General features: G+C 46.7%; 104 protein-coding genes (2 of these 104 running past the window's edge). 48 read left to right on the top strand and 56 right to left on the bottom strand.

Going from position 1 to position 115343, the window contains the following annotated elements; all coding sequences use genetic code 11:
- A protein-coding gene (locus OM978_RS19600) for a substrate-binding periplasmic protein (protein ID WP_264344064.1) crosses the window boundary here: on the bottom strand, nt 1-111 show its beginning. Its footprint begins 645 nt before the window's first position; 111 of the gene's 756 nt are visible here — the first part of the coding sequence; it begins with the start codon at nt 109-111; its stop codon lies off the left edge, out of view.
- 77 nt (nt 112-188) lie between these two features.
- Between OM978_RS19600 and OM978_RS19605 the strand changes: the two genes are divergently transcribed.
- The 3 genes from OM978_RS19605 (at nt 189) to OM978_RS19615 (ending at nt 2701) form a co-directional block, all read left to right on the top strand.
- Nucleotides 189-449, top strand: a complete 261-nt coding sequence (locus OM978_RS19605; RefSeq protein ID WP_264344065.1) for a GNAT family N-acetyltransferase — start codon at nt 189-191, stop codon at nt 447-449.
- Between the two features lie 106 nt (nt 450-555).
- Entirely contained in the window at nt 556-1092 is a 537-nt protein-coding gene (locus OM978_RS19610) for a glycine zipper 2TM domain-containing protein (RefSeq protein ID WP_233009171.1), read from the top strand.
- Between the two features lie 148 nt (nt 1093-1240).
- Nucleotides 1241-2701 carry a diguanylate cyclase gene (locus OM978_RS19615; RefSeq protein WP_264344067.1) on the top strand — a complete coding sequence of 487 codons (1461 nt, stop codon included), beginning with the start codon at nt 1241-1243 and terminating at the stop codon, nt 2699-2701.
- Here OM978_RS19615 and OM978_RS19620 read toward each other — a convergent pair.
- Entirely contained in the window at nt 2685-3113 is a 429-nt protein-coding gene (locus tag OM978_RS19620) for an Lrp/AsnC family transcriptional regulator (protein WP_264344070.1), read from the bottom strand. The two genes, OM978_RS19615 and OM978_RS19620, sit on opposite strands and share 17 nt — an antisense overlap.
- 129 nt (nt 3114-3242) lie before the next feature.
- On the opposite strand from OM978_RS19620, the gene yjeH reads away from it, so the two are divergent.
- Nucleotides 3243-4487, top strand: coding sequence for an L-methionine/branched-chain amino acid transporter (yjeH, locus tag OM978_RS19625; RefSeq protein WP_264344072.1), 1245 nt, complete (start codon nt 3243-3245; stop codon nt 4485-4487).
- Here the strand turns inward: yjeH and OM978_RS19630 are convergent.
- Both OM978_RS19630 and OM978_RS19635 read right to left on the bottom strand, forming a co-directional pair.
- The gene (locus OM978_RS19630; protein WP_264344074.1) at nt 4471-4806 is read right to left on the bottom strand and encodes a YceK/YidQ family lipoprotein; all 336 of its coding nucleotides are present in this window, start codon (nt 4804-4806) and stop codon (nt 4471-4473) included. The two genes, yjeH and OM978_RS19630, sit on opposite strands and share 17 nt — an antisense overlap.
- Nucleotides 4807-5238, bottom strand: a complete 432-nt coding sequence (locus OM978_RS19635) for a cupin domain-containing protein (protein ID WP_264344076.1) — start codon at nt 5236-5238, stop codon at nt 4807-4809.
- Between the two features lie 178 nt (nt 5239-5416).
- On the opposite strand from OM978_RS19635, the gene OM978_RS19640 reads away from it, so the two are divergent.
- From OM978_RS19640 to OM978_RS19670, 7 genes are all read left to right on the top strand, one after another.
- Nucleotides 5417-5800 (top strand): DUF1294 domain-containing protein, encoded by a 384-nt coding sequence (locus tag OM978_RS19640; RefSeq protein WP_264344078.1) that lies wholly within the window; start codon nt 5417-5419, stop codon nt 5798-5800.
- A 109-nt stretch (nt 5801-5909) separates the two neighbouring features.
- Nucleotides 5910-7079 (top strand): dipeptidase, encoded by a 1170-nt coding sequence (locus tag OM978_RS19645; RefSeq protein WP_264344081.1) that lies wholly within the window; start codon nt 5910-5912, stop codon nt 7077-7079.
- A gap of 24 nt (nt 7080-7103) precedes the next feature.
- The gene (locus OM978_RS19650; protein WP_264344082.1) at nt 7104-10424 is read left to right on the top strand and encodes an MHYT domain-containing protein; all 3321 of its coding nucleotides are present in this window, start codon (nt 7104-7106) and stop codon (nt 10422-10424) included.
- A complete protein-coding gene (locus OM978_RS19655) occupies nt 10424-11404 on the top strand; it encodes a two-component system response regulator (RefSeq protein WP_264344083.1) in 981 nt (326 codons plus the stop codon). The genes OM978_RS19650 and OM978_RS19655 overlap by 1 nt, the downstream gene beginning before the upstream one ends.
- A gap of 82 nt (nt 11405-11486) precedes the next feature.
- The gene (locus OM978_RS19660; RefSeq protein ID WP_264344084.1) at nt 11487-12836 is read left to right on the top strand and encodes a hypothetical protein; all 1350 of its coding nucleotides are present in this window, start codon (nt 11487-11489) and stop codon (nt 12834-12836) included.
- A 119-nt stretch (nt 12837-12955) separates the two neighbouring features.
- The gene (locus tag OM978_RS19665) at nt 12956-14884 is read left to right on the top strand and encodes an alpha/beta hydrolase family protein (RefSeq protein WP_264344085.1); all 1929 of its coding nucleotides are present in this window, start codon (nt 12956-12958) and stop codon (nt 14882-14884) included.
- Between the two features lie 65 nt (nt 14885-14949).
- Nucleotides 14950-15489 (top strand): hypothetical protein, encoded by a 540-nt coding sequence (locus OM978_RS19670; RefSeq protein ID WP_264344086.1) that lies wholly within the window; start codon nt 14950-14952, stop codon nt 15487-15489.
- A 13-nt stretch (nt 15490-15502) separates the two neighbouring features.
- Here the strand turns inward: OM978_RS19670 and OM978_RS19675 are convergent, their stop codons facing one another.
- From OM978_RS19675 to OM978_RS19690, 4 genes are all read right to left on the bottom strand, one after another.
- The gene (locus tag OM978_RS19675) at nt 15503-16066 is read right to left on the bottom strand and encodes a DUF799 domain-containing protein (protein ID WP_264344088.1); all 564 of its coding nucleotides are present in this window, start codon (nt 16064-16066) and stop codon (nt 15503-15505) included.
- A 121-nt stretch (nt 16067-16187) separates the two neighbouring features.
- Nucleotides 16188-16475: a cell division protein ZapA gene (locus OM978_RS19680; RefSeq protein WP_233009155.1), complete on the bottom strand. Its 288-nt coding sequence runs from the start codon at nt 16473-16475 to the stop codon at nt 16188-16190.
- Nucleotides 16476-16477: 2 nt separating this feature from the next.
- Entirely contained in the window at nt 16478-16726 is a 249-nt protein-coding gene (locus OM978_RS19685; protein WP_264344093.1) for a hypothetical protein, read from the bottom strand.
- 126 nt (nt 16727-16852) lie between these two features.
- Complete coding sequence (locus tag OM978_RS19690; protein WP_264344097.1) at nt 16853-17047, bottom strand: alternative ribosome-rescue factor A; 195 nt, start codon at nt 17045-17047, stop codon at nt 16853-16855.
- 127 nt (nt 17048-17174) lie between these two features.
- On the opposite strand from OM978_RS19690, the gene OM978_RS19695 reads away from it, so the two are divergent.
- The 5 genes from OM978_RS19695 to OM978_RS19715 all read left to right on the top strand — a co-directional run bounded on the left by OM978_RS19695 (nt 17175) and on the right by OM978_RS19715 (nt 22511).
- On the top strand, nt 17175-17738 hold the full coding sequence (locus OM978_RS19695) for a hypothetical protein (RefSeq protein WP_264344103.1): 564 nt from the start codon (nt 17175-17177) through the stop codon (nt 17736-17738).
- Nucleotides 17739-17856: 118 nt separating this feature from the next.
- On the top strand, nt 17857-18408 hold the full coding sequence (locus OM978_RS19700) for a porin family protein (RefSeq protein ID WP_264344105.1): 552 nt from the start codon (nt 17857-17859) through the stop codon (nt 18406-18408).
- 184 nt (nt 18409-18592) lie between these two features.
- Nucleotides 18593-19246, top strand: a complete 654-nt coding sequence (locus OM978_RS19705) for a DsbA family oxidoreductase (protein WP_264344107.1) — start codon at nt 18593-18595, stop codon at nt 19244-19246.
- A 34-nt stretch (nt 19247-19280) separates the two neighbouring features.
- Entirely contained in the window at nt 19281-20216 is a 936-nt protein-coding gene (locus tag OM978_RS19710) for a M14 family metallocarboxypeptidase (RefSeq protein WP_264344110.1), read from the top strand.
- 132 nt (nt 20217-20348) lie between these two features.
- Nucleotides 20349-22511, top strand: coding sequence for a TonB-dependent siderophore receptor (locus tag OM978_RS19715; RefSeq protein ID WP_264344112.1), 2163 nt, complete (start codon nt 20349-20351; stop codon nt 22509-22511).
- Nucleotides 22512-22594: 83 nt separating this feature from the next.
- Here the strand turns inward: OM978_RS19715 and OM978_RS19720 are convergent, their stop codons facing one another.
- A complete protein-coding gene (locus tag OM978_RS19720) occupies nt 22595-22933 on the bottom strand; it encodes an FKBP-type peptidyl-prolyl cis-trans isomerase (protein ID WP_233009147.1) in 339 nt (112 codons plus the stop codon).
- A 262-nt stretch (nt 22934-23195) separates the two neighbouring features.
- On the opposite strand from OM978_RS19720, the gene OM978_RS19725 reads away from it, so the two are divergent.
- Nucleotides 23196-24071, top strand: coding sequence for a transporter substrate-binding domain-containing protein (locus OM978_RS19725; RefSeq protein ID WP_264344113.1), 876 nt, complete (start codon nt 23196-23198; stop codon nt 24069-24071).
- Here the strand turns inward: OM978_RS19725 and OM978_RS19730 are convergent.
- Nucleotides 24068-25363, bottom strand: a complete 1296-nt coding sequence (locus OM978_RS19730) for a nitrate regulatory protein (RefSeq protein ID WP_264344116.1) — start codon at nt 25361-25363, stop codon at nt 24068-24070. The genes OM978_RS19725 and OM978_RS19730 overlap by 4 nt on opposite strands.
- Before the next feature lie 38 nt (nt 25364-25401).
- Between OM978_RS19730 and OM978_RS19735 the strand changes: the two genes are divergently transcribed.
- The 3 genes from OM978_RS19735 to OM978_RS19745 all read left to right on the top strand — a co-directional run bounded on the left by OM978_RS19735 (nt 25402) and on the right by OM978_RS19745 (nt 28365).
- Entirely contained in the window at nt 25402-25557 is a 156-nt protein-coding gene (locus OM978_RS19735) for a hypothetical protein (RefSeq protein WP_264344117.1), read from the top strand.
- A gap of 238 nt (nt 25558-25795) precedes the next feature.
- On the top strand, nt 25796-26650 hold the full coding sequence (locus OM978_RS19740; RefSeq protein ID WP_264344118.1) for a formate/nitrite transporter family protein: 855 nt from the start codon (nt 25796-25798) through the stop codon (nt 26648-26650).
- Nucleotides 26650-28365, top strand: a complete 1716-nt coding sequence (locus OM978_RS19745; RefSeq protein WP_264344119.1) for a bifunctional protein-serine/threonine kinase/phosphatase — start codon at nt 26650-26652, stop codon at nt 28363-28365. Before OM978_RS19740 ends, OM978_RS19745 begins: the two co-directional genes overlap by 1 nt.
- 22 nt (nt 28366-28387) lie before the next feature.
- Here OM978_RS19745 and OM978_RS19750 read toward each other — a convergent pair whose 3' ends face one another.
- The 6 genes from OM978_RS19750 to OM978_RS19775 form a co-directional block, all read right to left on the bottom strand.
- A complete protein-coding gene (locus OM978_RS19750) occupies nt 28388-29596 on the bottom strand; it encodes an alginate export family protein (protein ID WP_264344120.1) in 1209 nt (402 codons plus the stop codon).
- A 98-nt stretch (nt 29597-29694) separates the two neighbouring features.
- Nucleotides 29695-30573: a uroporphyrinogen-III C-methyltransferase gene (gene cobA / locus OM978_RS19755; RefSeq protein ID WP_264344121.1), complete on the bottom strand. Its 879-nt coding sequence runs from the start codon at nt 30571-30573 to the stop codon at nt 29695-29697.
- Nucleotides 30574-30617: 44 nt separating this feature from the next.
- The gene (nirD, locus tag OM978_RS19760; RefSeq protein WP_264344122.1) at nt 30618-30977 is read right to left on the bottom strand and encodes a nitrite reductase small subunit NirD; all 360 of its coding nucleotides are present in this window, start codon (nt 30975-30977) and stop codon (nt 30618-30620) included.
- Nucleotide 30978: 1 nt separating this feature from the next.
- Nucleotides 30979-33552 carry a nitrite reductase large subunit NirB gene (gene nirB, locus OM978_RS19765; protein WP_264344123.1) on the bottom strand — a complete coding sequence of 858 codons (2574 nt, stop codon included), beginning with the start codon at nt 33550-33552 and terminating at the stop codon, nt 30979-30981.
- Between the two features lie 326 nt (nt 33553-33878).
- The gene (locus OM978_RS19770) at nt 33879-34277 is read right to left on the bottom strand and encodes a biopolymer transporter ExbD (protein ID WP_264344126.1); all 399 of its coding nucleotides are present in this window, start codon (nt 34275-34277) and stop codon (nt 33879-33881) included.
- 39 nt (nt 34278-34316) lie between these two features.
- Entirely contained in the window at nt 34317-35045 is a 729-nt protein-coding gene (locus OM978_RS19775; protein WP_264344128.1) for an SIMPL domain-containing protein, read from the bottom strand.
- A 302-nt stretch (nt 35046-35347) separates the two neighbouring features.
- Here OM978_RS19775 and OM978_RS19780 point away from each other — a divergent pair, with 302 nt between their 5' ends.
- Both OM978_RS19780 and OM978_RS19785 read left to right on the top strand, forming a co-directional pair.
- Nucleotides 35348-35827: a hypothetical protein gene (locus tag OM978_RS19780; protein ID WP_264344130.1), complete on the top strand. Its 480-nt coding sequence runs from the start codon at nt 35348-35350 to the stop codon at nt 35825-35827.
- A gap of 432 nt (nt 35828-36259) precedes the next feature.
- On the top strand, nt 36260-36508 hold the full coding sequence (locus tag OM978_RS19785) for a hypothetical protein (RefSeq protein WP_264344132.1): 249 nt from the start codon (nt 36260-36262) through the stop codon (nt 36506-36508).
- A 70-nt stretch (nt 36509-36578) separates the two neighbouring features.
- On the opposite strand, the gene OM978_RS19790 is transcribed toward OM978_RS19785, so the two are convergent.
- The 5 genes from OM978_RS19790 to OM978_RS19810 all read right to left on the bottom strand — a co-directional run bounded on the left by OM978_RS19790 (nt 36579) and on the right by OM978_RS19810 (nt 40068).
- Entirely contained in the window at nt 36579-37541 is a 963-nt protein-coding gene (locus OM978_RS19790) for a S41 family peptidase (RefSeq protein ID WP_264344133.1), read from the bottom strand.
- Between the two features lie 36 nt (nt 37542-37577).
- Nucleotides 37578-38003, bottom strand: a complete 426-nt coding sequence (locus OM978_RS19795; protein WP_264344134.1) for a hypothetical protein — start codon at nt 38001-38003, stop codon at nt 37578-37580.
- Nucleotides 38004-38073: 70 nt separating this feature from the next.
- Entirely contained in the window at nt 38074-38349 is a 276-nt protein-coding gene (locus OM978_RS19800; RefSeq protein WP_264344135.1) for a hypothetical protein, read from the bottom strand.
- A 43-nt stretch (nt 38350-38392) separates the two neighbouring features.
- A complete protein-coding gene (locus OM978_RS19805; RefSeq protein WP_264344137.1) occupies nt 38393-38662 on the bottom strand; it encodes an FAD-dependent oxidoreductase in 270 nt (89 codons plus the stop codon).
- A gap of 839 nt (nt 38663-39501) precedes the next feature.
- Nucleotides 39502-40068, bottom strand: coding sequence for a hypothetical protein (locus OM978_RS19810; RefSeq protein ID WP_264344139.1), 567 nt, complete (start codon nt 40066-40068; stop codon nt 39502-39504).
- Nucleotides 40069-40578: 510 nt separating this feature from the next.
- On the opposite strand from OM978_RS19810, the gene OM978_RS19815 reads away from it, so the two are divergent.
- The 3 genes from OM978_RS19815 (at nt 40579) to OM978_RS19825 (ending at nt 43558) form a co-directional block, all read left to right on the top strand.
- Nucleotides 40579-41571 (top strand): branched-chain amino acid aminotransferase, encoded by a 993-nt coding sequence (locus OM978_RS19815; protein ID WP_264344140.1) that lies wholly within the window; start codon nt 40579-40581, stop codon nt 41569-41571.
- A 203-nt stretch (nt 41572-41774) separates the two neighbouring features.
- The gene (locus OM978_RS19820) at nt 41775-42194 is read left to right on the top strand and encodes a MarR family winged helix-turn-helix transcriptional regulator (protein WP_264344141.1); all 420 of its coding nucleotides are present in this window, start codon (nt 41775-41777) and stop codon (nt 42192-42194) included.
- Between the two features lie 11 nt (nt 42195-42205).
- Entirely contained in the window at nt 42206-43558 is a 1353-nt protein-coding gene (locus OM978_RS19825) for an MATE family efflux transporter (RefSeq protein WP_264344142.1), read from the top strand.
- 92 nt (nt 43559-43650) lie between these two features.
- Here the strand turns inward: OM978_RS19825 and OM978_RS19830 are convergent, their stop codons facing one another.
- Both OM978_RS19830 and OM978_RS19835 read right to left on the bottom strand, forming a co-directional pair.
- The gene (locus OM978_RS19830) at nt 43651-44250 is read right to left on the bottom strand and encodes a nucleotidyltransferase domain-containing protein (protein WP_264344143.1); all 600 of its coding nucleotides are present in this window, start codon (nt 44248-44250) and stop codon (nt 43651-43653) included.
- Nucleotides 44251-44354: 104 nt separating this feature from the next.
- Nucleotides 44355-45578 (bottom strand): NADH:flavin oxidoreductase/NADH oxidase family protein, encoded by a 1224-nt coding sequence (locus OM978_RS19835; RefSeq protein WP_264344145.1) that lies wholly within the window; start codon nt 45576-45578, stop codon nt 44355-44357.
- A gap of 165 nt (nt 45579-45743) precedes the next feature.
- Here OM978_RS19835 and OM978_RS19840 point away from each other — a divergent pair, with 165 nt between their 5' ends.
- The 5 genes from OM978_RS19840 (at nt 45744) to OM978_RS19860 (ending at nt 49193) form a co-directional block, all read left to right on the top strand.
- Nucleotides 45744-46106 carry a MerR family transcriptional regulator gene (locus OM978_RS19840; protein ID WP_264344147.1) on the top strand — a complete coding sequence of 121 codons (363 nt, stop codon included), beginning with the start codon at nt 45744-45746 and terminating at the stop codon, nt 46104-46106.
- A gap of 207 nt (nt 46107-46313) precedes the next feature.
- Complete coding sequence (locus OM978_RS19845; RefSeq protein ID WP_264344149.1) at nt 46314-46805, top strand: hypothetical protein; 492 nt, start codon at nt 46314-46316, stop codon at nt 46803-46805.
- Nucleotides 46805-47020 carry a helix-turn-helix transcriptional regulator gene (locus OM978_RS19850; RefSeq protein WP_206099245.1) on the top strand — a complete coding sequence of 72 codons (216 nt, stop codon included), beginning with the start codon at nt 46805-46807 and terminating at the stop codon, nt 47018-47020. Before OM978_RS19845 ends, OM978_RS19850 begins: the two co-directional genes overlap by 1 nt.
- Nucleotides 47021-47301: 281 nt before the next feature.
- Nucleotides 47302-48432, top strand: coding sequence for a hypothetical protein (locus OM978_RS19855; RefSeq protein ID WP_264344154.1), 1131 nt, complete (start codon nt 47302-47304; stop codon nt 48430-48432).
- A gap of 170 nt (nt 48433-48602) precedes the next feature.
- Nucleotides 48603-49193: a hypothetical protein gene (locus tag OM978_RS19860; RefSeq protein WP_264344156.1), complete on the top strand. Its 591-nt coding sequence runs from the start codon at nt 48603-48605 to the stop codon at nt 49191-49193.
- 284 nt (nt 49194-49477) lie between these two features.
- Here OM978_RS19860 and OM978_RS19865 read toward each other — a convergent pair whose 3' ends face one another.
- The gene (locus tag OM978_RS19865) at nt 49478-49963 is read right to left on the bottom strand and encodes a DUF2269 family protein (RefSeq protein ID WP_264344158.1); all 486 of its coding nucleotides are present in this window, start codon (nt 49961-49963) and stop codon (nt 49478-49480) included.
- The gene (locus OM978_RS19870; RefSeq protein ID WP_264344160.1) at nt 49956-50603 is read right to left on the bottom strand and encodes a hypothetical protein; all 648 of its coding nucleotides are present in this window, start codon (nt 50601-50603) and stop codon (nt 49956-49958) included. The genes OM978_RS19865 and OM978_RS19870 overlap by 8 nt, the downstream gene beginning before the upstream one ends.
- A 184-nt stretch (nt 50604-50787) precedes the next feature.
- Here OM978_RS19870 and OM978_RS19875 point away from each other — a divergent pair, with 184 nt between their 5' ends.
- The 6 genes from OM978_RS19875 (at nt 50788) to OM978_RS19900 (ending at nt 55295) form a co-directional block, all read left to right on the top strand.
- On the top strand, nt 50788-51234 hold the full coding sequence (locus tag OM978_RS19875; protein ID WP_264344162.1) for a hypothetical protein: 447 nt from the start codon (nt 50788-50790) through the stop codon (nt 51232-51234).
- Nucleotides 51235-51521: 287 nt separating this feature from the next.
- The gene (locus OM978_RS19880; protein WP_264344164.1) at nt 51522-51875 is read left to right on the top strand and encodes a hypothetical protein; all 354 of its coding nucleotides are present in this window, start codon (nt 51522-51524) and stop codon (nt 51873-51875) included.
- Between the two features lie 64 nt (nt 51876-51939).
- Nucleotides 51940-52332: a hypothetical protein gene (locus OM978_RS19885; RefSeq protein WP_264344165.1), complete on the top strand. Its 393-nt coding sequence runs from the start codon at nt 51940-51942 to the stop codon at nt 52330-52332.
- Nucleotides 52333-52484: 152 nt separating this feature from the next.
- Nucleotides 52485-53015, top strand: coding sequence for a HEPN domain-containing protein (locus OM978_RS19890; protein ID WP_264344167.1), 531 nt, complete (start codon nt 52485-52487; stop codon nt 53013-53015).
- A gap of 72 nt (nt 53016-53087) precedes the next feature.
- Entirely contained in the window at nt 53088-53834 is a 747-nt protein-coding gene (locus tag OM978_RS19895) for a hypothetical protein (RefSeq protein WP_264344169.1), read from the top strand.
- Between the two features lie 96 nt (nt 53835-53930).
- Nucleotides 53931-55295, top strand: a complete 1365-nt coding sequence (locus OM978_RS19900) for a hypothetical protein (RefSeq protein WP_264344171.1) — start codon at nt 53931-53933, stop codon at nt 55293-55295.
- A 135-nt stretch (nt 55296-55430) separates the two neighbouring features.
- Here OM978_RS19900 and ilvA read toward each other — a convergent pair whose 3' ends face one another.
- The 4 genes from ilvA to ilvG form a co-directional block, all read right to left on the bottom strand.
- Nucleotides 55431-56936: a threonine ammonia-lyase, biosynthetic gene (ilvA, locus tag OM978_RS19905; RefSeq protein ID WP_264346976.1), complete on the bottom strand. Its 1506-nt coding sequence runs from the start codon at nt 56934-56936 to the stop codon at nt 55431-55433.
- A 110-nt stretch (nt 56937-57046) separates the two neighbouring features.
- Entirely contained in the window at nt 57047-58900 is a 1854-nt protein-coding gene (ilvD, locus tag OM978_RS19910; protein ID WP_264344173.1) for a dihydroxy-acid dehydratase, read from the bottom strand.
- A gap of 227 nt (nt 58901-59127) precedes the next feature.
- Complete coding sequence (gene ilvM, locus OM978_RS19915; protein ID WP_127026158.1) at nt 59128-59397, bottom strand: acetolactate synthase 2 small subunit; 270 nt, start codon at nt 59395-59397, stop codon at nt 59128-59130.
- Nucleotides 59394-61052, bottom strand: a complete 1659-nt coding sequence (gene ilvG, locus OM978_RS19920) for an acetolactate synthase 2 catalytic subunit (protein WP_264344174.1) — start codon at nt 61050-61052, stop codon at nt 59394-59396. Before ilvG ends, ilvM begins: the two co-directional genes overlap by 4 nt.
- Nucleotides 61053-61518: 466 nt before the next feature.
- On the opposite strand from ilvG, the gene OM978_RS19925 reads away from it, so the two are divergent.
- Nucleotides 61519-61812, top strand: coding sequence for a DUF1289 domain-containing protein (locus OM978_RS19925; protein ID WP_264344175.1), 294 nt, complete (start codon nt 61519-61521; stop codon nt 61810-61812).
- 5 nt (nt 61813-61817) lie between these two features.
- Here the strand turns inward: OM978_RS19925 and OM978_RS19930 are convergent, their stop codons facing one another.
- Both OM978_RS19930 and OM978_RS19935 read right to left on the bottom strand, forming a co-directional pair.
- Nucleotides 61818-62363, bottom strand: a complete 546-nt coding sequence (locus OM978_RS19930; RefSeq protein WP_264344176.1) for a hypothetical protein — start codon at nt 62361-62363, stop codon at nt 61818-61820.
- An 81-nt stretch (nt 62364-62444) separates the two neighbouring features.
- Nucleotides 62445-63344, bottom strand: a complete 900-nt coding sequence (locus OM978_RS19935; protein ID WP_264344177.1) for a LysR family transcriptional regulator — start codon at nt 63342-63344, stop codon at nt 62445-62447.
- Between the two features lie 133 nt (nt 63345-63477).
- On the opposite strand from OM978_RS19935, the gene OM978_RS19940 reads away from it, so the two are divergent.
- The gene (locus tag OM978_RS19940) at nt 63478-64236 is read left to right on the top strand and encodes an SDR family NAD(P)-dependent oxidoreductase (protein ID WP_264344178.1); all 759 of its coding nucleotides are present in this window, start codon (nt 63478-63480) and stop codon (nt 64234-64236) included.
- Between the two features lie 88 nt (nt 64237-64324).
- Complete coding sequence (locus OM978_RS19945; protein ID WP_264344179.1) at nt 64325-65986, top strand: sensor histidine kinase; 1662 nt, start codon at nt 64325-64327, stop codon at nt 65984-65986.
- A gap of 26 nt (nt 65987-66012) precedes the next feature.
- On the opposite strand, the gene OM978_RS19950 is transcribed toward OM978_RS19945, so the two are convergent.
- The 5 genes from OM978_RS19950 to OM978_RS19970 form a co-directional block, all read right to left on the bottom strand.
- Nucleotides 66013-67722, bottom strand: a complete 1710-nt coding sequence (locus tag OM978_RS19950; protein WP_264344180.1) for an alpha-amylase family glycosyl hydrolase — start codon at nt 67720-67722, stop codon at nt 66013-66015.
- 111 nt (nt 67723-67833) lie between these two features.
- Nucleotides 67834-68805 (bottom strand): catalase family peroxidase, encoded by a 972-nt coding sequence (locus OM978_RS19955; RefSeq protein ID WP_264344181.1) that lies wholly within the window; start codon nt 68803-68805, stop codon nt 67834-67836.
- A gap of 300 nt (nt 68806-69105) precedes the next feature.
- Nucleotides 69106-69834, bottom strand: coding sequence for a complement resistance protein TraT (locus OM978_RS19960; protein ID WP_264344182.1), 729 nt, complete (start codon nt 69832-69834; stop codon nt 69106-69108).
- Nucleotides 69835-70074: 240 nt separating this feature from the next.
- On the bottom strand, nt 70075-70767 hold the full coding sequence (gene rsuA, locus OM978_RS19965) for a 16S rRNA pseudouridine(516) synthase RsuA (RefSeq protein WP_264344183.1): 693 nt from the start codon (nt 70765-70767) through the stop codon (nt 70075-70077).
- Between the two features lie 57 nt (nt 70768-70824).
- Nucleotides 70825-72339, bottom strand: coding sequence for a thioredoxin-like domain-containing protein (locus OM978_RS19970; RefSeq protein WP_264344184.1), 1515 nt, complete (start codon nt 72337-72339; stop codon nt 70825-70827).
- Between the two features lie 310 nt (nt 72340-72649).
- Here OM978_RS19970 and OM978_RS19975 point away from each other — a divergent pair, with 310 nt between their 5' ends.
- Together OM978_RS19975 and OM978_RS19980 are read left to right on the top strand one after the other, a co-directional pair.
- Nucleotides 72650-73996, top strand: coding sequence for a sodium-dependent transporter (locus OM978_RS19975; protein WP_264344185.1), 1347 nt, complete (start codon nt 72650-72652; stop codon nt 73994-73996).
- Nucleotides 73997-74255: 259 nt separating this feature from the next.
- Nucleotides 74256-75203, top strand: a complete 948-nt coding sequence (locus OM978_RS19980) for a lysylphosphatidylglycerol synthase domain-containing protein (RefSeq protein WP_264344186.1) — start codon at nt 74256-74258, stop codon at nt 75201-75203.
- 10 nt (nt 75204-75213) lie between these two features.
- On the opposite strand, the gene OM978_RS19985 is transcribed toward OM978_RS19980, so the two are convergent.
- The 7 genes from OM978_RS19985 to cysG form a co-directional block, all read right to left on the bottom strand.
- Nucleotides 75214-75531 carry an LETM1 domain-containing protein gene (locus OM978_RS19985; RefSeq protein ID WP_264344187.1) on the bottom strand — a complete coding sequence of 106 codons (318 nt, stop codon included), beginning with the start codon at nt 75529-75531 and terminating at the stop codon, nt 75214-75216.
- A gap of 208 nt (nt 75532-75739) precedes the next feature.
- The gene (gene cysQ, locus OM978_RS19990) at nt 75740-76510 is read right to left on the bottom strand and encodes a 3'(2'),5'-bisphosphate nucleotidase CysQ (protein ID WP_264344188.1); all 771 of its coding nucleotides are present in this window, start codon (nt 76508-76510) and stop codon (nt 75740-75742) included.
- Nucleotides 76510-77103, bottom strand: a complete 594-nt coding sequence (cysC, locus tag OM978_RS19995) for an adenylyl-sulfate kinase (protein ID WP_264344189.1) — start codon at nt 77101-77103, stop codon at nt 76510-76512. The genes cysQ and cysC overlap by 1 nt, the downstream gene beginning before the upstream one ends.
- A gap of 9 nt (nt 77104-77112) precedes the next feature.
- Nucleotides 77113-78849 (bottom strand): SLC13 family permease, encoded by a 1737-nt coding sequence (locus OM978_RS20000; RefSeq protein WP_264344190.1) that lies wholly within the window; start codon nt 78847-78849, stop codon nt 77113-77115.
- Between the two features lie 2 nt (nt 78850-78851).
- Nucleotides 78852-80270 (bottom strand): sulfate adenylyltransferase subunit CysN, encoded by a 1419-nt coding sequence (gene cysN / locus OM978_RS20005; protein WP_233078972.1) that lies wholly within the window; start codon nt 80268-80270, stop codon nt 78852-78854.
- Nucleotides 80270-81184 carry a sulfate adenylyltransferase subunit CysD gene (gene cysD / locus OM978_RS20010; RefSeq protein ID WP_264344191.1) on the bottom strand — a complete coding sequence of 305 codons (915 nt, stop codon included), beginning with the start codon at nt 81182-81184 and terminating at the stop codon, nt 80270-80272. The genes cysN and cysD overlap by 1 nt, the downstream gene beginning before the upstream one ends.
- 44 nt (nt 81185-81228) lie before the next feature.
- Nucleotides 81229-82647, bottom strand: coding sequence for a siroheme synthase CysG (gene cysG, locus OM978_RS20015; RefSeq protein WP_264344192.1), 1419 nt, complete (start codon nt 82645-82647; stop codon nt 81229-81231).
- A gap of 487 nt (nt 82648-83134) precedes the next feature.
- Here cysG and OM978_RS20020 point away from each other — a divergent pair, with 487 nt between their 5' ends.
- Complete coding sequence (locus tag OM978_RS20020; protein ID WP_264344193.1) at nt 83135-87166, top strand: M36 family metallopeptidase; 4032 nt, start codon at nt 83135-83137, stop codon at nt 87164-87166.
- A gap of 11 nt (nt 87167-87177) precedes the next feature.
- A complete protein-coding gene (locus tag OM978_RS20025; RefSeq protein WP_264344194.1) occupies nt 87178-92679 on the top strand; it encodes a S8 family serine peptidase in 5502 nt (1833 codons plus the stop codon).
- A gap of 79 nt (nt 92680-92758) precedes the next feature.
- Here OM978_RS20025 and sstT read toward each other — a convergent pair whose 3' ends face one another.
- The gene (sstT, locus tag OM978_RS20030) at nt 92759-93979 is read right to left on the bottom strand and encodes a serine/threonine transporter SstT (RefSeq protein WP_264344195.1); all 1221 of its coding nucleotides are present in this window, start codon (nt 93977-93979) and stop codon (nt 92759-92761) included.
- Between the two features lie 189 nt (nt 93980-94168).
- Here sstT and OM978_RS20035 point away from each other — a divergent pair, with 189 nt between their 5' ends.
- Nucleotides 94169-95344, top strand: coding sequence for a transglutaminase domain-containing protein (locus OM978_RS20035; RefSeq protein ID WP_264344196.1), 1176 nt, complete (start codon nt 94169-94171; stop codon nt 95342-95344).
- Between the two features lie 20 nt (nt 95345-95364).
- Here OM978_RS20035 and OM978_RS20040 read toward each other — a convergent pair whose 3' ends face one another.
- From OM978_RS20040 to OM978_RS20065, 6 genes are all read right to left on the bottom strand, one after another.
- Nucleotides 95365-97212, bottom strand: coding sequence for a diguanylate cyclase (locus tag OM978_RS20040; RefSeq protein ID WP_264344197.1), 1848 nt, complete (start codon nt 97210-97212; stop codon nt 95365-95367).
- 92 nt (nt 97213-97304) lie between these two features.
- Nucleotides 97305-97691 carry a DUF4377 domain-containing protein gene (locus OM978_RS20045; RefSeq protein WP_264344198.1) on the bottom strand — a complete coding sequence of 129 codons (387 nt, stop codon included), beginning with the start codon at nt 97689-97691 and terminating at the stop codon, nt 97305-97307.
- A gap of 72 nt (nt 97692-97763) precedes the next feature.
- Nucleotides 97764-100040 carry an EAL domain-containing protein gene (locus tag OM978_RS20050; protein ID WP_264344199.1) on the bottom strand — a complete coding sequence of 759 codons (2277 nt, stop codon included), beginning with the start codon at nt 100038-100040 and terminating at the stop codon, nt 97764-97766.
- Between the two features lie 207 nt (nt 100041-100247).
- Complete coding sequence (locus tag OM978_RS20055; protein ID WP_264344200.1) at nt 100248-100985, bottom strand: phosphoadenylyl-sulfate reductase; 738 nt, start codon at nt 100983-100985, stop codon at nt 100248-100250.
- 61 nt (nt 100986-101046) lie between these two features.
- Nucleotides 101047-102762: an assimilatory sulfite reductase (NADPH) hemoprotein subunit gene (gene cysI / locus OM978_RS20060; protein WP_264344201.1), complete on the bottom strand. Its 1716-nt coding sequence runs from the start codon at nt 102760-102762 to the stop codon at nt 101047-101049.
- Nucleotides 102762-104564 (bottom strand): assimilatory sulfite reductase (NADPH) flavoprotein subunit, encoded by a 1803-nt coding sequence (locus tag OM978_RS20065; protein WP_264344202.1) that lies wholly within the window; start codon nt 104562-104564, stop codon nt 102762-102764. The genes cysI and OM978_RS20065 overlap by 1 nt, the downstream gene beginning before the upstream one ends.
- A 195-nt stretch (nt 104565-104759) precedes the next feature.
- On the opposite strand from OM978_RS20065, the gene OM978_RS20070 reads away from it, so the two are divergent.
- The 3 genes from OM978_RS20070 (at nt 104760) to OM978_RS20080 (ending at nt 109374) form a co-directional block, all read left to right on the top strand.
- Complete coding sequence (locus OM978_RS20070; protein ID WP_264344203.1) at nt 104760-107639, top strand: ATP-binding protein; 2880 nt, start codon at nt 104760-104762, stop codon at nt 107637-107639.
- A gap of 583 nt (nt 107640-108222) precedes the next feature.
- Nucleotides 108223-109014 (top strand): DUF2884 family protein, encoded by a 792-nt coding sequence (locus tag OM978_RS20075; protein WP_233009094.1) that lies wholly within the window; start codon nt 108223-108225, stop codon nt 109012-109014.
- Nucleotides 109015-109029: 15 nt separating this feature from the next.
- On the top strand, nt 109030-109374 hold the full coding sequence (locus OM978_RS20080) for a RidA family protein (RefSeq protein ID WP_264344204.1): 345 nt from the start codon (nt 109030-109032) through the stop codon (nt 109372-109374).
- Here the strand turns inward: OM978_RS20080 and OM978_RS20085 are convergent.
- From OM978_RS20085 to ubiK, 6 genes are all read right to left on the bottom strand, one after another.
- Nucleotides 109371-109886 (bottom strand): ankyrin repeat domain-containing protein, encoded by a 516-nt coding sequence (locus OM978_RS20085; RefSeq protein WP_264344205.1) that lies wholly within the window; start codon nt 109884-109886, stop codon nt 109371-109373. The genes OM978_RS20080 and OM978_RS20085 overlap by 4 nt on opposite strands.
- A gap of 409 nt (nt 109887-110295) precedes the next feature.
- The gene (locus OM978_RS20090; protein WP_264344206.1) at nt 110296-111804 is read right to left on the bottom strand and encodes a catalase; all 1509 of its coding nucleotides are present in this window, start codon (nt 111802-111804) and stop codon (nt 110296-110298) included.
- Between the two features lie 170 nt (nt 111805-111974).
- Complete coding sequence (locus OM978_RS20095; protein WP_164731921.1) at nt 111975-112133, bottom strand: hypothetical protein; 159 nt, start codon at nt 112131-112133, stop codon at nt 111975-111977.
- An 85-nt stretch (nt 112134-112218) separates the two neighbouring features.
- On the bottom strand, nt 112219-112569 hold the full coding sequence (locus tag OM978_RS20100; protein WP_264344207.1) for a hypothetical protein: 351 nt from the start codon (nt 112567-112569) through the stop codon (nt 112219-112221).
- A gap of 129 nt (nt 112570-112698) precedes the next feature.
- Nucleotides 112699-113976, bottom strand: coding sequence for a metal-dependent hydrolase family protein (locus tag OM978_RS20105; RefSeq protein ID WP_264344208.1), 1278 nt, complete (start codon nt 113974-113976; stop codon nt 112699-112701).
- A 24-nt stretch (nt 113977-114000) separates the two neighbouring features.
- Entirely contained in the window at nt 114001-114255 is a 255-nt protein-coding gene (gene ubiK, locus OM978_RS20110; RefSeq protein ID WP_233009088.1) for a ubiquinone biosynthesis accessory factor UbiK, read from the bottom strand.
- 158 nt (nt 114256-114413) lie between these two features.
- On the opposite strand from ubiK, the gene rep reads away from it, so the two are divergent.
- Nucleotides 114414-115343, top strand: the 5' end (the start) of a protein-coding gene (rep, locus tag OM978_RS20115; RefSeq protein ID WP_413691245.1) for a DNA helicase Rep. Its footprint extends 1089 nt past the window's final position; 930 of the gene's 2019 nt are visible here — the first part of the coding sequence; the start codon lies at nt 114414-114416; its stop codon lies off the right edge, out of view.

Consider the following 115343-nt stretch of genomic DNA (forward strand, 5'->3'; position numbering starts at 1 on the left):
GTCGTTTAAATCTATATAAGGGGGTTTATCCAGCCCAACCAAAACAGTCAGTTCGGTTTTAGCCTGCGCGGTAAGACTAAAGGCGATACATAAAAACAACATCCATCTCATGTGTTTACCTCTATGCCAGCCGTTAGAAAAAGTTTAGTCTGGATCAGATGATACCTAGCCAATGAAGGCAGTTCTTTATGTCACAATCAGTTGAGATCCAACACTCCCCCGCGCAGCAGCGTTTTGTCATTCAATGGGAAAACGAGCAAGCAGAACTTTTATATAGCCTCGACCTAAACAGCGGGAAAATCAACTTTTACCGTACTTATGTTCCACCGAGCGCCAGAGGACAAGGTTTAGCACGACAATTGGTGGACGCAGGCATCCCGTGGGCCAAAGCACAAGGCTATGAAATGCAGGCCAGTTGCTCTTATGTACAACCATTCTTAAAGAAGTGAAACATTTTCTTACGATTCAGTTTGAGTACAGCTTGAAGCGCCTACACTCTTGTCAACTTCATTGCCAAAGGCAATCGAACTTTATAACAGTTAATTGAGGTGCATCATGAACAAGTCTCTTATTGCAGGTTTAGTAGTAGGTGGTATCGCCGTTACTGCTTTAGGCTCTATGGCAGGCTACAGTTATTTAGACAAAGAACCGGACTATGCCGAAGTAGTGGCCAGCAAAGCTGTGTATGAAAGCTACAACGTTCCGGTTGAACAATGTACCGATCAGATAGTGCAGCAGAAAAAAGCTGTACAGGATCAGCATCAAATTGCAGGTACAGTCTTAGGTGCTGTGGTTGGTGGTGTACTGGGTAACCAGGTTGGTGGCGGTTCTGGTAAAAAGATTGCGACTGTTGCAGGTGCTGCAGCTGGTGGTTATGCCGGTAAACAAGTGCAGAACGACATGCAGAACAAGGATGTAGAAAGTACTACACGTCGCGTTTGTAAAACAGTACAGAAAAAAGAACAACGAGTGGTTGGTTACGATGTGACTTACCTGCTGGACGGTAAAGTCCACAAAACCCGTTTAGATGAAGAACCGGCTGAACGTATTCCGGTAAAAGATGGCCAGCTGTTAACAGCCAGCGCCAACTAAGAAAAATGCCCCTTGATGGGGCATTTTTGTTTCTGCACGTCACCAGTTTAGAAACCTTCCCGTTATATTTTTTCATCTGTCTTGCGGCTTGCCTAAACCAGACCTATGGTGCTAAAAGAGCTATGCCATAACACAGGGCTGTATATTCATGTCAGCGGTACGCTTTAAGGGTTCGGGTGCTGTAATTTTGCTGCTCCTCTGGCTGGCAAGCTGGTCTGCAGTAGCGGAATCCTTATTGTCTGACGCTCAGATCACACACCTGAAACAAAAAGGCAAAGTCACCTATTGCATTGACCCCAACTGGCTGCCTTTTGAAGCGCTCTCTGAACAAGGCAAACATACGGGTATTTCAGCTGAGTATATTCGTCTGTTACAACGCATGCTGCCGGTACCTCTGGAGTTATACCCTACTGCCGACTGGCCGGCATCGTTGCAAGCAGCCAAAGACAGACATTGTGATTTGCTTACTCTGGCCATGCCCACCCCTTCCCGTCTTGAGTACCTTATCTTTACCAAAGCTTACCTTGAAGTCCCTAATGTCGTAGTCACCACCAAAGACAAAGCCTTTATCCGCTCAGTAGCAGATATTCCGATCTCTTCTCCTGTTGGTATAAGAGCTGGCTTTGGCACACTTGAGTTTTATCAGCAACGTTATCCGCAATTACAGCTGGTGCCTTTTCACGACTACGAACAAGGGCTGTTGCAGGTACAAGCCGGCCATTTATACGGCATGCTCGGCAATATGGGTAGTATCAGCTACAGCCTGCAACAAAACTCCATCACCAATCTGAAAATAGCAGGGCGTCTGGCTGAGGATACACAGCTCAGTCTGGCTTGCCGGAATGATGACCCAATGCTGTTGGAAGTTTTTGACAGACTACTACTGCAGATCAGTCCTGAGCAAAAACAGCAAATCAACAATCACTGGCTGGCGATTCGTTACGACCAGGGGTTTGACTATGAGTTGTTCTGGCAAATGTTGCTGGCTTTTGTCTTGCTAATTTCAGTGGTCAGTATCAGTTACCTGAAGCTGAAAAAACTCAATCTCGCTCTGGTTGAAGCCAACACCAGGCTGGAGCAATTGAGCCAACATGACCCTTTAACTGGTTTGTATAACAGGCAATATTTCGAACCTCGTGTGCAACAGGCCTTAGCTTTGTGCCAACGACAGCAACTGCCACTGACTTTGGCCATGATGGATTTGGATCACTTTAAAGACATCAACGACACACTCGGACACAGCTTCGGCGACCAGTGTTTAAAAGACTTTGCAGAGCTTTGTCAGAGTCAGTTTCAGCGCAAAGACGACTTACTGGTGCGATATGGCGGCGAGGAATTTATTCTGGTCAGTGTCGGCAGTGACGCAGAAACCATGCAGCAATTACTAGAAGATTTTCTGCAGCGCCTTGAGACTCACCAGGTCCGGCTAAACCATCAACAGGGCCATTGCACAGTCAGTATTGGCTGGTACTGCGACATTCCGCCCGCAACTCTGGATAGCAGAAGCTTAGTTGAACTGGCCGATCAGGCGTTATACCAGGCCAAAGACGCAGGCCGCAACTGTGCAGTTCGCTCCGAAGCGACCGTACCCACTAGCCCAGATTATTAATCCACTCACTCATCACCACATGGGTCCGAATTTTAATGACGTCCAGTTCGGCATCCAGTAACTCGCGAATTTCATGCAGCCGCTGCATAGACTCTGTTTTTACATAAACCAATAAATCCATTTCACCGCTGATGCCATGACAGGTCACCACCTCTGGAATAGCGCGAAATACATGCATTACATCAGCGCAACGACCACAACGATGCTGAATTTCAAAGTAAGCCGACACCGCGCTTTTTTGTGATTCAGACAGCAACACCTGGTAACCGCGGATCACGCCGTTTTGTTCCAGCCGCTTAATACGATCGGATACAGCGCTGCGCGACAAACTGACTTTTTCAGCCAGAGTCGACACACTTTGCCGGGCATCTTTTTTCAGTTCGGCCAGAATATGTTGATCAAATTTATCCATATGGGTATACGCACTCCGGCATTTTGCCGCTGTTTTTATTAATAGACCTGCATTTTCACGGTAGAAAACCGCAGTTTGTCGCTTTGGCTTTTATTAGAATATCACCAGCCTTAATCGAAGAGAAAAACTATGTCACACAAAGGAATTGGACGCTGGCAAGGTGCGGCACTGATGGCCACCACTTTACTTGGCACCGGAGTATTTATTCTGCCGCAGATGACAGTGGCTGTGGCTGGCTCTTGGGCTTTGCTGGCCTGGTTGTTACTTACTGTCGCTGTATTGCCGCTGGCTTTTACCTTTGGTTTGCTGGCCAGCCGTTTTCCTCACGCCACAGGGCCAGCGCACTTTGCAGCTTTAGCTTTTGGTGAACTGACGGGCCGAATTCTTGGCCTGATGTTTTTGCTGGTAGTGCCGCTTGGTGCTTCCGCCGCTCTGATGATTACTTTTGAATTTATCGCACCTTTGTTACCTGAAGCCCAACAATGGCGATTGCCGGTTGAACTAAGTCTGCTGGGCTTATTATGGTTACTGAATTATCGTGGCTTACAGCTTTCGGCGCGCCTGCAGTTTGGTTTAACTTTGCTGATTATTGCAGTTGTTCTGCTGTTATTACTGGCCTTTGGCCTGCTGCAACCGCAAAACCTGCAACAGCCTTCTTTACCTGATTTTAATGGCGGCGCTTTGGCTGCTGCTTGTGCTATCGCCTTCTGGAGCTTTTTAGGTGTAGAAGCTATGACCCACCTGGCCCATGACTTCAGAGATGCCGGTAAAGATTTATTGCCTGCTCTCATTCGCGGTTGCCTGGTGGTTGGCGCTATTTATATCGCCTGCAGCTATCTGGTGCTGGTGATGGGTTCAGGCCATCCGCTGGCTATGATTGGTGTTTTTAATCAGTTGTTAGGCGGTTATGGTGAACTGGTGCTTGGTGTTTTAGGTTTTTGCAGTGGCATAGCGACAGTGAATGTCTATACCGCCAGTGTCGCCCGCTCTTTGGCCAGTTTTAGTGAACAAGGCATTACGCCTGCTTTTTTTCAGCAGAAAACCCACCACCAGATGCCGCAACGTGCGCTCACCGCCATTATCGCCACTATGGCGGCGGTGTTGTTACTGACCAGGTTCAGCGGCCAACAACTGGAGGATTTAATCAGTTGGGTCAACGGAGTTTTTGTAGTGATTTATCTGGTCAGTATGGCAGCTGCGTATCAACTGCTGCCAGGTCGCTATAAAGCAGTAAGTCTGGTCAGTTTAGCTTTATGCCTGCTGCTTGCTGTGGCTATAGCAGAACATATGTTGTACGCCCTGCTGTTGATTGCCCTGATTTGGCCATTGCTTTATATGCAGCAGAAAAAACAACGACTTAGCGTACCACTTTAAGTGAGCCATCCTTGATCTGGCGAGTGACAGTGTAAGGTAAAGCTAAGGTATCGGTGACAGCACAAAGCACGGTGTCAGTGGCCCAGAACGGGAATTCTGCCGCTGTTCTGTAGCTGGTGTTGTCCGGTTCACCATAGAGCTGGCAGAAGTTATGCGCCACGCCGCTATAAATACGCGGGATAGACTGACAATAACTTCTTTTGTCGTTATAACTGATTTTCACTTTGCCTTGTTCTGGTGCCAGAGTTCTTACTGAGCCACATCCGGTTAAAACAAAAATCAGAGTGAACAAGCTCAGATAGCTGATTGTTTGCCGCATTTAGTTTCCTTCTGTTAACGACGCTGAATTTGCCTGCCCCACAGCACCGGCATAAAAAATCAGCAACAACACAGGTTCATTGCCAATATTTTTACCACTATGGGCTGTATTGACCACTTCAGCTAAAGCATCTCCTGCCTTAACCACATTAGTTTTACCATTTTTTAACTTTATTTCCAATTGGCCCTGCAACACCACACCAAAAGAAGGCACAGGATGCAAATGCCAGCCAGTTTCGCCACCAGGCGCTATTTCAATTCTGACACCGGTAATTTCAGCCTGACCTTGCGGATATTTTAATAAAGCACCGTCCCAACTCTGGCTGGTTTTTAATACAGGAGTCACCTTTACAGTCTCGCTTGTTTCAATAGCAAACAAAGCGGAACTGAATGATAAAAACAAAGCACAGCTAACAACAATTACTTGATTCATAAGTTTTTCCAATAAGGGACAGATGGAATCAAGTCTAGTCGGGGTAAAACATATCTCCAGAAAAAACAATAAGAAAGCACTCTGGTTCAGCCGCATTTCAGCTAGTATTCTTTAGAGTAAGCGGCGTCATAACGTCTTTGTTCTGAAACCCAATCAAACGCCTTCTAAGGATCAGCCCATGCAATCGGACACCAGCACTTTTCGCTTCAGTTTAAAATTCAGTATTGGCCTTTTTGTGCTGCTGACCTTGTGGTTGCTGTATCTGGACTGGCAGCTGTTAGTGCCGGGTTGGCTGAAGTATGTGTTTGTTTTGATTAACGCCGTCACTCTGTTTGGTTACTGGCGCGATAAGAAGGCGGCGGAGCAGCAGGCATGGCGCACTCAGGAAAGCACTTTGCTGCTGTTAGGTTTAGCAGGCGGCTGGCCAGCAGCTTTTGTGGCTCAGCACTGGTTTCGGCATAAAAACCGTAAAGTCAGCTTTCAATTACTGTTTTGGCTGACCGTGCTTTTGCACACTTCTGCCTTATACAGCTTATGGTTATCCGGTTGGTTGCTGCCATAAGGGCAAAAACTGCGACCAGAAACAGAGCTTGCTCTATACCCAAAGTACAAAGCGCGATAGATTAAGGAAAAAAGACAACTGCATTGCAGTTAAAACTATCGAGGGATCTATGCGTTTTACTCTATTATCCATCAGTTTAATCGCCGCTTTGGGTTTGCAGACTCAGGCCGCAGACTTTAGCCAGCAGGCCAATAAAATCGCTCAAAGCCAGCTGATTATAGACACTCACATCGATGTACCTTACCGCTTACATGACGACTGGGAAGACGTGACCAAAGCCACCAAAAGAGGTGAATTTGATTACCCCCGCGCCAAAGCCGGTGGTTTAAATGCGCCTTTTATGTCGATTTATATTCCGTCTTCTTACGAGAAAAAAGGCGGCGGTTATCTATTGGCGAATCAGCTGATTGACAGTATGGAAGCTCTGGTCGGCCGTGCACCGGATAAATTTGCAATGGCCTATAGCAGCGCTGATTTAGCCAAACACTTTAAAGAAGGCAAAATCTCACTAGCCTTGGGTATGGAAAACGGCACTCCTATCGAAGGTAAGCTGGAAAATCTGCAGCACTTTTATGACCGTGGTATTCGATACATCACCTTAGCGCATTCCGAAAGTAACCATATAGCCGACTCCAGCTACGACTTACGCCGTCAGTGGAAAGGCTTAAGTCCTTTTGGTAAAGAGCTGGTCAAAGCCATGAATGAGACAGGTATCATGATTGATATCTCTCATGTGTCTGACGATGCGTTTTATCAGGCCGTTGAGATCAGTAAAGTACCAGTCATTGCCTCCCACTCTTCATTGCGCGCTTTTGTGCCGGGTTTTGAGCGCAATATGGACGACAAGATGATCAAGGCACTAGCGAAAAATGGCGGTGTGATCCAAATTAACTTTGGTTCAGCTTTTGTCGTTTCAGCCGCCAATCAGTGGGGTTTACAACGGGATGGCGCTTTTAAAGCTTCAGGCCAGACCGATAAAGACGCTTTTACGGCAGAATATAAAAAGAAAAACCCATATCCATTTGCCTCTTTAGCTAAGGTGCTGGATCATATCGACTATGTGAAAAAGCTGGTGGGCATAGACTATGTCGGCATCGGTTCTGACTTTGACGGTGTAGGCGATTCCTTACCTGAACAGTTAAAAGATGTGTCTATGTACCCTAACCTGATCCGTGGCTTATTAGAGCGTGGTTACACAGAGCAAGAAATTGAAAAAGTCTTATCCGGTAATACACTAAGAGTTTGGCGTGCAGTAGAGGACTATGCCGCTAAACACTAAATTGAAGCAGTAGAGGTATAGTAAATGGATTGGTTACGTCAGTTGTTCGAACACCCAGCCGATCCATTGCTGTTATCCGGCAGCTACGATCTTAGTTTAGTGGTGTTGTCGTTTTTAATTGCGGTTTTTGCCTCAGCTATGGCGATGCAGGTTACAGCTCAGGCTATTAGTGTCAGCAAAAACTCGCTGCGTTTAATGATGCTTGGCAGTGGCAGTATCGCACTTGGCGGTGGTGTCTGGTCTATGCATTTTATTGGCATGCTGGCTTTTGCCTTATGCACAGATGTCAGTTATCACTTCGGTATTACCGCTTTATCCATGCTGCCCAGCATAGCCGCCTCCTGGGTGGCGCTGGACCTTATCAGTAAAAAACACATTAGCCTGCCTCAGCTGTTGCTGGGTGGGCTATTAATGGGCGCAGGTATAGGCACAATGCATTACAGCGGTATGGCCGCAATGCAAATGTCGGTCGCTTTGCGTTACGACTTGCCGATGTTTTTACTCTCTATTTTGGTGGCAGTGGTACTTGCCATCATTGCTCTTTGGATCCGCTTTGGCTTAAAACGTTTTAATCTGGCACCACAGTGGCTGACGTTATTAAGCAGCTTAGTGATGGGCGGTGCTATCAGTGGCATGCATTACACAGGTATGGCAGCAGCTCGTTTTGTCCCCCCTGTTGGTTTTCAGCCAGATACACAAGCAGGTGAAATGCCCTTAGTGCTCGCTATGGGTATTACCTTTACCACTTTGATGATCAGCAGTTTAGTGGTAGCTATTAACTTGCTGTTGAAATACCGCGAAGCCAGTGCTTTGGCCAAAGTCAGTGAAAGCCGATTGTTAGCCATGATGGACACAGCTGTCGACGGTATAGTGACTATCAATGCACAGGGCCTTATTCAGGGCATGAACAAAGCAGCGGAGAAAATTCTTGGCTGGACAACTGCTGAGCTACTGCATAAAAACGTTAATATCCTGACACCTGTGACCATTCGTCCTGATCACGACTCCTATCTGCATAACTACCTGACCACAGGCGAAGCTAAAATTATAGGTATAGGCCGTGATGTGGAGGCTGTGCATAAAAATGGTCATGCAGTGCCAGTGCGGCTGGCTATTGGTCATGCCAAATTGCCGGATGAAGATATCTTTGTCGCCTTTATCACCGACATCAGCAGTCGCCTGCAGATGGAACAGGCACTGAAAGAAAACGAAGAAAAATTCCGCTCTTTGATTGGCAATATTCCTGGCGCAGCCTACCGCTGTCTGTTTAATGAAAACTGGGATATGGTGTTTATTAGTGACGCCATTGAAACCTTGTCCGGTTACCCTGCCAGCGATTTTATGTTGCCAACCCCGAAGCGCAGCTGGTCTGATTTAGTGCATCCGGATGATAAAAGCACCACCACTCAGCTCGATTTGTATCAGGGTCATTTCACCATTGAATACCGGATTATTCATAAAGATGGCTCCATCCGCTGGATGCTGGAATATGGCGAAGCGGTAAAATCAACAGAAGGTGACATTGTCTGGCTGGATGGATTTTTAATGGATATCAGCCAGCGCAAACAAATGGAAGTCGAGCTGCTCGAAGCGAAAGACAAAGCTGAGCTGGCAGCAGAGAGTCGCAGCGCATTTCTGGCCAATATGAGCCATGAAATCCGCACCCCTATGAACGCCATTATTGGTTTCAGCGATCTGTTATTAAGTTCGGAGCTATCCGCAGAGCAGAAAAAACACTTGGCTACTATTCATGGTTCGGCCCACTCGTTATTGCATTTACTGAACGATATTCTCGACAGCGCCAAGCTGGAAAAAGGCAAACTTGAGCTGGAGTTACATGATTTCTCTTTGCCTGCAGTGTTAGATGCTGTGGTCTCGACCTTGTGGATCCAGGCGCGGAAAAAACAACTGGCATTGCGACTGGAGCTGTCTCCTCAGCTGGGTGAATTTTATTACGGTGCACCAGACAGACTACGTCAGGTATTAACCAACCTGATTGGTAACGCCATTAAATTCACCGAACAAGGCACTGTGCTGGTGAAAGTTGCCCCCACAACCAATCAGCAACTGCTGTTCAGTATTTTTGATACTGGTATTGGTATAGCAGCCGATCGTTTACCACAGATATTTGATGCCTTTACTCAGGCTGACGCCTCGATGAGCCGACGTTTTGGTGGTACAGGCCTTGGCACCACCATCAGTAAACAGTTGGTCGAGCTGATGGGCGGGCAAATTACAGTGCAAAGCACAGAAGGTGTTGGCAGTTGTTTTGAATTCAGCCTGCCGCTACAAACCGGTAAAGTCACAGTAGCTGGACAACAAGGTTACGTGCCTGCTTTACCTGCCTTAAATATACTGATTGCCGATGATATTCCGCAGAACCTGGAGCTGTTAAAACTGTTGCTGCAACGAGCAGGACATCAGGTAACAGCAGTGACTGACGGTATTGAAGCAGTGAAAACCATCAAACAACACAGCTTTGATGTGGTGCTGATGGATATTCAGATGCCGAATCTGGATGGACTGCAAGCCTGTAAGCAAATACGACAGTGGGAGATGGCTCAAAACAAAACTATGCTACCTGTGATTGCGTTAACAGCCAGTGTGTTGGACGAAGATAAAACTGCAGCTAAAGACGCAGGTATGCAGGGTTTTGCCAGCAAACCTATAGACTTTGCCGTGTTGTGTTTTGAGATAGCCCGCGTGCTGGACATTGAAGTGCGTGAGCCTTTATCACAACACTCTGAAACCACAGCTACAGTTCAATTGCTGAACCTCCCCAAAGCCCTGCAGCTCTGGGGTAATCTGGCTACCTATTTGCCGCAGTTAGAACAATTTCTGCACCAACAAAAACCGATGATAGAACTGGCTATGGAGCAGCTACAAGCTGGAAACTATAACGCAGTGCAGCAACAAGCTCATGCCATTAAAGGCGTCAGCGCCAATTTGGGGCTGGAGCCATTAAGCAGAGTGTGTGCCGAATTAGAACAGGCTGCGCGGCAACAACAGCAGCAAAGAGCTGCTGAATTACTGCAAAAAATTCTTGGCTGCTGGCCAAAATTTGAAGCGGAACACCAAAGGCTGTTTTTAGAACAACCTGCTGCTGCAGAGATGCAATCCACACAACTGAATAACCAGCAATTGGCCGACATGCTCGATAACTTGCAACAGTCTTTACTAAGACACGAACTGGACGATCAAGGGATAGAACAATTGTCTCATTACAGTGGCGAACATCAGCAACTCTTGATGAAGTTACTGGATGCCGTCAATGATTTTGACTTTAACCTGGCGTTGCAATTGCTGGAGCAGTTAAAACACAAGCTGGGTGAAGGAGAGCTCTGATGACAGAAAAGCAAAGCCTGTTACTGGTAGATGATGAGCCAACCAATTTAAGAGTACTGCGCACTGTATTGCAGGAGCAATACCGTTTGTTATTTGCCAAAAGTGGTGAAGAAGCCTTACTGCTGGTGCAAAAAGAACAACCAGATTTAATTTTGCTCGATGTCATGATGCCTGGATTAACAGGCTTTGATGTCTGTGCCCGCTTAAAAGCCAATCCTGTCACCAGCGCTATTCCTGTCATTTTTGTCACTGCCCTAAAAGATGAAATGGATGAAACCAAAGGCTTTGAAGTGGGAGCAGTGGATTACATCACTAAGCCCATCAGTCCGGCAGTAGTGCGCGCCAGAGTGAAAGCCCATTTGTCTTTGGTACAGGCCCAGGAGCTGAAACAAACCAGGCTGCAAGTGATACAACGCTTGGGCCGGGCTGCTGAATACAAAGACAATGAAACCGGCTTACATGTCATGCGTATGAGCCACTACGCCCAGATACTGGCATTGGCTTATGGCTTTAGTGAGCAAAAAGCCGAAGATTTGTTACATGCAGCCCCTATGCACGATATAGGCAAAATAGGCATAGCCGACAATATCTTACTAAAACCCGGCAAACTGACAGCTGAAGAATACAAAGAGATGCAAAAACACCCGCTGATAGGGGCCGAGATCATTGGTGATTGTGAATCTGATTTGTTAAAAATGGCCAAAGCTGTGGCTTTGTATCACCACGAAAAATGGGACGGCACAGGTTATCCTTATGGTCTTTCCGCTGAACAAATACCTGTCGAAGCCCGCATTGTCGCGTTATCCGATGTATTTGATGCCTTAACCAGCGCCCGGCCTTACAAACAAGCCTGGAGTATTGAAGAAACACTACAGCATATCCATCAGCAAAAAGGCCTGCATTTTGAGCCACGACTGGTGGATTTACTGGATGAAAACCTGCAACAAATACTTGAAATCAAACAACGTTGGGCGGAATAATACAAAGCTTTATTAATTAATATCTTAACTGCTTACTGTGACGAGAAGTCGCGGCAGCTCCACAACTCTGAAAGGACTCAACATGAACCAACTTAAGTTATTTACATTGCTTGGCAGTACCTTGCTGTTTACCGCATGTGGCGGCGGTGGTGGTAGCAATGACAGTGGAGGAGCTGGAGGCGGCGGCACTGGCGGTGGGAGCACTACAGTTAGTTTGACAGCTGACATAGTGCAGGAAACTCTTTGTCTGACAGAAATCCCGGCAACCCATGCTGAACTTGTTGTTTACGACGATAACTGGGCAATAAAAAGTCGACACAAACCTGATGCGCAAGGAAAAATCACAGCTACGATCCCAACCACTCAGTTTGTCAATATCGCCTTTATTACTCAGGCCGAGACATCGACCGGAACCAGGACTTACGTTCAGTCCAGAGCTCAGCATCCTGTTGGCGACCTTGGCAAATTCTACGCTGCTGGTACTTCTGTCTCAAACTGCGAGTGCACAACCAAAGATATACAAGCCAGCTCAATTCAAATGATGACCTCTAGTCGTATCACCTTAATCGGAGCCACTGAACGGGTCCCATTTCAACAAACGTCAACTTATAGCGGGGTATTCAGAGATGCTCAGATTTGCCGCACTCCGGGTGGAAGCTGGCCAGCCTTAACAGTTTTAAATTCGCAAAGCACAGAATTAGCAGCAGGCAGTCTGAATAATTACGATATCAATACAGAACTTGAAGTGCAGCTGGATAAATTTGCAACAGACTATTCTGTCAATTTTGATTCGAATTTTAACAATGTCAGGGTTGCACATGAAATTAACGGCAACATACTCAGTACATCTCTTCAGCCTGGCAGCCTAGAAGTGCCGGTACTTGACGGCTTGGATACCCTTACACGAACTCACTTGAGTGGTACAAACTTTTATCAGGTGACAGAAAATAATCAGTCGGTTAACGTATTCGCCTCTCACAGAAAAGCAGTTAACTTTGCACAACAGAGTGTCGCGTCGCTCAATTTACCAGACGTAAGTCCACTCGAAGGATTAGGAGTAGCCTTTAGTAACTTCATCACGTCTGACTCCACCTCCTACTCCATTCCGAATGCAGCGCAGTACGCTATGTTTTCAATTCGGGCAGATATCAGCATGATGGATGGCTCAGAGTATACCGAGGTATTTTACGGTCCGATGCAAGGAAAGTATCCGGAAAATGCCTTGCCTTCAGATTACAATATGGAGGAAAAACTAGAGATGGCATCTAACGTTTACCTGGATTTGTCTTTAACAAAATATGCCAGTGAAACTAATTATCAAAGCGCACTGAAAGGCATTATCAAAAAGAGCAGAGTGGATGATGCCGATATATTTGGCGGTGATTGGTCCGATTATTCTTCTCTTTCTATTGCTGCTGATTTAACACTCTAATACGGTTTTACCATTAAAAAACGCCTGTGTTGCTTATATTCACAGGCTTATTTTTTCCCGGTCCTGACTTTAAGTAGTGTTAGGAAAACGCTGAAACATTCTTAAAACAAGGATTTTGTATGAAGCCCATCCCACTCTATCTGGCGCTGCTGACTGGCACTTTGCTGCTTAGCGCCTGTGATAAAACACCAAAAACCGACACTAATACTCCAGTTGCAGCAACTGAGGTGGAAACAAAAACAGCGGCTATTCCCAGTTATACTCCAACTCAGTTTTATGCCACCAAGTCCTATATGGGCAATGACATTAATCACAAAGCCGATGCGTTGTTGGTTGCATCCGATGAAACAGGTGTATTTAACTTATACAAAGTTAGTATGGACGGCAAAACCTGGACGCCCCTGACCAACTCCACCACAGAATCTATTTTACCTGTTGGCTGGTTTCCACAAGATGATCGGGTACTTTATCGTGCCGATCAGGGTGGTAACGAGCTACACCATTTGTATGTGCGTGAATTGGACGGCTCAGTCAAAGATTTAACCCCTGGTGATAAACACAAAGCCGAGTTTATTGGCTGGACAGACGACAATAAATTCTGGGTGATGAGCAATGAGCGCGACCCAAAGTTTTTTGATCTCTACAGCTACGACAGCAGCAGCTACGAACGCACTTTGGTGTATCAGAATAACGAAGGCTATGAAATAGGAGCTCTAAGCGACAATGGCCGTTACATCGCTTTATCCAAAGAGCGCACCAATGCCGATAACAATCTGTATTTAGTTGACCTGCAAAGCGCCGACAAAACACCAGTACATGTCACACCGCATGAAGGCAACGTATCGCATGGGGTTTATGGTTTTAGCCGCGACAATAATCAGCTGATTTTTGGTTCAGACGAAAAATCAGAATTCAGTGAAGCTTTTGCCTATAACATCGCTGAAAAAGCAGTAAAGCCATACAGCAAAGCTGATTGGGACATTATGTACATCGGCTTTAGCAAAGATAATAAATACAAAGTCGAAGCAGTAAACGCTGATGCTTCAACTAAAATCAGCATTACAGAACAAGCCACAGGCAAAGCTTTGCAACTGCCGGAATTACCAGCTGGTGATTTACGTGGCGTTACCTTTTCGGCTGACAGCCAGTACTTAAGCTTTTACGTCAATGCCGACAACAGCCCTTCTAACTTATTTGTCTGGAAATTATCCGAACCTAAAGCAGAACGTTTAACTCAGGCACTGGATAAAGCCATAGATGAAAACGTGCTGGTGAAAAGTGAAGTGGTGCGTTACCCAAGCTTTGACGATTTAGCTATACCAGCGCTACTGTATAAACCGAAACAAGCCAGCAGCACGGCTAAAGTGCAGGCCTTAATCTGGATCCACGGTGGCCCTGGTGGTCAGTCGCGCACAGGCTACAGCCCAGCTATTCAGCATTTGGTCAATCAGGGTTATGCGGTGTTAGCCGTCAATAACAGAGGCTCAAGTGGTTATGGCAAAACCTTCTTCCATCTGGATGATTTAAAACACGGTGAACACGATTTACAGGATATTGTGTATGGTAAAAAATACCTGCAATCGCTGGACTGGGTGGCGGCTGATCGCATAGGTGTAATGGGTGGCAGCTACGGCGGTTATCTGACCATGGCAGCTATGGCTTTTACCGATGAATTTAAAGTGGGCATCAATATTTTTGGTGTCACCAACTGGGTTCGTACTTTAGAAAGTATTCCAGCCTGGTGGGAATCGTTCCGCGAGTCTTTATACGCTGAACTGGGTGACCCGGCTAAAGACGGTGAACGTTTACGCCGTATTTCCCCTGTTTTCCACGGTGATAAGGTGAAAAAACCAGTGCTTGTGGTGCAAGGTGCCAACGACCCTCGTGTACTGCAGGTGGAAAGTGATGAAATGGTGGCGGCTATTCGCGCTCAGAATGTGCCTGTGGAGTACGTGTTATTCCCGGATGAAGGCCACGGCTTTTTGAAAAAGGAAAATCGTATTAAGGCGCAAGAGGCATATTTAGCCTTTTTACAAAAATACCTGTAGCATTTAACCATGCAGGGAGCTTAGATCAGTCTGCGCTCCCGTTAACGATAAACAATTTGAGTCTTATGAAAACCTACTCCGGCTTTGTTTTGATCAGCAGTTTGTTATTAACCGCCTGTGCTATGCCACGCTACACAGAGCGATTGCAGCAGCCTATGCCTTTGCCTGAAGGTGAATGGACTGTGACTCAAAGCAATCCAAATGATATGAACAATGTCACGGAAATGCGCTGGCAAGCTGTTGATTCAGAAAACTATGTACAAAGTTTTGTCTTTGAGCAGCAACCCAATAGCGACCTGATGAAAACCAAAACTATTGACGATCAACAAGGTCAGCGTAACTGTGACGAGCTATTTGATAGTCAAATCTTAAGTAAAGAGCCGGTGAATGGTTATCCGGCTTTGGTGTGGGTGTCTGAGTGCAAAAGCAAAAGCGGCGCTTATTCCAAAATTCTGCATAAATCCATTGCAGGAAAAGAGTCGCTTTATGTCTTTAACAAAGTTTGGCGTAGCTTACCTTTGCAAACTGAGTGGGATTTATGGCTGGACTACACCAACAAAATCCATATCTGCGATATCAACAGCAAAAGCCAGCCTTGTAAGTAGCCCCATGTTCAAATTAGTGGTTAGCAGCCACTACTTCTGGGAAATCTGAGAAGGCTTCTTTCGTCACTGAATTGGCTTGCGGCTCATAGGCACTCGATGCTTCAAAAAATGCCTGATACAAAGCGTCTGGTAAGAACTTTTCCGCCACAGCAAAACGCGTATCCGTGTGTTTTTCTTTGTGATGCCAAAGCGTCTGATCAGAAGTAGCAGATACCAGCTTATACTCCAGCTCGACCGTAGCCTCTGAAGCCAGCAATTTAGAGCTTTTTTCAGACCAACGCTGAATATCAACATAAAGCACCATATCCACGTCTGTCAGGGCTGGCACTTCAGTCAGTTGACGTGCTTGTGCATCCACAATCTGAAAGCCCTGCTCCGCCGCTACAGCCGGAACTTCGCGGTTGAAGGCCTGAATTAAAGCGTCAGGTACAGCCGCATCACTGTGCACCACAATCATGACTTTCTGCGAATTCTCTTTCTGCACTTGCACATAATGTTGCTGGTCGTCTGCAACAGAGCTACAGGCACTCAGATAAACAGCGGCAATCGCAGTGATAACTAACTTAAAGTACGTCATATGTTTGCTCCTTCCATCGGAAAAATCCTGTAACGCCTGTTACTGCACTGGCTTACTTTATTCATTCAGTGTGGCTTATCCGGATGAACCAAAACTTAACCAGTTAAATAAAATGAACTGTTCAGTTTTTGGCTTCCATTAAGGCCATTAATTTCGCCAGACGTTGCTGGCATTCCTCTAATTGTGGGCTTTGTTGCGTCACCAGTTGCTGGCCTAAACTTAAGGCGGCCAGCACTATGCTTTGCTCCATCGACAAATGACCAGCACCCTGCCTAACCTGAGCAATTTTGCTATTAAGCAGCCGCGCCGCTTCCTGCAGTTCAGCCTGTTCTTTTACAGTGCAACGTAGCCAGTATTCCCGACCGGCTATCACCACTTTCTGCTCAACGACCAACGGCTGCTTTAACATGGTCAGGCCGACAATTGCTGTTCAAACAACTGCGTCAGTTGCTGTAGTTTTTGCTGCGCCCGCTGCTTTTGATCATCAGATTCCATGGCGTGTAACTGCAAAGTTTCCAGCTGATCGGCGCTTTTTTTCAATTCCTGCTGCAACTGCTGCTCTTGTTGATCCAGGTGCTGTACTTGCGCTGTGAGCTGCTGATTCTCTGAAATTAATTTCTGAATTAACTGCTCTAACTTGCTGAATTCGGCTTCAAACATAAGATTCCCTTAATGCATTAGTGGGTTGAAAATTGGAGTGTCAGTAGTAGCACTACTTACGTGCGAAGGCAGAATGAACCTGGAGGTTTGAACCTGAGCTGAATAATAAGGAGGGAAAAAATAATTTTAGCGGATGAGACAAACAAAAAGGGCAGAGTGATCACACTTCTGCCCTTGTTTAAACTTCTGACGGCTGTAGGAGCCTTTGCCTTTTTTCGCTTTCACCACCTGCATCTGAAATAACTTGCTGGTCACTAAAGCTTTGAGTGCATTATCCCGGATCTCGCCGCGGCCATGCTCAGCCGTTGTCTTTTTTGCCATAAGGCCTCCTGTGTAAAAAACGCGCAAAGTGTAGAGCCAAAACCTATCGGAGTAAATTGCTGCCACTGATTTATTTTAGCCAGATCTGCTTTATGATACAGCGCATCATTAAAGCTGGACTATCACCATGAAATTTATAGCGTCGCTGCTTTTACTCTTCAGTTTTATCTTAGATGCCGACAGCTGGCTACCACCTGAACCAATGGCCGCTTTAAGTGCTGATGCTTCGATACTGGTGCGGGTTGAACCTGGCGTTTTACCCAACAGAGACGCCAGTAATAAGCCGCATTTTGCCAAAGCCAGTTTTTTTCGCTGGGATCATCAGGGTCACTATCAGCCTTATCAGCAACTGTCTTTGCAAAACAAAGTCTCGCCTTTACTTATTTATGTCAGCAACCAAGGGGAATTGATCACCCTGGATAACTGGTACAACTCAGGACATGGCGACGTGGTGGTGCTATACAAAGCTGATGGTTCTGTGCAGAAAAGCTTTGGCCTGAGTGCCTTTTACAGCAGGCAGCAACTGGAACAACTGTTACGATCAGTATCCTCTGTGCAATGGCGATGTTATGAAAAATCGCCTTACCTGCTACAACACGAATTTTATCTGCCTATCCGCCCTGCCGGGGTCATCAAAATTAATTTGGATGATGCCAGTGTCAGCCTGATTGACGAAGATCAGAGCTGCTAAAGCTTAGTTTCGTTAATCTCACATTCACAATAATTAACATAAATTGCCTTCAGTCCATTCAAGGACACCGGTCATGCCTCCAGGCCTGGCAGCATTCTCAGACTATTTAAGGAAAAATATGTTAAAAAAAATTGCAGTAGCATTGATGGGTTTAGGTTGTTCAATGACAGTATTTTCAGCTCAGGCTGAACAACCTCTCTATTTTGGTGCTCAGTACAGCCAGCAAAGTGTTGATGATGCCAACTGGGATTTTGGTTTGGTATCAGGGGTGGCTGGTTATAAGTTTAATGACATCTTTGCCATCGAGGGCCGTTTGGGTGTGGGAGTGCAGGATGAAGAGTATTCCGGAGAATTAACCTGGCTCAAAATAGGCATAGATAACAGCTATTCTGTGCTCGGCAAAGCGTCCTGGCCTTTACTGGAAACCTTATCTGTGTACGGCATCGCTGGTTTTAATAAAACCAAATACGACTTCAAGATCAATGATGAAGACGGAAACCTGAACGACAGCCACAGTGAAGATGGCCTGGTTTATGGCGCAGGCGCAGAGTTACGTATTACTTCTAATCTGAGTGTTAATTTTGAATACGCGGTCTTACCCGAATTAGGCGATGACGAAGATGAATTGGATGTAGACAGCCTTAGTGCTGGCATCAACTATCGGTTTTAAACTGCCGCACAGTTAAGTTAGCTATTGTTATACAACTGCAAGAACAAGTAGCCGGAAATCAAGATCCGGCTGCTTATTTTGACGCAGATTTTCCACTTCAATGAGAACAAATACCCACTGCAGCATTGATATTCTGCGCTCACGTAACCAGATCCAACAAAACTTCCCTGATTCAGGATCTGTGATGAAAAACCTGCATATAGATTTAGTCTCTGATATTGCCTGCCCCTGGTGCGCCATCGGCTACGCAAGGCTGGAACAAGCCATGGACAGCATAAAAGATACAGTCAGTGTCAGCATTCAGTGGCGTGCCTTTGAACTCAACCCGGACCCTCAGCTAATCCCTGAACCTATTTTGCCCGCCCTGAGCAAAAAATATGGCCGCAGCGAAGACGAAATGCGCGCGTCACAACAGTCAATGATGCAGGTTGCTGCAGATTTAGGGCTGAACTTCGATAAAATGCAGCAACGTTTTACCTGCAATACCTTTGATGCGCACCGTCTGGTGAAATGGGCGGCTGGTTTTGACAAACAAACAGCGATGAAACAAGCCTTGTTTGAAGCCTACTTTGGTTTTGCCGAAGATGTATCAAAAGCTGACGTTCTGCAAAAATGTGCAGAAAAAGCCGGATTGAATGCAGATGAAGCATTAAAAGTACTGCAATCACAGCAGTTTATTGATGAAGTGCGCACTGAGGAAGCTCAGTATCAGCAGGCGGGTATCAGTTCGGTACCAGCTTTTGTCATCAATCAGCGTTACTTAATTTCCGGCGCACAAGACCCTGCTACTTTAGCCGCCAGTCTGCTGCAAATTGCCAATGAAATGACCACTGAATAACAACAATCTGATTTAAAAAAATATAAGGTGCGGTATGACCACCCAAATCAAAGACTTTATTTATCACATAGGTACTGTAGGCACGCCTTGGGGCGAGGCTGAAAAACAGCAGTGGTTGAGTGAGCAACAACTTAAACGCAGCTATGAAGACGAAGTAGTTAAACCTTTGCTGCTGAATGTACCTGACACAGCCGAACTGGTTAGTTACGGTAAGCTGGATTACCGCAGTTTTGATTTACCTCTGTATGAGCTTTTTGCCGTACGCAGCAAAAACTGGCAAGAAGGTTATCCCATAGTGTTAGTGACGGGTGGCGTACATGGTTATGAAACCAGTGGCGTGCAAGGCGCGCTTAAGTTTGTTAAAGAACAGTTCAGCCGTTACAGCGACAAAGTAAATTTATTGGTTCTGCCCTGCATCAGCCCTTGGGGTTATGAAACCATCAACCGCTGGAATCCAAAAGCCGTAGACCCTAACCGCTCTTTTGGCGCAGAAAGTCAATCCGATGAAGCCACGCAAGCCATGGCTTTTGTCCGTCAACACAGTGGTGAAGTACTGGTACATATCGATCTGCACGAAACGACAGATTCGGATAACAGCGAATTCCGTCCGGCCAAAGCAGCCCGTGATGGCACTGTGAATCACAATTGGAATATTCCTGATGGTTTTTATCTGGTGGGTGATAGCAACAAGCCAGAAGCAGGTTTTCAACGCGCTATGATCGAAGCGGTGCAAAAAATTACTCATATAGCAGAAGCAGACGAAAATGGCTGCCTGATCGGCGAAAAACTCGCTCAGTTTGGCGTGGTGAATTACCCGAAGCGTACCTTGGGATTATGTGGTGGTATGACAGATGCCAAATTTGTCACTACCACTGAAGTTTATCCGGATAGCCCTAAAGCCAGCCCAGAGCAATGCAACGCTGCTCAGGTTGCGGTGATTTGTGCAGGAGTGGATTACGCTTTAGCTTAAAGTAAAGGTCAGAGTTTTAACTCTGGCCTTTATATTCCCAATTCAAAGCAATTAGCACACTCAAACACTATTGATAACAATTCTCGTTTTGGATAAAATATAACCTTCTCCCTATTTGCAGGTTTATTTTTGATGTTAAACGCACCCAAACTCCGCTTGTTACCTCTTGCCAGCGCAATTTCTTTAGCTCTTGCAGTATCTCCTCTTGCACTTGCTGACGAACAAAATGATAAAAAAAGCGAAATTGAAAGGCTGGAAGTTAAAGGCTTATACACAGTAAGCGAAGTGCTGGATACAGCAACGGGATTGGGGCTGACATTACGTGAAACCCCGCAGTCTGTTACAGTCATTACCGAACAGCGCATGCGCGATCAAAATATAAATACAGTGCTTGAAACAGTTCAAAACGCAGTTGGCGTTTCTTCCACTGAGCTGGACAACGTGCGTAGTTCATTTAAATCCCGTGGTTTTGAAGTAAGTAACTATCAGGTTGACGGTGTACCACTGGCATGGAGTTTGGCTGGTGATTCAGGCGAAACAGTCGCTGACGTATCCATTTACGAGCGGGTTGAATTTGTTCGTGGTGCTACTGGTTTACTGACTGGTGCAGGCGATCCATCAGCATCTATCAACCTGGTTCGCAAAAAAGCCTCAAGCACTGATCTGACAGGTTATGTCAACCTTGCCGCAGGTAGCTGGGATAAAAAACAAATTACGGCAGATGTATCCAATGCACTGAATAGCAGTGGTTCAGTGCGTGGCCGTGTTGTAGCTAAACATACAAATACTGATTCCTATTGGAACCAGTACGAAGAAACCAGTAGCGTGCTCTATGGCGTAGTTGAAGCAGATTTATCAGCAACAACTTTAATTCGTGCAGGCGGTAGCTATCAGGATCGTGATCCAAAAGCCGCAACCTGGGGTGCGTTACCAGCAGTATTTACAGATGGTACCTACACTGACTGGGATGTATCAACCACTACAGGCACAGATTGGACTAAGTGGGATACCAACAACACCAACTTCTTTGCCAGTTTAGAACATACCTTTGGCAATGGCTGGCAGTTGGTGAGCAACTACAACAGAATGGAATACGAAAAAGATTCTAAGCTGTTGTATGTATACGGAGCCTTAGATAAAGAAACAGGCGCAGGATTAAGTGCTCAGCGTTACCGTGCCTTTGGTGAAACCACGCAGGACAGCTTTGATATTCAACTGAAAGGCGATTACCAGCTGTTTAATCAACAACATGAGTTTGTTATGGGTGCTATTTCCAGCAGCCAGGATATTCAGACCGACTCTTACACCCCTATTGGCGGTGATATGAGTGGCGGTTATGACCGTATCGACATTGATAACTTCTATCAGTGGGGTGATATAGCCGAACCAGAATGGGAAGCTACACCAACTCGTGCAGAAGATGTCACTATCAAACAAGAAGGTTTCTATGCGGCAACCCGCTTATCTGCCACCGACTCGCTGAAATTTATCCTTGGTGGACGGGTATCCAGCTGGGATCGTGAAGGTGTCTGGTACGGAGCAGCGGAAGACTTCGGCAACAATGGCATTTTTACTCCTTATGTTGGTGCACTTTATGATTTAACTGAGCAACACCGCCTGTACGCCAGCTACACCGAAATATTTAAAGCTCAGGACAGAAGAGATGCGAATAATGGCTTACTGGACCCGGTGGAAGGCAAGAGCTACGAAGTGGGCCTGAAGAGTGCATTCCTGAATGACCGTTTGCATACAACGGTATCGCTGTTCCAAATCAATCAGGACAATCTGGCGGTCATAGATCCGAACTTCGTACCTAATGCAGAACAGCAAGTGGCTTACTACGGTGCTGATGGTACCGAAAGTGAAGGTTATGAGCTGGAAGTTGTAGGTAAACCAATGGAAGGCTGGAATATCAGCGCTGGTTATTCTCAATTCAAAGCTGAAGATGCGAATGGTTTAAAAGTGAATACCGACAGCCCGCGTAAGCAATTTAAGCTTTTTACTACCTATCAGTTTGTTGACCTGTTGCCAGAATTAACTATTGGTGGTGGTATCAACTGGCAGAGTAAAACTTATGCCGAGGGTGGTGGCAGCCGTTTAGAGCAAAAAGCTTATTCATTGGTTAACCTGATGGCTCGTTACGATCTGGCAGAGAACATGAATGTTCAGTTGAACGCGGCCAACCTGTTGGATGAAAAGTACTACAACTACATGACGGTTTGGGGTAGTGCATATACACAATATCGCTACGGCACACCACGGAATGTGACCGCCAGTTTTAACTACAGCTTCTAAATTATTACAAAGATTAAAAAGAGGGACTGCCTGTCAGGCTCGTCCCTCTTTTTTATTCATCTGTCCAGACAACTTAGGTATAATTAGTCCCGCGTCAGCACTTCCAATAGTTCTATTTCAAAAATCAGGTTCGAGTGTGGTGGGATCATAGTGCCAATCTGGCGTTCGCCATAAGCTAAATGCGCTGGCACCCATAACTTACGTTTGCCACCCACCTGCATGCCTTTTAAGCCTAAAATCCAGCCCTGAATCACTCTGTTGTTACTTAAAATACACTGAAAAGCTTCGCCTCTTTTATGGGACGAATCGAACTCTGTGCCATCTTCCAGCCAGCCGCGATAATGTGCAGTGATTAAAGCGCCACGTTCAGCCGCTTTACCCTCCCCCAACACCAGATCTTCAATTTTTAATTCGTCAGTCATCTCTTTACCACCCTAAACTTTTGCCGCTGAGTATATACCCAAAGTAATTGGCGTTGCAGAGAGGCGACAAGTGCTTGAGACCCCAGGAGCATAGTAGTCCTATGTGACTGGGGCGAGAGCACGCAGTCAACAAAGCTACAGCCTCAAGTACGAAGGGGATAACTGCAAATATTCGGCGAAATAACATCAGCAGAAGACAGCAAGCTAACCTTGCAGCTGAAATGTTCTATAGTTTCTAAATCAATGCCATGGAGTGGATACAATGTCTGTGATGACGGCCCGGTTTTATCTCCACTTTCTACCTGTTCTTTTGCTGCTGCCAGTTTTCAGCAGCGCACAACCACAACAAGTGATCTATTCATGGCCCATGTCTATGTTGGGTGACGCCCGTGGCAGCTATCCCATTGCCTTATTGCATTTAGCGATAGAAAAATCAGGTACAGAGTATCAGCTGGTCCCCAGCGGGCAAGTGATGACCCAACACAGGACCTTGCGCCAGTTGGGTTCTAAAAGTGGACTGGATGTGGTCTGGACTATGACCTCCCCAGAGCGGGAAAAGGAACTTAAGCCCATCCGTATTCCAATAGACAGAGGTTTAATTGGCTGGCGTTTGTTGCTTATTCACAACGATAACGAACAAAAAATTCAGCAACAGGATGAAAAGCAATTAAAAACCAGTCCGTCTATTCAGGGCAGTGACTGGCCGGATTACCCTATTTTAAAAGCCAATCATTTTCGGGTATTAGGCAGCGGCGACTTTGACGCTATGTTCAAAATGCTGCAGGCCAAACGTATTGATTATTTCCCACGATCAGTCACGGAAATCTGGCCTGAGCTGCAACAAAAGGTAGGAATGTCGCTGAGTGTTGCGCCGAAATGGGTGTTACATTACCCGGCTGCTTTGTATTTTTTCGTGCAAAAAGACAATATCGAACTGGCCAATGCCATTGAAATAGGGCTGTTGCGCGCCATTGAAGATGGCAGTATGCAGCAACTGTTTTTACAACATTTCAGCAGCGCCATACAACAGGCCGATTTAAAATCCAGAACTGTGATTCAACTGAATAACCCGCTTCTTCCAGCCGAAACGCCTGTGCAAAACAAAGCGCTGTGGTTTGACCCACAACTGGGTTACTAAGGCGAAGTGTTCACAGGCTTTAACGCTTTCACCACAGCATCGGCCACATCGACAATACGACACTGCTGTTTCATCGCACTTTGCTGTAATTGGCGATACGCCTGCTCTTCCGTCAGTTTTTTATACTGCATCAGCAATAACTTAGCGCGGTCGATTAGCTTTTGTTCGTCGATAGCACGGCGGGCATCCGTCAGCTCTGTATGCATCTGGCGGATATGTTGCGCCTGCTCAGACAATAACTGATAAAAAGACCGGCTGGGCGCTTGCACTGTGGGTTCAGTCTGGCCCGCTGGCGCCACAGAAGCGCCATATAAACCTGGCATACTGGGGTCTATTAATAAGGTTAAGCCTGAACTGGCGGGCAGTTCGGTTAATTCGCTGAGTTCTGTCAGTTTATGCTGATGTTGCTTTAACTTCTGCTGCGCCGCTTCAACTGTGGCTGATGTCAGTTGCTGCAATTGTGCTGTGAGTCCAGCTTGCAACAGATGCATTTCATCCATACGTTCAGTCGCAAACTGATACCAGAGATCACTAACCGCAGGCACAGGAGCGGCAGTACCGGACAACTGCTGAATCATAGTGCGCAACTGGCGTAGTTGTTTTGCGGCTGTAGCATGCTCCAGTTGGTGCCACTGCTGCTGTTGTTCTGTAGTAGCAAATTCCAAAAAAACAGCACAACTATGTTGCTGCGCCTGTTGTAGTAATAATAAACGCTCGGCCAATTCAGTCGTGAGCTGGCCCGATGCCAGCCCCATAGCTCCCCAGGCGCGTTCCTGCCCGGCGTATTCTTTGGTTTGCAGTAAGTTAAACAACGCCACCAGAAAACGGGTAATACCAGCGTCACAAGCTAAATCAGCGGATTCCAACACCACAGCGAGCCAGGCTGCAATTAAACGGCTATAGGCTTCAGTGGCCTGTAATGGTGTGATTTTTTGCAGCTGTATTTGTTCACGCAGTCCGGCCAGATGATCGACCCCCTGCAAAGCCAAAGAGATACCGCTGAGTAAACGACTGCTATGACAAGGCTCAGCCCCTTGCAGATACTGTTTATTTAATGCTGTACGCAGTTGCTGCTCGGCCTGCACACTTTGCAGTAACTGCTGTTGACGCTGCAAAGCAAATAGCTCGCAGCCTGACGCCAGGAAAATATTACTGATGCCACGCTCACGCTGCAGTTGATGCACCAGCTCACTGATACTGGTCACCAGTAAACAACTGGTCGAAAGCTGCTGCAATGCTTTAATTTCAGCTTGTTTAGCGGCCAACAAAAAGAGTGCCGTTGTATGATTCATGGATCACTCACAGAGCTTTACATCACGAAACTCTAGCAATGGTTATTCCACGCGTGCAGCAACGGCTGCCAGAGCGCGTTAATGCTGGATTGTCAGCAAAAATCGGCATTTTTGTTGCAAAGCACAAAGCAGCAACGCCCCGTAACGGTGCAGAAAATGCACAACAATGGCACCTTGCCGTGGCGTTTCTCTAAAGAGCACTTTACGAAAACTAAACAAAATCAATGCATTGATATAAAAGCATCAGCTGGCATTAAAGTTGCTCTGTTAAAAAGGCAGAGGTGGTAAGCACCTCCCCAATACTACAAAAAACAGTTTCAGGACAAAGGCGTCCCGAGATCTTCTGGCAACAGAATGATCCGGACGCCTTTTTTGTTTTTAAAAAAACAGCACCTGAACAAACCAATAGCAACAACAGGAAAAGGTGAACCTATGGCTTATTTAGTTCCAGCCGAGTTTGTGACCAAAATGGTCGATGCAGGCGAATCCAAAATTTTTATGTCTACCCGCGATACGTTGATCCGCTCTTATATGGCGGGCGCTATTCTGGCTTTGGCTGCGGTTTTTGCGGTCACAGTGGCAGTCCAAACCGGTTCCTTTTTAGTAGGTTCCATGCTGTTTCCCGTAGGTTTTATTATGTTGTACCTGATGGGTTTTGACTTATTAACCGGAGTTTTTGTACTGACACCGCTCGCGTTATTGGACAAAAGACCTGGCGTCACAGTGCAAGGGGTATTACGTAACTGGGGGCTGGTGTTTACCGGTAACTTCCTTGGAGCTTTAACAGTCGCCGCCATGATGGCTTTTGTGCTGACTATGGGGTTTCACACCGAAGCAGGGCCTGTAGGTACCAAACTGGCTGGTGTAGGTGAAGCCCGTACTTTAGGTTATGCCGAACATGGTGTGGCAGGCTGGATGACAATATTTCTGCGGGGCATGTTATGTAACTGGATGGTGTCTATGGGTGTGGTGGGCGCTATGATTTCCACTCATGTCAGCGGCAAAGTGATGGCCATGTGGATGCCTATTATGTTGTTCTTTTTTATGGGTTTTGAGCATTCAGTGGTCAATATGTTTCTGTTCCCTTTTGCCATGATGATGGGTGGTGACTTTTCAGTGATGGATTATCTGATCTGGAACGAAATCCCAACGGCTTTAGGTAATCTGGTTGGTGGTTTAGCTTTTACCGGTTTAACCCTGTACAGCACTCACTATAAAACTGCACCAAAACGTAACCTGACAGCGAAAACAGCTGAAAGCCCTGTCGCTACTCTGGCCAAAGCCTGATGATGTTGCCAGGAGCCTCGTTACAAGTCTCCATAGGCCAGCACTCCACTGCTGGCCGAAAAGCGTTAAATCAGGACAGCTTTGGCGCTTATGTACCCAAAGAACCTGAACTAAGTAGTAAAGGTATAGTGCTGGCGGTAGCCGATGGCATCAGCACCAGCACAGTCAGCCAGATTGCCAGTGAAACAGCGGTGAAAAGTTTTCTGGATGATTACTACTGCACCAGCGATGCCTGGTCAGTACCTCATGCCGCCTTGCAAGTGCTCAAAGCCAGCCATAACTGGTTGTACGCCCAAAGCAGGAATGGCCCTTTTAGCTCAGACCCGGACAAGGGTTATGTCTGTACTTTTAGTGCCTTAATTTTAAAACAACGCCACGCCCATTTGCTGCATGTCGGTGACAGCCGGATTTATCTGCTACGTAACCAGCAACTGGAACAACTGACGCGGGACCATCGCGTCTGGCGAGGCAGCAGCAGTTTTTTAAGTCAGGCACTTGGCGCCGGCGCTGTGCTTGAGCCCGATTATCAGAGCATTCCTTTGCAACAGGGTGATTTGTTTCTGCTGGCAACGGACGGTTTATTTGAAGTTTTACCTGCGGCTGAACTGATCAATTTACTGGCAACACAGCAGGATTTAGCATTGCTGGCCCTGCAACTGACTGAAGCAGCTTTAGCTGCAGGCAGCGAAGACAATATAACGCTGCAATTGGTACGTATTGATCAGTTGCCTGCCGACAGTAACCTGCCCATTTGCCTGGATCAGCAATTGCCTTTACCCCCTTTGCTGCAACCAGGCGATAAGCTGGACGGCTTGCAGGTAATAAGGCCACTACAACAAAGCAGCCGCAGCCATGTTTATTTGGTGTTGGATACAAGTACAGAGCAGTTGTTGGTACTCAAAGCTCCTTCAATAGATTTAGCCGAACAGCCGGATTATCTGGAACGGCTGATGCGCGAAGAATGGATAGCCAAAAGAGTTCACAGCAACCATGTAGTACGTCCGGCCAGTATTAACAGGCCTCGTACTGCGCTTTATACCTTATTTGAGTATGTCGAAGGCCAGACCTTAAAACAGTGGCAACTGGATCACCCCAGTCCCACTTTGGAACAAGTTCGAGGCATTATTGAACAGCTGGGGAAAGGACTGCAGGCGTTGCACCGCAGCGAAATTCTGCATCAGGATATCCGACCCGACAACCTGATGGTGACACCTCAAGGCATAGTCAAAATTATCGACTTTGGTGCTGCCAGACTAGCGGGATTACAGACCGATGACGAAGTAGCGGGAGATATTCCAGGCACAGCTTTGTATACGGCGCCTGAGTATTTTTTAGGTTTGGCAGGCACAGAGCGGTCGGATTTATATTCGCTGGCGGTGCTTACGTACCAACTGCTGTCCGGCCGTTATCCTTATGGCGCTGATGTGGCTCGAGGTAAAAGTGTTAAAGCACAGAAAAAATTGTGCTATCAGTCGGTATTAAGCAAAGATAGCGAGCTGCCGGTCTGGCTGGATTTAACCTTAGAAAAAGCGCTGCAACCCGACCCAAATAAACGCTACCAGGCTTTGTCTGAGTTTTTATACGACTTACGCCACCCCAATGCGGAATTTCAAAAACCATTGAGTCTGATTGAACTGCATCCGCTTTGGTTTTGGCAATGCCTTTGTGTAGTGCAGGGCTTAGTGATCCTCTGGTTAGTGGCTGCTCAGAATTAAGCAGGCAGCCACTTCACTTGCTTTAATACTTAGCTAACCACTGCAACCAGAACTTGCTGGTATCTGTATGCAATGAATTCGCCTGATAATCGGCATATTTCAGTAGTACCGCATGCTGCGCATTCAGGGTATAACTCAGCTGTAGATCCAGCTCTTTGCCATAGTCAGCTTTTCCATCAACGCCACTTTCTGCCGCATCCAGCCAGTGGTAAAAGGCTATCAGCTCCAGCTGGTCCAGTTTATAACCCGACTTCAGGTACTTATCTTTAATGCCATTCGCCGGCGTCGCCAGAAACTTATCAGCAAAACCCTGGAACTTATGCAAAGTAGCGAGTGGTGTCGAAAAACCAACGCTGTTGTCGGAGCCTAAGACTTCAACGCCCACGCCACTTTGCCAGGCTCCTAGCCAGAAGTTTGCTTCCAGAGTCCAGTACTCTGCATCATACGAATTTGGGTTATCACCAGCGTCCTGCTGTAATGCATAAGAGCCATACAGGGTATAACGACTGCTTTGGGATAAAGCCTGACTGTACTGATAATCCAGCCCCAGTGTTTGATTGGACACTAAAGGTGCATCGTCAAATTCCATCTGATAAACAAAAGCACCGAGCTGATGATTAGCGTTTGGCTGGTAACGTAAATCCAGCAGATGTAAATCCGAACTCCAGTCGCCTTGTGGGCTTTTGCTGCCAAAAACCCGGTTCACTTTACTGCTGTAGCTATAATCCAGTTTGAGTTCAGCAGATAAACTGGCCTGATAACGCACTGCATCAAAGGTCTGTTCGTTTTGACGCCAGCCTACGCCACCGACAAAACGTTCATTCGCTAAGTTAATACGCTGACGGCCAATTTTTAGTGTCTGCTCACCGTTTTGATACATCACAAAGGCCTGATTTAAATCAGCGCCAGCAGGGTCAGCCACCACCGGATAAGCAGTTTTGCCATTGATACTGTCGTTGTAATTTTTATCCCCTAAAGCCGCCACATAATCAAATTCACCACCTGCCGACCAGCCATGGCTCAGGTTTTGTGTCAGGCTAAAACGCGATAATAGCGTGCTGGCCAAAGCATTTTCGGCAAGACCGTCCTGGTCCACAGCTTCTAACCGATAACGGAATAACATCTTTAGTTCTGGTGCAATGAAAGCGCTGGAAGCGGCATCAGCAGCATGGACTGAAATCGAAGTACAAGCGGCCATTACAGCCAAAGCGGGTAAAGAATAACAGCGCATAAGGATCCATTCTGTTGAGGTTAATTTTTGGCAAAGCTTCGCCAGCTGGCGCTTAGAAAGCCGCCAGAATGCAAAACGATTGGGGTTTTAGTTTTTAGTTAATTTTCTACAGTCACTTGCTGTAGCAGGCTTAAGTCCACCTTCATCCGCTGCTTTAGTACCTCGCCCACCACAATTAAAGTTGGGCCAGCCAGAGGAAAAGCAGCAAGACGCTCACTGATATCAGCCAAAGTGCCCTGTAACTGGGTTTGCTGGGCTGTACTGACCTGATCCAACAGCGCTATAGGGGTATGATCCGGCCAGCCGACAGAGACTAAACCGGCACACAATTGCTGTAAGCGGTTGAGTCCCATATAGACCACTAGTGTTGGATTAGAGCCATTGGCTCTGTACTGATAACCAGACCAGTCGGGTTGTTTGGCCGGGTCGGCAAACTGCGCCGTTAAAAACTGCACTGAAGTTGCACAACCCCTGGCTGTTAACGGAATACCACAATAAGCTGAAGCAGCGCAGGCACTGGTGACGCCTGGCACTATCGCAAAGGCGATACCAGCCTGTTGCAAAGCAGCTGCTTCTTCCGAGACACGGCCAAAGATCGCCGGGTCGCCGCCTTTTAACCGCACCACTAAACCACCTTGTTGACCGTATTGCACCAGCAACTGGTTAATCTCTTGTTGTGGCATCGCATGGCAGCCAGCTCTTTTACCCACAAAGACTTTTTTGCAGCGTCGCGGTGCTATCGCCAACAGCTCAGCCGAAACTAAGCTGTCAAACAACAGCACATCAGCTTGTTGCAATAAACGCTGGGCTTTGACGGTAAGCAGCTCAGGATCACCAGGCCCTGCACCTATCAGCACCACCTGGCCTTTGCCTGCTGGTTTCTGCTGCTCTGTTTGTGCGGTTTCACCTTTCCAGTTCCAGCCTGATAGCCAGGTCCCTGCCAGTGGTGAACGAAATAAATTACTGATTACACTCATACACTATCTCCCCTTGTCCTTTGCCTTGACCCGTCATTTTCAGATCAGGCAGCTGAAGCCTGTTGGTTTTGTTTTATTGCATTCAGCCACACCCTGCCCTGTTGCAGTTTCACCCCATACACAGGGATCACCACTTCAGGTTTTTCTAAGCACTGGCCACTGGTCAGGTCAAAGTGCTGTTTATACAAAGGTGAAGCGACCACTATCTGCTCACCTAAAGAACCCACCATGCCCCGTGATAGCACATTGGCTTCACCAACCGGGTCGTAATTACCAACCGCGTATATCTGCGGTTCGCCTTGCAGCTCCAGCAAAAATACCGCCACCTGCTGGCCATTCAGCAAAGCGCAAATGCCACTGTTTTCGACTAAGTCTTCAAAAGCACAAATATCAGTCCAGGCCATGTTAGTTCTCCTCTGCTAAAGCCTTTACAGGCACTTCGATAATAGGAATTTGCTGCAACCACTGACGTTTTTCTGCTGCCGTAGCTGGGCGGATTTGCGCGCGTTCTTCGACAAAAACGATGTTTTCATCCGCATCAGGGCTATTTACAAACTGGCGGAAACGTTTCAGCGCTTGTGGGTCGTCCAGCGTGGCTTTCCACTCACAGGCATAAGTATTCACTAAGGCCGCCATCTGGTTTTCCAGCTCTGCGGCTATTCCCAGCTCGTCGTCGATAATGACTTTACGCAGATAGTCCAAACCGCCATCCAGCTTTTCCATCCAGACTGAAGTGCGCTGCAAACGGTCGGCAGTGCGGATATACAACATCAGAATGCGGTCTATGTAGCGAATTAAAGTGTCGGTATCGAGGTCGGTAGCAAATAAGTCGGCGTGGCGTGGTCTCATGCCGCCGTTACCGCAGACATATAGATTCCAGCCGTTTTCGGTGGCAATAATGCCAATGTCTTTGCTTTGTGCTTCAGCACATTCGCGGGTGCAACCCGACACTGCCATTTTGATTTTGTGTGGCGCTCGTAAACCTTTGTAGCGGTTTTCAATAGCTATGGCCTGACCGACACTATCCTGCACGCCATAACGACACCAGGTACTGCCAACACAAGACTTCACGGTACGCAGCGACTTGCCATAGGCATGGCCTGTCTCAAAACCCGCATCGACCAAACGCTGCCAAATGGCAGGCAACTGCTCTAAACGGGCACCAAATAAGTCGATACGCTGACCACCGGTAATTTTGGTATAGAGATTAAAATCCAAAGCCACCTGACCTATCACCAGCAGTTTTTCTGCGGTAATTTCGCCACCGGCAATACGCGGCACTACTGAATAAGAACCGTCTTTTTGCATATTGGCGAGAAAGGTATCGTTGGTGTCCTGCAAACCTATATGAGGCTTTTTCAGCACATAATCATTCCAGCTCGATGCCAGAATAGAACCCACAGTTGGCTTACAAATATCGCAGCCCAAACCTTGACCGTGGCGGCTTAACAGTTCGGAAAAGGTTTTAATACCACCCACCTGAACTAAATGCAGCAGCTCCTGACGGGAATAAGCAAAGTGTTCACAGAGGTGATTTTTCACTTCAACACCACGGCTTTTCAGCTCGTCATCCACTACGGATTTGAGCAAAGCCGTGCAGCCACCACAACCAGTACTGGCCTTAGTGCAGCTTTTGATACTGACTAAATCGCAGCAGCCAGAGTCCATAGCCGCCACTATGTCGCCCTTCGCCACGTTATGGCAGGAACAAATGGTCGCACTGTTGGGTAAAGTTAAAGCCGCCAAAGGCGCGCCGGACGCAGCAGGTAAAATCAGTTGCTCCGGCTGTTTTGGCAGCAACATATCGTTTAAGGCGTATTGCAGCAGGCTATCGTAGTTACTGGTATCGCCCACCAGCACAACCCCCAGCAGGCGTTTACCATCTTTGCTGACTACCATTTTTTTGTAGACTTGAGCCCGAGGGTCGGTAAACACATAACTTAAAGCGCCGGGTGTTCTGGCATGGGCATCGCCAATAGAACCCACTTCCACACCCAGCAGTTTCAGCTTGGTGCTCATATCAGCGCCAGTAAATTTGTGCCCGCCACCTGTCAATTGACTTACCACAACACGCGCCATCTGATAACCGGGCGCCACCAGCCCAAAAATCTTTTGCTGCCACAAGGCACATTCACCTATGGCATAAATATGGGGGTCAGACGTCTGGCACTGATCGTTAACGACTATTCCACCACGTGGGCCACCCGGTTCGCCGACAACTAAACCACAGCTGCGCGCCAACTGGTCATAAGGCCGGATCCCTGCGGAAAACAGCACTAAATCTGTCTCTAAGCTTTCGCCATCGGCAAACTGCAACTGATAACGACATTCAGCACCAGCTACTATGGCTTGCGTGGCTTTGCCGGTATGCACTTGCACACCCAACTCTGTAATTTTCTGGCTGAGCATCTGACCGCCGCCCTGGTCCAGCTGCACTGCCATCAGTTGTGGCGCAAACTCCACCACATGAGTTTGTAAGCCCAATTGTTTCAACGCATTGGCCGCTTCCAGCCCCAGTAAACCGCCACCTATTACCACCCCGACTTTACTTACAGCAGCACTTTGCGCTATCGCATCCAAATCCTGCAAAGTGCGGTACACCAGACAATGCGGTTGATCATGACCAGGAATAGGCGGCACAAAAGCATAAGAACCAGTCGCCAGCACCAGCTCGTCGTAATAAAACTGCCCGCCCTGACTGGTCACCACCAACTGCTGCTCGCGGTTGATGTGCTCCACCCAACAATTTAAACGGTACTGAATACCAGCGGCCTGATAGGCTTCTTCTGTCGTCAACGCCAGTTGCTCTGCGCTGGTGCCGCTGAAATAGCCGGATAAATGCACCCTGTCGTACGCCAGCTGAGCTTCACCACAAAGCACAGTAATTTGCGCTAATGGGTCTTTGGCACGTAATTGATCAACAAAATGATGTCCCACCATACCGTTGCCGATCACCAGAATTTGTTTGGTCTGCTGCATTTTTATGTCCTTAAGGCCTTTGGCGGCTGACTCGACAGCCAAATTTTGCCCATAAAAAAAGCCCAGGCCTGAACCACTTAAACAATGGTCAGAACCTGGGCTTCGTTGCCCGTGCACAGTCAAAACTATGCACTTCAATTCAAATTGTGTTGCGTTCGCTTCAGCAAACGCATTGGTAAAACTCGCCAATAACCAAAGCACAAAGAATGCCAGTTTATTAACTGGCTGATTTTATTGAGTAATGGCTAATTTATGCGCAAGTGACTATCAAAACCTTGCGTTGAATTGGTGCAAGACGGCACCGGATTGAGGCAGGGATCAGATAATTAGTCTTGTATCACTGAAATCCTGCACTCTGCACACTGTTGTTTCACCAGCGCTAATAACCGCGCAACTTGACCATGAGGCACATCTGCCGCAGCAGTGACAATCACCTCGTCTATTTCATGGCCTTTACGGCCAGAAAACTGAAAAAAGATATCCTCCAACTGTGACTCGTCGTTCTCTGCAGTGTCGTAATAGGCACCACAGGCCCCGGTGGCAACCCGAATTTTGTCACTTTTCAAAGCTTCAAGCTTTAGTGCTAAAGAACCTTTGCAATATCCACCACTAACCTTTTCCGGATGCTGTACGTCTATTCCTGTTGCTACAGGCCGCCAACTTAAAACGGCCAGCAGTAACACCAACAATAAAGAGACAAAAGCAAACTGCGTCGCTGAATTCATGCCTAACTCCTTACTGCCAGAATAAGATAAATAAAAGCCTTACTTCAGGGTATAGACCACATAAACAACAGCACTGGCTTTCATAGCGCTGACTTCAAAAACAGCTTGTCGCCGGACGCCAGTTACGGATAGCTCGTCGAAAGATTCACTGCTCAATGCTCCATCTATTGATTGAGTTGGCGTTAAGTTGTATTGCGCTTCCGAACGAGTCTTAAACTCACTAATCGAATAAACATCTTTGATTTTTTTGTCCTGAGTCGCGGCCATATCTTCAGCCTTTTGTCGTGCTTCTTTTAACGCCAGCATAGCCACTTGCTTTTTAATCGCCCGCTCATCTTTTATCACGCCAACACTATTCAAAATATCGTTGATGCCTGCTTTTACCAGTACATCCATTAACAGGGAGTATTTGGCTGGCTCAGGTAACGTAATTTCCACAGTCCAGCCAACTCTTGTACCTTGAGGTATTTTCTTCTTATTTTCATAATCATATTCAACTTCAATACTCAAAGGTGCAGCACTAATGTGTTCTTTCCCTATGCCCAAAGGCTGAAGTGCTAACAACAGAGCCTTGGCTTTTTGCTCCACCCTTTGCTTGGCCAACTCCGGGTCCATATTTAGTTCAGTGATATCAACAGTCGTTTTCACCTGGTCCGGATACACCAGTTGCTCCGCATAACCCTCGACATAAATATGAGGCTCAGTTGGGATCACATTGGCCAATGTGGGCAAACTTAACCACAAACAAAAACCTATTAGCTTTTTCATATGCTCTCCTTGTCTCATCCAATCAGGCGATTATGCTTGAAGCTAATTTACCGACATTTTGGGGAAACACCAACTCAACCTATTGATATTTTTGAACACAACGACTGACCGCTACCTGGATATAAACCCCCAATGTTCGAGCGCTGGTTTCAGTAATAATCCGTTTGGAACAGCGACAGGTTTTGGTAGAACATAGGGAAAATCTTATTGCAGAAAGGTTAATAAATGAGTTAAATAGAGTTGTAAATCTGACGCTTAGTAAAAATTAGTACTAAGAACCCTGGGTTATTCAAGGAAGAGTTATGCAAAAACCCCAAATCCTCTGGAGAAATCAAACTCCATCACGTTCTTCGCTAAAACTCGGCTGGAGGCAGCTCAGCAGCACTGCCAAATTGGCGCTGATTACTTTTAGCCTGTTGTACCTTAGCCTCTCCATTTATAGCAGCCTCAAACAGCAGAGTGCTTTTAGCATCGCGCTCTGCCTGGTGTCGATAAGCTCTATGATCATCATGATTTTGCATGCCAATGGCTTTGCCAAAGACAAGCTTGGCAGTCTGATGAATCAGCTTAAAGCAGAAAACAACAAGATCTGGGTAGGTGATTATCAACTGCCGGATACAGTACGCAAAGTGGTGATAGGACGTATGGATATTCAGGGGCCAGCCTATTTACAGCTGGCCTGGAATCAAGGACATCAATGGATATTTCAGCTGGATGAGCTGCAGCAAGTACGGCATTTTTTCCGCCAGCATGCGCCTCAGATTGACATCGTCAACGAATAAACCACAAATTGCTGCAGAACACAGAACAATCTGGTGATTTAGCAGAATCCTCGCTCATGCTTCGTGAACAATTAAGCAGCAGATTCGATGTCAGAAAAATCCTGACGATTCTTATATTCGAAGCATATTTTTCAAAATTAACTCATTTTTTATCATGCAATTAGAATAAAAGCCCATTTGGGCATCAAATGGGCATTTGCCACAGCCAAGTTCCAACCTACATTTAACACTTAGTTAACCAAAAGCAAAGCTATCCGTAATACACAGAATCCGCACAAAAGCTCGTTTTAGTCCTGAGATGTTGAACATGAGCAGGTGCTGATTTTGGACCATGGGGCTCTGCTGGTTGTAGGCTGAGTGTCGGACTTTACTACCTATAACTTTGTAAAAATGCAGGAGGGAGACCTCCTGCATTGCACTATGGAGTTCATCATGGACGCACCAAAACCTTTTTACTCACAAGATGTTAAAAATCTATCGGTCTGGGGATTTGCATTCAAACATGGAATTTTCAGGCTCAGTGGAGAAGCTGTTTGTGCTGTCTGGCTGCTATTGCTGCTACGTAAAACAGAACTTACCGAATTAGAATTTGTTGTGCCTTTGATCCTTTGCCCGGTCATTTGTTTTCTGTACGCCATGTTCGTGTGGTTTGTTAAACGCCGCTCGCAGAGTTCAGAGTGATATTTCGTGGTCAGTTCAGCAGCTAAGATTCCGAGAATGCCAGCAGCAGTTGCTGCTGGCTCTTTCTTTTCTAACGGCCCTTATTCGCCAACCGTAAAGCCGTATACAACGCCATCTCTGCCGTCACTTTTATATTCGGTTCCACTCCAACACCTTCAAAGTTAGTGCCTGTGACTGGATTGATCGGCCTGTACATTGGAATGCGCACAAAAAGCCAGTCGTTGACTTGAGCTGCGCCTGTGTAATGAGCCAGACCAACGCTGGTTTCACCTATCACTACAGCACGACCAAGCTGTTGCAGCGTATAGCTGAAAAACTCACCCGCACTGACCAGCCCGTCACTTTGCAGAATGTACAGCGGCTTAGTTTTTAGCAGTTCTGAATCCGGCACGGCCAGGCTTCGTACTTGTTCTGTACTTTTGCCATTGCGATCCAAAAGGTCCCATAACAAGGTGCCTTCCGGCACAAAGTGGCTAATCAAATATTGAACCAATTGAGGCGAACCGCCGCCGCTGTCACGCAAATCAATCACAATATGATCACTGTGGCTTAGAAACACCAATGCGGCATGACCGACTTTATGCGCTTCTTCGGCCTGCCAGAACTTATGCAGCTTCAGATAACCCACATTACCCTGCAGAATACGCGCCTGTTCAAAAGCAAAGTTATTGATTTTGCGCTCTTCTGTCTCGGTTAAACGATGTGAAACCCCACCTTGTTCAGCTATTAACGCCAGATTCAAATGGCCATCACCACTGTATTGACGCATTAAAGCGCCAACCTTGTCAGCAAACTGCTCCTGAGTGGTGATAGCAGCCAAAGCACCATTTTGCTCTTGCTGCTGCAACAGCGCGCTGACTTTTAGCGCAGTTTCGGGGAATACATACTGTTGATTCAATATATGAACAATGCCATCAATACTGGCCGCACGTTCGGCTGGAGAAAGAGGGGTATTTGCCTGAACAAAAAATGGAAAAACGACAGCAAGAATCAGCGCCCAAGCAAGGCACTGTGTTTTTAATAAAGAAATCATAACTACCTCAAATTACTGATAAAAGTTCTGTAACACCTATAAATTCAGTGATTTGAGTGAAAGCTGATAATAAAGCCGTTTTTTATGCAGATTAGCGTCGTGCCATAACGACAGCCGAAAACGCCGGCCAGGGCCTGCGCGAATAAACCAAAGCAACAGCAGAAAACACAAAGGAAGTATCAGGGGAATTAACACCAAAGCCAGCTTGCCAAACTCCAGCACCAGCTGGTAATCCGCTTGTTGTTTCTGATGCAAAAACAATAAGGCCGGGCTGCGCTGAAGTTGTTGCAACAAAGGTTCTTCGCCTGTATCGGCAGGCACAGTCCAAAGTTGCTGATACGCAGGCCCGATCGGGTCAGGTTCAGCAGCTGTATGCAAAAAAGCCAGCAGCCAGACCAAAGCACAGCTCGTCAGCAGTAGATGCAGCGATTGAAACAGCCTTGTGTTTGGTTTGAGTTGCATAATCTATCTTTCCGATCGTCGTTTAGCAGATATAGGTTGTGTTGTAGCTGAAAGCAAGCTCAGCCGCACGTTAATATATCCAGCCATCGTCGCAGTTGGTGGTGTAACCCAGATCCTGCATTTCGCCTAACAACAGCGATGCATCTTCATCGCCAGCTTTTTGCGCTTGCTGCAAATAAAGCATCCCTTTGTTCTTGTCCTGATTGCAGATCAAGTAAGCACCGAACCAAGACATCGCAGCTTTATGTTTGTGCTCAGCTGCCCACTTCATCCATTGCACAGTATCTTCACGAGCTTCACTGGCGCGTGCCAGTCTGTATGCGGCGTCCGTGTTTTGAAAGCCCACTGTTTCAACGCATTAGCCGCTTCCAGTCCAAGCAAACCGCCACCTATCCCCCGCCGATTTTGCTTACAGCTGCGCTTTGCGCTATCGCATCTAAATCCTGCAAAGTGCGGTACACCAGACAATGTGACTGATCATTACCAGGAATAGGCGGCACAAAAGCATAAGAACCTGTCGCCAACACCAGCTCGTCGTAATAAAACTGACCGCCCTGACTGGTCACGACCAACTGCTGCTCGCGGTTGATTTGCTCCACCCAACAATTTAAGCGGTACTGAATATTGGCAGCCTGATAGGCTTCTTCTGTTGTTAACACCAGCTGCTCTGCACTGGTGCCACTGGGTCTTTGGCTCGTAATTGATCAAAAAAATGGTGCCCCACCATGCCGTTGCCTATCACCAGAATTTGTTTGGTCTGCTGCATTGTTATGTCCTTAAGGCCTTTGGCGGCTGACTCGCCAGCCAAATTTTGCCCATAAAAAAAGCCCAGGCCTGAACCACTTAAACAATGGTCAGAACCTGGGCTTCGTTGCCCGTGCATAGTCAAAACTATGCACTTCAATTCAAATTGTGTTGCATTAGCTTCGGCCAATGCACTGGATAAACTCTTACAAACTCTGATAGAACCAAAGCACAAACGCTAGTTTATTAACTGGCTGATTTTATTGAGTAATGATTAATTTATCCGCAGGAAATTATCAAAAGCTAGCGTTGAATTGGCGCAAAATGGCACCGGATTTTTAACGGACATAGATCTAGAGGTAGTTTTTCTATTTTGAGTTTTGTTGTAAAAAAGCATCGCAAAACACAATAGAAAACTCAAAAAACAAAAAACTAATCATTCATGCATAACAACACGCAAATTTTAAATTTTGCGTGTTGTCTGACCTGCAGCAAGAGCCTTACTTCAGGGTATACACCACATAAACAACAACAACACTGGCTTTCATTGTGCTGATTTCAAAGGGAGGAAGATGTGACCGAGTTTCAAAGCTTACAGCGCCTTCCGAATCTATGGGTACTAACAACCCACTGTAATCTATCGAAAGTTAACTGAGACAATGACACGTGAACTCCGTCGCTTTGCTCCAATTTTTGCCCACGTGTTGGTCTAGCTCCGCTACATTATTGTAAATGGGGTGAATTTAACACCTTGTTAGGAGCGAGGTTGCTGAGGACTCCATGTTTTTGAGTTTTTGTCGATATAATCAACAATCGCATTAAATAAAGGATACCAAGTATTTTGATCGTTGACGCCAGCCCAAACATAATCCAGATGCTGTTCTACAATGAAGATATCTTCCAACGTATCTGGTTTGGTAATAATAAATTGGCCGTATTTTTTGCCATCTTGCTCCCTTGTATCGAATCTCAGCCAAAGAAAGGGCTTATATGCTTTATAAGCTTTGTTGATCCCTATTTTATCTCTTACTGATGGAACTTTATCTGTTAAATCATTCTGGATTATCAGGGTCTCAAGATCTTCTAAGGTAATCATTTTTTGAAAATAGTTAATACTACCTATTTGACCTTTAATAAAATCATGGTCAGGCAGGAGCAATAGTGAGTTCATTGTATCCAGATTAACAGCTTCACTTTTAACAACGGTAGCTTGTACTTTCGTCGGAAAACGACCTGTCGCAGTATCAAGTTGTGCGACCTTCATGTTGCTACAAGCGACTAAAGTAAGTAAAGACATAGACAATACGAAATGTTTGAACATAGGTTCACTTTCCTTGTTGTTGATTTATTTTCTAGACCCACATCAATTAGATAGGCATCCATGACACGAGCCGATTTTTTGATCTTTATTTCAAGTTTCTGTGTGCGGTAAATTAGCGCCGTTGCACCTCTATTTCAACATTTTTTTCCAATGCCTTTAACGTCACACCAGCTCAAATCGTTAAACTAGCAAGTTGACGAGGTCTAAGCCTCCTTCGGATTTGCTGGAGCATATAAAAAGAGTAGGCTAGGTCTTTTACCCAGATAACGAATAAAACCAAGTTTCTCCCGACTTCAAGCTGCTTCAAAGGCAATTAGTTGATGCCGAAAACAGCAAGCCTGAGTACAATAGCCGGGCGTTCATAATTCTCAGGGTTACATTTTGCACCAAGGCCGTGGCGCAGCACCAAGCTGACAGCCGCTATAAAGCCCCAACCCATATAACAAAGCGCACCCTATTTTAATCAGGCCAGCCTACACTGGCCCTTGAACATCAGCAGGAAAGAAAAAAATGGCAGCTTTTGGTAGTGTATTTATGCCTGAAATGGCAATGGCCCGTTTCGATGGTACAGCTTGGGGTCAGTCCGCAATAGTTCCGTCCGACAGCATCAGTCTGCATCCGGGCGCTCATGTGTTGCATTACGCCAGCACTTGTTTTGAAGGCTTAAAGGCATTCCGCCATGAAGATGGTTCTGTGGTTATTTTCCGCATGGATAAAAACGTTGCCCGTATGCAACAAAGCTCTGAATTATTGTCTTTACCTACCTTCGACGCAAAACTGCTGAGTCAGATGATTGTGGACGTAGTGCGCCATTACGCCGCCGACGTGCCAACACCACCTGGTTCTATGTATATTCGCCCTACTCATATCGGCACTGAACCAGCTATTGGTAAAGCAGCAACACCAACACTGACGTCTTTACTGTATGTATTGTTATCTCCGGTTGGCGATTATTTTGCTGGTGGCAGCCGTGGTTTACGCCTGCTAATGGAAGACAATGCACGCTGCGCGCCTCATATGGGCATGATCAAAAGCGGTGGTAACTACGCCAGCGCCTTGCACCCAACTATGCAAGCCAAAGCCAAATATCAGGCCGATCAGGTGTTGTTCTGCCCGAATGGCGACGTTCAGGAAACAGGCGCAGCCAACTTCCTGTTAATTGACGGCAACGAAATTATTACCAAAGCTCTGGACGCATCTTTCCTGCACGGTATTACCCGCGACACCATTCTGACGCTGGCCCGTGACTTAGGTATGAAAGTATCAGAACGTGAACTGACAGTAGAAGAACTGCTGGAACGCGCCGCCAAACCAGGCACAGAAGCCGCCTTATCAGGCACTGCTGCTGTATTAGCTCCTGTTGGCACGCTGATCCACCAAGGTAAAGAATACAAAGTAGGCAACGGCGAACCAGGCAGCACCACAGCCAAATTACGCCAAACCCTGAACGATATTCAGTGGGGCAAAGCCGAAGATAAACACGGCTGGTTGACGAAGATTTAATGTTTCACTGAGTTCACTCATACGACAAAGCAGGCTTAGGCCTGCTTTTCTATTTTCTATTGCTTGAAAAAAACACAAAATAAACCTTGCACAACTCAAAATAAAGCCGCACGATATACTTGCAAACTCAAGCATTAATCAACCTTAAAGCCAATTTTCCACCCAGCAAATTCTGGCCTATGAATGCAACACAAGGTATACCCATGAACGACACGAATCCCGCACTGGATCTGGTGCTACAAAGCGCTCTGCTCTGGTCAACTATGGTGAAAAAAGCCGATCAGCAGCTGAGTGTGCATGGCATCAGTTTCAGCGAATTCTGTATTCTGCACCGGTTATTTCAGGCACCGCAGCAACGGCTTAGCCGTATTGAGCTGGCGAGCGCTGTTGGACTCAGCGCCTCAGGCATCACCCGATTGTTGCAGCCTATGGAAAAAATTCATTTGGTGGAAAAAGAACAAAATGCCCGAGATGCCCGGGTTAGTCTGGTGAAACTATCAGACACAGGCTTGCAAATTTATCAGGAGGCGAATCAAAGCTGTGCGTTTTTTGCCAGCCAGTTTACGTCGCCCCTCACCGCCCGCCAGTTGGAAACTCTGGCTGAATTATTAGCCCGACTCTAAGCAGCACACCAATGACAGATTTAACTCAGGGTTCCTTATTTCGCCATATCTGGACTATGGCGCTGCCAATGATGGTCGGTATGTTTGTCCAGTCACTGTATTTGTTTGTCGACCTGTATTTTGTTGCGGATCTTGGCGCGTCAGCCATTGCCGCTGTCAGCGCAGCAGGCAATCTGATGCTGCTGATTATGGCATTAACCCAAATGCTGAACGTAGGTTGTGTGGCGTTGATCGCCCGCTACACAGGAGCTAAACAACACCAACAAGCCGATACAGTTTTTCAGCAGGCCATGCTGATGGGCGCAGCTCTAGCTCTGCTGACCTTAGTACTTGGGTTTGCACTGAGCGATAGCTATATGCACCTGCTGACTTCAGATCCCGAAGTACAGCAACAAGCGCAACAGTTTTTATACGCCTATCTGCCAGGCTTGGCACTGATGTTTGTCTCTACCGCTATCGCCGCCGCAATGCGGGCTGTTGGCGTAGTGAAACCCGCCATGATGGTGCAACTGATCACAGTTCTGCTGAATATAATATTGGCCCCTGTATTGATTGCCGGTTGGGGTACAGGCCATGCCTTAGGCGTATTTGGCGCCGGCCTCGCCAGCAGTATTGCTGTGGTGGTGGGTGTGGCTATGTTATGGATCTACTTTCTGAAAAGTGACCACTCTGTGCTGCAAACTCCGAAACAATGGCGCTTTGACGCTAAAGTCTGGCGCCAAATCACGGCTATAGGTGTGCCAGCAGGTGGCGAGTTTGCACTGATGTTTGTTTTTACCGCTTTTGTTTATTGGGTAATTAAAGACTTTGGTACAGCCACTCAGGCGGCTTTTGGTATAGGCAATCGTATTCTGCAGGCCATGATGATGCCAGCTATGGCTTTATCCTTTGCACTGCCTGCTATTGTCGGTCAGAACTATGGCGCAGGCCATGCGGAACGGGTTCGGCAGTGCTTTAAAATTGGTGTGAGTCAAATGGCACTTGTGATGTTGCCGCTATTTTTACTTTGCCAATGGCTGGCCCACCCCTTGATGATCACTTTTACCGATGATCTCAGGGTGGCTGCAGAAGGAGAATTGTTTCTGCATATCATCAGCCTGAACTTTATAACCATAGTGCTGGTATTCAGTTGCTCTGGTGTTTTTCAGGGCCTTGGCAACACCTGGCCTTCACTCGCCAGTTCAGCAGTAAGGATCTTCGCTTTTATTTTGCCGGTGTTATGGTTATCCAGCCGCAGTGATTTTTCCCCAGCTATGGTCTGGTATGGCTCTGCCGCCAGTGTGTTAGTGCAGGGGCTGATGAGCTTCAAGCTACTGCGCTGGCAATTACGCAGCAAACTGGCGGGCAATGTTGCACTGAGTTAACGGCGTCATAAAAGCCTGCCCGCACTACATTGCGGGCGGGCTAGTGAGGCTTTGCCGAGCATCAGTTCTGGCATCAATGACTCCGCAGAGGGTTAATTCGGTCCGGCAGATTGTCTAAGGTCATCCTTGTCTCCAGCGATCATCAGTAGCGGATTGGCCAGCAGTTCACGGATAAAACCGGATTGCTCCGCCAACGCTTTCTGCCATTCGGATACTGAATATAGTTTAGGATTGATCTCGCGACCAAGCTGTTGCTGTGCTGGATACAGACTTTTCACTGCATCCACAAAACTCAGTTCCCCCACCAGCAGCAGGTCGATATCACTGCTGGCCGTCGCTTTGTCACTGGCGACTGAACCAAACACAGCAGCACACTGCAGTTGATCGGATACAGGCAACAAAGCCTGCCGTAACACATCAGCCAAGCCGGTAGTTTTACGCAGAATACTGGCAAGTTCTTCATACACCACACAGCTGGTATCCGCCTGATAACACAGTTGATTCCCCTGCTGTGTTTTTTTCAAAATGCCGGCCTGCGCCAATTTCGTTAGCTCTTTATGCAAAGTGCCGGGCTGGGTATGAGTTAAACGGGCAATTTCGCGCACATGCCAAGCCTGATCGGGTTTCAGCAATAACAAACCCAACACCTGACGGCGGTAACCGGTAAAAAGCAAATCAGTAAGAGCAGACACAGCAGCACCAAATGAAGCCAAATAAGCTACGAATGTAGCCTTTTAGGCTTCATTAATCAACCGCAATGACTGCAAAGTCTCACAACTTTAACCGACAACTTGTCTCACAACCCCATCTGCTTTTTATAACGGCGACTTAAACCCACCAACCGCAATTGATCCAACACCAACATTGCCAGAGGCCAACGCCGGATAGACCAAAAGGGTAAAGCGCGGCCTAAGCGGCGTAACATCAGTCTTGTATAAGCCATTTTTGCCAGTGACTGCAGAGGTTTTTTGGCAAAACTAAAGGCAGGTAAAACCGGGCTTACTGCTTCGCCTTGCTGCCAGCGATTAGGTAAATCCGGCGACAAAGCCAAAGCTGTAGCTATGCCCACTAAAGCAACACCAGTTTGCAGCACCTGCTCTGCCACCTCTAGCCTTTGAATACCGCCAGTCACCATTAATGGCATTTGCGCAGACTGCTGCAGTTCTTTGGCAAAGTCTAAAAAGTAGGCCTCACGCGCCAGCGTAGAGCCATCGCGACTATCGCCTTGCATAGCTGGGGCTTCGTAACTGCCACCCGATAACTCGACAAAATCCAGCTCCAGCGGGTTGAGCCATAACAACACTTGTTTCGCATCCTCTGTGGAAAAACCGCCGCGCTGAAAATCAGCTGAGTTTAGCTTCAGGCTGATGATAAAAGTGGCAGGCAATTCATTACGCAACAGAGTGACCAACTCAAGCAATAAACGGGCACGGTTTTCTAAAGGGCCACCGTACTGATCCTGACGTTGATTCACCAGCGGCGATAAAAACTGACTCAGCAAATAACCATGAGCCGCATGAATTTGCACTCCGGCAAAACCTGCTTGCAACGCTAGTTGGCTGCTCACCAAAAACTGTTGTTTAAATTCGGCTATATCATCCAGCGTCATAGCTCTGGGGCTGGCAAACATCTTTGAGAACTGGCCTAAATCCAAAGCCACAGCCGAAGGCGCTATCGCCTGTTGCCCAAGATTCGCTGGCATTTGTCGCCCAGGATGATTCAGCTGCAGAATCAGCTTAGTGCCGTTTTGCTGCCCTGCTTCGGCCCAGCTTTGGAACAAAGTTACATCCGATTTGGCATCCAGCACCACACCACCTGGTCCTGTTAAAGCTTTGCGGCTGATCATCACATTGCCGGAAATCAATAAGCCTGTGCCACCCAAAGCCCAGTGCCGATACAACTCAATCAGCTGCGCTGACGGATCTTGTCCCGCAGCGGCCATATTCTCTTCCATAGCGGCTTTCACCAGCCGGTTTTTCAGCTGCACGCCATTGGGCAGGGTTGTGGCTTCAAACAACATAGTTACACCTCTTGGTTCTGTTCTGTCAGATTTTTTCGCCGTCAATGCAGCGTCAGTTTCAAGTACGACGCAAGTGTAAAGCTTCAACCCTAGTTGAGAGTCAAGCCTTGCCATACCAAAATCTGGCGCTTATCCTGCGATAGTTTTCAGCTTAAGGAAAAAACCATGTATCGCATTGGTCAGCTTGCCAAATTATTGAATGTCTCAGAATCCAAACTACGTTTTCTGGAACAACAAGGGGTGATCAGTCCGCTACGGGAAAACAGCGGTTACCGTTATTACAGCGAAGACAGTAAAAACCGGCTGGAAGTGATCTTAAAAGCTCAACAAATGGGCTTTAGCCTCAAGCAAATCCGTTCAGTACAACGTCAAAATCACAGTAGCGATCAGCATCCGGTCGACTGCCAATTGTTATTGCCCATGCTGCAACAAAAGCTGACAGAGATAGACCAGCAGATGCTGGAATTACAGCAGCAAAGACAGCAGATCCAAGAATTGGCCGAGCAATTAAGTACTACAACCACATAAGCACTCCAGCTCCTGCACTGCGCTTATTATCTTTAGGGGCAGGAATAACTTACCACTAGTCGCCGTAACCCACAGCCCTTTATTTGCGTTCTTCTTTTACCACACAAAATGTAACCTTGCGGTATCAAAAGAACTTGACAATGATACCTTAAGGTTTCACATTGATACCTGAAGGTATCTAAACCTAATAAAAAAGGAACACTTATTATGGCTACATGGACTATCGAAGATCAGGAAAATTGTGTCAAAGCGTCAATCTTCGGCGCACTGTTTTTTGCGCAGCTGACAGGCTTTCAATTGTTAAGAGACATCAGTTTGTTTTGGTTTGAACTAAAAGCAGTAAGTGATGCTTTTGGCTTTGGCGTACTGTTTTCGGCAATTTATTTTCTGGTCAAAGTGACCAAACAACCTAAGTTGCTGTCCTATGGCTGGAAAATCCGCGAAATATGTGGTGATTTCCAGGATGAGTATTTACGCAGCCGCTTTCAGCGCGCCACTACTCTGGCATACAACTTAACCATAGTGGTGGCGTTTTCGGGTTATGTCATAACCCACTTAATCAACAAAAACGGCGACCCGCAGTGGCTTGCATTTCAGCCCTTCTTATTACTGACGATCTTTGTCGGGTCCATCAGCTTTTATCTGAGTTTGCGCACAGTACTGGATGAACAAGAAGAACCAGCTCAGGAAACTAATTGATGGAAGAGCAAACCCTGTACAACAGAATTGCGGAGCTGCGCGCGGCCAGAGGGCTGTCGCAGCAGCAACTGGCCGACGCCATTGGTGTATCCCGTAAAACCATCAGCACAGTAGAAACCAGCCGTTTTACGCCTTCGGTGGTAATAGCTTTGCAAATGGCACGTTATTTTGAAGTGCCGGTAGAGCAGATTTTTAGCTTTGATGGGTTTCGTTAAGGTGGTGTAGATGCGTCTTGATATACTTAGTGATCGCCAGTCCCGAAAAACAGCTTGCCGTTTCTAAGCTGCTGCTTTAACTTGGCTTTAACCAAGTTACAACTGTAACGAAGTTGCCGGAAAAGGAAGTTATGGCAGTTCAGTTCTCTTTGGCGTTTCAGCCTTTAGATCTCCCGCTTAGTACCTTCTGCTTTTCTGTCGCAACTACAGATTTAACTGGATACAGGGCAAGACCTTATAGCGGTTTTGCATACTAAACAAAGGAAAACCACGGTAAACCCATGATCAAAGGAATGAAGCTAAACCTCTCCACAGTTCTGTTATGTAGCACTTTATTAGCCGGTTGTTTTTTCGATAAACAGCTATCTGAGGAAGAGGTTAAAACAGTTGAAGCTCTCAAATCTGAGTTAAGCAGGATCGAATCCGACCTGTCCGCTCTGGAGCAAGACCAAAGTCTTGGCAAAGGCAGTTTAATTGGAACTCTGAAAAACCAGAGGTTAGAAGTACTCAAATTAAACAAAGAGCTATTTGTCCAAAGAATAGCCAGCATTGAAGCTGGGGCTGACTTTACAATCAAACCAATAGCTTCAGCAGTAGACCAGGCATTGGTGGACAGCATCGATGAAGATCTCAACATTGCAGCAGACAAATTAAAAAACGCGAAAGAAGAAGCGGCCCACTATTCAGCTGGCCTTTTGTTTGCGCTGAAACAAGCCAATGTTGCAACACAAGAAAACGCTATCACTATGCTGGAATACCGCAAGTCGTTGGCGAAATATGGACTGTATATCAATGATCTGGACACTACCGCTAAGTCGTCTGACACCACTTCGTCTGAAGCTGAGCACTCAGAGCCATCAGCCATCTCTCTGGTCCCTGCTTCCGACGGGCCTTTTGGGCTCAGCATGGGCATACCGGAAGAGGCTTTTGGTGCAACATTAACTCAAGTGGTGACGGGTAAATTTTTTATTGACCCGGTACCTAGCCCACACGAAGACTTCGAACAATACGTAGTGGAATTTGGCAAAAAGTCAGGTTTATGTTGGGTTAAGGCTATTAGCAAAGATATTCCAACAGATTCGATGGGTTACTTTTTCATATCAAAGTTTAAAGAACTGGAGAAAGTACTTAGCGACAAATACGGCAAAGGCGCTAAAACCGACCTACTGTTTCCCGGCAGCATTTGGAATGAGCCAAAAGACTGGATGAATGGACTGGCTAAGAATGAACGAATTCTCGTCACTACCTGGGACAGTAAGAACGGCCTGAAACTCCCCAATGATATTAGCTCAGTTGCTATTGCAGCAATCGCTGAAAACACGGAGACGGGTGCTATCTCTTTGGAGTATACATTCACGAACAACAAAGCATGCGAAGCAGAAAATCAGGCTCTGAAAAATGAGTCACTTTAAAGCGGGCTTAGGTTGCTTAGAGTGGCAATAACGCAGACGCCAAGGTCTCGCCGCTTAAGGCCAAACGAGACGAGGCAGGAAAGGCGATTAGGTTTTTAAAGCATTAGTCAGGGCTGCTTTGTAGCATGGGGCACATGGCAGGCCTGACACCGTTTTTTTCAGGAGTTAACATGAAGTTTATTTGTACCATTCTAATTTTGTTTTTAAGCGCATGCAGTAGCACCCCAAGCTTTCCTTTAGCTGGTATCAGTCAAACATACGAAATTTTAGGAGCAAAAGTTAAATCGCCAAATGAACCCGATTGGCGTTTGATGCAATATGATCAGGCAGGCGTTTACTTTGGAAAAGCGGCTTCATCTAAAGACATCAGCCTTATTTCAAATGTAGTCATCTTCGCTGTAAATGAATTTGACGACAATAAAGCGTTCTTTGAATACATTATTTCTGAACGTAAAAAAAATGATGACGCTACTCGTTTTGTAGATCTTGGGGTTAATTATGAGTTTGTCACTTTTAATGAAAGCAGCTGTATTAAATACTCATCCCTAGCTGAAGACCACGCGAGTAAAAGTAAAAGCAAACAAAAATTTCAATACTTTAGTACATCAGGTTTTATATGCCGACATCCGGCAAATAAAAATGTGGCGATACAACTAGAAACATCCTATCGCTCTGACGAAAAGTCTATTCCCACCTCTATAAGCACAATGTCTAACGAGTTTTTCAGTGGTGTAGAGTTCATAGATAACACTGTTAGATAACGGGTATTCGTATGCTTCGAGGTCAGCCAAACATTTAGCTATAGTCCGGCCATTTTTTTTCAATTCGGACACTGTGGCATTAAAGGTTTTTACCTTAAGCCACAGTTGACCAAAATGGGGCATACGTAATGGGAAGATTCGCTTGCGATGCTAATCGAGCATGAAGGCGTATCGCTGACAGAACTCCCGCTAAATCCTCTTTCATCGCTTTCTAAACAACGAATATATTCGGGGCACAGGGCAAGAGCTGACACCGGTTTTTTATTCGTGAAAAGGGGATAAAGCTACCACAAAGGCTGTTTCGACACCGCCAGCCACATAATAACCAGCACTGTTACAGGTAATGTCAGTAGAGCCAGATGGGTAAAACCTTTGTGGTAAAACTGAATTAATCCCTGTTGTCTGCTCGTCAGCTCCACACCCAAAGCACGCTGTTTAATCAGCTGTTGCACCTTCCAGTTACCCAGCCAGATATCGACAATTTCCAGCGGCACAATCAGCAACAACACCAGCCACAACTTGTTTTGTAGCCAGGGCATGTCAATCCAGCCATAACCAAAAGCCATCCACGCACCGCTGACAAACAAAGTGCAAAGCGCCAGATGCTCCAGTGTTAAGGTGAGGAAAAACACCTTATACACCAAGGATGTTCCGCTACTCATTTCGCCCTGATGCTGTTGAAAATACCGCAGCACCAGCCACGACCCAAGCGCTGGGCCAAGCCACAAAATCAGCGAGCCAATATGAATCACTTTCAGCAGGCTATACATCAGCTTTTATCCAGAGTTTATAAGCAATCAATACAAACCAGGCCGTACTGAGCGCCATGCTAAAAGCGGTTAAAGCTTCTGCCAGTGCCAGCTGCTGCGACGCTATAGCCACGGATAAGCCAAGGCCTGCAAACCAAGCCAAAATACCGGGGTAAATCCAGAGTTTTAAAGCAGGTTTGTGTTGTAGCAACAACAAAGTCAGAACTAAGCCACCCATGTTATACAAACCATTGCCGAGAACCCCTGTCAGGTGCATCGCCAATTGATCAATAAAATGCAGTAATTCCTCCGAGCTGCCAGCGCTGATCATGGCTGGAAACACAAAAGCATATAAAGTTTCTGCTATTAGATCAGGCGCTATGCCAAGCGCCACCAACAGTACCCCAAATTGCCGGACTGGGCTTGGCGGAATGGCAGAAGCCAGCAGGCAACAAAACAGCAATAAGCTTAAAGCCGACGCCATCCAAAACAGCCAGCCCAATTGCCATAAGGCCAAATGACTTTGAATATAAGCCAGACGAGTAGGCAGATCAGTCACCACAGGCAAACCCGGCCGCATAGGGCCAGCCATTAATAAACAGGCGATAAAAATCACCACAGCTATCGCCAGAGTGCAGTAAAAATAACGGGGGTTCGGCATTTAACAATCCTTGTGACTAAACGACAGTCATTCTAGCCTTGGTTTGGAAAGGAAATCTATTAAAGCTATACATCTTCCACGCAGCCTGGTTCCTAAAAACGGTTGCCATCTCAGATAAGCTGCCTTAACTTAGTCTACATCGAATTACGACCGTAATAATGAACCCCCAAAAGGATGTGATGGAATGAAACTCTTATTAACTTTGACCATTGCTACGCTACTAACCGGATGCGCTTCGACTCCTCAATACAAAAACTATCAGGGTGCAGATGCTGCATGTATTGAAGGGGATGTAGCCAATTTCATTAAATTCTTTAGCTCAGGTGAAGCCCATGTTGGTATTGCAGAAATTGATGGTGTCGTGGCTGACAGTATGGGGAAAAATTGTGTTTCCCCCGGCAAACATACTTTCGGCTTAACAGCAAACAATAACCAAAAAGCGGTCGATGGTTACGTCGATTTAGAGTTGGAATCCGGAAAACACTACCAACTACAAGCAAATTTAGTTGGGATATCCTTTGCTTTTAAACTGGTGGATATCAGCAGTAAACCAGAGCAAATTGCTCATGAATTTAAGCTGACAGCGAACGCCAATATGCCTGTGAATTATGTTCCTGTGATTATTCAATAAGGCAGTAGGTAATCAGGATAGCGGTTAACCTATTTACATAATCTTGGTGGATACTGCAGCACTCAAAGTTTTTACGGCTGTGTCAAAGCAGTATGGCGGCGAGAGAACTTAGCTAACAAAGCTGCGGCTTCAAGGACGAAGGGTATGTAACGAAGTTGCCGGAAAAGGAAGTTTGGCGGTTCAGCCTTTAGATCTTCAGCCTGATATCTCCTGATTTAAGTGACAACTACCTATTCTTCATACTGCACGCCAGACGGCCTTTTTGAACAAGATAAACCGGAGATGATATGAAACATTTACTACTCGCACTTGTTGTTCTGGTATCAGGCTGCGCCAGCACTACAGAGCAACCAACACAGGTTGAACTGACAGGCAAACTCCTAGGTTCTTATGTCAGCACATCTTCAGGTTTGCTCAAAGGAACAATCCTTTACATAACTGACCCTGACTCATTACAAAGAATTTCTGCAGTTGGCAACGGCAACCCAAATCAAGTGCTTCTTAGCCACAAAGATCAGGCGTTTTTAAGCAAGTTTGCAGGTAACACAGTAAAAGTTACCGGTGAACTAAACACACAACATTCAGACCCCTTTCACACTGACTTTGAATTAAAAGTGCAGGAGATTGCCGAACAAAAATAATAATTTAGGTGACCAACAACATCTTCCATTCCGGTGCTGCAGCCCAAGCGAAAGGAATAGCTTTATGGCCAACTATTTACTCTCTTTGCTAGCGCTGATGACGCTTGCGGCTACATACTTATATGAGTTCACATCCCCTATCGAAGATATGGCTTCGGTGATCAAAAAAGCGGGTGGCACCGCACTTATCGCAGAAAAAGCAGAACAGCTAAACTCAACAGACTTTGGTTATCCGCAATTGCTCAGTTACTTCAATGGCGATGTACCAATAACAGACTGGACAGCAGACAGAATGGTAAAAAGGCAAACTACCTTCGACTGGCTTTTAGGCGTAGAGCACTACGCAGTGCTTTTTAAATACAAAGGTAAAACCGTTATGTTTGTCGATATGACGCTGGCTTCAGCCAACACAGTTCGAATAAACACAGCTGCGCTAGTGTATAGCGACCCCTACTAAAGTGCTCTCGCTTGGATATGCAGTGCTCAGGATTGGTCATACAGACAGTCAAGCACAAGTCCCGAAAAACAGCTTGTGCTTTGGTTTCAGTTGTTCTAATTTGGTTCTATTCAAGCCACTAAAGATGGCTGTAGTTGCCGGGAAAGGACGTCATGGCATCAACCTCCTATCAAGCTTTTGAAACCGCTATCGCCGACGCCGAGCGCTTGCTTGTGCTGTTCGACAAACTGCCCAAACCAGAACAACAAACCAATGAAGTGCTAAAACGTGCTGCGCTGATTATGACGCTGACGGCTTGGGAAACTTATATCGAAGCCTGGCTAAACGAACAACTCTGCCAGAAGATTTCCATCCTTAAAGGCAGCTTTGCTGGAGACTACATCCAGAAAAAGTTGGATCAAGAAATTAAGCGGCTCAATAACCCCAATTCTGAAAAAATCAGGCAACTCAGCCTGGAATTTCTGCAACGCGATATCACCGAAAGCTGGGTATGGAATAACTACCAGCCAAAAACAGCCTGTACTCAACTGAATAGCTGGTTAAGCAAACGTGGTGATGCTGTGCATCAGGGCCGCAATAACGCCGACCCTAAAGTCCCGCATTTAGTAAAACGAGACGAAGTGGAAAAGGCGATTAAGTTTTTTAAAGAATTAGTCAAAATAACGGATGGTGTTGCTTTGTAGCATGGCGTACAGGGCAAGACCTGACACCAGTTTTGCATGCTGGTTTACCTTTAACTGGAAGGAATCTTATTAATGAATTGGGCTAATCGGGTCGGTATTTTCGTTGATTTAGACAACGGCAATTTGTTGTTTCCTTGGGAGTATTCATTGCAGTGGAATGCTGACGGAGAGACCGCAGCATTGAGTTACAAATCTGAGCAGATATATGTTTACTACTGTGACCAGGCAAAAATAGAAAAACAACTTCATGATCAAAGTTTGGGTAAATCATGGAAATTGGATTCTGATGATAAGTTTGATATGAGCAATTGTTCTTTCCCCGGCGGTTCAACCTTTTGGGTAGAGGGTAAACACTTCACAAATGGAACTACTCGCATCGCACTACGAAATGTTGAAGTGACAGATAAAAATGGGAAAGTGATCCTTTGTGTCAGCAATAAAGAATATGAAGTTCAAGCAACAGACGAACATATTGAAAAGCTGAAAGGGCTGAGCTCAGCGTTAGCAAAAGCCCTTCAAAATCTTGATACTCCGCGCGATCTTGTAGCAGGTGCAGATATTAGCGGTTTAATGCGTGGACTTGGTTGGGTTTATTTTCTTTGCGCAGTTGTAGCCGGGTTTGTTGTTTTGACACAATTTGGAGAGATCACTGTTTCGAACCCATATGGTTCAGATAGAAAGGTTAGCAATCCTTTGGCTGTCAGTTATGCAATTGGGCTCTGGGCTAGTGGCCTGCTATCTATTGTCATTCTTCATTTTTTCGCGGCACTAAACGATAACTTAAGAGCTTTGACAAAAAAGCTGGTTCACAGTGAATAAGCTATCCAGAGCTGTAACTAAGATTTAACTGGGGCACAGGGCAAGACCTGACACCATGGTTCTCATTTTTTGGTTTTGCGAGAGGTATTTATTGCTATGAAAATTTCTATGCCTATGAATGAAGATGACAATGAAAAAAGCCCAAAGCTTGAGTCTTCAAAGCTACTAGATTTAGCGTATGAAACAAGAACAATAGGTCTATTAGAAGCATTAAACTCGCAAGTCGATGTGAGAAAAGAAAAAGATAAGCTTAACTTAGCGCTACGCAGAATAAGAACAGAAAACATTGAAGAAATAACTGGGCTCGAAAAGACTGAGAAGGTTTACATATTTAAAAGAATAAAAACAATAATACAGATAAATACCGAATCAAAAAATCAAGAACAAATAACAATAATATTCGCATCAGGGAAACCTGAAAAAATCAGCCCAACATCAAGTATAGAAACCCAAAACGACACTTACATAAACACTTATCAGCTTGATACATCATGCATCGGTATAGCGATCCCAAAACAGTCAACAATAATTAATGTACAATCCATAAACCTTGCAGAGATGTTTAAGAACACGTTAAATCTCAGAAAGGAAATCGAAAGCAGCAACATATCTATACATCAAAAGAAACTAGATTTAGAAAGTATTACACGAAACATAGAAGCACAGACCAGCCGTTCAGGCAACCTAATGAAAGACCAGAAAAATATAGAAAAAAACCTGAAAGAACTTCACCAGTTGCGAATTGAAAAAGAAGAAGAAATAGCCTTAGCAGAAGACCAAAAACAAAGAGTCACGGAAGAACGAATTTCTCTCGAAAAATCTCTAGAAATCATAAGAAATGAAATTGAGACGGAAAAAAGAAATAAAGAAACAGCAGAGAAAACAACAAATTTGACTAATAACGAACTTGCCCACCTACAGGACTCATTAGAAAAAATTAAGAAAGAAATTCTTGAACTTGAGCAAAATAAAAGATTTTTTGACAATGAGCTATCAGGGTATACCAAGGAAGGAAAGAGTCAAGTAAGCATATATCTAATAATAGCGGCCATCACAATGGCAACTTTATTCTTCGCAACAATATTCACTATAAGTAACGGCTTAGATCTAATACAAAACTCAACAAATATGGATATGATTGATTTACTACTAAGTAGAGCCCCATTAACAATCGGAATATCTTTAGTAATATCGATGTGCTTTGCACTGACTTACTTCATGATAAATCAATCCATCAAAATCAACTCAGAACGAATGAAATTCATGCAAGCATCCATCATTGCAAAAGACATGTGGACAGCATCTGAAACAGTAACCGATCTAAGCCCTTTCGATAGAGAAAAATTAAGACAACAAGCAAAAATCCAACTGATTGCACGAATCTTTGAAGAAAACAGCCAATCGAAAACTGATAGCAAAATAATGGATGCCTTAGTAGAGAGAGTGCTTAAAAAAGAATAAGTAGTTGCTCCCATGCTTAAAACCTAAACAAAAAACGATTAGCGTACTAAGGTCCCGATTTCAGTACGGCCCTCGCCAGAGGCTCGGGCGTTCTCCCGGCAAAGCGCAAAACTATTTGCGCTTTGAGATCCCATTTCACCCCGCAGTCAAAAACACCTTATAAGCCCCATTGCTGGTCACCAACCGATACTCATAACCCAAGGTATCCAGGTGTTCAGCAATTTCCGCATGATCAGCAATCTCAAAGCCAGCCAACACATCGCCAGTGGCAGCGCCGTGGTTGCGGTAGTGGAATAAGGTGATATTCCATTTTTCGCCCAGGGTGTTGAGGAAGTTCATTAACGCGCCTGGGTATTCCGGGAAGTTGAACTGGTAGACCTGCTCTTGCACTAAACGCGGTGGCATGCCGCCGACCATATGGCGTACGTGTAGTTTGGCTAGTTCATCGTCGGATAAATCCTGATAGTCGTAGCCTGCTGCGGACAAGGCCTGATTGACCTGTTGCAGCTCTTCCGCGCCGTGGCGTAGTTTGATGCCCACAAAAATATGGGCTTTGTTGTCGCTGGCGTAGCGGTAGTTAAATTCGGTGATGGCGCGGCCGCCTAAGGTTTGGCAGAAACGGCGGAAGCTGCCTTTTTCTTCCGGAATAGTGACGGCAAATACCGCTTCTTTTTTCTCGCCCAGTTCGCAGCGCTCCGACACATAACGCAAAGTGTCGAAGTTCAGGTTAGCGCCACTCAGTACTGCGCTGAGGTTTTGAGTTTGAGTGGCCGTTGCCGCATATTTTTTCAGGCCAGCTAAAGCCAAAGCACCAGCAGGTTCTGCTACTGCTCGTAGGTCGTCGAAGATGTCTTTGATGGCGGCACAAATTTCGTCGCTGGAGACTGTGATCACATCGTCGCAGTATAAATGCGCCAGTTTGAAGTTTTCTGTGCCTATACGTTTTACCGCCACACCGTCGGCAAATAACCCTACTCTGTCTAATGTGACAGGCTCACCTGCGTCCATTGCGGCTTTTAAGCAGGCGGCGTCGTCAGGCTCTACCCCTATAACTTTAACGCCTGGCATTACGGCTTTGATATACACCGCCATACCGGCCAATAAGCCACCGCCGCCGACCGGAATAAATACCGCATCCAGTTTGTTATGTTGGCTTAACAGCTCTTTGGCGACTGTGCCCTGGCCTGCGATCACGTCGGCATCGTCAAAAGGTGGAATATAAGTGGCGCCCTGAGTTTGGGATAACTCAATGGCAAACTTATTGGCTTCGTCAAAGGCGGTGCCGTGCAGCAGTACTTTGCCGCCAAGGGCTTTGACTGCTGCGACCTTAATTTCCGGCGTGGTGATAGGCATCACAATAGTGGCGTGCAGGCCCAGTTTGCTGGCGGATAAAGCCACGCCTTGGGCATGATTGCCTGCCGAAGCACAGACAACATTTCCACCTGGGTTTTGCTCACGCACTTTATGTAGTTTATGAAAAGCGCCACGCAGCTTAAAAGAATACACAGGCTGCATATCTTCACGTTTTAACAGCACATGCTGGCCAATACGCTGGCTGAGTTTTGGCATAGCCTGCAGCGGGGTTTCTATCGCCGCCTGATACACGGGCGACAATAAAATTTCCCGCAAATACTGCTGCATCAGAGCTGGGTTTGGTGCCGGGCGCTGCCAGTCGGCTGCAGTTTTGCCTTGCTGTTTTACAGCGTCTTTAACAGAGTTTTGCACAGCACTCAGCTCTTTATTCACGGCATTCATAGGTCTTCCAATTTACTCAAATCACGTACTGCGCCTTTATCAGCACTGCTTGCCAGCATGGCATAGGCTTTTAACGCTGGGCTGACGGAGCGTACGCGATCAACAGGTTTCCAGGCCAGCTTGCCTTTAGCTTCCATAGCGGCGCGGCGCTCTGCCAATACGGCATCACTCACACCAATGGCGATGCTGCGGTTTGGAATATCAATGGCGATGGCGTCACCTTCTTCGACCAGACCAATAGCGCCGCCGCTGGCAGCTTCTGGCGATACATGGCCTATAGATAAACCCGAAGTACCGCCCGAGAAACGGCCGTCTGTGATTAAAGCGCAGGCTTTGCCTAAACCCATCGACTTTAAGTAGCTGGTTGGATACAACATTTCCTGCATGCCTGGGCCGCCTTTTGGCCCTTCGTAGCGGATGATGACTACGTCACCTGCAACAATTTTGCCTGCCAGAATGGCTTCTACAGAGCTGTCCTGGCTTTCAAAAATACGGGCGCGGCCGTTAAACACCAGGTTTTCTTTTTCTACACCAGCGGTTTTAACAATACAGCCGTTGGGCGCTATGTTGCCGTACAGCACGGCCAAACCGCCGTCTTGTGAATAAGCGTTTTCTTTGCTTCTGATACAACCTTCAGCGCGGTCGTCGTCCAGCGTTGGGTAACGGCAACTTTGCGAAAAGGCCTGAGTGGTACGGATGCCGGCAGGGCCGGCGCGGAAGAAATCCAGCACCTGTTGATCTTTAGTTAAGGTGATATCAAAGCGGTTGATCACATCGCCTAAAGAGCTGCCTGCCACATGAGGTGTGTCCGGGTTGAGTAAACCGGCGCGCAGCAACTCGCCTAATATCGCAATCACACCACCGGCGCGGTGTACGTCTTCCATATGGTATTTTTGCGTGCTCGGCGCCACTTTGGATAAATGCGGCACAATGCGTGATAAACGGTCGATGTCGCTCATGCCAAAATCGACTTCGGCTTCAATAGCGGCGGCCAATAAATGCAGCACTGTATTGGTAGAACCGCCCATGGCGATATCCAGCATCATGGCGTTTTCGAAGGCGGTTTTATTGGCGATATTACGTGGCAATGCGCTGGCGTCGTTGTTTTTATACCAGCGGTTGCATAAGTCCATAATGCGCGCACCAGCACTGATAAACAGCGCTTTACGGTCGCTATGAGTCGCCAGCATAGAGCCATTGCCCGGTTGGCCTAAACCTAAAGCTTCAACTAAGCAGTTCATTGAGTTGGCGGTAAACATACCAGAGCAAGAGCCACAGGTTGGGCAGGCGCTACGTTCAATTTTTGCGCTGTCTTCATCGCTAACATTAGGGTTAGCTGCCGACACCATAGCGTCGACTAAATCCAGCTTGATAATTTGGTCCGACAGTTTGGTTTTGCCCGCTTCCATAGGGCCACCAGACACAAAAATGGCTGGAATATTTAAGCGAAGAGCCGCCATTAACATGCCTGGGGTGATTTTGTCGCAGTTGGAAATACAGACCATAGCGTCAGCGCAGTGACCGTTGACCATATATTCCACCGAATCGGCGATGATTTCGCGTGACGGCAGGCTGTACAGCATACCGCCGTGGCCCATGGCGATGCCGTCGTCTATGGCGATGGTATTAAATTCTTTAGCGATACCACCTGCTTCTTCAATAGCTTCAGCCACCAGCTTGCCTAAATCGCGCAAATGCACATGGCCAGGTACAAACTGAGTGAAGGAGTTCACGACGGCAATAATAGGTTTACCAAAGTCGGTATCTTTTACTCCTGTGGCACGCCATAAAGCACGGGCTCCCGCCATATTGCGGCCTTCAGTAGTGGTTGCAGATCTTAACTTAGGCATGGTTTTGTTGCTCCGATTTATTTAGTTCCCCTGCGTACTTGGAACCGCAGCGTTGTTGACTTCGCTCCTCGCCCCAGTCACATAGACTGCTATGCTCCTGGGGTCTCGCTCGCTTGTCGCCTAGCTGCAATCCCAATTACTTTGGGGTATCTCTAGCTTGTTTAATGTTTAGCTCTGCCATTTGATATTTGACGCAGAGCTTATTAATTTGTCTTAAGTTTAGCGGCTTAAGCCCGCATTGAACCTGCTTCGGCTTGTGTTAGTTCAGACTCAACACAATCCAGATACTCGATATCGTATAACTTGTTTAACTGATTGGTCAGCAGGCTGATAGGTTTGTCGCTGACGATAGACAAAGTCACCAGTAAGCCACTGAAATCGGCCATTGGTTTCATTTCCATACCGGCCACTTCAAAGCCACGGTAACGGGTGACCTGCAATAACCGCTCTAATACCACAGGTTGGTTTTTAGTCTGGATGGTTAGTACATGGTTCATTGTGCTTTCTCCGTTAACATATCCTGATTGGCTGCTCCTGGCGGTACTAAGGGCCAGACGTTGTCTGTTTCATCTATTCGAACGTGTAATAAGTATGGGCCTGGCCAGGTAAACATGGCTTCCAGCGCTGGTAACACTTCATCTTTGCGGCTGATGCTGTGACCTGGAATGGCAAAAGCAGCAGCTAAAGAGACAAAATCCGGGTTGTCGGATAAATCGGTTTCGCTGTAGCGTTCGTTAAAAAACAGCTCCTGCCATTGTTTCACCATGCCTAAACGCTGGTTATCGACAATGACAATCTTCACCGGCAGGCGGAAACGCTTGATGGTGCCCAGTTCCTGCACATTCATCATAAAAGAGCCGTCGCCGCTGACTGTCACTACCGTATCTTTTGGTCGGGCCAACTGCGCACCTATGGCCGCAGGCAAACCAAAGCCCATAGTGCCTAAACCACCACTGCTTAAATGATTACGCGGATGACTAAAACTCATATGCTGCGCCACCCACATTTGATGTTGGCCTACGTCACAACAGACCACGGCGTTATCCGGCAACCGTTCGCTTAACTGTTTCAGCATTAAAGGCGCAAAAATACGCTCACCCGGATGGTCATAACGCCAGCCGTGTTGTTGTTTCATAGCCAAACAATGTTTTAACCAGTCTTCGCAGTGAGTGGGTACTGACATCGCAGGCAACAACTCGCGCAAATCCCCTATCATGGCGCACTCAGCGCGGCGTAATTTGTGCAGCTCGGCCGGATCGATGTCGATATGAATAACCTTGGCATCCGGTGCAAAAGCGGCCAGTTTGCCTGTGACGCGGTCATCAAAACGAGCACCTAAACAGATTAATAAATCGCATTGCTGTACCGCATGATTAGCGGCCTGAGTGCCGTGCATACCTAACATACCCAGGTAATAGGCATTAGATGGCGGCACTGTGCCCATGGCTTTTAAGGTGGTGACCGAAGGCATAGGGCTAGTGGCTAAAAAGTCTTGCAGCTGCGCTACTGCATCTGCCATATGCACACCACCGCCTATGTAGGCGATTGGGCGCTTGGCGTTTTGGATTAATAAGCGCGCCTGCTCTAAAGCTGCAGCTGGCAAAAACTGCTGCTGGGAAGTTGCGGTATCTTCAACTAAACGTGGCTTAAACTGCACTTCGGCCAGTTGCACGTCTTTAGGAATATCCACCAACACAGGGCCCGGGCGGCCTGACATCGCCAATTCAAAAGCTTCGTTTAAGGTGTGTTCCAGTTCAGTTACGTCTGTCACCATAAAGCTGTGTTTGGTCACAGCCAGGCTTAAACCTAAAACGTCGACTTCCTGAAAAGCATCTGTGCCCATCACGGCTTGTGATACCTGACCTGTGATGGCCACTAAAGGCACTGAATCTAATAAAGCGTCGGCTAAGGAGGTGATCAGGTTAGTCGCACCTGGGCCTGAGGTGGCCATACAAACGCCAACTTTGCCTGAACTGCGGGCATAACCTATGGCAGAAAAAGCCCCACCCTGTTCATGACGGCACAGGTAGTGTTTGACCTTGCTCTGATACAGCGCGTCGTAGATTGGCATAATAGCTCCGCCAGGATAGCCGAAGATATGTTCGACTCCCTTTTGCTCTAGCAGCTTGATAACCAGTTCAGCGCCTTTCATTATGTATCCCATCCTTTTCTATCGTTTGTTTGTCAGTACAACAAAACCTGTTTCGAAATTTCCGGGGACCTTAAAACACAAAACCCCCGGACCTTTCGGTGCGGGGGTTTTGTTGAGAATTTTTTTGCTGCTTAAAATTCCAAACGCGAGCCCCCGCAGTGACTAATCACCACGATTACGAGGACCACAATAATGTTCAGAATAGAAGCTAAACGCATTTTTTAATTTTAACTCTTTGGTTAAGTATTTTTACTTCGGCGGTGTTTTTACGTTAGATGCCGAAAATTTATGCCTATAGAAATAGCCGTCTACACATCTTTAGTCAACAACTATTTTTGCTTTTGCCCAATTTTTGTAAAAAAATTACAAAAGCTGCATTTTTAGGCAGAATAGCTTTCAGTCTCTGGACTGAACGACCAGACAAAGCCAGACTCTTAGTGTTAACCACCCTATTTTATTGAGTTTCATGGATCAATTAGAGCTGTTTGATTTACCCAATCCTTGTATTGGGGTCTGCGAAAACAACAGCAGAGGTTATTGCCTCGGCTGCTTGCGCTCGCGTGACGAACGCTTTAACTGGCATAACAAGCCTGTGGCTGAACGCTCACATATTCTGAAGTTACTGGAACAACGCAGGGCAAGGCGTGATGCCAAACTGGCGCAGCTGGCTGCAGAAAAAGCTGCTCAGCAAAAGCTGGATTTGGGTGATGCTCCAGCTGTGGACGACAGTATTCCTATTATCTGGGATTTAGAGTTATAGCGGGCTCACACCCGCGCTGTAGGCACATTAGCGCAGTTATTGCGCGGTCTTTGCCAATTCTCGGTGACAATCTGCTCGGACTGTTTGACCAGCTCACCGCCAATAAACTCGTACACCATAGCCAGATAGGCATAACCTATGGTTTCGTCTGAGCCTTCGTCGGTCAGGCAATGTTTATAGTCTTTGTCGGTTAATGGCACTTTAATAGCACCAGTAAACCAGTTGGCTTTTAACGGGTACTGTTTTTCGCTGAATAGCAATTTTGGATCTATGCTGGCGGTCGTAGTTTTACAATCACTTTGCAACAAGGTATTTAAAAACAACTGCTGACCTTTTAATTCCCACACACCTTTATAACCACGCTGCTCTGCTTCACATTGCTGCTGGTTTTGCAGTTTCAGGCGAATTTCATCAGCAGCATAGAGCTTTTCCAAAGGGCTGCTGTCGACGTCATGCGGGACACCATCCACAATAAACTGATCAGGCATATGGATAGCAGCATGGGTTACAGTGCTGAACCACAACAACAGACTGATGCAAAAATAGCGCATTGAAGCTCCTTAGTTATGGTTGGTGAAGATTGGCGCCGGATAAGCAGACTAGCACGTTTAGCATCAGCAATGATGCACTCTTTAGTTGTAGTCTGAATTCATCACTGCTTGCAACCAATCAATAAAAACTTTTAGCCTGCGGCTTAATTGCCGTCGATGTGCATACAACACAGAAACCGGCATGGCCGCCGCCTGATACTCTGGCAATACTTTCACCAGTCTGCCTTGTTTCACCAACTGACGAACCCCCACTTCAGGCACCTGAATAATGCCTAACCCTGCCAGACAAGCTGCGGTATAAGCTTCAGCATTATTAACAGTCACAGCACCTGACATAGGCCAGAATTTGGTTTTGCCATCCTGCTGATATTCAAAGCCATCGGGCTTACCTGAAAGCTGCTGACTGTAAAACACTAAGTTGTGACTGCTTAAATCGTCCAGAGTTTCAGGTAAACCAAATTTATCCAGATAAGAGGGGCTGACGCAGTTCACTTGCCTGAATTGAGACAATGGCCGCGCTATTAAACTACTGCTACTTAGCTGACCTACCCGAATGACAGCATCAAAGCCTTCAGCTATTAAATCGACCCGCCTGTCGGTGCTGCTCAATTGAATATGTAACTGCGGATGCTGGGCTAAAAAATCAGGCAAAGCCGGGATCACAGCTTCACGGGCCAGGCCCGTTGGCATATCAATACGCAACACGCCTTTGAGCTGTTCAGGCTGTTGCTGGAATAGCTGCTGCAGCTCATCAAAGTCGGCCAGCAGTTCAACACAACGCTGGTAATAGTTATTGCCATCCTGAGTGAGTTCAACCCGTCTGGTGGTGCGGTTTAACAACCTTATATTTAGTTGAGTTTCCAGCTGCTGCACAGCTTCTGACACTGAAGTTTTTGGTAAACCCAATTGTTCAGCGGTACGGACAAAACTACCCAGTTCGGCCACCCGTTGGAAAATTTGCATCTGCTGAATTCTGTCCATGCCTTGATCTTCCTCGCCGCAACTATCCGAAATTTACGAACAGTGATTTCGTTTTTGCATTATTTATCCGAATTAATTCAAACAATACACTGCAGTTGTTGAATTAGCCAAACATAAACAAGGGGTACATCACATGAGTCAGAAAATCGCTTTAATTACAGGTGCCAGCCGTGGTTTAGGTAAAAATGCCGCCTTAGCTTTGGCCAAAGCCGGTGTGGATTTAATTATTACTTACCACAGCAAAGCTGACGAAGCGGCTGCTGTAGTGGCAGAAGCCCAGTGGTTAGGCCGCAAAGCAGTAGCCATTCAGCTCGATACTGGCGATGTATCGTCTTTTGCTAACTTTTCAAAGCAATTAGCTACTCATTTGCAGCAAACATGGCAACGTGATCAGTTTAACTTTTTAGTAAACAATGCAGGTTTTGGTGCTCACGCCCCGCTGAGTGAAACCACTGAGCAGCAATTTGATGCACTGATGAATGTACATTTTAAAGGGGTGTTTTTCTTAACTCAGCAGCTGTTACCACAAATGGCTGATGGCGGCAGTATTCTGAATTATTCATCAGGTTTAACCCGTTTTGCCTTACCAGGTTATGGCGCTTATGCCGCGATGAAAGGAGCTGTTGAAGTGTTAAGTCGCTATCTGGCGTTGGAATCCGGTGCCCGTGGTATCAGGGTAAATACGCTGGCACCTGGCGCTATTGAAACTGATTTTGGTGGTGGTACAGTGCGCGATAATGCCGACATTAATCACTACATTGCATCACAAACGGCATTGGGCCGGGTCGGTTTGCCTGATGATATTGGTGGTGTAGTACAGATGCTCTTGTCAGAACAAAGTGGCTGGATTAATGGTCAGCGTATTGAAGTCTCGGGCGGAATTCATCTGTAAGACGAAGAGGCCCAGTCAGGGCCTCTTCGTTATTTTGCAGTTTTGACCACGGGATTGATTGCACAGACCAAAGATGCTGGTTAGAGTGATGCGACCAACAACGCAGAGACTTTGTGCTTTGAGCCAGTCGCATCACTCCTCTACAGCTGAGTTGCAAAACCAACTCCGGTTAATCCGTCATCAATTTGCTAACTCTTTGTGGCGTAGCTTTGCTTTATTGGCGCTGATTGGCGTACCACTTTCTGTATTCAGAGCGGTCAACACAGGCTGGCTGCATTTATACAGTGTGCATTTGTTTATTGGTGCCAGCTTTGTCATTGGCGCTTTTTTTTATAAGCGCATGTCGTTAAAGCTCAAAGGCAGTCTGCTGATTTTACTATTCTGGCTGATAGGTTTACCCAGCTCTATTACCTTCGGTTTTTCTTCGTCTGGTATCTGGTGGTTGATTTTAAGCTGTCTGGTTGCTCATGTGCTATTCAGGGCGAAAGTCGCTATTGCTCTGGCTGTTGCCACACTGCTCAGCATTTTAATCATTGCTTCAGGCTTTATCAGTGGTTATCTGGCTCTGCCTTTTAGCTCCAGTAAATATCTGGCAGACCCTGTAACCTGGGCTACTTATCTGTTGGTGAATCTGATCGCCTTTTACGTCGTGATCCGATGTTTTATTAGCTATAACGCCTCCTTACAAGCGACCACCCAACATCAATTCCGACAATGGATTGATGATTTACCCCTGGGTATCGTAGTGCAAGGCAGTAATAATCAGCCCTACTATAGCAACCAAGCCGCCAAAGACTTATTAGGTGCCAAACCACATCGCCCGCAAGCCTATGTCGCCGGTAGCCTCGAACCTTATCCCGCTAAACAGATGCCAGCGGTACAAGCACTGCAAGGTCAGACCTGTAAGCTGGACGATATGGAAATTGAACAGGCAGGCCAAAGGCGGGCAATTCAAGCCTGGGGAAGGCCTGGTTATAGCGCTGAGGGCGAGCTGATTTTTGGTATTTCAGTGTATGAAGATATTAGCGATCGTAAGCAGCTGGATTTATTAAAAAACCACTTTGTCTCAACCGTCAGTCATGAGTTACGCACCCCTTTAACCTCCATTCACGGTGCTTTAGGTTTAGTTTTGGGAAATGCGCTGGGAGAACCTGACCCCAAAATACGCGCTATGCTGGAAATTGCGGAACAAAATAGCCAGCGTTTAATTCGGTTAATCAATGACATACTTGATATGCAAAAGGTAGAAGCGGGTCAAATGACCTTTCATTTTACCCGACTGCAACTGGCTCCATGGCTGAGCAATGCCTTAAACCAGTTGGAAGGTTATGCATTACAACATCAGGTGCATTTTGAATTAGCTCCGGTAGCTGATGATTTGTGGTTATACGCCGATCCGAACCGGTTGATGCAAGTCTTGGTCAATATTTTATCTAACGCAGCCAAATTTTCACCAGCCAATGCGACAGTGCATATAAGGATCGAACAATTTACCGACTTTGTGCGAATAGCTATTGAAGATCATGGCTCAGGCATAGAAGACGAATTTAAAGCTGTGATATTCAGACCTTTTAGTCAGTCCGATACATCAGATATCAGACGTTTTGGTGGAACAGGATTAGGTTTGAGTATCAGCAAATCTATAGTGGAACAGCACGGCGGGACACTCTGGTTTGAAAGCAGCTTAGGCAAAGGCAGCACTTTCTTCATCGACTTAAAATTGGGGTCAGATCACATAAGTCACGCGTAACTTATGTGTTCTGACCCCATTTTCATTTAGTTTTGCCAGATTTGTAGTTGATGGGCATTTAGCTCTGGTGTTTCATCTTCCTGCCAGGTCGCAGTGAAGCCCGCTGGCACTACATCAGCTGGAACTGCCATAGGGTCGGCCGATAAGTTCAGCAGCATCAGGCTTTGTTTATCACCCAAAGACCGAACAATTTTCAGCAACTTACCTTCAGCTAAGAACTCTGCTTTGTAATCCCCCGCTATACCAAACTCAGCGCGATCGGCTTTTTGCTGGATCAGAAATTTATACAAAGACCAGACCGACTTCGCATCCGCCTGCTGAGCTGCCACGTTATTCGCACCTTGTTGCTGAGCCGTCAGGAATGGTGTCCACCAGCTGCTTTCTGCCTGAGGTGGGAATAAATCATCACGCTGCACCCAGACTTTGTCGGTGGTACTAAAACCAGCCTGAGCGCTGTTGTCCCAGAACATTGGAGATCGGCGGTGTAAATGCTCCTTATCCGACGCCTGAGTGAGCGCAATTTCTTCACCGTAATAGATATAAGTAGTGCCTGGTGAGCTGAACAATAAAGCCGCAGCCAGCTTGGCTTTATTAAAGTCCTGACCTATTTGCCAGCTTAAACGTGGCTGATCGTGATTGGTCAGGAAAGGGCTAAAAAACTCCATAGGCGCAGAGGTGGTTTTGCGTTGCTGCAAATTCGCCATCAGCAGATTGTCAGCTTGCGGACCAGCACCTTGTTGCATAGTGCCAAACTCAGCATTTTGTTTGCCGGCGTTTAACAGCTCCAGCACTTTGTAGCCAAACTCAAAATCAAAACCAGCGTCCAGCCCTTTGCCATCACCCCAGTACTTGGCCGCTATAGGTAAATCGACCCAGGCTTCAGCCACCAGATAAGCGTCAGGTTTCACACTTTTGACGTATTGGGTAAAGTCTTTCCAGTAGTCGATGGTACCTTGGGTATCAGCACGTTGCTGTGGGCCATCTTCCTGCACATAACGCACAGCATCTAAACGGAAACCTGCAACACCTTTGTCCAGCCAGAATTTGGCCATCTTTTTCATTTCAGCTATGACATCAGGGTGTTTTAAATTCAAATCAGGTTGTGATGCACCAAAAGCAGCGTAGTAGTAGGCTTTGCGTGCTTCGTTCCAGTGCCAGACAGTTTCTGGTTTGACTTCAGTGTTCCAGGCCGGACCCCAGCCGTCTGTTGGCATTTCATCACGCCAGACAAAATAGTCTTTATAAGGCGCTTCGCCTTTGGCAGAACGCTGGAACCAGTCGTGTTTGTCGGAAATATGGTTGATGACTAAATCGAGGATAATATTAATATTTTTGGCTTTGGCCGCCTGTACCAGCTGCTCAAAATCCTGCATAGAACCGTAATCTTGTTCTACTTGATAAAATTCGGTGAAGTCGTAGCCATGATAAGAAGGGGCTTCAAACATAGGCGTCAGCCAGATGGCGTTAATGCCTAAATCCTGTAAGTACGGCAGCTTGGCTTCGATGCCTTTAAAATCGCCCGTACCATCGGCATTGGTGTCATAAAAACTGCGGGGCCAGATTTGATAAAACACTGCATCCTGCCACCAGGGTTGTGTTGCTTCTGTGCTTTGAACAACAGTTTGGGTGACAGCAGCCGGGGTTTCCACCGCAGTGGTGGCGGCTTGTTCCGGTGCTTTGCCACAGCTTGTTAAAGCCAGTGCTAAAGCTAAGGCGAGCAATGATTTATTCAGCATTCGAAGATCCCTGTTTTTTGAGTTTGACCCAGCTTAGTCAAATTCCAGCCACAGGGCCAGACTGCATACGAATGCACTCCAAAGGTGCATTCGTTTTAGCTTCGAATTGGCTTATTGGTTGGTTAAACGCTTGCCAAAAGAGATGGCATAAGCAGGAGAGCGCATTTGCAGCACTCTGTCGGCGCTTGCACGCAGACCTGTACTCAGCACGTTTGGATCAAAGTTAAGGCCAGTACAGGCTTCGCCACCTTGCTCTGTGATGGATAACAGCCCTATATCCAGAGTTTTACGTTCTTTAGGCCATAACACTGAAGGATCGGTTTCTGTGTCCCTTGCTTCACCCAGCACCAGCTGCATAGTCCACTGAGTTGGGCCTTTGACTAAACGATCGCTCAGTCGCTTTTGCAGAAAGTCTGTGGCAGGCGCTTTGATTTCGGCTTCAGTTAAGCCCTTCACGCCATCTTTAGGCACAAACTGCCAACGCACTTTTTGCTCCACACCACTGTTGTCTTTGATAAAGAACGTATGAATACCAAAGTAAGGCGTAGTCGCGTAGCTCCATGGTGGGGAGTTTTTCGCTAAATACTCAGCCTGAGGCAAAGTGTCCGGATGAGCGGCGCGGAAAGCCTGAATTTTGGCTATATCTGGTTTTCCAGTCGCTGGGTCTGGAATTTGAGTTTGTAACAGACCTAAAAAGTTTTCCGGATCTTTAGCACCAAAGACCGGCGTACTTAACATAGCAAAATGCTGCAGCTGACCATTAGCAGTTTTTAACTGCAACCCTAAACCACGAGGAGAACGGGCATTTTCAGGTGCTTTAGGATTACCACCTGCCATAGAAAAACGCGCAGTCACAGGCACAGTTTCACCGGATAACCAGGCTACTGAGCTAAAGTTTTTTGCATCAGGTAAAGCCTGAAAACTACCCACAGCACAAAAGCCCTTTGCATGGCCTTTACGCTCGCCTTTATGTTCACCAAAAATTTTGGCGAAGACGTCAATAAACTGGTTAGGAGTAGCTTGTTCAGCGGCGTACAATGCTGGGCTTAACGCCAGCAGTAAAGATAAAGTAATTTTGTTCATGGCACATCCTTTCTGAATCACTGCAATAAATACTGCGAATAGAGACAGGACGATCAATTAAAAACTTTCAAAGAAGGATGAGGCAGAATACAAAATCGTCAGGAACGATTTTGAACATTGGAGCGAAGCGACGATGGCCCGAAGGGGGAGCACCAAGGATGGTGCGAATACAAAATCGTCGGGAACAATTTTGAACAGCTTTAGCTGGCCCGAAGGGCGAGGGCAGGATAGCCCGAGTAAAAAATGGCCGCCGAGGACAACAAAACAGCGGCCACTGGGAAACTTATTTACGACTAAAGGTTACAGGATGCCTGAAATCGAACGCATCAGGCCTTTAACCAGTTCTGGCTCAGCTTCGGCGTATTCCATATTGACCTGATTCGCAGTAGATAAAATACGGGTCTGGTAACGTTTCCACTCTGTTTCTTCAGTGGACGTGACATTTTTATAGCCACTGTTGCCTTGTTTTAAGCTGGCTTTGTTTTCTTCCAGCACAACCACGCCTTTTTTCGCACGCTCAGAGATTTGTAAGTCGGTGATGATGCTGTAATGCACATCTTTGACCATAGCGTCAGCAGCTAAACCTATCAATGCACCAGCAACTGTAGCACCAGCACGACCACTGCCACTACCAAACTGGTTACCGATAGCGCCACCCACTAAAGCGCCACCAAAACCGCTACCTAAGAGTTCATTCTGACTACGTAAATCAGTTTGACCAGCTTGCAACACGTTCGCTTGCAATAAGAAGTTGGCTTGTTCAGGGTCACGCACTACACGGTAACCTTTGGACTGCACAGCTTCGATGATCTGAGGTTCAATAGATAAACCTTGTTGGTCTGAGGTATTACGTACCTGCACAAAAACAGTACGTTTATCATCTGCAACAGGGTCTAAAAAGATGGTATCACTCATCTTGGTCTGAACTTCAAGATTGCGCTTGCTGATCGCCGTATGAGTAGCTGAACAGCCGGACAACATCAAAGCACCAACAGCTAATGCTGCAACAGCGATTTTCATTTTTGACATACAAAACTCCATAACACAAATGAGATTAGACCTGCTTAGTTTAACGGACAGCGCGCTGCAGACCAAGGCGAAGTGTTCATACATCAGGTAAAAAGTTGTAACAGACTATGCCGTTATATGCTTTTGCTGCCGTGTTGATGAGAAGTATAAGCAGGTCTTCTGAATTGCAGATGAATTAAAAAAGGGGCAGCTCACATTGCTCAGCGTGAACGAGGTGAGCTGCCCCCTTTTTTTAAGCTTTTAGCGGAACAGAGCCACTTCTTCAGGCGTTAAATAGCGGTACTCGCCTTCGGCTAAATCCGGGTCCAGTGGCAAGGCACCAATTTGTTCGCGGTGTAGTTTTTCAACTTTGTTACCTATAGCTCCAAACATACGTTTGACCTGATGGTAACGACCTTCGCTGATCGTCAGCAAGACCTGATGTGGATCGATAATTTCCAGCTTCGCAGGCTTGGTTAAGTCTTTTTCACCACGTAACATAATACCTTCGGCGAACTCTGTGATTGCAGCTTCAGGCACTGGGTCGGCCAGCCATACACGATAGGTTTTAGCGCAATGATGTTTAGGTGAACTGATTTTATGCGACCACTGACCATCGTCTGTGATCAGCACCATGCCTGTGGTATCCAAATCCAGACGACCTACTGTATGCAAACGCTCCAGCAAAGGCTCATCCATTAAAGCAAACACTGTATTGTGGTCTGGATCTTCAGTCGAGCAGATATAACCAGCAGGTTTGTGCATGACTATATAACGCAGCCCGATAAGCTGCAGTTGTTCGCCTTCTAAAAACACCTGGTCAGAGGCTTTGAGCTGCAAAGCCGGTTGTTTGGCCATTTCACCGTTCACAGTGACCAACTTTTGGCGTATTACTTTGCCGGCCTGACTACGGGTCAGACCGGTACAATCACAAATAAACTTATCTAAACGCATTTTGAGTTTCCCAACTATTCTGCATTCAGTGTAACCACATCAGCGTACAGACTCCACTTACTTTGGCTCTGCAGCCTTCTTTGCCGCAGTCGGTACCTGTACTTCAGTTAATTTTTGATCTTTTAAATGCCAACGTAAAATTCTGTTGTTATTGGTGTCTGCTATATAAAGCTCACCATTAAATACAGCCAGACCACCAGGTTCGTTCAGTTCAGTTCCTAAGCTTAAAGTCATGACCTGCTGCTCTTCTAAATCCAATAATCTGATTTTATGGTTATAGGTATCAGCCACAGCCAGAGTATTTTTATCCAGCGACACCACGTCTTTATTGTGTTGCAGCAAAGCCCGTTTAAAACCACCGTCTTTTAAACCAAACTCAAATAAACCCTGCCCCACTAAGGTGTCTACTTTGTCAGAACTCAGGTCTATTTCCCGTACTGCGCTGGCTTCTGCGTCTGCAACCCACAGCTTGTTGCCTCTTAAGGCTAAACCGCTGGGCTGGTTAAACGCAGCATCATAGCTCTTACCATCCAGTAAAGCTTCTTGTCCTGTGCCAGCAAAAGCTTTCAGCTCCGAATTTTGTAAATCCAAAGTCCAGATTTGATGACTGCCCGCCATAGCGATATACAAGGTGGTTTTATCCAAAGCCAAATCCCAGGGGGAACGCAGCGATACTTCGGTTGGTGTTGAACCCGGCACTAAACGGCCTTGTGCTAATTCACCATTGCCTGCAATAGTAGTCACCTGAAAGGTCGCTAAATCAATACGGCGAATAGCATGATTGCCAGTATCAGCAACATACAAAGCTTTGTCTGTCAGTACCAAGCCCTGAGGGGACGAAAAAGCGCTGCTGTCGCTATGGCCATCTTTCAGTTCAGCTATGCCAGAACCTAAACGTTTCACCAGCTTACCCTGATGGTCCAGCAGTACGATTTGGTTATGCAAGGTATCGCTGATGGCAATATAACGTTCATCCACAGTTAAACTGCCAGGGGCTGCCAATGCAGTATCCAGCGGGTCCAGTAATTTAATAGGCAGAGGCTTGAGATTAGGTTCTCCCTGAAACTCGGCCAATAACTGTTCAATCGCTTTATCCAATACATCGTAACGGCCTTCACCTGAAGTTTGGCCAACGTATTTACCATCCGGGCCTATCAGCACAAAAGTGGGCCAGGCACGAACAGCGTAAGAGCGCCATAACTGGAAATCAACGTCATTCACTACCGCATGCTGCATACCGTAGCGCCGCACTATGGAGGTTAAAGTACTTAGCTGTTTTTCGTTATCAAACTTGGGCGAGTGCACGGACACCACTGCAAGCTTATTGCCATACTTGTGCTCTAGCTTATGCAGGTCTGGGATCACGTGAATACAATTGACGCAGCCATAGGTCCAGAAATCCAGCAACACCACCTTGCCTTTTAACTGCTGCATGGTCAGAGGTTCTGTCACATTGACCCAGGGTAAACCCGCAGGGAACTCAACACTGTTGGTGCGGGCAGAGGCTTTGGCAAGGCCAAAGGTTAAACTACAGGCCATGATGAAAATCCAGATTATTAGTTTAAAACGCATTAGTGACTCCTGGTCAGACTGCTCTTACCTACTATAGAACGGTGTTTCAGCTAATTTCGTTCATTGTTTTAGTTAAACTAACCAGAGTTTAACGATAGATTAATGACAGCGACGGATTTTTGGTTGCTTTTTGACACAGATTTCCTCTATCTTGCTGCTGCACCGAGGTGTAACTTCTGCGACTTCCAGACTCATTCCATCTTTAACTGTGAGTCCGGATATACCCAAAGTTAATGGGGATTGCAGTGAGGCAGCAAGTGCGACGGGTATAACCAAGTCCAAAAAAACTATAACTACATAAGAGATAAGCATGACTAACTCTACAACACGCGGCAGCTGGGGTTCGCGTATCGGATTTATTTTAGCGGCAGCAGGCTCTGCAGTGGGCCTTGGCGCGATCTGGAAATTCCCTTATGTCGCAGGTGCCAATGGCGGCGGCGTATTCTTATTAGTTTATCTGGCCTGTGTGTTTTCTGTTGGTGTGGTGATGTTGCTGGCAGAGATGATGATTGGCCGTACTGCCAAAAAATCAGCCACTTCAGCCTATCGCGCTATGGGCAAAGGCTACTGGCACGTCGCAGGCTGGCTTTCTGTACTCGGAGTGTTTTTAATTCTGGGCTTCTACTGCGTAGTAGGTGGCTGGACCATAGCCTATATAGTGCAGACTATTCAGGGCACAGTGCTGACCACTGACGCCAAGCTACTGAGTGATACCTTTACTAACTTTATCGCTAACCCAACCTCTTCACTGATTTATACCGCTTTGTTTATGATCATCACCGCAGTGATTGTGATTGCAGGTGTACAGGCAGGTATTGAACGTATTTGTAAAATTCTGATGCCAGCGCTGTTTGCACTGATGCTGGTGATGGTATGGCGCAGCCTGACTTTACCTGGTGCGATGGAAGGTGTGATGTACTTTATTACGCCGGATTGGAGCAAACTGAGCATTAAAATGGTGCTGGATGCTTTGGGTTTAGCAGTGTTCTCCTTGTCTGTAGGCGCTGGGTTAATGGTGGCTTATGGCTCTTATTTAAGTCCTGAAACCAAAGTGGTCAACGCAGGTTTATGGATAGCGGGTTTAGCCACGTTAGCCTCAGTGATGGCTGGCCTGATGATTTTACCTGCGGTATTCGCTTTTAACGTCGACCCTGCAGCTGGCCCTGGCTTAACTTTTATTACTATGCCTGCGCTTTTCGCCCAGATGGCTGGTGGTCAGGTCTTAGCCTTAATTTTCTTCTGTTTGCTGCTGTTTGCTGCTGTCACTTCTTCAATCTCTATTCTGGAGCCTGTAGTGGCTTTCCTGATTGACGAATATGGTATGGAACGTAAGAAAGCCACTATTTGGGTTTCTGTAGTGAACTATGTGGTGTTAGGTATTCCGGCTGCATTGTCTTTTGGCGGTGGCATGGAAAGCTATACGATTTTCGGAAAAACCCCATTTGATGCGATGGACTTTATGGCATCCAATGTGCTGATGCCTTTAGGTGGTATGTTTGCAGCGACTTTTGTCGGCTGGCGGATCTGGCCACAAATTAAAGCCATTTTAGCGGGTGAAGTGCCAGCCGCTGTGCAAAAAATTTACTGGTTGTTAGCTGCTGTAGTTTCACCGGTCTTGATTGCGATAGTGGCAGTCATGACAATTAAAGGCAGTTGAGTTATCAGACAATACACCGGCAGCTTTGCAACAAAGCGCCGGTTTTAGTCAATCTGCTGTAGTTTTAAGCAGCTAACCACCAAAAAAGACGGCTTTGCTTGCCAAAGCCTGCTGTGGATGCTGAGATAGCCCTGTTGTTATAACCATAAAGTCCGGTGCATCCTAAACAATGCGTAAGCTTCCGGGCGCAGACAAGACAAGTCGTGTTGTTGCAGCTTTGATCGTTCAGACTTAAAGCGGTGACCAGACAAGGATTGAGATGATGATAAAAAAAGACTACTTCTGGCCGCTGTTAGGTTTGGCCGCTGTAGCATTTTCAGTCTATGTGCTGCTTGAGCAGCTCAAAGATATCTCCTATGAAGATGTGGTACTCAGTCTTGAAGCCATTTCTATGCATGGCTGGCTGATGGCTGGCCTGGCGACCGTATTTGCTTACGTGGCCCTAGCGGGTTACGACAGGCTGGCGTTATCTCATCTGCGTAAAAAAGTATCCTGGACCTTCATTTCAGTCGCATCTTTCACTGCTTATGCTATTGGCCATAATTTAGGTGCTTCGGTATTTTCCGGCGCTGTAGTGCGTTACCGGGCTTATCGCTCGCAAGGCCTGACTCCGGGCGAAGTAGGTATTCTGGTCGCGTTCTGCTCTTTCACTTTCGCCCTTGGCAGCATTTTGTTGGGTGGCATAGCGCTGATGGTTGAACCCAGCTTACCTGCCCACTTTCATAAAGCCATACCTGAATGGATAGCTTTCCTGCTTGGCGCTGGTATGTTGTTTCTGGTGGCCTTGTACTTATGGGGAAGTTTGACCAACAGAGGCTGTATCAACCTGTGGAAGCTGAAGCTGGAGTATCCACGTTTTTCATTGGTGTGCCGTCAGCTGATCGTAGCTCCACTTGAATTGTTAGCCGCCGCCGCCATTATTTATTACGCCTTACCGGAACAAAGTAACCCAGGCTATTTTATGGTGTTAGGTATATTTCTGGCGTCTTTCTCTGCGGCTTTGTTATCTCATGCACCAGGTGGTTTAGGTGTACTGGAAGTGATGTTTTTGCTGGCTTTGCCCGATGTAAATCCGGCCGACGTGATAGCTGCTTTATTGGTATTCCGCTTGTTTTATCTGCTGATCCCTTTTGCCATTTCGCTGATTATTGTGGTGTGGTTTGAACAGGATCAGTTGCTGAAGAAATTTAGAAGCACCAAGAGTTAAAGAACTACAACTAAGATTCGTAATCCGGTAGCTTTTTCGGTTTATCTGCTTTGGGCTGAAAGGAGCTTGGCAGCACTTCTATGCCCAGCTTGCGGCCGAGTTTAATTAAGATAGGAATAGTAACGGGGGCAAAAGGCAAAACGGCAAAGATGCCTAAACCTGTAGCCCTTAACACGTCCACCAATTGGTGATTGGCAAACCGCATTTCGGCCTGAGTAGCTTTGCCCTGCAGAGATCGCTGATAAATAATCAGCATACGTCTGGTTTCATCGGTTTCCTGCGACAAGGCCATTCTGAGCCGAATCATGCTAAAGCGAATACGCGACATACTCTTACGCCGTTGTAACCGCAATACCCGGATCGGAGCCTTGTGCAACCGACTTAACAGATTCATACCCACCTCAACTGCCTTATCCTTACCCAAGATAACTGAAGTCAAGACAGCTGTCGCTTCAAGTTCAAGGGTGTATACATTATCGGCTGCTTTGGTAAGACAAGACAGTATTATTTTGTAGTATTTAGTTTAACTCACTGAATTATAAGGCGCTGACCAGGAAATTTGGGTTTTTCAGATTCTCTCTGTGATAAGCCGGATTTGCTATACCCTGATACTCCACCTGGGCACCAGCCACTTTAGCAATCACATGACCTGCGCCTGTATCCCACAGCATAGTAGGGCCAAAGCGTGGATACAAATGCGCGCTGCCTTCAGCCACTAAACAAAACTTTAGCGAGCTACCAACAGCTATCAGTTCATGCTGTGGAAAACGGCTTAAATAGTCTTCCACATCAGCGCTGTAATGACTGCGGCTGCCTACTACTTTCACCACTTCACCAGCAGACGGCGTTAATGCCACTCTGATAGTTTCGGTTAAGCCATCTTGTTGCCGGGTTGCACCTAAACCTTCGGCTGCTGCATAGGTTTTATCCAGCACTGGTGCATGAATAACCCCAAGCACAGGCTCACCTTGTTGAATAAGGGCGATGTTAACGGTGAATTCGCCGTTACGTTTAATAAACTCTTTGGTGCCATCTAAAGGGTCAACCAGCCAGTACTCTGTCCACTGCTGGCGCTCTGACCAGGGAATATCTGCAGCCTCTTCAGATAACACAGGCACATCGGGAGTCAGCTTAGTCAGCTCTGCCAAAATCAGGTGATGGGCGGCTAAATCTGCTTCGGTTAAAGGCGAATCATCGTCTTTTTGCTCAACGCTAAAATCACGCTGATACACAGTTAAAATGGCTTCACCTGCAGCAACGGCTATACGTCGTACTTGCTGCAATAAATCCTGTGTCAGTTCCAACATTAGCTCAGCACTCCTTTTTCAGTCAGTAAGGCAATCAGTTGATCAACACTTTGCTCCAGGCTTTGCTGCGCTGTGTCTATGATCAAATCCGCTTGCTCCGGTGCTTCATAGGGATCGGAAATCCCGGTGAAGTGACTGATTTCACCACGTCTGGCTTTTTGATACAAACCTTTGACGTCACGCTGCTCGCACACATCCAAAGAAGTGGCGATATAAATCTCTAAAAACTTACCTTCCGGCAGGCTGTTTTTAATGGCCTGACGCTGTGCACGGTAAGGTGAAATAAAGGCGCTGAGCACCACCAAACCAGCGTCCAGCATTAAACCTGCTACTGCACCTACCCGACGGATATTTTCGGTGCGGTCAGCTTCACTAAAGCCTAAATCAGCACATAAACCATGACGCACATTATCGCCATCCAGCAAATAACTATGCACTTTACGCTTAACCAGTTCCTGCTCTAATGCATTCGCCACTGTGGATTTTCCTGCGCCACTTAATCCGGTAAACCACAATACAACGCCCTGATGACCGTTTTGTTGCTCACGATCGGCGCGACTGATTTGATAGTTTTGCCAAACAACCTGACTCATAAAAATTCCTTACAGCGACTGAAAAGGGAAAAACAATGGAATTAAGGCTAATACAGCTATTGAATACGCCAGCGCCATAGGCAAACCCACTTTGACATACTGGCTTAATTTGTAGTTACCGACTGTATAAACCAGCAAGTTAGTTTGATAACCCCATGGTGATATAAAGCTGGCACTGGCACCAAATAACACCGCCATAATAAATGGCATAGGGTCTATACCAAAAGCTTTGGCCAGACTGATAGCCACTGGACAGGCCAAAGCAGCGGCAGCGTTATTGGACATCAGTTCGGTCAAAATCAGCGTGAAAAAATACAAAGCGGCTAAAGCCCAGAATAAGTGATAGCCGGTAAAGACTTGCAATAAGCCCTGGCCTAATAACACCGACACTCCGGTGTTTTCCATTGCCTGCGATAAAACCAAAGCGCCACCGACAATCAGCACTATATCCAGTGGAAAACGCCGTCTGATTTCCTGCAGGCTGATAATACCTGTCGCCATTAAACCTATCAGTAATAACACCAGTCCTTTGAGTAAAGGCAGTTCGCCTGTCATGGATAAACCAATCACAGCGACAAAAGCGGACAATACACCCCAGCTGCGGCGCAAGGATAAACGGGTGGCTGAATCGACGCCATTCACCAGCAAAAACTCTTTATTGAGTTTGCTGTTTTGATGAAAGGTTTTGCCCGGCACCAGCAATAAGGTATCGCCGGTTTGCAGCACTATAGAACCTAAACCGCCCTGCAGGCGTTCCTGCCCACGTTTGACTGCGACCACCACAGCATCAAACTCTTCACGGAATTTCGCGTCTTTCAGAGACACACCATTGAGGCTCGACGAATGGCTGATAATAGCTTCCACCAACGCCTGACCATTCATACTGTGATGGCCATACAAAGTCAGGCCCTGAATTTCCTGCAATAAAGCCACAGACTCCATATCACCAGCAAAAAGTAATACATCGCCTTGCTGCAAGCGGTCTTCAGGGCAAACAGGCGCTATATTCTGCTCACCCCGCACTATTTCAGCTAAAAACAATTTACGTAAATGCCGAAGGCCAGCTTCACCTATGGTTTTACCAATCAGTACTGAGTCCGCACTTAAACGCGCTTCAAGGAAATACTGTAAGTCGGCTTCATCGACGGTTTTTTCAGTGACGGGCAGACGGTCTGCAATCAGCCACATCATCAGCATGCCGGACAGCACCACACCAGCGCCTACGGCCGTGGTGGTGAAAAATTGCAGTAAAGGTAAACCCGCTTTATCTAAAAAGCTGTTGACCACTAAGTTGGTGGACGTACCAATCAGGGTAAGAGTGCCACCAAAAGTGGCAGCAAAAGCCATAGGCAACATCAGCTTGCTAGGGGCAAACTTCTGACTACGTTTAATAGCACCAATTAAACTGGCGACTACAGCGGTATTGGCAGTAAAAGACGACAACAACGAAGTGGACACCCAAAGCCGGGTTAACACTGTGCGTAAGCCGCCATTATTGAGTTGCTGCCCTACCCAGCTGATCAGTCGGGTTTTCTCCAGCGCTATAGACACCAGCAATAACAACACCAGTGTTAATAACGAGGAGTCGGTAAAGCTGGCGGCAAATTGTTGTACGTTGAGCAAATCCGTCAGATAAGTCAGTACGGCCACTGCTCCAAACACCCAGGCGGCCGACAGCCGTGTCAGGGTCAGCAGGGCAATCAACCCTGCCAAAATAGCGAATACGCCGTACTGCTCCAGACTCATGCTCAGCCTTTGTTCAACTGGCTTAAATCCAGTGCCTGCCAGTGTGGAAAATGTTTACGCACTAAGGCATTCAGTTCCAGCTCAAATTCTGAGAACTCTGCTTTGCTGCTGACGCTGGCCAAAGCGCTGTCGACCATACCAGCACCAACAGTGATATTGCTGATGCGGTCGATAAAGATAAAACCACCTGTATCGCGGTTTTGCGCATAAGGGTCAAACACCACAGCTTCGGTCAGTTCCAGCTCGACCAGGGCTATGCTGTTCAGCTCCAGCTTGTCGGCCTGATGTTCCGCCAAAGTATTTACATCAATGCTGTGAGCAATAGCTGTAACTTTACCGCTGACCTTTTTTGTCGCCAGTTTAATGTTATAGCTTTTGCCAATCAGTAGTGGCTCTTCATGCATCCAGACCACTTTGGCCAGAATGCGGTTCGATACAGCAGCATGGTGCACTGCAGGCACTAGCACATCGCCCCGGCTGATATCTATTTCATCATTGATGGTAATAGTGACCGCCTGACCTGCAACAGCCTCTTGCCATTCGCCATCAAAAGTAACAATAGACTTAATAGTTGAGCCTTTGCCTGAAGGTAAAGCCACTATGGCGTCACCCACTTTAAAACTACCGCTGGCGATAGTCCCGGCAAAACCACGGAAATCCAGATTAGGGCGGCTGACATACTGCACCGGCAAACGGGCTTCGGCTTGCCAGTTAAAACCTGTGACAGGCGCCTTTTCTAATAAGCTCAGTAAAGGTCCGTCCTGATACCAGGGCGTTTGGGTAGAGCTGTGCACTACGTTGTCGCCATTCAGGGCTGACAACGGCACAAACTGAATAGAAGGCACGTTCAGCTGCGCAGCAAATTGCAGGTAGTCCTGTTTAATTTGCTCAAACCGCTGCTGGTCAAAACCTAATAAATCCATTTTATTGATGGCAACGACAAACTGCTTAATGCCCAATAATGAACAAATAAAGCTGTGACGACGGGTCTGGGTTTGTACGCCATAACGGGCGTCCACCAGAATAATAGCCAGATCACAGTTGGAGGCACCTGTCGCCATATTGCGGGTGTACTGCTCGTGGCCTGGGGTGTCGGCAATAATAAACTTACGTTTATCGGTAGAGAAATACCGATAGGCCACGTCTATGGTAATACCCTGCTCGCGCTCAGCCTGTAAGCCATCGACCAGCAAAGCTAAATCTATGGTTTCACCTGTGGTGCCATGAGTTTTGCTGTCTTTATGTAAAGCAGCCAGTTGGTCTTCATAAATCTGCATACTGTCATGCAATAAACGGCCTATCAGCGTACTTTTACCGTCGTCGACTGAGCCGCAGGTTAAAAACTTCAGCAGCGATTTGTGCTGTTGCTGCTCTAAGTACTGCTCAATGCCTACTTGGGCTAATTCATTGGCGACTGACATCAGAAATACCCCTCACGTTTTTTCTTTTCCATAGAACCACTGGAATCGTGGTCAATCACCCGGCCTTGTCGCTCACTGGAAGTCGACAACAGCATCTCTTCAATAATACCGGTCAGGCTATCTGCAGAGGATTCGATAGCACCCGTCAGCGGGTAACAACCTAAAGTACGGAAACGCACCAGCTTTTGCTCTGGTTTTTCACCAGGATTCAGTGGCATACGTTCGTCATCCACCATAATCAAAGTACCGTTGCGTTCAACCACAGGGCGCACAGCGGCAAAATACAGCGGCACAATGTCGATTTTTTCCTGATAGATGTATTGCCAGATATCCAGCTCAGTCCAGTTCGACAACGGGAATACGCGGATACTTTCGCCTTTATTCACCTGGCCGTTGTAGGTATGCCACAGCTCAGGACGCTGATTTTTCGGGTCCCATCTGTGGTGTTGATCACGGAATGAATAGACCCGCTCTTTGGCACGGGATTTTTCTTCGTCACGGCGCGCGCCACCAAAAGCTGCATCAAAACCGTACTGATCCAGCGCTTGTTTTAAGCCTTGGGTTTTCATCACGTCAGTGTGTTTGGAGCTGCCGTAGGTAAATGGATTCATATCCATGGCAATGCCTTCCGGATTGATATGCACCAGCAAATCAAAGCCATATTGCTTCGCCACTTTGTCACGGAACTCGATCATCTCGCGGAATTTCCAGCGGGTATCAACATGCAACAGTGGAAACGGAATTTTGCCCGGATAAAAAGCTTTGCGCGCTAGATGCAGCAGCACAGAGGAATCTTTACCTATGGAATACAACATCACCGGATTATCAAATTCGGCCGCTACTTCGCGGAAAATCTGGATACTTTCAGCTTCCAGTTGTTGTAAATGTGTCAGAGGTTTGACTGGCTGGCCCATAGGGTCTGCTCCCTTAAAGTCTGTAAAAAGATCTATCAATTAAATCAGATTCTGTTGGTTAAAGGCTGCTGAGCCCGCTGATCAGGTCTGTCACCAAACCAGTTTAATTTTTGCTGCAAGGCAACCACTTCACCAATAATCAGCAAAGCCGGTGATTGCACCTGATGCTCTGTGACTAAATGGGCCAGTTGGCTGAGCTGTCCGGTAAATACCCGCTGCTCTGGTCTGGTGCCGTTTTCAATCACTGCCACAGGAATATCTGCAGCACGACCAGCGGCCAATAACTGCTGCTGAATGTGCTCTACTTTCATCAGGCCCATATAAATCACCAGAGTCTGGTTTGGCCGGCTTAAACTTTGCCAGTCCGGCTCCACACCGTCTTTACGGCAATGACCCGTAACAAACTGCACAGCCTGGGCATAATCCCTGTGAGTTAAAGCAATACCGGCATAAGCGGCGCAACCTGCGGCAGCTGTAATACCCGGCACCACCTGAAACGGAATGCCATGAGGCAACAAAACTTCAATTTCTTCGGCGCCACGGCCAAAAATAAAAGGGTCACCACCTTTGAGCCTGCAGACTTTTTTACCTGATAAAGCTAAAGAAACCAATAAGTTATTTGTTTCTTCCTGAGCTACCGAATGTGCACCAGCTTTTTTACCCACACATATCAATTCGGCGTCACGGCGCACCAACTGCATAATAGGCTCTGAGACTAAGTAGTCGTACACCACAACGTCTGCTTGCTGCATCAGTTGTAGTGCTTTTAAGGTCAAAAGTTCAGGATCGCCAGGGCCAGAGCCGACTAAATACACTTCACCCTGAGTCGGGATTTCCCGCTCTAATAAGTCTTCTAATTGCTGCTGAGCAAGATCCAGCCTGTTAGCCTGCACTTCACGCACTATCGACGAGTCAAACACCCGCTCCCAAAACTGACGACGCCCAGCAAAACCTGAAATCTTTTGTTTTACTTTGTCGCGAAAGGAACCCACTAACTGAGCCAGCGGGCCTAGATGCGCAGGTAAAATAGCTTCGAGTTTTTCCCGCAAACGCCGCGCCAACACAGGAGCAGTGCCAGCGCTGGAAATGGCAATCAGAATAGGGCTACGGTCGATAATGGCAGGAAAAATAAAACTACAATTAGGCTGGTCATCCACAGTATTAACCAGAATATTGCGCGCATCAGCAGCTTCAAATACAGACTGATTGACTGCATCATCGTCTGTAGCCGCTATCACCAATACATGACCGTCGATGTGTTCAGGTGAAAAACGACTTTCAATTAAGGTCGCTTTGCCTTGTTGCTGCCACTCTTTGAATTCATCGGCAAAGTAAGTGGCCACCACTGTTAAACGGGCGCCTGCTTTCAGTAAAGTACCCGCCTTACGCAACGCCACATGACCAGCACCCACCAGCAAGACGGGTCTGTTATTCAATTGGGCAAAAATAGGCAAATACTGCACTTCAGGCTCCTGCTGTATGGACAGCACTTTGATACAACTATGCTCTGATTTGGTTAGAGTGGCGACCTCAATCAAAGCTTTTTCATTCGAGCTTGCATATTAGACGTCTAAACGTCTTTTTATCAAGAATGGATATCGATCTCTTATAACTAAATGGAATGAAAAAATAAATTCACTCCTTTGCCACAGATCCGATCACTATTGTTGAAAAAAAATCACCTACCACAAACCCACAAAAGGGACGCCTATACAGGCAGCACTCTGGACGGCTAAATTGCACAAAAACCTATCAAAAATCATAATGGTTGCGCTACCAATCGATATTGACAGTTTTTAACCGTTTACTTTATAACCAACACCCTACCAGACGAATCTTGCATAACTAACGCCTGGATAAAAATTTTAGGATAGATATAAAGGCACGACTTCAGGTTTGCTCAAAAGCAAGCCGGAGCCTTCGCATTAATTATAAAAATCAAGGCCAACCATGTTAAAACGCGCATCATTTATGCTGCTTAGCGCTGTATTTTCTACAGCAGCAACAGCAGACATTCCGGATATATCGAATAAAAAAGAACGCTACGCCCTTGAGAAAAACAATCTGACAGAGCTCAATGGCTACAAATCCACTTTTGATCCTTCCTTAGGCAGCACCACTTTTCATTGGGTCAACAATGATAGCGCTACCAACAATAAATCAGAGGTTAAAGCATCGCCTAAAAGCGCAGCTGATGTGGAAATCCTGGCCAGGCAAAGTATTGAAGCCCAGGGTGCTCATATCGGAATAGAAAGCATGGATAGCTCCAATGCAAAGTTGCTGGACATTCATGACAATGGCCGTGGTCCTGTCATAGTGCGTTTTCAGCAGATGCATGAAGGTAAGGAAGTATTTGGCCAGGTTTTAAGTCTGATGTTGGACAGGCAGTATAAGGCGAAAGCAATTTCCGGTTATTTTGCCCCGACCACGAAGTTAAGCAAAGCAGCAGCGGCCGCTTCTGTGGCCACGCAGTCTGCGGTATCAAAAATCAGCGAAGAAAAAGCAGCTCAAATCGCTTATCAGCATATGACGTCTGAACCGCTCAAAGGCAAGTTGACCAGCAAAGGCGCTAAACATCATTACAGTCATCTGAATGCAGACACCACTGCCAATAACTGGAAACTTAAAGACGATGTAAGAGTTAAATCGCTGTATTTCAGAAACACAGAAAAAAGCAGCCTTTTAGCGCCAGCCTACCTAATTGAGTTACATGCCACTGAGGTCAAAACAAAGCAAACTAAAGCTTTTTCTTATGTAATTTCAGCAGAAACAGGCAAGGTACTGGTTGAGAATAATCAAATTAGTCATGCCGATGTCAGCTACAGAGTCTGGGCCGATCCCGACACTAAGCATCCTCTGGATAGCCCTCGTGGCAATGATTTACTTCCGTCTATAGCCAGGCTACCTCAGGACGCCCCAGCCAAACAATCCGCTGATGACCAACTGGTTACATTAAGTCATGGTTCTATCAGTACCAGAGATCCCTGGCTCAAAGCAGATGCAACAGAAACCTGGGGCAACAATGTCATCGCCTATCTTGACATAGCCGCCATCGATGGATTCGATCGCTATCTGGGCGACATGATCCCTGAAATGACCTCACCTGGCGTCTTTGATTACCAGGGGGATGCTTTAGGTATTCCCTCCACTGAAACCGCTCGTAAGTCCTCCACTGTAAACCTGTTTTATCTGATCAACTGGTTGCATGACGATTGGTATGACAATGGTCTGGATGAAGTATCAGGTAATGCCCAAATGGATAACTACGGCCGCGGTGGCCTGGGCGGCGACCCTATTTTTGCCGAAGCTCAGGATTGGAGTGGACGCAACAACGCCAATATGTACACCCCTGGCGATGGAAAAAGCCCGGTGATGCAAATGTATTTATGGGACGGTGTTATTGATGGAGAAGTGACAGTTTTAGCTCCAGCCAATGTCGGTCCTTTTGCTATAGGCGGCGCCAATTATGGCCCTACAGCTTTTGATGTAGAGGCAGATGTGGTTCTGGTCAATGACGGTATAAACAGTCCTTTTGATGGTTGTGAAGGCCCATTCGCCAATGCAGCCGAAATCAGCGGGAAAATAGCTCTTGTACTGCGCGGCAATTGTGATTTCATCCAAAAGACCTACTATGCCGAACAAGCTGGTGCTTTAGCTGTACTGGTTGTTGACAATGCTCAAAGCAATAAACCGCCTCATTTAGGAGGTGACAACCCAGCGGCTAAAATTCCTACAGCGTCGCTCACCAGCGATAATGGTGGACAATTGATGGGGATTTTATTCTCCAACCAACAAGCCACAGTCCGGTTACGCAGAGCCAATACAGATATAGACGGCACTGTTGATTTCAGCATAGTGGCCCATGAATTCTTCCATTATGTCAGCAACCGGCTGATTGGGGATGGTTCAGGACTTAACTACAGCACTCAAGGCAAAGCCATGGGCGAAGGCTGGAGTGACTTTGCTGCCCTGCTGATGGCAGTGCGGGAAGAAGATCGCCTTGTAGCTGGTAATGATAAGTATCAGGGACCTTATGGTATGGGTATGCACATTACCGACAATACCTATCTGGGTTTACGTCGTGCCCCTTTCTCCACTGATATGTCAGTTTACCCTATGACATTTAAGCATATGGTCAATGGCGTGCCGCTGCCTGATACGGCCCCTATTTCTTATGGCCATGATGGTGCTGATAACAGTGAGATCCATGCTTCAGGCGAGATTTGGGCCAATACTCTGTGGGAGTTTTATGCCAGCCTGCTGAATGACCCAAGATACAGCTTTGAGCAAGCCAAAGAGCGTATGCAGGATTACCTGATTGCCAGCTTAAAGATGACTCCCTTCCAGCCAACCTTTCTGGAAGCCCGTGATGCTGTATTAGCTGTGACCTCAGCAACAGATGCAAAAGACTGGGAATTGGCAGCCAAAGCTTTCGCTAAACGGGGTATGGGTGTCGGAGCTGAAACACCGGAACGTTATAGTCTGGTGTTTGATGATATTAAAGAAAGTTTTGAGGCTATAGCCGCCAGCTATAAAGTTGTTGAAACCAAGATTGACTATAACTACGACAACGGAACCCTCGGATTCTGCAGTAAAGATGGCATTATTGACGCTGAAGAAACAGTCAAACTGACCATCAAACTGCGTGCCACAGGGACAGTCAGTCTGGATCAGACCATTACTGCAAAACTGGTGTCGGATGCTAATTTCAGCTTCTCAGACGATGGCACGCTAACTTTCCCCGCTCCTGCCGATTCGGCCTCTGGAGAAACCAGCGCCAGCATACTGGTCACGCTCAATGAGGCAAGTACAGCGGAAAAAGTCGGGTTAGATCTGCAGTTTGATGATTACGTTGATGACAATATCAAGGTGATCAAACCTGAACCCTTACATATTACCGAGTATGTGAACTTTGATCCTGTCAAAGAAAGCGACTCTGACGATATGCAAAATCCAAGTCTGAGCCGGGTGCAATGGCAAACAGAAAGTACCTCAATTAACCCAATGCAAGGCTGGGAAGTCACTCAGCTGGACGATCAGAACCAAGCGTGGCATGGCCCGGACAATAGCAGTTTTGGTGCAATCAGCCTGACGACTCCGGAAATTGAAGTCAGTACCACAGACGCCTTTGTTCTGAGCTTTAGTCACTGGTTTAGCTTTGAAGAAGATCCTGAAAATCCGGGTCTGGGTTTTGATGTTGGCCTGATCCAAATTAGTGTGAATGGCAGCCCATTTTTTAATATTACCGATCTCGGAGTTTATCCCTATAACGGATACTACAACGAGACTTTTGAAGCCGCTTTTGTTGGCCGATTAAATGACACTCAAACTCTGGAACCCGTGCAGATTGACTTTGCAAATAGCTTAGCTGGCAGCAAAGTAAGGCTGCGCTTTGTTTCTGCATCTGACGCTTTCGCCGGTGATTTTGGCTGGCTGATTGACAATGTGGCAGTAACCGGAGCACAAACGGCGCCCTTCATGGCTGCAAGTTCTAACAGCGATGCCTGCGATAACAGACCTCTTTATCTGCAGATGGGACCGGATATGCAGGTTTTGGAACACGATACCAAAGGAGTTCATGCCCTGGTACAGCTTAGTGCTGAAGCATTAGACAGAGATGGCTTAGGAACACTTACCGCCCACTGGGTTCAGGTTGCAGGTCCTAAAGTTGAACTCAGCGATGTTTACAACATGACCCCAAGTTTTAAAACGCCAGTTGTTAGCAGCAACACTTTGCTCAGCTTCCGTCTGAGCGTCAGTCAGGGTGCCAATACCGTAGAAGACACGGTCAATGTCACCATACTGGATGCTCCTGCGGTTATACCTGCAGCTCCGGCTCCTCAACCTACACCAGACTCCAGTGGCGGTGCTATATCCCCCCTGTGGCTGGTCGCCGGACTACTGTTCTGGCTGCGGGGACGCTCACAAATCACAGTTGCCTGTTATCGCAGAAACAACAATAAAAACAAACTGGCCATTTAAGGACTACTACCATGAGTTCTCTCAAAAAAACCAAACTATATTCAGCACTGTTAGTGGCTGGGCTTGGGTTTTCTATTCCAGCTACGGCCATTACCACTGCACCGCCAGAAGCACTTACAGCTCAGGCTATGCCAACAGAACAAAGCATCCTGGTCAAAGTGGATGCTTTGCAAAAAAACTACAAGTCCAGACAGGCAACCGGGCAAACAAAACTGAACCAGCAGCAATTAGTCAGCTTGTTACCTGAAACATTTCGTCACAGCCTGAAAAAACAGCAACTCACTATCCAGCGTATTTTCCCGCTGTCAGGTTTAGTTGAACTGAAAAGCACAAAAGCCGGAGCCGTGTTGCCGGAACGTGCAGCTCTGTTAGCAGACATTAGCTATGCCTCCGTCAATTACAGTCGCCAAATACAAGGTACAGTCAAAAGACCTGTGGATGAGATTTATACCGTACTTTGGGGACTGGACGACTATGGCCAATACAATATAGCTAATGAAGCTTATGGCTTAGGGGACAGGGATATTAACGCACCCGAAGCCTGGGGGATCAGAACAGATGCCAGCAACGTACTGGTGGCTGTTTTTGATAATGGAGCCAATGCATCCACAGATATAGTCAACAATCTGTGGACTAATCCTGGCGAAATCGCATTCAACTATGAAGACGACGATAACAATGGCTATGTTGATGATATTTATGGCATTGCGCCAGCCTATGACTGGCAGCCAGGTGAGGTAGGAAACCACTTAGATGGCCATGGCCTGCAGGTGGCAGGTATTATTGCTGCAGAGGGTAACAATGAGTATTTGACTACAGGAGCGGCCTGGAAGGCGCAGCTGATGATACTTAAAGTCAGCGATGAATCAGGCAACATTAAAGATGCCTACATTATCGAAGGCATCGAATATTTACTGGCAGCAAAGCAGCAATATGGCCTGGACAGAGTAGTCATCAATCTGAGTTTTGGTCAGTACACTTATAGTGAAGCTCTGAATGACGCACTGCAAATGGCAGCAGATGAAGGAGTTCTGATCGTTGCTGCCGCTGGTAATGCTAACCAGAATAACGACTACAAAGCCTTTTACCCTGCCAGCGCAGATATAGACAATATCGTCAGTGTCGGCGCTGCGGCAGTCAGCTATAAAGGCAAAGTCACGCTGTCTAACCAGGGCTGCAGTACAGTGGATGTGATGGCTCCCGGCGAAAACATCTGGACATTAAGCGTCGGCGGTAAAGCGAACTCTGGTGAATTGGCAGCTTTGGGTGGCAGCTCAGCGTCAGCAGCCTTAGTTTCTGGTATTGCCGCCTTAACCTGGGCCGAGCATCCGGATTGGGACTGGCGGGAAGTAAAAAATGCACTGTTAAACGCAGCCCAACCTTTGGATGATTTAGCCGGCTTGTCTTTGTCTTCGGGTTTGATCAAGGCTGATAAAGCGCTGCAGCATTCAACAACTGCACCTGTGGTCTGGCAACTCTCGGATAACGGTTTCAGACCAGGCGAAACCATCACCATCTCAGGTGACAAATTTGGCACTTCGGGTCAGGTTACTCTGATCCAGGGCGAACAAACCAGTCAGTTGAAAGTATTGGACTGGCAGGAAAAACAGATCTCCGTAGAACTTCCGAAGGAGACTGCCTATGGCCAGGCGAGTTTAGTGGTCAGCACTGCAGCATTACATTCAGCGAATGTCTGCCTGCCTGTTGCTGATAACGCTGAACACAAAGGCTCCTTAGTGACAGCACGATCTTTCCCGGCTGCAGCTCTGATAGATAACGATATCTGGGTTTTTGGTGGTAATACGGCAGTAAGCACCACCTCATCCGTAGAGAAATATAATCTGACCACCCATGTGGCTGAAAGCAAAAGTGAATGGGCTATGCCAATAGCAATCGAAGCGCCGGCTTATGGTGTGATCAATGGTAAAGTCTATCTGGCTGGAGGTTTTGCTTATAACGTCGCCACCTACAACACAGTACAGATATTCGATCCCAAAACTGGCCAATGGACCACTGGCGCCACCATGCCTGAGCCCGTTGCTTATGCGGCCTCAGTCGTCTACCAAAACAAACTTTATGTTTTTGGTGGCCTGAATAGCAAATATAGCTACGACCCCACCCAACATGATGATATTTCAGACAAAGTCTATGCCTACGATCCCGCAGCCAACAGCTGGAGCCAAGTAGCCACTTTAGAGGTGCCACTTAAAGGTTCTGCTGCAACGGTCAGCCCTGATGGCAAAGGGATTATCCTTGCCGGAGGTCAAACCATAGGTGAACAAGGCGCAGTCAAAACTGTGCAGCAACTGGATGTGACTACGGGTCAATGGCAGGATTTACCGGACATGCTGGAAGCCCGCAGTAATTTCAGTCTGCTGACTCATAATGATGCCATTTATGCCTTATTTGGTACTAACGGTACCACCTTTTTTGACGGAGGATTCAGAGACTCATCAGCCACAGCTGAAACTCTAATCGGCACTGGCTGGACAGTGGCGACACATACGGATCAAGCACTTTATGGCACTGCAGCTGTTAAACAGGGTGAACAGGCGTTCATTCTCGGAGGCGGCACGTCGCAACCTAATGCAGAAGGACAGGATAAATTTTATTTTACTTCTGGCATGTCTGACACAGTAAGAGGTTTTAGGTTAATGCAAAGACCTGAAGTACAAATTGAACAACCACCAGTTCCGCTTCCACCTGTCACTCCACCGGCGGCTGACACTCACAGCGGTGGTTCTGTTGGTGCATTTTTCCTGTTGATGTTAAGCACTGCACTGTTGCGACTGCGTCAGGTGAAAAAAGCAGCCTGGCTCAAAGCCATCTTCGCTTTAAGTGTGTTGCCTGTTTTTTCTGCTCATGCTGCACCAGAACAAGGCACAGAGTCTGATCATAAAGTGACACAACGTGTGTTGCTGAAACTCAAAGATCAACAGTTAGTTCAGGCAGATAGCAATCAACTTAGTGCTGAAGTAAAAAGCCTGTTAGCCGGAGTCGATGCCAGAGTGCTGCATATATTTCCGCGCTCTGGTGTGATTAGCATCGCAACCAGCCAGGATACAGCCTCAGTGGTACAGGAGCTGCGGCAAAGTACTTTAGTTGATTATGCCGAACAGGACTTTTTGCGGGAATTGCGTGCCACTACCCCTAATGATCCTGATTTTGCATTGCAGTGGGGTTTATCAAATATCGGCCAAAGAATGGGCACTCCGGATAGTGGCTATTACTATGGCATCCCGGATCGCGATATTAACGCACTTGAAGCATGGGATATTCGTACCAGTGCAGCCAATGTGGTAGTAGCGGTAATTGACAGCCCTGTTGAAACCCAACACCCTGACTTAGTGGACAATATGTGGGTGAATTCAGGCGAGATTGCCGGCAACGGCATTGACGATGATAACAATGGTTATATCGACGATATCCATGGTATTGAACTCAGCGGCACTGAATACGTAGATATTTTCCCACATGGCACAGCTGTGGCCGGTGTGATAGGTGCAAAAGGCGATAATGGCCAGGGTGTGACAGGTGTAGCATGGGATGTTCAGCTAATGTCTTTGGCAGTGATGGACTCTTATCTGGTCAGCGATGCTTATGCAGTGGAAGCCATTGAATATGTCATTGCCATGAAAGAAAAAATGCAGTTACCACGAGTGATCATTAATGCCAGTTGGGGTGGAGTCAGTTACAGTCAGGCTATTTATGATGCCTTAGCAGCGGCGCAAGAGGCCGGCATTTTAATTATTGCCTCCACCAGCAATGGCGATGACGATGCGGATATACAGCCAAGCTACCCGGCTAACTTTGATTTAGACCATATAGTGGCTGTAGGAGCTGCAGACTCAACAAAAACAGGGCCTTTTTTCAGCAGCTATATAGGCTGCAGCAATGTAGACTTAATGGCGCCAGGTTTTGAGATACAAACCACCACTCCTGTTTTTTATGGTCACTACCAAAGCTACAGTGGTACCTCTATTGCTGCGGGCCTGGTGTCAGGCGTCGCCGCTTTAGTTTGGGAACAGTATCCAGATGCGACAGCTCTGGATGTAAAAGCAGCACTGATGAATGCGGCAATGCCCTATGCAGACTTAGCCCGCAGCAGCGTAACTGGCGGCATGCTAAGAGCTGATCTGGCGCTAACACCTGGCATGATCAGCAAAGCTGCGGTTTGGGCCATATCCCCCAAAGCTGCAGGCCCTGGTGCCATCATCAGCATTAAAGGCCACAACTTTGGTAAAAACGGCGGTCAGGTGTATCTGAAACAAACGGATACCAAGCTGCCTTTGGAACTGGTGTCCTGGTCTGAATCCGAAATTAAAGTCAGATTGGATCAGGCAACACCATATGGAGCATCCCAGATTGAAGTGGTACCAGCCCTGAGCTTTGCCAGTCAGAACGCCTGTTTTACTGTGGCAAAAGTCCCTGAAGCTATAGCAAAAATGGCAACACCACGCACTGAAGCTGCTTATGCCCAGGTAGGGGATGCATTGTGGGTCATTGGCGGCTGGAGCAATAACAGCCCTGTCACTTCTGTTGAACGTTTTGATCTGAATAGCAAAACAAGCAGCAGCAGTACAGCATGGGCGATTCCTGTGGCTCTCAGCGGTGCCAAGGCTGTGGCCGTGGCTGACAAAATCTATCTGCTGGGTGGTTTTGATGCTCAAAGCAATTCAAGTGATCGCATTTACCTGTTTGATACTCAAACCACCAGTTGGAGTCTGCTGGACACCCGCTTGCCACAAACAGCAGGTTATCCCTCTGTAGTGTTAGCAGGCAAGAAGATCTATGTGTTTGGTGGTGTGACAGGTAAATACCCGGCTTACTACGCTGCAGATGTCAGTAACCAGGTGCATGTTTATGACACAGAGACCAACCAATGGTCGCAAGGCCAGGATATGCCAACAAACCTGGCTGGCGCTACTGCCGATCTGGATCCTGCTACAGGACTTATTAGTTTATATGGTGGTTATGCCATGCCTTGGGATAACAGCGGCATGCCAGCAGTAAACTCTGTACTGCAATTTGATCCTGCGACAGAAAACTGGAGCGAAGCTGAGCCTATGCTAACAGCACGAGGTGGCGCAGCCGTGGTGCGACACGAAGGCAAAGTACATGTACTCTTTGGCCGCACAGGCGGAGGTCACAAAGCAGATCAGGGATTTGCTGACGCAGAAACATTTGATGGCAGTAGCTGGCAAAAAACAATGTTAGCCACAGTGCGCCTGACGGATCCTGCCGTTGCTATTAAAGATGATAAAGTCTTTGTATTAGGGGGCTTAACTGACCATAGGGCAATAAAAGAAGGCTCAGATTTACAAGTCTGGCAAATTGATTTATCGGATGCCGAAGCTCCAGCCCCGGAAGAACCTGCACCAACACCTGCACCGGGCAGTGGGACGCCATCAAAACCTGTACCGGCTTCTCATGGCCAAAGCAGCGGCGCTATACAGTTTGGTATCTTGATTGTATTTGCTTTGCTTGCCTTAGGTCGCAGACGTAAGCAATAGCTTACACTTCAGTTCGGCTAACTTTGTTCCATAAAAAACCCCGCTCTATAGCGGGGTTTTTCTTTATTCTGATCAAGTATCAGCTTTGTGGATTCTGGCTTTGGCACACTGCTGCAGTAAAGACCACATCAGTCGAACTATTCAGAGCAGTTTCAGCGCTATCCTGAATCACACCAATAATAAAACCAGTCGCCACCACCTGCATTGCCACTTCGTTCGGAATACCAAATAAGCTACAAGCCAGTGGAATGAGCAACAAAGAACCACCAGCCACACCAGAAGCGCCACAAGCCGATACAGTCGCAATAATGCTCAGTAAAATAGCACTGGCAAAATCAACTTCTATACCCAGCGTATTAACTGTCGCCAGCGTCAGCACTGTGATGGTAATAGCAGCACCAGCCATATTGATGGTCGCGCCCAACGGAATAGATACGCCGTAGATTTCTTCGTTTAATTTCAGCTTTTCACAGAGCTGCAAATTGACCGGAATATTGGCGGCTGAACTGCGGGTAAAAAACGCAGTGACACCACTTTCACGCAAACAGGTAAAGACCAGCGGATAAGGGTTAGAGCCTGTTTTAGCAAACACCAGCAGCGGGTTCACCACAAAAGCGATAATCGCCATAGCACCTAACAGCACAGCAATCAGTTGGCCATAACTGGCTAAAGCAGCAAAACCTGTAGTGGCTATGGTATCAGCGACTAGACCCAAAATACCAAAAGGCGCCAAACGGATAATAAAACGTACTAAAGAGGATACGCCATGTGACAGGTCAGAAAAGACTAATTTGGTACTTTTACTGGCATGTTGCAACGCCAGACCTAAACCCACAGCCCAGGCTAAAACGCCTATATAGTTGCCGGTAATCAAGGCATTGATAGGGTTATCCACCACTTGAAGCAATAAAGCTTTTAATACTTCACTGATACCTTCAGGCGCAGCGATAGCTTCTGGCACAGCAGTCAACACGAGCGTGGTAGGAAACATAAAGCTCAGTAGTACTGCGACCACCGCAGCTAAAAAGGTGCCAAACAGATACAGCACTAACACAGGCTTAATACTGCCACTTTCAGACGCTTGTTTATTGGCAATAGCTGAAGCGACCAACACAAACACCAATAAAGGCGCTATGGCTTTTAAAGCTTTTACAAATAAGGTACCCAACAAGGATAAGTTTTTTGCCAGTTCAGGCGATACCACCGCCACCAGCACACCTAATAAAATACCAATAATAATTTGTGGCACTAACCCCAGTTGCAGAAGTTTTTGCCATGGACGGGATACAGTGGATGTCATACGGACTCTCTGTTGCTGCTGTGGTGCGCGCCACAGTTATAGGAATAAGTGCCCGATTTTGCCTTGAATCTGCCGTCTGGGCAAGTCGGAGTTGTCTGAGCTTCATCGCCGCCAGAGATAAAACAGGGACTTTAATTTCACAGAAGCGGATGTTAGTTTATAGCAAAGTATGTGTTGGACGGATGGACTATGTCACTCGCTAAAATTATTCTGCTTTTGTCTGTCATTGCAATACAAAGCTGTACAACAAAACAGCCCTCCCCGCAGCTTATACAGCTCCCGGCTACATCAGCCAGTCTGTTCCGGCAAGCTGCCAGTCTGCCACAATTGGAGCAACTGTTTTACCTGAACGACGAGCAGCAACAGGATTTTTTAGATTATTTTCATAGCCAGGAGCAAGCCACTTATACGGCTGAATACCGACTTTACAATTATCTGCAAAATAAGCTGATGTATTTTACCTACGAGGGTGCCAATTACAGCGCACAGCTTGCCTTGCAACAACGCAGGGGCAACTGCATGACTTTGGCTTTAGTTACTTCGGCGCTGGCAAAACTGGCCAATATTGAAGTGGGCTACAAAGTGATTTATCAGGAACCTTTGATTGATTACAAAAATAACATTTTCATCAGTTCAAACCACATCCGTACTTATCTTTACAAGGCAACGCCGAAGCAGGAAAAAGGCAATCTGTTGCTACAAAGAGGCGCACTGATTATCGACTACTTCCCGGATAACACTCATTTAACAGGGCAGGACATTCAGGTTGCCCGCTTTCACGCCATGCTGTACAGCAACCTCGCCGCAGATGCCTTGCTGCAAGGCGATAGCGATAAGGCGTTCTTTTTAAGTCAAAAAGCCTTAGAGCAGGACCCAACCTATAATCCAGCGGTGAATATGACGGCATTGATGTATCACCGGAAAAATGCCTACGCAGAAGCAACTCAATGGTTTGATTATGGAATGAAGCTCAAAGACAACCGTATCACTCTGCTGACCAATTACCGTGATCTGGCGATAAAAATGGATAACCAACAACTGCTGGAAAAAATCAATCAACAACTGCTGACCAATGAGGACGATAATCCATACGCATGGTTAGCTTTAGCCATAGATGCTGAACGTAATCAACAATTCAGCCATGCCAAACGCTATTACGAAAAACTACTGGAAAAAGCACCTTACCTGCATAACGCTAACCTGGCGTTAATAGGTTTGTACCTGAAGGAAAAAAACTTCAAATCAGCTCAACGCCTGGTGGAACAAGCCATGGATTATGCCTATGAACCAGAGCGTAGGGAGTTTTATAACACTAAGCTGACAGCCTTGAAGCAACATAGGAAAAGCCTCGAAAAAAATGATTAAGTGCTATGTAACCAGCTATATTAGTCGGCCAGTTCTGTTCTGTTACGGCCATTTTGTTTTGCTTTATACAAAGCCTCATCAGCAGAACACCACAGTTGCATAAAGTCTTTGTGTTGACCGAGCTGAGCGCCCCCAAGGCTAATAGTGACCTGATAGGAATTTTCCAGTTGCGGCCACTCTAATGCGGCCACTGCATTACACAAACGTTGCGCTATAGCCTTAGCACTATTGAGCTCAGTACCGGGCAACAGGACTAAAAATTCCTCCCCACCAACCCGCCCAAGCTTGTCCACTGGACGCAATTCTTGTCGCAGGCAATAAGCGACCTTTTGCAAAACCAAATCGCCTGCAGCATGGCCATACTGATCATTAATCCGCTTAAAAAAATCAATATCTATAGCCAACACACAAAAAGGCTGCTGTTGATGCCATAGCTGTTGCGCTAAAGCCAGGGTGTGACGCCTGTTGGGCAGATGAGTTAATTCATCAGTTAACGCCATATCTTTTAGTTGCGCAGACAAAGCCCTTTGCCGGCTAAATAAAAACAACATAGCCAAAATCATTAACAAAGCGCATAACAAAGCCAGATATTGCCAAAACCTGAGCTTCTCTCCGTCTGTTAACGCTTGCCTTTGAGCTGCATTTTTTACTTCCAGTTCAGTTTTTTCGCGTTGGATTTGCTCAGTTTGTAACTGGATTTTTAAACGGGAGGTGCGCTGATCGAGCAGTTGTTGCTGAATTTCAGCATCTTTTTGTTGTTGCTTTTGCTGCATAACAAAAGCGTCCTGCCATTGCTGCATTTCCGCCAGCAACACAGCATATTCTTTGTACAACAAGGCTTCAAAACGCAGATCTGGCTTTTGCCCAAAATAGCTCATAGCCGACTCAAAATCCTGGCGAGCCTCTGGATACAGTTTCAAGGTCCTGTAACTGATAGCGCGGCTGAGCTGACAATAAGCCAGCATTTGCGCATCAGAGCTGGATTGGTAATGAGCTATAGCTTCGTTCAGCAGCACCAGAGCTTTGTCTGCCTGCCCTGACTTGGTCAGTACCCGGGCAACCGATCGTTTATCGTACGCAATCTCATCTAAATCACCCCGCTGTTGATCAATAGCCAGCGCCTGATTTAAATAGTTCAGTGACAATTCCAGTTGACCAGCGCTTTCGTAAGTTCCGCCTAAATTGAACAAAGCAGTGGCCTGCCCTTGCAAGTTACCACTACTTTGCCAGTGTTCCAGCGATTTTTGATACAGTGTGATGGCTTGGTCATAATCCCCTACTGCTGCATCGGAATACAAATTAGCTAGTGCATTGGCCACATAATTTTGTCGCCCTTTTGTGCCATTCGACAGCTCCAGTTGATAAGCCTTTTGCAAATCGACCAGAGCATCAGCATAAGCGGCATTCAGGGCATATTGTTCACCACGCAACACCAAAGCTTTGGCATGTAATTCAGGATCAGTCTCAGCCTCTTTGTAAGAGAGCACCCGCTGATAATCCAGCATGGCTTCAGCCGTTTTATCCTGCTGCTCTTTGGCATAACCTTCACACAATAAAAACCGCAATTGCCACACTAAATCCTGCTGCTGTTTTTTATACTCTTCGGCCAGTTGTAAACCCCGCGCAGGCTCCTGCACGGCCATCACCCAACAGTAACTTTGCTGTACCCGCAATAGTTGCTCTGGTTCAGACAGAGTATTGAGCAATTGCTGAAATTCAGGATCGGCTTTTGCAAACTGATCAACAGCTAATTCCTCCAACTCAAGCAAACGGGATGTCAAAGTCTCAGTTGCCTGAACTGAGCACTGCATCAGCAGCAGAAAAATTACACCAGACCAAAATCTCAAGCCTATGACCTCATGCGTCATTTTTATTCTATTGACTACAGCATGCCGTAATTTGCTGCTGATTTGTACACCCTTTACCGGAAAAATACAGAAAGCTATTTTCAGACCACAGTTTATTCGCTGTCGGTGCTTATAATCTGCCGCAATATCCATTGCCGGTCGGGTGCATCAGCAGGCGGATCAGGGATCATCACTTCGCTGACTTCGATTTGATAAAGCTGACCTGGCTGGTAATCAAAACCGACAATATCACCATAAAACAGTTGCCAGTCCTCTTCAGGGTGATGGCGAATTTGCAGACATTCAGTAGGCCCGACCGCCATACACTCACGTTTTTCGGCTGCAACCCATAAAATGAGCCTGTCAGTTGGAGCTTCGACAAAAACAGGAGGATAGACGCCCGATTCATTAGGCCGCTGTACGGTAACAGGAGAGTCAGAAGAGTCTGAGCAGCCCACCAGAGTTAAAAGTACCAGGCTGGTCAGTAGTTTATTCAACATAAGCATTGTCCCTAATTTACTGTTTAACTCAGTGTATCCAGCAAAACTGGACAGAAACTGAACGGCATTTCCTTATGCCTGCTTCGAGCTTAATTCTAATCCGGCTAACTTGGGCGACAATAAATTCTCCCAATACAAAGCAGGAGCCGGGCGGCCAAATAAATAACCTTGCATCAGCTGGCAACCCAGGCTTTGCAGGAAGCGGCGCTGAATATCGTTTTCCACCCCTTCGGCCACTATATTCAAATTTAAGGCTTTAGCCAGTTGAATAGTGGTATGTAAAATACGGACTGTGCGACTGTCTTGTGGGATACAGCTGACAAAACGCCTGTCTATTTTGATGGTGTCAGCCGGGCAATCGACCAACTGACTTAACGACGAATGGCCTGTACCAAAATCATCGATAGAAATGCTAAAACCATACTGGTTCAACGCCTTTAAACGCTTATGCAATAAAGGTTGCTGCACTGCAATATTGGTTTCGGTGATTTCCAGTTGCAGGTAACGGGTAAGCCAGGGGTGATCAGCACTTAAGCTCATCAGTTCAGCAAAAAAACTGTCATCCAACAGCTCAGGACCGCCGAGGTTGATCGCTATGGGATATAACAAACCTTGCTGCTGCCAGCTTTGTAAAATACTGACGCTTTGCTGCAACACTAAACGCGAAAACATCGTCATTAAGCCATGACGTTCTGCCATTAATACAAAACAATCGGGTGCTATCGCCTGCCCATCAATAAACCAGCGACTTAAGGCTTCAAAGCTTTGAATTTTACCTTGTGGGTCGACCTTAGGTTGTAGCCACAACTCCAGATGTTTTTGCCGTATCGCATCACGAAAGGAATTTAACAGCTGATAATCGTGCTCCAGTTGCTGAGCCTGCTGCTGATCATAAAAACCGACCACCTGATTTGGGTCAGATAACTCCAGCGCCAGCTCACATTGTTCAATCAGTTGTTGTGCATTGTGATTGTCCCGCAGTTCAGTGAAGCTGACGCCAAACTGATAACTCATACGAGCAGTATAAGGCCCGACAGTCAGTTCAACCGGCAATTGGCTGGCAATAGCCTGCGCCAGCTGTTTCGGGTCCAGCACGTTTAAATCGCCTTTTAACCACAGTGCAAATTTAACACCCCGTACCCTGGCTAGCACTGCATCTGAGGGCAAAGCCGCCTTAGCCACTTTGGAGAAATGTTGTAATAACTGGCTACCAAACTCATAACCATATTGTTGATTCAGTGTTTTGACATGCCGCAGCCGGATAATAGCCACCAGCGCAAACTCATGCAGAGCTAACTGTTCTTGTTTGTAATTGGCCAACTCAGTAAAACCGGCCAGATTCGGCAAACAGGTTAAGCTGTCATAATGCAACCAGCTATCCTGTACTTTCTGGCTTTGTTTCAGCTGTTGTTGCAATTGCCGTAAAGCGCTGATTTCCTGCAAGCTGACCACATGATGCCCGGAGCGGGTCAGCATCACATGTTTTAATACCAAACTGGATTCAGGGCGACTTTTTAAGTTGCATTCCACTTTGCCTTTCAACCAATGCCCTTGCAATTGCCCATCCTGAACAAAACTGAGTAAGGACAATAAATTAGCTTGTTGCCCAGGCTCAAGCCCAAGCACCTGCGACGCCAGACTATTGCATTTGATAATGTCACCAGAGGCTGTCACCAACACAGTAGCTGAACCATTATGCTCAAATAACTCTTCGTAATAATCATGGCTTTGAGCCAGATTTTGATTCAACTCAGAAAGCTGGCCTGCGCTGCGTTTTAAGGTGCTGAACACGCGGGCTGCAGCCAGTGGTATACACAAATTAAAAAACAGAAATAACAAACCATGCAAATAACTGTGGCTGCCAGGCAAAGTAATAGATAAACCAAACAAATTACCCGGAGCCTGATTTTGAAGCAGATAAATAAAAGGAATGAAATTCAGAACCATAAAAGCTAACGCTATTCTGAAACCAAAAAACATCAGGCTGATCATTGGCAAGGTGTAGATAAAAATGATACCCAGCTTGCCCATTTCAAAATCATCGTTAAACAACAAAATGCAAAGACCAGCTAAAACGACAATCGCCAGCAAGGCAGCAGCACTTTTTTTGGTATGTTTTTTGGAGAGAAGCAGAGCGGAAACTAAGGCAACATAAAACAACGAAGTGAGAGCAATAACCTGGTAAGCCCCCAGTTGCCACGCTTGCCACGAACTGTGGAACACGATAACAGACACCAGGCAGAGACCAGACAACATGATAATGCGCAGCACACTTTGTTGCCAAAACGCACTATCAGCTTTATCTAAATCCTGAGTCCTCAGCCGCAAATAACGACCCAACCACCCCACATCCAGCTCCCTAGTGCCCTTTTATCAGGCCAGCTCAGGGCTCTGATTACACAAACCCAGTACAGGTTTTTTACCGATGAGAATGTAATAGTTCAGCTTGTTAACTACAAGTTATTTTTATTCACTTAAGGGACAAAGGCGATAATCGGTGCGATTTCGCCGTCCAGTGGTTGAGGCTTTAACGACAGGGAGCGCAATGGATGGAAACTAAATACCGTCTCCATCCAGATGGATACCACACTCACGACCAAAGCCGTTAAAACGAGTGTCTTCTTCTGTCATACCCAGTTCAAGTTTTCGGGTAGAGTGCACATCGCCAACAGAAACATAACCTTGCTCCCACAGCGGGTGGTAAGGTAAATCGTGTTGTTTTAAATAATAAAACACGTCTTTATTTGACCATTCGATAATAGGCTGCACTTTGACAGTGCCACGGCTGATTTCGATTATATCTTTGTCAGCACGGGTGCTGGACTGGCTGCGACGTAAACCACTGAACCAGGTGCCTACATTCAACTCTTTTAAAGCGCGCTGCAAAGGCTCCACTTTATTCATATGGTTGTATTGCTTAATACCAGCTTCGTTTTCCCATAACTTACCAAAACGGGCCTCCTGCCAGGCCGGGCTTAAGTGAGCACGATAGACTTTCAGGTTCAGCTGCAATCGCTCTTTCAGCTCATCAATAAACTGATAAGTTTCAGGAAACAGATAGCCAGTGTCGGTGAGTAACACCGGAATATCAGGCCGCTCAGTGGTCACCAGATGCAGCATCACGGCAGACTGAATGCCAAAGCTGGAACTTAAAATCTGCTGATCCGGCAAATGTTGCAAAGCCCATTGCACCCGTTCTGCCGGAGTTAAAGGCAGCAGCAGCTGGTTGGCTTCAGCCAGCAGTTGTTGCTGTTGTTCTGTGTCCAGCTGTAGCAGCTGTTTATACTGACTCATAATCTGCCTCTCTTGCCCTGGCAGCCTTTAACAACTAATCAGGGCATACTTAAAACTAAACTCAGGCATGAAAGTCGGTTTTTGATACTTTCACTTCGGCTACAACGCCAACACGAACGACAAAATCACCAAAACATTCGCCGCTGCTGCGTTCGAGCACCCAACGACCAATCAAGCCATCCAGCGCCTGCAGAATTTCGGCTTCAGCCACGTTATCTAAATACAGCTTTGGAATACGGGTGCCTTGAGTGTTGCCGCCTAAATACAAGTTGTATTTGCCAGGACCACGACCGACTAAACCAGCTTCGGCAAGCATGGCTCGACCACAACCGTTAGGGCAGCCCACCACACGTAAAATAATGTGGTCATCAGGCACACCATGTTTGGTCAGCAACTCTTCAACATAAGTGACTAAGGTTGGTAAATAACGTTCAGCTTCCGCCATCGCCAGTGGACAAGTAGGTAAGGACACACAAGCCATAGAGTTTTTGCGCTGCTCTGTCACGCTGTCGTTAATCAGGCCATGCTGACGGGCCAAAGCTTCAATACGGGCTTTATCTTCAACCGCGACGCCAGCGATAATCAGATTCTGATTCGCTGTCATGCGAAAATCGCCTTTATGAATTCGGGCAATTTCAGCCACACCTGTTTTTAAGGTTTTGCCCGGATAATCCAGAATACGGCCGTTTTCGATAAAGACAGTTAAGTGATGTTTACCGTCTATGCCTTCTACCCAGCCAAAACGATCGCCACGGCCGGTAAATTCATAAGCACGGCTTGGCTGGAACTTCACGCCAACACGTTTTTCCACTTCGGTTTTAAATACATCCACACCGATTCGGTCTATGGTGTATTTGGTTTTGGCATTTTTACGGTTGACCCTGTCGCCATAATCACGCTGCACTGTCACCACATGCTCAGCGACAGCCAACACATGCTCCAGACCAATAAAACCAAAGTCTTCGGCTTTACGTGGGTAAGTGCCTTTATCGCCGTGAGTCATGGCCAAGCCACCACCCACCAGCACGTTAAAACCCACCAACTGACCGTTTTCGGCAATAGCGACAAAGTTTAAGTCGTTTGCATGCACGTCCACGTCGTTTTGCGGCGGGATCACCACTGTGGTTTTAAACTTCCGTGGCAAGTAGGCTTCACCCAGAATAGGTTCAACTTCTGTGGTCTCTACTTTCTGCTCATCCAGCCAGATTTCTGCGTAGGCTTTGGTTTTTGGCAATAAATGCTCAGAAATTTTCGCCGCCCACTGATAAGCCTGTTGATGCAATACCGACTCGACCGGATTAGAGGTACACAACACATTGCGGTTTACATCACCAGCTGTCGCTATAGAGTCGATACCTATGCTGTTCAGCATCTGGTGCATGCCTTTGATCTTTGGCTTTAATACACCGTGGAACTGAAAGGTCTGACGGGTGGTTAAACGAATACTGCCATAGATGGTGTTATCCGCCGCAAACTCGTCAATCGCCAGCCATTGTTCTGGTTTGATGATACCGCCCGGCATACGGGCACGTAACATGACGTTATGCAGAGGTTCCAGCTTTTGTTCAGCGCGTTCAGGGCGGATATCGCGGTCATCTTGCTGATACATACCGTGGAAGCGGATCAACATAAAGTTGTCGCCGTTGAAACCACCGGTGATCTCGTCTTTTAAATCTTTAGTGATAGTGCCACGTAATAAATGGCTGTCTTTTTTCAGCCGTTCGTTATCAGATAGCTGACCTTGTACCTGCAAATCCGGGTTAATTGACTTAGTCATTAGTACACATCCTTCTGATAACGTTTGGCTTGACGTAAATCGTCAAAGTACTGTTCCGCCTCTTCTGCGTTGAGGCCAGCTTGTTGTTGCGCTATATCGAGCAAGGCCTGGTGTACATCTTTGGCCATTTTATTACCATCACCACAGATATATAGATAAGCGCCTTGTTGTAACCAGGTCCAGATTTCTTCGGCTTTTAAGCGTAATTTATCCTGCACATAAACTTTCTGCGCCTGATCGCGGCTAAAAGCCACATCCAGCTTACTCAACACACCACGTTTTAAATAATCCTGCAATTCCACCTGATACAGGAAGTCCTGAGTAAAGTGCGGGTTACCAAAAAACAACCAGTTCTGACCTGTAGCTCCGGCCTGATCCCTTTCCTGCAGGAAAGCGCGGAACGGCGCTATACCTGTACCAGGCCCTATCATAATGACAGGCGTTTCATGGTCAGGCAGACGGAAGTTGTCGTTGTGTTCCACGAATACTTTTAATTGAGCGCCTTCTTCCAAGCGTTCTGCCAGGAAACCTGAAGCTCCGCCTAAATGGGTGTCGCCAAAAGCGTCGTAACGCACCACACCTAGCGTTAAATGCACTTCGTCCCCCACTTCAGCCTGAGAAGACGCAATGGAGTACAAACGGGGTTGCTGTTTACGCAACGCATCCACTAATTGCTGGGCCGTTAAAGGCGCAGGGTTTTGTAAAATCACATCTAAAGTCTGGCGGCTGTCCAGATACTGACGTAACGCCGCTTTATCTTTGACCAGCTCCAGCAATTCACTGTTAGCTGTGGCTTCTGCATACTTTTCGACAAAGCTTGGATAGGACTGAGTCAGCTCTAAATGTTCAGTTAACGCAGTTTTTAAACCATAGCTTTGGCCTGCCAACTGCACTTCCGTAGCACCATCCAAACCTGTCGCAGCAAGAATAGCCTCGACAGCTTTATCGTCATTAAGGAAATACACACCCAAAGCATCACCAGGCTGATAAGTAATACCTGAATCAGCCAAAGAAATTTCGATATGACGCACGTCTTTCGTCGAATCGCGGCCAGTGATTTTCTGATTGACTGATAACTCAGCCAGATAAGGTGTTTCTTTAGTATAAGCGCTGTCATGCGCCGCTGTGGCTGTAGCACCTGGCCATGCAATGACTTGGGCTGAACCTGCAGCCTGTTTTAACTCTGGCGCAAAAGCCTGAACTGCGGTTTCAGTCCAGCTGGCAGCCTGCGCCGCATAATCAACGTCCAGATCAGCACGGGCGTGTAATCTTTTGCCACCTAAAGCCGCCAGTTGCTCGTCAAAATCTATGGCTGTTTTACAGAAGAATTCATAGCTTGTATCGCCTAAACCCAGCACGGCGAATTGCAAGCCGTCGAGCTTAGGTGCTTTTTTGCTGAATAAGAATTTATGAAAAGCCACAGCGCTTTCTGGCGGCTCACCTTCGCCATAGGTCGAGGTGACAATCAGCAGGTATTTTTCTTTCACCAATTGAGTGGTTTTATAGCTGCCAATATCTGTTAACTTCACAGCTATGCCTTGCTGCTCAGCGGCCGCTTTAATTTTATTCGCTACGGCTTTGGCATTGCCAGTTTGTGAGCCATAGAGAATAGTCAGCACGGCACTTTCGCTACTCTGTTGCAAAGGAGCGGCAGTTTGTCCGGATAATTGAGCAGCCGCAGCCAGATAACCACTGACCCAGGCCTGCTGAATAGGATTCAACTGGCTTACCAACGACTGTAAATCCTTGATTTGTTGAGCGGACAAAGGACTGGCCTGAGCAGCTAACGACGCGAATAGCATAAAAACACCACAAATAAGCTAAGTTATCGCCATTTTAGCCGTCTAAATGGATAAACCTAAATAACCCTTCTCTCTGCTTTATGCCTTTTAGTTATTAAAATAATTTTTTGGTTTATATCCATCAGACGATATGACTCCTTGCTCTGAAAGAAACGGGTTGTTAGCATGGGTTGAATCTGTTCAAGGAGTTGTATAGTGGCCGTTAAGCTGCTTTTTCTATGGTTGGGTCTGATGTTGCTTTTACCTGCAATGGCGCAAAGCCAGCAACAGGTAGAAGTTTCAACTGCAGCTGAGCGTCAGCAATTGCAACAGCAGCTACAACAAAGTACAGAACCAGCACAACGGCTGAATCTGCTGGTCAGGTTGACTGAAGTTTTTGTTACCCAAGATCCGGCACTCAGCCTGAGCTATGCCAAACAATGGCTGGACAACACCTCAGACAGGGAAAGTGCCGATTACCACAGAGTGCTGTTGCAACAAACGACAGCATTTATGCTGCAAGGTAATTATCAACAGGCCTATCAAACCAGTATTGAAATCGAACGTTTAGCCCGCCTTCAAAAAGATACCAAGCAGTTATTTAATGCATTGAGGCGCCAAGCCGATAACCTGAACCGTTTAGGTCAGGCCGACAAAGCTTTACCTAAAGCATTGGAAGCAATGCAAATTGCGATAGAGTCCAACAATGCAGTACCACTACAAATCATTCGTTATGACCTGGCTCATATTTATTTAAATTTATATGCCTACCCCCAGGCTATTCAAATCGCCAGCGATGGTCTGAGCCTTGCAATGACCGGGGATGACAGCAATCGTCAGGCTAATTTTTTACATCTGTTGGCTGAAGCCAGCCGGTTGTATCAGCAAGATCAAGCTGCGGAAGACTTTGCACGTAAAGCACTGGAACTGCGCTTGAGCCGTCAGGAACAGGCGTTAACGGCGCAATACCATTTAAGTCTGGCCCGCAGTTTATTGCCACAGAAAAAATATCAGGAAAGTGAACAGCAACTACAACTGGCATTACTGGCAGCACAACAAGCAGGCAATAGTATTGAGCAAGCAGATGCTCAACAAAGTCTGGCCTGGCTGGATTTGCATTTTGACCGTCCTGCTATGGCGAACACCAGGTATCAGCAGATCAGTCAGTTGTTAAAGGCTGACGAACATCAGGCGAACTTCCGCCAGTTCAGCTTAAACCACTTAACTGCGTTGCTGGAGTTTAAGCAGCAGGCAGAGGCTGCAGCTTTATATCAAAAGCTTAACTTACAAACCTCGTATTTTACCAAACCTCAGAGCCTGCTGGATTATTGGACTGTAACAGCCCAGGTGGCGGAGTTTAATCAGGATTACCAACAGGCTTATGCTGCTGCGGAACAAGTGCGGCAACTGCAACAACAGTTATTTGATGACAGAATTCATAAACAGTCGCTGGTGATCTCAAGTGAGCAGCACAAAGACTTGCTGGAACGTAATCTGCAGCAAGCCGCTCAGCAAGGTCAGTTGGATCAACTGACTCACCAACATCAACGCAATATGCTGCTGTTGTTATCTGTCGGCGCTTGTTTGGCTTTAGCTTTGCTGTTATCGCTGTTTTATCACAAATCACGCCGTAATCGTTTGTTGCTACAAAAGCAGCAAGAGATGGCTCAACAAAAAATTGCAGTTAAAAATGAATTTATCGCCACCTTAGGCCATGAAATCCGCACGCCATTGCAAGGCATAGATGCAGTGTTGGCCCAATTATTGACTGAGTTGGATCATCAAAGCAGCCAGCAAAAAGTGCAATTGGCGCGTCGTTCTGTCTGGTCGCTGGATAATATTATCAACAATATTCTGACAACCAGCAGGCTGGATTATGGCGTCTATCAACCCGTAGATCAGCAGGTAGTATTGGCCGAATTACTGGGGCGTCTGCATAACTTACTCGAGCCTTTGGCTAGTAATAAAGGACTTAAATTAAGCTCTTCGGTGGCATCCAATGTTCCGGGCTTGTTATTGCTGGACGAAAATTTACTGACCCAATTGCTAACGAACCTGATCTCGAATGCGGTCAAATACACCAAACAAGGCGAAATTGAAGTGCGTGTCGAGCTGCTGGAGCAACAAGCGGGTAAGCTGAACTTATTGTTCAAGGTGCGGGACACAGGTGTGGGCTTAACTACATTACAAATCAGTCAGTTATTGCGCGGCGAACGCCTTAACCAGCAGCGCTCATTGCAGGCTGGTCCGGGTCTTGGCATGCTGGTTTGCCAAAAGTTATTACAACAGTTGGGCTCGGCTCTGGATATTCAATCCGTGCCAGGACTTGGCACAGAGGTGAGTTTCAGCCTGAAATGTCAGGTTTCATCTTTATTACCTGAAACGCAGCAAACGACCACAGAACAAAATCAGGCCTTAGTGGTGGAAGACGACGAGTTATGTCGTGTTAGTCTGGAACAGGCTTTAACACAACTGGGTTTTGTCGTGACCACAGCCAACAGCCTGCAACAAGTGCAACAATTACCGCAACAGGTATGGGCCTGGGTATTTTTAGATGGCCAGTTGGAAGACGCTGACGCTCAGCAAATCCTACAGCAATTGGACTTACGTCGGCAGGTGGATGAAAACAGTCGTTTTGTTTTAGTCAGTGGTTCCGTACAAAAAGAGATAGCAGCACAAATTAGCGCAGTGTTGCTTAAACCCTGGCGGCGTGAACAACTACAGGCTTTGATTGCCCAACTGGCGCAACTGCCCCCATTAAACCCTTTGTATCAAACTGATTATTTACAACAAGCTTTACAAGCATTAAAGCCCGAACAAAGACAAGCGCTTAGCGCGAACGTCAAAGCGCAGCTTGATACTCTGCAACAAGAGTTAACCCAAGACAAACCCGATCCTAAAGTATTCCACCGAATGATCGGTAGTATGGGCCAGTTAGGGCTGATGCGTTTAAGCCAGCTTTGCCGGCTGACAGAAAACCAGTTACTGCAACAAGGCACACTTGAACCCTCACTCTGCAGCCACTTACAACTTTGTCTGCAACAAAGCAGGCAAGTGATTGAACTGCTGTTTGAACGATACAATCAAACCAGCTGAAACAGTGATAAATACCAAGGCTGTAAGCCAATGTTGTTGGCGTTGCAGGGAGGCGACAAGCTCGCGAGACCCCAGGAGCATAGCCTTCTTATGTGACTGGGGCGAGCAGGCGCAGGCAACAAAGCTGCGGCGTCAAATACCAAGGCTGTAAGCCAAAGTAGTTGGCGTTGCAGAGAGGCGACAAGCTCGCGAGACCCCAGGAGCATAGCCTTCTTATGTGACTGGGGCGAGCAGGCGCAGGCAACAAAGCTGCGGCGTCAAATACCAAGGCTGTAAGCCAAAGTAGTTGGCGTTGCAGAGAGGCGACAAGCTCGCGAGACCCCAGGAGCATAGCCTTCTTATGTGACTGGGGCGAGCAGGCGCAGGCAACAAAGCTGCGGCGTCAAATACCAAGGCTGTAAGCCAAAGTAGTTGGCGTTGCAGAGAGGCGACAAGCTCGCGAGACCCCAGGAGCATAGCCTTCTTATGTGACTGGGGCGAGCAGGCGCAGGCAACAAAGCTGCGGCGTCAAATACGAAGGCTGATTCAGTGGTGATTCATTACTTGTCACGCAGCATGGTTTTTTTACCTTATTGAGGTTGTTATGAAGTATATCTGTGCCAGTACATTGATGCTGGTAAGTGGCCTGAGTTATGCCAGTGATCAATGTGCTTTGACCTTGCAGGACGACTTAAAAGTCAGTCCCTCAGTAGTCAGCATTCAACGGGGTGATCAGGAGCTGTGGCGTATTGATACCAAAGGCCAGCTGTGGCTGGCTCAGCAAAAAAGCAACAGCAACACCGAAACACAACAGCACCTGAAAACTTATCAGCAAGGCATTCGTACACAAGTCACGGCTTCAGCCGCTTTGATGGATGACAGCCTGCAATTGGCCCGCACTGTGCTGGATCAAAACGTACAAACAGCTACTGGTATGAGCCTTGCCGAAAATCCTGAACTACAGCAACCAGTGGATGAGCTGGAACAACAATTGAATCAGTTGGTGCAACGACAAGGGGATACCATTTATGTGTATGGTAGTCAGCTGCGCTCAGCGGATAAAAACTTAGCCAAAGAGGCCGAACAACGAATTCAGCAAGCTGTGGCTAAAATCAGTGGCCAGATGATGCTGACTTTAGGGCAAAATGTGCTGCAAAGCCCTGGCTCTGCCACCGAAAAAATGCAAAGTTTCCGCGCTAAAATGCAGACCTTTGGCAGTCAGTTAAAAACTGACATGCAGAAAAATAGTAAAAACTTACAGCAACGTGGCCAGCAGATTTGTCAGCAACTGAAAACACTGGACCAACTGGAACAACAAATTCAGCAACAAATTCCGGCCATGTCGCCTTATGATTTAATAGATGGCCAGAGTGAAGGCTTTAAGCCTGTGATCTGATAAAAGGACAAAGCAATGATCCAACGTATACAACCAGGTAAAAGATACAGCGAAGCAGTGATCGCCAATGGTCTGGTATTTTTATCTGGTATGGTGCCGGACAATCTGGACGGCGACGCTTCAGCACAAACTGCTAATGTACTGGCACAAATTGATGCGCTGCTGGCCGAAGTGGGCATCAGTAAAAGTCGTGTTGTCGATACCACCATTTATTTGGCTGATATGGCCGATTACAACGCGATGAATACAGCATGGGATCAGTGGGTGGAAGAAGGTCAGGCTCCGGCTCGTGCCACAGTGGAAGCCCGCCTTGCCAATCCATTATGGAAAGTAGAAATTAAAGTCACAGCCGCACTTTAATTTTGGCTTTGGCCTTTAGGGGTCCTTTGTTTCACTTCTGCCTCTTTAGCCAGTTGCTGCAGTTTTTCGCTTTGACCAAAAACTTCAGCAAACTGCGCTACCGTCATTTTCGCTTTGTCTGTCACAGGTGCTTTGGCATCTACTGAAGTGTCTTCTTTGCAATCAATTGGATATAGAATTTTTCCTATACTCCACTCCGCTTTCACTATGGCGCCCATCATAGCGGTATGGCCTCTTTTATCACGCAAGCAGGCATCTGCGCCTTGTTGAAGTAGTAATTCGACAGCTTGCTGCTGACCTGCATAAGTAGCGACCATCAGGGCGGTATAACTTTGGTTGTTGCGCTGATCGACCGGAAAGCCCTGCTGTATAAACTCATTGAGTACCACAAGATCACCAGTGCGGGCCGCAGCAAAAAAGTAAGAAGTGAGTTGTTCCAATGGATCAGAGACTTGTTCTTCAGAACGCAGCATAGCGCTTAATAACATCAAACTCAGTAACAGTAATCGCATCAGATAAATTCCTTAGACATAGGAGTTATGAATTACCCAAAGCACTCAGAGTTGCAGCAAGACGATGTTGTAGGGGCTGGGTTTACCCTGCCCGTCTCGTGTTCATTCCGGTACCGGAATGAGAGCACGAAATCAACAAAGCTGCGGCTTCAAGTACGAAGGGTTGTGAATTCCCCAAAGTAATTGGAGTTGCAGCGAGGCGACAAGTGAGCGAGACCCCAGGAGCATAGTTGTCCTATGTGACTGGGGCGAGAGCGCGTAGTCAACAAAGCTGCGGCTTCAAGTACGCAGGGGAATTGGTGCCTGCGAAACTCACCCTGGGTGCAGGACAGAGCATACGAGTTTCGCAGGGCTTTAAACTAAGGTCAGTTGGAAGGACTAAACCAACCGACCTGCACCAGGGAATTGTTTACAGGGATTTAGCGATTTGCTGCACTTGTTTTAAATCGCCATTGACGGCTTTGGTTAAACGAGTGCCATAGTCGCTGTCAGCTTTGTAGAAATGCGCCAGCATTTTGTGTTTAGTCACTGCATCTTTCACCTGACCTAAATCACCGGACAAATTGCGGATCAGATTGGCTTGTTGTTGCTTATCAAAGCTGCGGTACAAAGCACCAGCCTGGCTAAAGTTGTCCTGCTTGCTGATTGCCTTTTGCATCACTGTGCCATCCAGTTTTGTTTCGACAGCACGGGCGGCATCCACCACAGTTTTAGGTTCAATACGGCTTGGCTCATAATTAACGTTGGATGTACTGTTGCCAAAATTCATAGCGCCATCCTGATTGTGGTTATCCACCATCACTTTGGCTTTGTTGATTGGCAACTGGCTATGATTTGCGCCTAAGCGATACAGTTGAGTATCGGAGTAAGAGAAAATACGGCCTTGCAACAAACGGTCTTCAGATGGCTCAATACCTGGGATCAGGTTGGCTGGTGCAAAAGCCGATTGCTCAGTTTCTTCAAAGAAGTTCTTTGGCATACGGTTTAGCGTCATGGTGCCGACTTTACGTTCTTTCACTCCTGGCCAGGTTTTAGTGGCATCCAGTGGGTTAAAGTCGAAATCATCCAGCTGCTCCGGTGTGATCACCTGCACATACAAATCCCACTTCGGGTTGTTACCGGCATTGATGTTCTGGTACAAGTCGCGGGTCAGGTGGTTAAAATCCATGCCCTGAGTTTTAGTAACCTGATCCGCATCCAAGGATTTCACACCCTGCTGACTCTTCCAGTTGAATTTGACGTAATGCACCTGACCTTGGCTATTGATGAATTTGTAAGCATGTACACCAAAACCATCCATTTCACGGTAGCTGGCTGGCGTGCCTAAATCTGAATAAACAAAAGTCAGCATCTGGGTAGAACCCGGTTCGTGCGACATAAAGTCAAAGACACGATTTGGATCCTGCATATTGTCGACAGGCGAAGGTTTTAATGAATGCACCATATCCGGGAATTTAATCGCATCACGGATAAAAAATACTGGCAGATTGTTACCCACTAAGTCCCAGTTACCTTGATCAGAATAGAACTTCACGGCAAAACCACGCGGATCACGTAAAGTTTCAGGGCTATGGTTACCATGGATCACTGTGGAGAAACGCACAAAGACTGGCGTTTTTTTACCTTGATTGGCAAAAGGAGCCGCTATGGTTAAATCGGATAAATCGTCAGTAGCGACAAATTCACCATGAGCACCAGTACCGCGGGCATGCACAACACGCTCAGGAATACGCTCACGGGCAAAACGTTGTAATTTCTGGATCAGGTGCACGTCCTGCAGTAATACACTGCCGTTAGGACCTGCTGTAGTGGAATTCTGATTGTCCCCAACCGGAGCACCATTGTCTCTGGTTAAAGTATTTGCTTGTACAGCTAAAGACAAACCTAAAGCTACGACTAAGGCTGATTTATTAAACATTATTATGACCCTCTTTGGAGTTCGCTCTATCCTGCCAACACAGAGTAGAGGCCCAGGGCCAATTTAAAAAACGAAATAAAACAATCGAATTAATCTAAAAAATAAATAAGGGTCTGAGTGATAAACTCAGACCCTTCTATTTTAGCTATAAAGCTCAGCTACGACTTGATTCAGATTTTACAGGCGCCACCAGCGCAATCATCCGAATCATCGTCCTGCATTGCAGCCTGTTCTGCTGCTAACTGATCAGCAGCCAGCTGTTGCTGTGCCGTTTTTTTCTCAGCACCATCAAAATCCAGATGGTCTAAATCAAAGTCAAATTCGCTCATTGTATGCTCCGCCTTTCTGGGTATAGCCGTTATCTTGGGCTACTGTACTCAGCTTTCAAGTATGCATACAACTGAAAGCGACGAATTAACCGTAGATCTGAACCAAAGCAGCACGACGTTGTTCCATTGGCATGGCTTTTAACTGCTGAACCACTGAAGCGGGTAACTTACGGGCTGAGCCACGAGAGTAAGCACGAATTTGCGCTTCAGCATCTTGTGTTAACTGCGCAGTCATAGGATTCAGCAACTGAACACAAGCACTACGAGCAGGAGTAAAACCCAGCTTTTTCGCATAAGCTTTTAATAAATTATCTACAGCATTTTGCGCAACAAGCTCACAGTATTCAGTGTTTGAATAGGTGTAGTTTGACGCAGCCTGAACCTGGCTAGCCAACAAAGTGGCAACAGTAAATACAGCAGCAGTAATAAGTTTCATAGGTCTTCCTGGGTGTTAAGTCATTTCACTGTGCGCAATTATTCAGCAATTCCATGACAACACTGTGTAAGAAAGACGAGAAAAAGTGTGACAGTAGCATTAGAATATCTAATGCCACTGTCAGAAAGCTTAGAGCACTTGTTGGCCGGCTTTCACGACGAAAGCAGGCTGCTCCAGCGCTTTGACTTGAGTAAGAGGGTCAACAGGCACTGCCACTAAATCAGCGAAAGCCCCAACTTCTAACACGCCGACATTTTGTTGGCCTTGCTCATTTTTCCAATTTAATAATGTACCGGCATTGACTGTGGCAGCCTGAATCGCCTGTAAAGGTGTCATACCCCACTGCACCATATAAGCAAACTGACGGCCGTTTAAACCATGAGTGTAAACGCCGGCATCTGTGCCATAAGCCATCTTCACACCTGCTTTTACCGCTTTCTGGAAGTTTTGTCGTTGCAACAAGCCAACCTTTTTCTCTTTAGCTAAGGACTCAGGCAATATGCCGGCTTTTTCGCCTTCGCTTAAGATAAAGTCACTGACATAGACATCCATCACTAAATAAGTGCCGTGCTTTTTCGCCAGTTTAATGGCTTCATCATCAATAAAGCTGCCGTGTTCAATCGAATCCACCCCAGCTTCAATAGCGCGTTTAATACCCTGCAAACCGTGGGCATGAGCCGCAACGATACGACCTCTGTCGTGGGCTTCGTCTATTAAAGCTTTCATTTCTTCAAAGTTATACTGACTGGCATTCACGTCTGTATTTTTGGATAACACACCACCAGTGGCGGCAAACTTAATCACATCAGCGCCGTACTTGATGTTTTCACGCACTTTAGAGCGAACTTCATCCGGACCATTGGCGACACCTGCGCTTCTGGAATTATAAATATGTGGCAGCAGATTATTGTCACAGTGCCCGCCTGTAATACAGATGGTATTGGCAGCTACCCGCATCCGTGGTCCCTGAATTTCGCCATCATCAATGGCATCCCGCAAAGACACATCGGCGTAACCTGCGGCCCCTAAGTTCCGCACTGTGGTAAAACCTGCTTTTAAGGTGGCTTTGGCCGCACTGACACCAAAGATGGCTTCACGGGTTGGCGTTTCGACTAAACCACGATACCCATGTTTTTGTGGATCTGAAGTTAAATGCACGTGCATATCAATCAGGCCTGGCACTACATAATGGCTGGATAAATCAATCATCTGTACGTTTTTGGGAGCATCTTTTGCATCAACAATAGCGCTGATGCGACCCTCTTCAACCAGAATAGCTTTGTTTTTCTGGTAGTTGCCTGTGCGCACATCCAGCAAATACCCGACCTGGATCACCTGCTCAACCTGAGCTAAAACCACAGAGCTGAATAATCCAGCCAGCAGCACCGATACCTGACTTAACTTCATAACCGTCCTTATTTACATCACTTTTTAGCTAGCTGACTCGTCTTTCGCCGATAATTCAGCAACGCGACGTTCCAGTTCATCCAGTTTGGCGCGTGTTTTAGCCAACACCTGAGTTTGCACATCAAACTCTTCGCGGGACACAAAATCCAGCTGACTCAGTTTTTGCTGTAGCACCTGCTTTACTTTGTTTTCAACATCATCGGCCATCTCACGCATTTTAGGTGGGATAGCGGCGCCAATTTGTTTCGCAATTTCTTCAATCTTTTTTGGATCAATCATGGTCTAGCTCCTGTAGCGTTATTTTATTCTACGAGCCTTCAGGCTCAAGGTGGATCCATTCTGCCGCATATTTGCCGGACTTGCTCGTTTTGTGCAGAAATCAGCACGCCTCAGCCCGTTAAATTTGAGTTAAACTAGCGTCCTTCTGCAAAAGGTGTCTGATGAAACTTAACTCTCAACAAAACGATGCGGTGCATTATATCAGCGGGCCTTGCCTGGTTCTGGCTGGCGCTGGCAGTGGCAAAACCCGGGTCATTACCAATAAAATTGCGTATTTAATTCAGCAATGTGATGTGCCTGCCAAACATATAGCGGCAGTGACTTTTACCAATAAAGCCGCCCGCGAAATGAAAGAGCGGATCAAGCATCAGTTGGCCCGGCCTTTGTTGAGAGGTTTAACTGTTTCCACTTTTCACACCTTAGGCTTAGAGATCCTGAAAAAGGAATATCGCGCCATTGGTTATAAGCCTAACTTCACACTGTTTGACGATCAGGACAGCATGGCGCTGCTCAAAGAGCTGACCGATGCCGAGCTACAGGGTGATAAAGATTTACTGAAAGCTTTGCAAAGCAAAATCTCTTCGTGGAAAAACGATTTGACCTTGCCGGGTCAAGCCTTGGCTCGCGCCACAGACGCACAAAGCATCAGCTTTGCTAACTTCTACCAGCAATACGCCCAGCAGCTTCGGGCCTACAACGCCCTGGATTTTGACGATTTAATTATGGTGCCAACCCTGCTGTTTGCTTCCAATGAGCAAGTGCGGCAGAAGTGGCAACAAAAAATCCAGTACTTGTTGGTGGACGAATATCAGGATACCAATACCAGTCAGTATGAACTGGTGAAATGGCTGGTCGGTGAGCGTCAGCGCTTTACTGTGGTTGGAGACGATGACCAGTCAATTTATTCCTGGCGGGGTGCCAAACCACAAAATCTGGTGCTCTTGGGTAAAGATTTTCCGAACTTAAAAGTCATTAAGCTGGAGCAAAACTACCGGTCGGCCGAACGTATTCTGAAAGCGGCCAATATTCTGATCGCCAATAACCCACACGAATACGATAAACGACTCTTCAGCGAACTGGGGTATGGC

It is taken from the genome of Rheinheimera sp. MM224, from assembly GCF_947090785.1.
In the GTDB taxonomy this organism is placed as follows: domain Bacteria; phylum Pseudomonadota; class Gammaproteobacteria; order Enterobacterales; family Alteromonadaceae; genus Pararheinheimera.

Bases quoted from the DNA above. Each gene is read 5' to 3' on its own strand.
- OM978_RS19605 (WP_264344065.1), top strand. From the start codon at position 189: ATGTCACAATCAGTTGAGATCCAACACTCCCCCGCGCAGCAGCGTTTT.
- OM978_RS19610 (WP_233009171.1), top strand. From the start codon at position 556: ATGAACAAGTCTCTTATTGCAGGTTTAGTAGTAGGTGGTATCGCCGTT.
- OM978_RS19615 (WP_264344067.1), top strand. From the start codon at position 1,241: ATGTCAGCGGTACGCTTTAAGGGTTCGGGTGCTGTAATTTTGCTGCTC.
- OM978_RS19620 (WP_264344070.1), bottom strand. From the start codon at position 3,113: ATGGATAAATTTGATCAACATATTCTGGCCGAACTGAAAAAAGATGCC.
- yjeH (WP_264344072.1), top strand. From the start codon at position 3,243: ATGTCACACAAAGGAATTGGACGCTGGCAAGGTGCGGCACTGATGGCC.
- OM978_RS19630 (WP_264344074.1), bottom strand. From the start codon at position 4,806: ATGCGGCAAACAATCAGCTATCTGAGCTTGTTCACTCTGATTTTTGTT.
- OM978_RS19635 (WP_264344076.1), bottom strand. From the start codon at position 5,238: ATGAATCAAGTAATTGTTGTTAGCTGTGCTTTGTTTTTATCATTCAGT.
- OM978_RS19640 (WP_264344078.1), top strand. From the start codon at position 5,417: ATGCAATCGGACACCAGCACTTTTCGCTTCAGTTTAAAATTCAGTATT.
- OM978_RS19645 (WP_264344081.1), top strand. From the start codon at position 5,910: ATGCGTTTTACTCTATTATCCATCAGTTTAATCGCCGCTTTGGGTTTG.
- OM978_RS19650 (WP_264344082.1), top strand. From the start codon at position 7,104: ATGGATTGGTTACGTCAGTTGTTCGAACACCCAGCCGATCCATTGCTG.
- OM978_RS19655 (WP_264344083.1), top strand. From the start codon at position 10,424: ATGACAGAAAAGCAAAGCCTGTTACTGGTAGATGATGAGCCAACCAAT.
- OM978_RS19660 (WP_264344084.1), top strand. From the start codon at position 11,487: ATGAACCAACTTAAGTTATTTACATTGCTTGGCAGTACCTTGCTGTTT.
- OM978_RS19665 (WP_264344085.1), top strand. From the start codon at position 12,956: ATGAAGCCCATCCCACTCTATCTGGCGCTGCTGACTGGCACTTTGCTG.
- OM978_RS19670 (WP_264344086.1), top strand. From the start codon at position 14,950: ATGAAAACCTACTCCGGCTTTGTTTTGATCAGCAGTTTGTTATTAACC.
- OM978_RS19675 (WP_264344088.1), bottom strand. From the start codon at position 16,066: ATGACGTACTTTAAGTTAGTTATCACTGCGATTGCCGCTGTTTATCTG.
- OM978_RS19680 (WP_233009155.1), bottom strand. From the start codon at position 16,475: ATGTTAAAGCAGCCGTTGGTCGTTGAGCAGAAAGTGGTGATAGCCGGT.
- OM978_RS19685 (WP_264344093.1), bottom strand. From the start codon at position 16,726: ATGTTTGAAGCCGAATTCAGCAAGTTAGAGCAGTTAATTCAGAAATTA.
- OM978_RS19690 (WP_264344097.1), bottom strand. From the start codon at position 17,047: ATGGCAAAAAAGACAACGGCTGAGCATGGCCGCGGCGAGATCCGGGAT.
- OM978_RS19695 (WP_264344103.1), top strand. From the start codon at position 17,175: ATGAAATTTATAGCGTCGCTGCTTTTACTCTTCAGTTTTATCTTAGAT.
- OM978_RS19700 (WP_264344105.1), top strand. From the start codon at position 17,857: ATGTTAAAAAAAATTGCAGTAGCATTGATGGGTTTAGGTTGTTCAATG.
- OM978_RS19705 (WP_264344107.1), top strand. From the start codon at position 18,593: ATGAAAAACCTGCATATAGATTTAGTCTCTGATATTGCCTGCCCCTGG.
- OM978_RS19710 (WP_264344110.1), top strand. From the start codon at position 19,281: ATGACCACCCAAATCAAAGACTTTATTTATCACATAGGTACTGTAGGC.
- OM978_RS19715 (WP_264344112.1), top strand. From the start codon at position 20,349: ATGTTAAACGCACCCAAACTCCGCTTGTTACCTCTTGCCAGCGCAATT.
- OM978_RS19720 (WP_233009147.1), bottom strand. From the start codon at position 22,933: ATGACTGACGAATTAAAAATTGAAGATCTGGTGTTGGGGGAGGGTAAA.
- OM978_RS19725 (WP_264344113.1), top strand. From the start codon at position 23,196: ATGTCTGTGATGACGGCCCGGTTTTATCTCCACTTTCTACCTGTTCTT.
- OM978_RS19730 (WP_264344116.1), bottom strand. From the start codon at position 25,363: ATGAATCATACAACGGCACTCTTTTTGTTGGCCGCTAAACAAGCTGAA.
- OM978_RS19735 (WP_264344117.1), top strand. From the start codon at position 25,402: ATGGTTATTCCACGCGTGCAGCAACGGCTGCCAGAGCGCGTTAATGCT.
- OM978_RS19740 (WP_264344118.1), top strand. From the start codon at position 25,796: ATGGCTTATTTAGTTCCAGCCGAGTTTGTGACCAAAATGGTCGATGCA.
- OM978_RS19745 (WP_264344119.1), top strand. From the start codon at position 26,650: ATGATGTTGCCAGGAGCCTCGTTACAAGTCTCCATAGGCCAGCACTCC.
- OM978_RS19750 (WP_264344120.1), bottom strand. From the start codon at position 29,596: ATGCGCTGTTATTCTTTACCCGCTTTGGCTGTAATGGCCGCTTGTACT.
- cobA (WP_264344121.1), bottom strand. From the start codon at position 30,573: ATGAGTGTAATCAGTAATTTATTTCGTTCACCACTGGCAGGGACCTGG.
- nirD (WP_264344122.1), bottom strand. From the start codon at position 30,977: ATGGCCTGGACTGATATTTGTGCTTTTGAAGACTTAGTCGAAAACAGT.
- nirB (WP_264344123.1), bottom strand. From the start codon at position 33,552: ATGCAGCAGACCAAACAAATTCTGGTGATCGGCAACGGTATGGTGGGA.
- OM978_RS19770 (WP_264344126.1), bottom strand. From the start codon at position 34,277: ATGAATTCAGCGACGCAGTTTGCTTTTGTCTCTTTATTGTTGGTGTTA.
- OM978_RS19775 (WP_264344128.1), bottom strand. From the start codon at position 35,045: ATGAAAAAGCTAATAGGTTTTTGTTTGTGGTTAAGTTTGCCCACATTG.
- OM978_RS19780 (WP_264344130.1), top strand. From the start codon at position 35,348: ATGCAAAAACCCCAAATCCTCTGGAGAAATCAAACTCCATCACGTTCT.
- OM978_RS19785 (WP_264344132.1), top strand. From the start codon at position 36,260: ATGGACGCACCAAAACCTTTTTACTCACAAGATGTTAAAAATCTATCG.
- OM978_RS19790 (WP_264344133.1), bottom strand. From the start codon at position 37,541: ATGATTTCTTTATTAAAAACACAGTGCCTTGCTTGGGCGCTGATTCTT.
- OM978_RS19795 (WP_264344134.1), bottom strand. From the start codon at position 38,003: ATGCAACTCAAACCAAACACAAGGCTGTTTCAATCGCTGCATCTACTG.
- OM978_RS19810 (WP_264344139.1), bottom strand. From the start codon at position 40,068: ATGTTCAAACATTTCGTATTGTCTATGTCTTTACTTACTTTAGTCGCT.
- OM978_RS19815 (WP_264344140.1), top strand. From the start codon at position 40,579: ATGGCAGCTTTTGGTAGTGTATTTATGCCTGAAATGGCAATGGCCCGT.
- OM978_RS19820 (WP_264344141.1), top strand. From the start codon at position 41,775: ATGAACGACACGAATCCCGCACTGGATCTGGTGCTACAAAGCGCTCTG.
- OM978_RS19825 (WP_264344142.1), top strand. From the start codon at position 42,206: ATGACAGATTTAACTCAGGGTTCCTTATTTCGCCATATCTGGACTATG.
- OM978_RS19835 (WP_264344145.1), bottom strand. From the start codon at position 45,578: ATGTTGTTTGAAGCCACAACCCTGCCCAATGGCGTGCAGCTGAAAAAC.
- OM978_RS19840 (WP_264344147.1), top strand. From the start codon at position 45,744: ATGTATCGCATTGGTCAGCTTGCCAAATTATTGAATGTCTCAGAATCC.
- OM978_RS19845 (WP_264344149.1), top strand. From the start codon at position 46,314: ATGGCTACATGGACTATCGAAGATCAGGAAAATTGTGTCAAAGCGTCA.
- OM978_RS19850 (WP_206099245.1), top strand. From the start codon at position 46,805: ATGGAAGAGCAAACCCTGTACAACAGAATTGCGGAGCTGCGCGCGGCC.
- OM978_RS19855 (WP_264344154.1), top strand. From the start codon at position 47,302: ATGATCAAAGGAATGAAGCTAAACCTCTCCACAGTTCTGTTATGTAGC.
- OM978_RS19860 (WP_264344156.1), top strand. From the start codon at position 48,603: ATGAAGTTTATTTGTACCATTCTAATTTTGTTTTTAAGCGCATGCAGT.
- OM978_RS19865 (WP_264344158.1), bottom strand. From the start codon at position 49,963: ATGTATAGCCTGCTGAAAGTGATTCATATTGGCTCGCTGATTTTGTGG.
- OM978_RS19870 (WP_264344160.1), bottom strand. From the start codon at position 50,603: ATGCCGAACCCCCGTTATTTTTACTGCACTCTGGCGATAGCTGTGGTG.
- OM978_RS19875 (WP_264344162.1), top strand. From the start codon at position 50,788: ATGAAACTCTTATTAACTTTGACCATTGCTACGCTACTAACCGGATGC.
- OM978_RS19880 (WP_264344164.1), top strand. From the start codon at position 51,522: ATGAAACATTTACTACTCGCACTTGTTGTTCTGGTATCAGGCTGCGCC.
- OM978_RS19885 (WP_264344165.1), top strand. From the start codon at position 51,940: ATGGCCAACTATTTACTCTCTTTGCTAGCGCTGATGACGCTTGCGGCT.
- OM978_RS19890 (WP_264344167.1), top strand. From the start codon at position 52,485: ATGGCATCAACCTCCTATCAAGCTTTTGAAACCGCTATCGCCGACGCC.
- OM978_RS19895 (WP_264344169.1), top strand. From the start codon at position 53,088: ATGAATTGGGCTAATCGGGTCGGTATTTTCGTTGATTTAGACAACGGC.
- OM978_RS19900 (WP_264344171.1), top strand. From the start codon at position 53,931: ATGAAAATTTCTATGCCTATGAATGAAGATGACAATGAAAAAAGCCCA.
- ilvA (WP_264346976.1), bottom strand. From the start codon at position 56,936: ATGCAGCAGTATTTGCGGGAAATTTTATTGTCGCCCGTGTATCAGGCG.
- ilvD (WP_264344173.1), bottom strand. From the start codon at position 58,900: ATGCCTAAGTTAAGATCTGCAACCACTACTGAAGGCCGCAATATGGCG.
- ilvM (WP_127026158.1), bottom strand. From the start codon at position 59,397: ATGAACCATGTACTAACCATCCAGACTAAAAACCAACCTGTGGTATTA.
- ilvG (WP_264344174.1), bottom strand. From the start codon at position 61,052: ATGAAAGGCGCTGAACTGGTTATCAAGCTGCTAGAGCAAAAGGGAGTC.
- OM978_RS19925 (WP_264344175.1), top strand. From the start codon at position 61,519: ATGGATCAATTAGAGCTGTTTGATTTACCCAATCCTTGTATTGGGGTC.
- OM978_RS19930 (WP_264344176.1), bottom strand. From the start codon at position 62,363: ATGCGCTATTTTTGCATCAGTCTGTTGTTGTGGTTCAGCACTGTAACC.
- OM978_RS19935 (WP_264344177.1), bottom strand. From the start codon at position 63,344: ATGGACAGAATTCAGCAGATGCAAATTTTCCAACGGGTGGCCGAACTG.
- OM978_RS19940 (WP_264344178.1), top strand. From the start codon at position 63,478: ATGAGTCAGAAAATCGCTTTAATTACAGGTGCCAGCCGTGGTTTAGGT.
- OM978_RS19945 (WP_264344179.1), top strand. From the start codon at position 64,325: ATGCGACCAACAACGCAGAGACTTTGTGCTTTGAGCCAGTCGCATCAC.
- OM978_RS19950 (WP_264344180.1), bottom strand. From the start codon at position 67,722: ATGCTGAATAAATCATTGCTCGCCTTAGCTTTAGCACTGGCTTTAACA.
- OM978_RS19955 (WP_264344181.1), bottom strand. From the start codon at position 68,805: ATGAACAAAATTACTTTATCTTTACTGCTGGCGTTAAGCCCAGCATTG.
- OM978_RS19960 (WP_264344182.1), bottom strand. From the start codon at position 69,834: ATGTCAAAAATGAAAATCGCTGTTGCAGCATTAGCTGTTGGTGCTTTG.
- rsuA (WP_264344183.1), bottom strand. From the start codon at position 70,767: ATGCGTTTAGATAAGTTTATTTGTGATTGTACCGGTCTGACCCGTAGT.
- OM978_RS19970 (WP_264344184.1), bottom strand. From the start codon at position 72,339: ATGCGTTTTAAACTAATAATCTGGATTTTCATCATGGCCTGTAGTTTA.
- OM978_RS19975 (WP_264344185.1), top strand. From the start codon at position 72,650: ATGACTAACTCTACAACACGCGGCAGCTGGGGTTCGCGTATCGGATTT.
- OM978_RS19980 (WP_264344186.1), top strand. From the start codon at position 74,256: ATGATGATAAAAAAAGACTACTTCTGGCCGCTGTTAGGTTTGGCCGCT.
- OM978_RS19985 (WP_264344187.1), bottom strand. From the start codon at position 75,531: ATGTCGCGTATTCGCTTTAGCATGATTCGGCTCAGAATGGCCTTGTCG.
- cysQ (WP_264344188.1), bottom strand. From the start codon at position 76,510: ATGTTGGAACTGACACAGGATTTATTGCAGCAAGTACGACGTATAGCC.
- cysC (WP_264344189.1), bottom strand. From the start codon at position 77,103: ATGAGTCAGGTTGTTTGGCAAAACTATCAAATCAGTCGCGCCGATCGT.
- OM978_RS20000 (WP_264344190.1), bottom strand. From the start codon at position 78,849: ATGAGTCTGGAGCAGTACGGCGTATTCGCTATTTTGGCAGGGTTGATT.
- cysN (WP_233078972.1), bottom strand. From the start codon at position 80,270: ATGTCAGTCGCCAATGAATTAGCCCAAGTAGGCATTGAGCAGTACTTA.
- cysD (WP_264344191.1), bottom strand. From the start codon at position 81,184: ATGGGCCAGCCAGTCAAACCTCTGACACATTTACAACAACTGGAAGCT.
- OM978_RS20020 (WP_264344193.1), top strand. From the start codon at position 83,135: ATGTTAAAACGCGCATCATTTATGCTGCTTAGCGCTGTATTTTCTACA.
- OM978_RS20025 (WP_264344194.1), top strand. From the start codon at position 87,178: ATGAGTTCTCTCAAAAAAACCAAACTATATTCAGCACTGTTAGTGGCT.
- sstT (WP_264344195.1), bottom strand. From the start codon at position 93,979: ATGACATCCACTGTATCCCGTCCATGGCAAAAACTTCTGCAACTGGGG.
- OM978_RS20035 (WP_264344196.1), top strand. From the start codon at position 94,169: ATGTCACTCGCTAAAATTATTCTGCTTTTGTCTGTCATTGCAATACAA.
- OM978_RS20040 (WP_264344197.1), bottom strand. From the start codon at position 97,212: ATGACGCATGAGGTCATAGGCTTGAGATTTTGGTCTGGTGTAATTTTT.
- OM978_RS20045 (WP_264344198.1), bottom strand. From the start codon at position 97,691: ATGTTGAATAAACTACTGACCAGCCTGGTACTTTTAACTCTGGTGGGC.
- OM978_RS20055 (WP_264344200.1), bottom strand. From the start codon at position 100,985: ATGAGTCAGTATAAACAGCTGCTACAGCTGGACACAGAACAACAGCAA.
- cysI (WP_264344201.1), bottom strand. From the start codon at position 102,762: ATGACTAAGTCAATTAACCCGGATTTGCAGGTACAAGGTCAGCTATCT.
- OM978_RS20065 (WP_264344202.1), bottom strand. From the start codon at position 104,564: ATGCTATTCGCGTCGTTAGCTGCTCAGGCCAGTCCTTTGTCCGCTCAA.
- OM978_RS20075 (WP_233009094.1), top strand. From the start codon at position 108,223: ATGAAGTATATCTGTGCCAGTACATTGATGCTGGTAAGTGGCCTGAGT.
- OM978_RS20080 (WP_264344204.1), top strand. From the start codon at position 109,030: ATGATCCAACGTATACAACCAGGTAAAAGATACAGCGAAGCAGTGATC.
- OM978_RS20085 (WP_264344205.1), bottom strand. From the start codon at position 109,886: ATGCGATTACTGTTACTGAGTTTGATGTTATTAAGCGCTATGCTGCGT.
- OM978_RS20090 (WP_264344206.1), bottom strand. From the start codon at position 111,804: ATGTTTAATAAATCAGCCTTAGTCGTAGCTTTAGGTTTGTCTTTAGCT.
- OM978_RS20095 (WP_164731921.1), bottom strand. From the start codon at position 112,133: ATGAGCGAATTTGACTTTGATTTAGACCATCTGGATTTTGATGGTGCT.
- OM978_RS20100 (WP_264344207.1), bottom strand. From the start codon at position 112,569: ATGAAACTTATTACTGCTGCTGTATTTACTGTTGCCACTTTGTTGGCT.
- OM978_RS20105 (WP_264344208.1), bottom strand. From the start codon at position 113,976: ATGAAGTTAAGTCAGGTATCGGTGCTGCTGGCTGGATTATTCAGCTCT.
- ubiK (WP_233009088.1), bottom strand. From the start codon at position 114,255: ATGATTGATCCAAAAAAGATTGAAGAAATTGCGAAACAAATTGGCGCC.